The organism is Mycobacterium sp. NGS15 (genome assembly GCF_059813245.1).
Window position 1 is genome coordinate 55,510 of record NZ_JCALEF010000009.1, and the last position, 111,828, is coordinate 167,337.

The window sequence follows — 111,828 nt, forward strand, 5'->3', positions numbered from 1 at the left end:
GAAGTTCGCGATGGTGGTCACCAGCTCGGCACCGGTGCCGGCGGCGCGGGCCTGCCGCATGCAGTCCAGATAGTTCGGTGGGATCTCGTGCGATGGCGGCAGCATGCGCAGTCTGCCGCAGTTGTGCAGTGGTGCCCGCTGTTCGAAGGCGATGTCGGCGGGGAGCGGTTCCGGCTCGGCCTGCGCCAGCGGCGGACATCCTGCCGCGAGGGCGGCCAGGATTACCGGCGCCGTGCAGAGTCTTTTGAGCATCGCTCCAGCCTTGTCGTCTTCGGGTCGGCCGCGGAAGATTTCGGTGAAATCTCGTCGAAACGCACGGCAAAGCGCTTATTTCTCTGGGGTCTGACCCCAGGGGCGTTACCGGTCGGGCTGCAGTTTGGGGTCGGGGCAGCTCGGGTCGGGTGGGTAGTTGAGCGGAACGGCCCAGCAGAAGAAGTGACTCTAGCCAGTGTGGCCAAAGCGGTCCGTACTGGAGTCCACGAAGACTTCAACCCGCTGATCCGGGGAGAACACCCGGTAATACGTGGTGATCGGATCACCCTCGATGGTGGGCTGGACGACCGTCAGTTCGCCGCCGAGGCCCGAGGCCCTGCCGTTGTTCATGCAATCGCGCTGGGCGGCGGGCAGCTCCTCGTGGAAATGCTTATGCGTCCCGCAGTTCGGGAGAGCGGCCCGCTGTGTGAATGAGGTGGGTGGGGGCGCCGGCCTGCGGTGGCCCGGACCGTCGGTGGTCCAGTTCCACGCCCACCACACGGCGAATATCGTCAGCACCGCAATAGTCCCGATGAGCACGCGTCTTATTGACAACGACCGGGTCCGCAGCACACGGCGAGACTACCGGCACCATATTCCCAACCAACGGGTTGGGAGGGCTGCTTACCATGGGGACGCCAGCCTGGTCTAACGTAGGGCTGTCTCGGCGAAACTGACCCGGAGTCAACCCGGATTCACAGGCCGGGGCGCTTGCACCACATGCCCCATACGCACCTCCCTATAAGGACGTATACCCATGACTGAAGCATTCATCTACGAGGCCATCCGCACGCCTCGCGGTAAGCAGCGCGGCGGCGCCCTCAACGAGGTCAAGCCGCTGAACCTGGTGGTCGGCCTGATCGACGAGATCCGCCGCCGCTTCCCCGACCTGGACGAGAACCTGATCAGCGATGTCGTGCTCGGCGTCGTGGCACCCGTTGGCGACCAGGGCGGCGACATCGCCCGCACCGCCGTGTTGGCTGCCGGCCTGCCCGACACCGTGGGTGGCGTGCAGCTCAACCGTTTCTGTGCCTCCGGTCTGGAGGCCGTCAACATCGCCGCGCAGAAGGTCCGTTCCGGTTGGGACGACCTGGTGCTCGCCGGTGGCGTGGAGTCCATGTCGCGTATCCCGATGGGCAGCGATGGCGGAGCCTGGGCCTCTGACCCGGCCACCAACTACGACGTGTCCTTCGTGCCGCAGGGCATCGGTGCCGACCTGATCGCCACCATCGAGGGCTTTACCCGTGACGACGTCGACGCCTACGCCGCGCGCTCGCAGGACCGTGCCGCGGCCGCGTGGTCCGGCGGTTACTTCGCCAAGTCCGTTGTGCCGGTGAAGGATCAGAACGGTCTGCTCATCCTGGACCACGACGAGCACATGCGTCCCGGCACCACTGCCGCGGACCTGGGCAAGCTGAAGCCGGCGTTCGAAGGCCTGGCTGCTCTCGGTGGTTTCGACGATGTGGCACGCATCAAGTACCACTACGTCGAGAAGATCAACCACGTGCACACCGGTGGCAACAGCTCGGGCATCGTCGACGGCGCCGCGTTGGTTCTGGTCGGTAGCGAAGAGGCCGGTAAGTCTCAGGGTCTGACCCCGCGCGCCCGCGTCGTGGCGACCGCCACCACCGGTAGCGAGCCGCTCATCATGCTCACCGGCCCCACCCCGGCCACCCAGAAGGTGCTCGATCGAGCCGGCCTCACCGTGGATGACATCGACCTGTTCGAGCTCAACGAGGCCTTCGCCTCCGTGGTCCTGAAGTTCCAGAAGGACCTGAACATCCCGGACGAGAAGCTCAACGTCAACGGCGGCGCCATCGCCATGGGCCACCCGCTGGGCGCCACCGGCGCCATGATCACCGGAACCATGGTCGACGAGCTGGAGCGCCGCGGCCTCCGTCGCGCCCTCATCACCCTGTGCGTCGGCGGCGGCATGGGTGTGGCCACCATCATCGAGCGAGTATAGGGAGAACCAGAACTAATGAGCGCAAACACAATTCAGTGGGAAAAGGATGCCGACGGCATCGTTACCCTCACCCTGGACGACCCCAACGGCTCGGCCAACGTGATGAACGACGACTACAAGCAGTCGATGGCCGCGGCCGTCAAGCGCCTTGTGGAAGAAAAGGATTCGATCACCGGCGTGGTGATCACCAGTGCGAAGAAGACCTTCTTCGCCGGTGGTGACCTCACCAAGATCATCCAGATCCAGCCCGAGAACGCCCAGGAGGCCTTCAACGAGGTCGAGGAGATCAAGAAGGACCTGCGCACGCTGGAGACCTTTGGCCGCCCGGTCGTGGCGGCCATCAATGGCGCAGCCCTCGGCGGTGGCCTGGAGATCGCGCTGGCCACCCATTACCGGATTGCCGCCGACGTCAAGGGATCTCAGATCGGTCTGCCCGAGGTATCGCTGGGTCTGCTGCCCGGCGGCGGTGGCGTCACCCGTGTCACCCGCATGCTCGGTATTCAGAACGGCTTCGTGACCGTGCTGGCGCAGGGCACCCGCTTCAACCCGACCAAGGCCAAGGAAGTCGGCCTGATCGACGAGCTCGTCGGCTCGGTGGATGAGCTGATCCCCGCCGCCAAGGCGTGGGTCAAGGCCAACCCGGAAGCCGTGCAGCGGTGGGATGTCAAGGGCTACAAGATCCCCGGCGGCACCCCGGCCACCCCGGCGTTGGCGGCCATCCTGCCGTCGTTCCCGTCGAACCTGAAGAAGCAGCTCAAGGGCGCGCCGATGCCCGCTCCGCGGGCCATCCTGGCCGCCGCGGTGGAGGGCGCTCAGGTGGACTTCGATACGGCCAGCCGTATCGAGAGCCGCTACTTCACCAGCCTGACCACCGGTCAGGTCGCCAAGAACATGACGCAGGCCTTCTTCTTCGACCTGCAGACGATCAACGGCGGCGGTTCACGTCCGGACGGTATCGCCAAGAAGGACATCAAGAAGATCGGTGTGCTGGGCGCGGGCATGATGGGCGCCGGTATCGCGTACGTCTCGGCCAAGGCCGGTTATGACGTTGTCCTGAAGGACGTCTCGCTGGAGGCGGCCCAGAAGGGTAAGGGCTACTCCGAAAAGATTGAGGAGAAGGCGCTTTCGCGTGGTAAGACCACGGCCGAAAAGTCCGCCGCGCTGCTGGCCAAGATCACCCCCACGGCCGACCCCGCCGATCTGGCAGGCGTCGACTTCGTGGTCGAGGCGGTCTTCGAGAACACCGAGCTCAAGCACAAGGTGTTCCAGGAGATCGAGGACATCGTCGAGCCCAACGCGCTGCTTGGCTCCAACACCTCCACCCTGCCCATCACGGGTTTGGCGGCGGGTGTGAAGCGTCAGGAAGACTTCATCGGTATCCACTTCTTCTCACCGGTCGACAAGATGCCGCTGGTGGAAATCATCCGCGGTGAAAAGACCTCCGACGAGGCGCTGGCCCGGGTATTCGACTACGTGTTGGCCATCAAGAAGACTCCGATCGTCGTCAACGACAGCCGTGGCTTCTTCACCTCACGGGTCATCGGCACCTTCGTCAACGAGGCCGTCGCGATGCTGGCCGAGGGCATCGAGCCCTCGACCATCGAGCAGGCCGGCAGCCAGGCCGGATACCCGGCTCCGCCGCTGCAGCTGTCGGATGAGCTGAACCTGACGCTGATGCAGAAGATCCGTAAGGAGACCGTCGAGGCCGCCAAGGCCGAGGGCAAGGAATTGCCGGATGATCCGGCGGGCCGTGTCATCGACACGCTGGTCGAGGCGGGCCGTCCGGGCCGTCTGGGTGGTGCTGGTTTCTACGACTACGTGGACGGCAAGCGCACCGAGCTGTGGCCCGGCCTGCGCACGACGTTCAATACCCGTCCCGGGGCCGACGCGGCCAACCCGCCGCTGCAGGACCTCATCGAGCGCATGCTGTTCGCGGAGGCCATCGAAACGCAGAAGTGCTTCGACGAGGGCGTGTTGACCTCGACCGCTGACGCCAACATCGGCTCGATCTTCGGCATCGGCTTCCCGCCCTGGACCGGCGGTGTGCACCAGTACATCGTCGGGTACGAGAGCCAGGACGGTAAGGGCCTCAAGGGCACAGCCGGGTTCGTGGCTCGCGCAAAGGAATTGGCCGCCAAGTACGGTGACCGCTTCAACCCGCCCGCGTCGCTCCTGGACGCGTAGGCAGGACTCGACACCCCTCAGCCGCTCACCCTTCGGGGTGGGCGGCTGAGGTGCGTTTGGGGCTCTATTCGACGGGCGGGCGCGGCCGCGCCCGAAGGCAGCCCTTGCATCTTCGACAAATTTAGAGTCGGATATCAGAAGTGGCCGCTCAGACAGAGTGGGCTGCGCCACAGCGGGGGTAACCCAGGGGGTAGCCCACAAAAAATCGCGCAGACCTCGTAGGTTCTCTGGTGGTACTACAAACATAGTTGTTGGTTCTTCGCGCAACCAGATGTGAATCGCCTGGTCATAGGGTATTTCCATACGGTAGTTATATTTGCTGGGATTGGTTTACCGTAAGTCTTTCGGGAAGTTGCTGCGATGGGGCGTAACGCGGCGTTACCCACAGTTCACTAGCTATTTCTTTGATGGAACGTACCTTTGCGAGATATTTATTCGCTACGCTGCCCGCAATGAATAATGTATTTGCCGTCCGCACTGTCGCAGGCAAATCGAGCGTGGTTCGGCTCGTATTGAAGATCGCTGAGCAGGGATAGGGACGATGGTTGCACTCGGAACGATCCACGATTGGCGTCCCAAGCCGGGAACCGTCGTCTCCTGGAGTGCTTCGCCACGCGCTCGCCAGGCCGCGGCGCAGGCGCCCGCCAGCGCGGTACCGCCGAGCTATCAGCAGGCCCAGCATGTGCGCTCATACCGGAATCTGGCCCGCCAGGACCGCGAGATGGCACGGTTGGGCATCGGATCCTGGGACGTTCCCGGTGTCTGCGATATCGATGCGATGACTGCGGCGATCAACGCGCACCTGCGGCGACACGACACCTACCACTCCTGGTTCGAGTTCAACACGGCCGACGACATCGTCCGGCATGCGATCGAGGATCCGGAGACCGTCGACTTCGTGCCGCAGGATCATGGGCTGCAGGGGCCCGAGGAGATCCGCGCACACCTGCTGCGCACGTCGGGCACTCCGCTCTCGTGGGACTGCTTCACCTTTGGGGTGATTCAGCGCGCGGACCACTTCACGGTGTACATCAGCGTCGATCACCTGCATACCGACGGCATGTCGACGGGGATCATCTACGTCGAGATCCAGTTGATGTACGCCAGCCTGGTGCACGGGTCGGCGCTGCAGCTTCCACCGCCCGCGGGCTATCTGGATTTCTCCGCGCGCGAACGTGCGCACAACCAGGCCATGACCCTGGACTCCTTCGAGGTGCGGACATGGCTCCGGTACGCACGGGACAACGGTGGCACCCTGCCGGACTTCGTTCTGCCGCTCGGTGACCGATCCGTGCCGAACGTCGGTGGCATGATCGCCACGTCACTGCTGGATGCCGAGGAGACGGTGGCGTTCGAAAAGGCCTGTGAGCAGGCGGGTGTGCGATTCAGCGGGGGTGTGTTTGCGTGTACCGCACTGATCGACCGCGAGCTCACCGGCGCTGATGCCTTCTACGGCATCACCCCGTACGACACTCGCGACACTGCTGAGGAGCAGATGTCGGTGGGTTGGTACGCGAGCTTCATACCCTTCGTGGTTGATATGTCGGAGGACTCCTTCGCGCGGGTCGCACGCTCCGCGCAGAAGTCGTTCGATGAATGCCAGCCACTGGCCAAGGTTCCTTTTGAACGTGCGTTGGAGCTCGCGGGCCCGGAGTCGGGGCTGGCGGCCCCCGACTATGTGGTGCCGATGGTGTCGTTCCTGGACGCGCGCAAGATCCCGGTCAGTGCCGAATGGGATCGCATCAATGGCGGAATCTACGGAGACAGCCGTTCTTCCGATCAGGTGTGCATGTGGGTCAACAGGTTTGAGAACGAAACCAACCTGACGATCTCTTTCCCCGACAATGCCGTCGCCCGTGAATCTGTGTCGCGCTATCTCGAAGTGGCACGCATGGTTTACCAGCGTGTCGCGCAGTCACAGTTCGTTTCCTGAAACCGCGGCATCGCGGCCGCACCCCGCAGCATTGGGCAGTACTTGAAAGGAAGGCATTGTCATGAGCACAAGCCTTGACGTCGCGGTGAACGGAACCAGCTCACCGGATTTCGACAACGTCCGGCGCGCATTCGCACTCAATTTCCTGGAGAACGACGAGCTGGGAGCCGCGGTCGCGATCTGGGTCGACGGTGAGCTCGTGGTCAATCTGTGGGCCGGTTGGGCCGACGAGGCGCGCACTCGCCCCTGGACCGAGGACACCTTGGCGCCGGTGTATTCCGGAACGAAGGGATTGATGAGCACGTGCGTCCACATGCTCGTGGAGCGCGGTGTGCTCGATCTGCACGCGCCGGTGGCGCGGTACTGGCCCGAATTTGGCCAGGCCGGTAAGGAATCCATCACGCTGGCCATGGTGCTCGGGCATCGCTCGGGCGTCATTGGACCACGTACCCGGTTGACGCCGGAGCAGGCCGCCAACTGGGACGAGGTGTGCGAGCACATCGCGAGGGCGACGCCGTGGTGGGAGCCTGGAACCGCGCAGGGCTACCACATGGCGACGTTCGGATTCATCCTCGGCGAGGTTGTTCGCCGGACCACGGGTAAGACGCTCGGGCAGTTCCTGCGTACCGAGATTGCCGAGCCGTACGGACTCGACGTACATGTCGGGCTGCCGCATAGCGAGCACCAACGGTGCGCGGAGTTGGTCAACAAGCCGTTCCTGCGCGATGTGTTCCGCGGTGCTCCTGGGGAGTTCGACTGCATGAGTGATCACCCGCTGGCGGGCCCGCTCATCTCGGGGGACTTCATACCCGATGACGAGATTGCCCGTAAGGACATTGCGTTGTGGCGGGCGTTGGAGTTTCCCGGTACCAACGCGCACGTTTCGGCGCTGGGTATGGCCACCTTCTACAACGCGATGGCGCTCGGCAAGCTGCTCAGCCACGACCACATGGATGTGGTGCGGGTGTCCCAGGGCGGGTTCGATCCCGATGTCGTGCTGGGCCCCCGGGTGGCCAACCACGGTTGGGGATTGGGCTACATGCTCAACCAGCGCTGCTATGCCGGGCCCAACCAGAAGACTTTCGGGCACGGCGGATCTGGTGGTTCGTACGCTTTCGTCGACCTGGAGCACCGCATCGGCTACTCGTACGTGATGAACCAGTTCGATGTGACCAAGGCGGATGCCGATCCTCGTAGCGTGCGGCTGATCAACGAGCTCTACAGCACGTTGGGGGTGTCGCCGGCGGGAGAGTCACTGTGACGGCGACGATCCCGGAGGTTCACACTCCGCCGCGCATCACCACCCTGCCGATCTCTCATTTGGACTTCGTCGATCAGGCGTCTTTCCTGGGGCTGCGAGCCACCGAGCTGTCCACGCTGGGGCAGATGGTCTGGGTCTACGAACGCGATATCGACACCGACCGGTTGCGCAGATTCCATGCCAACCTCGGCCAGGGATTGTTCGGACGCCGAATCGAACGTTCTCGCTTGCCTTTTGGTCGTCACCGCTGGGTGCTCGATCCGGCGTGTCATCCCATCGATGTCGAGCTCGCCCCCTTGCCGCGCGCGGAACTGCAGGATTGGGTGCACCGGCATGCCCAGCTACCGATCGATCCCGAGCACGGTCCGTCCTGGCGGCTGGGTGTCACCCGATTTACCGATGGTGCAGCCGCGGTGAGCTTGGTGGTCTCGCACAGTATCGCCGACGGTGTGGGTATGTGCCGAGCCATCGCCGATGCGGTCAATGACGCGGTAGTCCCGCTGGGCTACGAGACGCCGCAGGCGCGCAAACGCTTGCGTAGCGTGCGGGAAGACTTGTGGCGCACCAGACGTGACCTGCCTGACACGGCGCGGGCCTTCCGCAAGGCCACCAAGATGTTGAGCTCGCGGCGCCAGGACATCAAACATGCGGGCCTGCCCGCGACCGAGGCGCACATCGAACAGATCCCGGCGGTGACCGTGTATCTGGACGAAACCCATTGGGACACACACGCGCGTGGACGTGGCGGCACCAGTAACTCGCTGGTCGGTGCGTTTGCCGCTCAGCTCGCCACCAAGGTGGGCAGGCTCGGCCCGGACGGTCGGGTGACTCTCTCCATGCCCGTCAATGAGCGCACCGATGGCGATCATCGTGCCAACGCCATGACCTCGGTGATGTTCGCGGTCGATCCGGCGGACCTGACCACCGACCTACGCGGAATCCGCAGAGTGACCAAGGAGGTGCTCTCCGGACTGCAGGATGCACCCGACGAGAAATGGGCACTGCTACCGCTCACTCCGTTCATCCCCAAGGCTGCCGCGCGCCGGTTGGCCGACGTGGCCCTGGAATACGGTGACTATCCAGTGGGATGCTCGAACGTCGGGCCTCTGGACCCCGATGTGAATCGCCCGGATGGGACCCACGCCGATTACGTCTACTGCAGGTTGGCCGAGCAGCGGGTGCGGCCGGACAAGGTGCTGAGCACCTACGGGCAGCTGTTCGTCGCATCCGGGAGGGTCAACGGAAGGATTTTCCTGGCCGTTGTCGCGTACCAACCTGGCGTGATCGAGTCGCGCGCTGACCTGATGAGCCTGCTGACCGAGACGCTCGACGACTTCGGCATGCACGGGCTGATCGAGTAGTCGTGGCGGACAACACAGGTGGTATCTACGGACTGATCGCTCGCATCGTCCGGAAGGCCCCTGTCGCCGTCATCGGGGTGTGGATCGGTCTGGCAGCCGTCTTGGCGCTGACCGCGCCCTCGCTGCAGAAGGCCATCGAGGATCACCCGGTCGATCTGCTGCCCAAAGATGCCCCCGTCATGGAGACCACGCGGCAGATGGTTGAGTCGTTCCAGGAGTCGGGTGCGCAGAACATCCTGCTGATCGTCCTCACCAATGAGAACGGGCTGACGCCGGCCGACGAGCAGACCTACCGAGTTCTGGCGGCGCGCATGCGTGAAGACACCCGCGATGTCAGCATGGTGCAGGACTTCATCACCAAACCGATGCTGCGCGAGATGATGTCGAGCACCGATGGTAAGGCGTGGTATCTGCCGGTGGGGTTGCAGGGTGAGCTCGCCACCCCCGAATCCGGTAAGGCATACGTCGGGGCGCTAAAGATCATCAAGGACGCGACCGCGGGCACCACCCTGAATGCCTTTACGACGGGTCCGACCGCCACCGTCGGGGATTTGACGGTGGTGGGCGAGCGCGACCTGCACAAGGTCGAAATCACGACGGCTGCTTTGGTTCTGCTCATCTTGCTGATCGTCTACCGCAACCCGGTGACGATGATGCTGCCGCTCATCGTGGTGGGTGTCTCGCTGGGCATCGCCCAGGCGGCCGTCGGGGGACTGGCGCAGATGGGTCTGAGCATCTCGAATCAGACGCTGACATTCATGACCGCGATGATGATGGGTGCCGGTGTCGACTACGCGGTCTTCCTCATCAGCCGATATCACGAATATGTCAAACAGGGCATGGATTCCGACAGTGCAGTGACCGCCGCGCTGGAATCCATAGGCAAGGTGGTGGCGGCGTCCGCGGCGACGGTGGCGGTGACCTTCCTGGGCATGGGCTTTACCAAGCTGGGGATCCTGTCCACCATCGGTCCGGCGCTGAGTGTGTCCATCCTGATCGCATTCGTGGCATCGGTGACCTTCCTACCGGCGGTGTTGGTGCTGGTGGGACGCCGAGGCTGGGTGAAGCCGAGAAAGGCTTACGCCAACAAGATTTGGCACCGCTCGGGAATCAACATCGTGAAACGTCCGGGTGCGCACCTGGCGGCCAGCCTGGTCATCCTGATCATCCTCGCCACCTGTGGTGCGATGGTGAAGTTCGGATACGACGATCGCAAGAACCTGCCGTCCTGGGCTGACAGCAATCAGGGTTACGCAGCAATCGAGAAGCACTTCCCGGTGAATTCGACGCTGCCACAATACCTGTACATCAAATCGCCTCATGATCTGCGCACCCCGCGCGGGCTGGCCGACCTGGAGCAGATGGCCGCGCGGGTGAGCCAGGTACCCGGTGTCGACAAGGTGCGCGGTATCACCCGGCCCACGGGCGAACCGCTGGAGGAGGCCAAGCTGTCCTTCCAGGCCGGTGAGGTCGGCGGGAAGCTCGGCGATGCATCGAACCTGATCGATGCCCGCGCCAGGGACTTGGACAAGCTCGCCGCGGGTGGACACACCTTGGCGGACAAGCTCGGTGAGGTCCGCGACTCGGTGAAGAATTCGTTGGGCACCGCGCGCGCACTGGTCGAGGTGCTGGCCCAGCTGCGCGGCAGCGGCAGGACGGGCACCCTCGCCGATCTGGACTCGGTGGACAAGCTGGTCACCAGCATGCATTCCCTCGGCGACGCCATCGAGGCCAACGCCCAGAGTGCCAGTGAGGTGTATGGCTGGATCGAACCCGTCGCACGCGTGTTGGTGGGCAACCCGGCCTGCGAGATGGACCCCGGGTGCCGCTCTTCGCGAGAGGAGATGAACAAGTTCCTGGAGACCAAACAGGATGGCACCAGGGACAGGATCGTCGAACTCGGTCGTGAGTTGAAATCCGTCGACAATGACAAACAGATCAGCTCGACCATTGCCCGACTGCGCACCGCGCTGAACTCCATCGACACTAACCTGCGCAGGCTGGGCCTGTCCGACTCCTACGGCATCCAGCAGAAGTTCGCCGAAGTTCTGACCGGAGTCAACTCGCTGGCCGATGGCAGCGCACAGCTGGCCGAGGGTGTGCAGATGCTGGTGGACCAGACCAAGCAGATGGGTGGCCAGTTGGGCGACGCCTCAACGCTCCTGGTCGCCGCCAAGCGTGACGCGGCACCCGGATCGATGTCCGGTTTCTACATACCGCAGCAGGTGCTCACCCAAGACTCGTTTAAGACCGCTGCGGCAGCGTTCGTTTCGGCCGATGGACATGCGGTGCGCTACCTGGTGCAAAGCAATCTGAATCCGTTCAGTCCCGAGGCGATGGATCAGGTCCGCGCTATCCAGGATGCGGCCCACAGCGCACAACCCAACACCACGCTTTCCGATGCGTCGATCTCGATGGCCGGGTTGTCGGCGATGTACAACGACATCCGCAACTACTACAACCACGACTTGCGGTTCATCATCGTGCTGACGGTGATCGTGGTGCTGCTCATCCTCGTCGCACTGCTGCGGGCCATCGTCGCGCCGCTGTATCTCATTGGTTCGGTGATTATTTCGTATGCCTCGGCGGTGGGGATCGGGGTGATCGCGTTCCAATTCATCGGTGGGCAGCCGTTGAGTTGGAGTGTGCCGGGCATGGCGTTCATCGTGCTGGTCGCGGTGGGCGCGGACTACAACCTGCTGTTCATCTCGCGCATCCGCGATGAGTCGCCCGACGGTATCCGGTCCGGGGTCATCAAGACGGTCAAGTCGACCGGGGGTGTGATCACCTCTGCCGGCGTCATTTTCGCAGCCTCGATGTTCGGCTTGCTGATCGGCAACCTGCAGTCGATGGTCGAAGCGGGCTTCATCATCGGGATGGGCCTGCTCCTGGATACCTTCTTGGTGCGCACCATCACCATTCCCGCTCTGGTGGTGCTGTGTGGGCAAGCCAACTGGTGGCCCTCTGCGATCGTGGAACCCTGGTTCCAGAAACATTTTTCACGGTCGAGGGCCGATGTTCGGGATGCGGATTCTCCGGAATCGGACGAGCCCGATTGTGCTAACGACGATTCGTTACGCGAGGAGCCACTGATGATTTCCGTTTCCCGCGAAGCCGAGCTCGCAGGCCGTCGATGATAATCGCGAGCCCGTCCTCGAAGTCGGCGTCGAAGTCGGGCTCGTAGAGCTCCGAGAACGCCTGTGCGACCGTCGGATGCGCGATCAGGTCGACATGCTCTCGCATGTTCTCCTCGCTGTAGGGATTCGATTCCGGATACTCGAAACCGTCGCGAGTCTGCTGTTCGATAGTGAATCCGATGGTGTAGTGAAAGATCGTGGGTGTCAGCCTTGCGGCGTCACGCAGGGCGAACCCGGCCTGCATCATCACGTTGAGCATGGGTTCGGTGATGTCGGCCGCGCGCGCGGTGGCCGTGCCGGCGAGGATCCGGGCCCCTTGGTGATACCGCAGCATTTCGCGACGTAACACCCGAGCGGCCCCGGCGAGGAATTGATCCCACTCGGGCGTCGATAGGTCGAAGTTCTTCACGGCATCGCCGAACATCTCGTCGGCCATCGCGTCGACAAGGTCACGCCGGTTCTTCACATGCCAATAAAGCGCAGGTGCCTGAACGCCGAGGGCAGCCGCGACGGACCGCATGGTCAAGTTCTCGGCGCCATGGCGGTCCAGTAGAACGAGGCCGGCACGGGCGATGGTCTCACGATTGAGGGACACATTGACACCTTAACATCGTTAAAGTAATTATGGAGTTAATACCAATAACGACGTTAAGGAGCGCTATGACCGAGCACGCGGTGGTTGTCGCGGGCGGAGGCCCGACCGGGCTGATGTTGGCAGGCGAGCTGGCCCTCGCTGGTGTCGACGTTGCGGTGTTGGAACGCCGGGGCAGTCACGAAGAGGTGGGATCGCGTGCGGCAGGTCTGCATTCACGCACCATTGAGGTGTTCGATCAGCGTGGGATCGCCGAGAGGTTCCTCTCCCAGGGGATGACCGGCCAGCTGACCCATTTTTCGGGCATTTTCATGAGCATCGAGGATTTCCCCACTCGTCATCCGTACGCGTTGGTCCTGCTTCAGCATTACATCGAGAAGACGCTGGCGGCCTGGATCACCGAGCTCGGCGTGCCGATCTATTACAACGCAGAGGTGGTCGGATTTACCCAGGATGACTCCGGTGTGGACGTGGAGCTGGCCGACGGGCGTGCGATGCGCGGGCTGTATCTCATCGGATGCGATGGCGGACGCAGCCGCATTCGTAAGGGTGCGGGGATCGGGTTTCCGGGCCATGACCCGTCCTGCTCGGCGATGCTGGTGGATGCCGAGATCACCGAGCAGCCCCTTGAGTTCGGGCTGCTGCGCAAGCCCGGTCAGTCCTTCCTGGCCATTCTGCCGTTTGAGGAGGGATGGTGCCGGCTGGTCTTCAGTACCGACCTCTCCCGGCTCGGTACCGAACCGACCCTGGAGGAAGCGAAGGAAGCGCTTATCGCCATAGCGGGAACGGATTTCGGGTTACACAGCCCGCGCTGGATGTCCCGATTCTCCGATATGACCCGCCAGGCCGACCGGTACCGCGACCGGCGCCTGTTTCTCGCGGGCGATTCCGCGCATATCCACTTCCCGTTCGGCGGCCAAGGACTCAATACCGGTGTCCAGGACGCGGTGAACTTGGGCTGGAAGCTTGCCGCGGTGATCAAGGGAGAAGCCCCGGACTCGCTGCTGGACACCTATCACTCCGAGCGCCACCCGGTGGCGGAACGGGTGCTGCACAACACCATGGCCCAGACGCCGTTGTCCGAGGCCGGTCCGCGAATGGATGCGCTACGTGACATCCTGGCCGACCTGCTAGCCATGGACGAACCACGCAAGCGCATCGCCGCCATGATGAGCGGCCTGGACATCCACTATGAGGTGGGTGGGCATCAGGGCACAGCGCATCCACTGCTGGGCCGGCGTATGCCCGACCTCGACGTGGTGGCTGCGGATGGGCCGACACGCGTCTACCCCTACCTGCACACCACCCGTCCCGTGCTGTTCAACTTCGGCGAGCCGCGGAGCCTGCGCGTCGACGGATGGACCGACCGAGTTCAGCTGGTGGACGCGAAATGCTCAGGCGCATGGGATCTTCCGGTGCTGGGTGAGGTGAAGGCGCCCGATGCGGTGCTGGTGCGCCCTGACGGGTATGTCGCCTGGGTGGGCGAGGGTTCCGATGCCGGCCTCACCGAGGCACTCACCCAATGGATGGGATCGCCGGTCCCGGCGTAATGTGGCGCGGGTGGCCGAGACACTGGAGTTCGGAGTCTTCATCCCGCAGGGCTGGCGCCTGGATCTGGTAGGCATCGCGCCCGAGAATCAATGGAACGCCATGCGCGATCTGGTCCGGTACGCAGAGGACGGCCCGTGGGACTCCGTGTGGGTCTATGACCACTTCCATACCGTCCCGGTGCCCACCGACGAGGCGACCCATGAGGCGTGGACACTGATGTCCGCTTTCGCGGCCGTGACCTCGCGGATCAAGCTGGGACAGATGTGCACGGCCATGGGATACCGAAATCCCGTGTATCTGGCCAAGATCGCCGCGACGGTGGACATCATCTCGGGTGGGCGCACCCAAATGGGCATCGGCGGCGGCTGGTATGAGCACGAGTGGCGTGCCTACGGATACGGCTTCCCCGGTGCCGCCGAGCGCCTCGGCAGGCTGCGCGAAGGGGTGCGCATCATGCGTGACGCCTGGCGCGACGGACGCGTTTCCATGGACGGCACCTATTACCAGGTCGACGACGCCATCGTTGCTCCCAAGCCCTTGCAAGCCAAGGGAATTCCGCTGTGGATCGCCGGTGGCGGCGAGAAGGTGACATTGCGGATCGCGGCGCGCTATGCGCAGTACACCAACTTTGGACAGACCCCTGAAGAATTCGAGCACAAGTCGAAAGTGCTTGCGGCACATTGCAAGGACATGGGCACCGATTTCGGCGCGATTATCCGGAGCGTCAACATGAACATCGTCATCGGGGCCGATGACGCCGAGGTTGCCGACCGACTAGCGGCCATCAAGGCGCGGCTCATCCCGGTCGTCGGTGAGGACGTCGCAGACGTCATGGTCGGAAACCTTGCCGAGACTGCGGGCACCGCGGAGCAGATCGCCGACCGGCTGGCCGCGTTCCACCGGCGGGGCTTGGGCTATGCGATATGCAATTTCCCGGAGGCCGCCTATGACCGTTCTGGAATCGACTTGTTTGTCCGCGAAATAGTCGCCGGCGGTGTGTAGACCGACCAGATACGAGCGCAGCAGCAGGGCCGATTGTTTACGACCCAACTGATACCGTAAGTTACGGGAATGCCTTCGCTTGACGCAGTCGATGAAGCCTTTCTGTCCAGCGCTCCGGTGAGAGCGAGTCACACCATCTCCGTGCCGGTGTCCGCCGACACTGTGTGGCGTGAGCTGACCAACGACACCACGCTGCGGTGGTTGGCGCCGGGAATCAGGGTCGTGTGGGGTAACCCGCGCGCCGGGGTTGGTGCTGTCCGCAAGATCGGGCCCGCGGTGGGGCCCAAGGTGAATGAGCACTACTTCCTGTGGGAGGAAGGACGCCGGAAGGCGTTCTACGTGACGAGCTTGCCGGTGCGGGTGCCTGGCTTGCGTGCCTTCGCCGAGGACTACGTGGTGACGCCGACGGATCGCGGCGCCGACTTCACCTGGGCGTGGGCGATCGACGGCACCGGACCGATTCGCAATGCCACACCGGCGGTGAGCGCGATCGTCGGTTTCTCGATGAAGCGCACCCAGAAATACTTCGACAAGATTGCCGCCGCCGGAAGGTAAGCGTTCGCCCGTACAGTGAATCCGTGCGTACGATCGTCCTGCTTACGGTGATCCTGCTGCTGGCCGCCTGTGCGCCTGCCCGCCACGAGATGGACGCGGCGGCCCAGAACCCTTGCGATGTAGGTCAATACTGGACGCGCTACTACAACAACACCGATCATTCCGGGACCGCGGTGCTGGCCCGATGCGAGTACTCGGTCGGTGGGAACTTCACGGGATCTCCTGCGCCGGGTGTGCGGGCCGACGAATTTTCGGTCGATGCCGGCGGCTCGCTGCGGTTCCCCGTGACGGGCGAGTACCGGATTGCCTCGATGAGCGGCGGTGTCGTGGGGCGCGTCTGGCTCGATGACGAGCAGATCTTCGATCACGCCAATACCCGTGATTGGGGAACCGATCTGGCCACGCGCACGGTACAGGCCGGTGTGCACACGGTCCGGGTCAGCTATTCCAGTACGAGCGGCCCTGCGGTACAAGAGTTCTCGGTGTCCCAAGTCGCGGTGGGCAGGGAGTCCGCGAACGGCAACTTCTTCGCGGCGAACTCATTCTTTAATCAGCCGCTCCCGCCGAATCCGGCGATCGACCCTCGGTCGCCGCGTTGGGTTGCCGCGCTGATGCATCATCCCGACGTCAAAGCCATCGACGTCAACGAGGACATCTGGACTACCGCCGTATATCACGCGCCGGCGGGCACTCCTACCCGGACCGTGAGCGTCCGCAACAGCGGGAAGTCGATCGACGTCCCGTATCTGCCGCATTATCTGCCGACGCAGGATGCCGACGCTCATCTGGCCATCATCGACGACACCAACGGGTGTGAGTACGAGTTCCAGTCCTTCACGCCGGATTCGATGTCGGCGATTGCGCAGGCCACCTATCGGGTAAACAGCGGATCGGGCGGGCATGTCAGTGGGCCCGCGCATTCGGGCGGCGAGCTGTCCTACCTCGCGGGGCTGATCACACCGGAAGATGTACAGGCGGGAGTGATCGATCATGCGCTGCGGTTCGCGATCCCGATCAATGCGCCCACCTACGTGTACCCGGGTACGCGATCGGACGGCACGATTCCGGATGGAGTGCCCGAGGGGATCAGAATTCAGCTCGATCCGTCCCTGGATTTGCGAACGTTGAACCTGACACCCTTCCAGCGGATGGTTGCGATGGCGCTGCAAAAGTATGGGGCCTTTGACGCCGACGTCGCGAAGACCTTCTCGCTGACCGCCCGCAGCGTGATCGACGGGACCCGGTACCCGACCCGGATCGACGATCTGCCGAGGGAGCTGATCGGGCATCTTCGGTTCCTGACGCCGTCGATCAGCTCCACGGATATCCAGCTCGACACCGCCGCCAACAACGGATGCCGGCAACAGCACTAATCTGGTAACGCTGCTACCCTTCTTTCGGTGTCGCGACAGGCTGTGGCTGCTTACGAGTCGTTTCTTGCCACGAAGAAATTCGGGGCGCTGGACGGCTTGCGGGCGCTGAGCGTGCTGGCGGTGATCTGGCACCACACGTCCGGGACTCCCGGTCCAAGGATCTCGCACAGCGGATTCATGGGCGTCGACTTCTTCTTCGCGATCAGTGGCTTTCTCATCACCACCTTGCTGATCCGTGAGCGTGATCGCACAGCGGGCATATCGCTGCGAAACTTCTACGCGCGCAGGGCATTGCGTATATTCCCGTTGTACTATGCGGTACTGGCCGTGTATGTCCTGCTGGTATTCGCCACCGAACGCGGCACGCCGAAGGGCGAGCGATTCTTCGGGGACTTGCCGGCATTCCTGACCTATACCGTCAACTGGTTCGTGGATCTGTCCAGCGGCACGTCGGTGCCATTCTATTTTTCATGGTCGCTGTCCACGGAGGAACAGTTCTACCTGCTGTGGCCACCGCTGTTGGCCGGGGCCCTGCTGCTGAGCAAGGGAAGGGTCTGGACGCCGTTCATCGTGCTTTGCGGGCTGGTAGCGGTATCGGCCGGAACCGGCGTGTTCTTCGATGCCCGGGTGCTGCCCTGGCGCATCCTGGCCAGTTTGTCGCTGCCCATCTTGCTCGGTGCGGCTTTCGCGATCGTCGTCAACACCCGCCGTGGCTACGCGGGGGTCGCCGCGGTGTTGGGCTGGTGGTGGTCGGCCCCGGCGGTGTTCACCGTGATGACTGTCGCGCTGTGGTTCGGTGCGCCGCCCTGGACGGTCCAGATCCTCATGGTCGGCGCCGTCGTCGCCGTCTCCATCCGCGAGGACACCCTCATGCATCCGCTACTGGCCTGCAGGCCCCTCGCGTTCGTCGGAGTGATCAGCTATGGCATCTACTTGATGCACATGTTGTGCGCCAACGTCGTACGCCGAATTGTCCATGAGGAACAGGGGCTGACACTCTGCGCTGGAACGACGGTCCTCGTCATCGCCGTTGCCTATCTGAGCTTTCGATACTTCGAGACGCCCCTGCTGCGCATCAAGCGCCGCTTCGAATCATCCGCGGAGCGGGCCGGAGACCAACTCTCCAGGGCCTCGAACGGCTAACCGATCGCGGGTCCGAGAAGGTCGTCCGCGTCGGTGATCCGATAGCCATAGCCCTGCTCGGCCAGGAACCGTTGCCGGTGTGCCGCGTACTCGGCATCGAGGGTGTCGCGGGATACCACCGAGTAGAAGTAGGCCTGCCCGCCGTCGGCCTTCGGTCGCAGTAGCCGCCCAAGGCGCTGCGCCTCTTCTTGGCGCGAGCCGAACGTACCCGAAACCTGAACCGCAACAGCTGCTTCCGGCAAATCGATGGAGAAGTTGGCCACCTTGGAGACCACCAGCGTGGCGATCTCGCCGCGCCGAAAAGCGTCGAAGAGTGCTTCGCGTTCGGCGTTCTTGGTGGAGCCCTGGATCACCGGGGCGTCCAGCTGGGTTCCCAATTCGTCGAGCTGATCCAGATAGGCGCCGATCACCAGCGTCGGCACTCCCGGATGGCGCGCCAGGATCGACTTCACCACGTTGATCTTCGAGTGGGCCGTCGAGCACAGTTTGTACCGCTCGTCGGCCTCGGCGGTGGCGTAGATCATCCGCTCGTTGTCGGTGAGGGTGACCCGCACCTCTATGCACTCGGCGGGGGCAATCCAGCCCTGTGCCTCAATGTCTTTCCAGGGCGCGTCATAGCGCTTGGGGCCGATGAGGCTGAAGACATCGCCCTCGCGGCCGTCCTCCCGGATCAGGGTGGCGGTGAGCCCGAGGCGGCGCCGTGACTGCAGGTCTGCCGTCATCCGGAACACCGGAGCCGGCAGCAGATGCACCTCGTCGTACACGATCAGACCCCAGTCCCGGCTATCGAACAGCTCCAGGTGGCGGTACTCGCCCTTGGTGCGCCGGGTGATCACCTGATAGGTGGCGATGGTGACCGGCCGAATCTCCTTGCGCTCACCCGAGTATTCGCCGATCTCCTCTTCGGTCAAGGAGGTTCGTGCGATGAGCTCCCGTTTCCACTGCCGTCCGGCGACGGTGTTGGTGACCAGGATCAGGGTGGTCGCCTGCGCCTTGGCCATCGCGGCGGCACCCACCAGCGTCTTACCGGCCCCGCAGGGCAGCACCACCACACCGGAACCGCCCGCCCAGAACGAGTCGGCTGCCATCTGTTGATAGTCCCGAAGCTCCCAACCATCCTCGGCCAGGCTGATCGGGTGTGCCTCGCCATCCACGTATCCGGCGAGATCCTCTGCAGGCCAACCGATCTTGAGCAGCATCTGCTTGATGCGGCCGCGCTCGCTGGGGTGCACCTGCACGGTGTCGTCATCGAGGCGGGTACCGAACATGGGAGCAATCTTTTTGTGTCGCAACACCTCTTCGAGGACTGCGCGATCCAGGCTCACCAGCGTCAGACCGTGCGCAGGATGCTTGATGAGCTGGAGGCGGCCGTAGCGGGCCATGGTGTCGACGATGTCCACCAGCAGCGGCTGCGGTACCGCGTAGCGGGAGAAGGTGACGAGGGCGTCGACCACCTGCTCGGCATCGTGCCCGGCGGCGCGGGCGTTCCACAGCGCCAGCGGGGTGATGCGATACGTGTGCACATGCTCGGGTGCGCGTTCGAGCTCGGCGAAGGGGGCGATCGCCTGGCGCGCCGCGTCTGCCTGGTCGTGATCGACCTCCAGCAGCACGGTTTTATCGGACTGGACGATCAGCGGTCCATCGGTCATTCGGTCCAGGATAGTGACCCCTGGGGACATTAGAGGGTGCCGTGTGCCCTGCTAGATTGCTGGAGTGACGACACCACAAGATCGCAGCACCCTGGCCGAGATTTGGCAGCGCCGGTTCGCGTTCTACGACCAGTACGCCGCGGCCCCGACGAAAGAAGAGGCGAATGCCTTCTTCCGGGCGGGGCCGTTTTGGACACGCGCGCGGTTAACCAGCAATTTCCTGGCCTTTTTCTTCGGCCCGATCTACTTCTTCGTCAAGGGAATGTGGCGCAAGGGGTTGGTGCTGTTGGGTATCAGCCTCGGTATCGGTGTCGTGCTGGGGGTGGTGGGCGCATCCGATAGCGTGACGCGAGCGGTCTCTATCGGCTTTGCTGCGCTGTTCATGGGCATCGCCAACCAGGCCTACTACTTGCACTGGGTGCGCAAGAGCGAGTCATGGAACCCCTTCGAGGGGGTCCGCTGACGCGGAGCTCATCGTCGGTCAGGACGGCGGCGAGACGGCGGTGATGCGGTGAATCGCGAAGTCGCGGATCCGCCCGGCGGCGGTGTCGAATGCCGACAGCTGCCCACCGCGCACGCTGATCGGATTGACCACTCTCGAGGATGCCACCCCGGCCGGATCCACGTATCCGATGAGCACGCTGGTCTGGGCCTTGGCGGACTGCTGTAACAACGCCACCGCATGCGACGGCTCGATGCGGACGCCGTCGTGATCGCCCGCCGCGCGCAAGGCTCTGACCACTGCGGCGGCTGCAGGCTCACTGAGTACCGTTGGCGTCCAACCCATCCGGTGCGGCTGTGGAGTCACCCGGGCGCGGTGCGCCCGGAGCTCCACGATGGTTCCGGTGGCATCCTCGGCGGCGGGAGCGAAGCCCGCCGCGCGCAGGCCGGCCACCAAATCGGCCAACGGGGCCAGCGACACCGCGACGGTCGGGGCCAGCAGCCGCAGCCCCACGTCCTCCGCCAGCGCGGACCCCATCACCTGTGTCAGCAGGGCCACGTCGTCGCAGCGCAGGAACGAGCTGGCCACGCCGGCCCGAAGCTGCCCATGTCGACGCCCGACATCGTCGATGAGGTATGTCAGCGATTGGGGGACAGGGGTTTTGGATCGCGAACCGAAGAAAGTGTGCAGTGATGTCGCGGTCCGCCCCGAATCCAGTGCACGTCGGATGCTCGCGTCGCTGACCCGAAAAACACTGGCCGCCCCCGCTGATTCGAGGTCTGCCACCGCCGCCAGCTCAAGCTCCACCTCGCGCGTCAGTGGACCGGGTGCGACGACCGTGAGATCGGCCTGCACGAGGAAATGATCGATGGGAGCGGGCAGTGCCTTGTCCATGGCGGCCAATGTCGCCGCCTCATCGCCGCTGCTGTCCAGGAAGGTACGGACATGCGTCGTCAACGCACCGCGCCCGATCACGCCCAGCGTCGTCGCCTCGAATAACAGGGCCGCCACTGGTTCCGTGCCCAGCCGTGTGCCCCAGCGCGGACGACGCCATCGCATCACCCGGGAGGTCTCCTGGGCCCGCAACCCCTGCCCGGGCTCCAGCTCGCCCAGTATCTCCAACAGCAGCTTGCGGTCATGCGGCGCCGCCGTCGAGCGCAGCGAATCGGAAAGGGCTGCAATCGGTTTGTCATCGCTGGTGCGCTTGCCGATCAGGTCGGGGCGGGCCGCCAGCATCAACCACGCCGACATAAGCCGAAACCAGCGGGTCGCGGTCGGCAGCTCGGCGAAGCGGTCGGCCTGCGTGGTCGGCGCCCAATGCCAGCCCTCGGCATCGGTCTGAACATCGGGGTCACCCACGGCGATCAGCTGCGCGGCCGCCAGCACTTCCAGCAGCAACCCGATTCGGGTGTCATCGATCCCCGTCGCCTTCGCCAGCCGTTTGACCTCGCGTACCCCCAGGCCGCCGCTGCGCAGCTGAGGAGCGGGGTTGACGCCGAGCTCATCGAGCAGCAGCCCCACCTCACGCAGCAGATCAAGTGCCGCCCCGGCGGCCGCGGCGTCGGCTTCGGCCTGGGTCGCCGTTGTCGTCTCGACGATCGGTGGCTGCAGCCGGTCGGGCTCCTCACCGCGCAGCAGCTGTGCCACGAACCGGGGCAACAGCACCGTCTCGTCATCGATCCGCTGCAGCAGGCCGGCCGTAAGCAGTCGTTGTACCGGACGATCCGGCGGGGCATCGGGTGCGGCGTCCCGGGTACGGCCGATGGGCGATCCCGCGATGAGTGCCTGCAACAGCTCCATTCCCCGCTCGTCGGTCGCCTCCAAGGCGGCGCGGGCCGGGTCGTACGAACCGGGGGTCTGCTCGCTGATCACCTGCCCGACCACCCACGGCAGCCCCAACCGCGTCTCTGCCGCCAGATGCAGGTCGCGATCCCCCCACACCAGCGCCAGCTCGCGCAGCCGGTCCAGGGTGGCCCGCACCTGCAGTTCGGTGGCACGACCATCGACCTGAGCTAGCACATCCGAGACCGGGATGCCCGTGACGTCCGCGCGGGCCACCAGCAGCGCATCCAGGATCGCCAGAGTCAAAAAGTCCAGGTTGTCGGTGGCCGCGCGTACCGATTGGCGCGATAGCGCCCGGCCCGCCAGGGCGGCCAGCGAACCCGGAGGTGGCGACGCCAAATCGGGTCGCAGCCGCACCAGCCGCACCAACTGTTCATCGGGCAGCTGGCGCAGCCAGGTAGCCAACGCCGTATCGTCACTCATCGGTCACCAGCGTAGAGGCGGGTTGGGTTCGCCGTCGTGCTCCCGGCCTGCCACAATGGCTTCGTGGCTGACAAGAAGCAATACGTCGACAACGGCTGGCCCGCACATGTGGACGGTGAGCACGCGGTCTCCGAGCTCGCGGCCGACCGCACCGGAGCCCTGTCACCCTTCGGCGACATCGAGTTCCCGGTGGAGTCCGTGCCCTACGTGCACCCCGTCACCGTCATCAACAAGTAACGGTGTCCGACGGTCCTCGCGATAGCGGCTCATTATCCCAGCCTGACCGTCTCTCCCATACTGACGAGCACGGGTCCGCACGCATGGTCGACGTGTCGGCCAAACAGGCCACCGCACGTGAGGCGGTCGCGGCCGGACGCTTCGTCACCACCCCGGAAGTCCTGAAGCTATTGGCAGACGGCACGCTGCCCAAGGGCGACGCCATCGCCACGGCCCGGCTCGCCGCCGTCATGGCCGCCAAACGCACCAGCGAGCTCATTCCGCTGTGTCACCAGATACCGCTCACCGGCCTCGACGTGGACTTCGAGATTGACGACACAACGGGATCCATTCAGATCACCGCCACCGCGCGCACCAACGACCGCACCGGGGTCGAGATGGAAGCGCTGACCGCGGTGGCGGTCGCCGGATTGACACTGCATGACATGGTCAAAGCGGTTGATCCCGCATCGCGCGTCGACGACGTCCGAGTGCTGCGTAAAGAGGGCGGCAAGACCGGAACATGGACCCGATCCTGAGATCTGCGCGGGTGATCGTGGCCTCCACTCGGGCGGCGACCGGTCAGTACCCCGATAAGACCGGACCCGTCATCGTCGAATGGCTTGGCGCCCAAGGTTTTCATGTTGAGAAACCGATCGTCGTGCCCGATGGCGACGCGGTGGGAGCGGCGATCCGCGCCGCGGTTTCCGACGGAGTTTCGTTCGTCATCACCACCGGCGGCACCGGGCTCTCACCCACCGATGTCACACCCGAACAGACCGCCCCCGTGCTGGACTACCAGATCCCCGGCCTGGCCGATGCCATCAGACGCTCGGGGCTGCCGACCGTACCCACCAGCATCCTGTCCCGCGGCGTGTGCGGAGTTGCCGGCCGGACTCTGGTGGTCAACCTGCCCGGCTCCACCGGTGGTGTGCGCGACGGACTCGAGGTACTCAACAGCGTGCTGGGCCACGCACTGGATCAGATAGCCGGGGGTGATCATGTATGAGCGCTAACGTCTCGCGTGCGCTGTTGACTGCGGAACATATCTCGCTGATTGAGCACGAGCAACTCGTCGACCACGAATCAGCAGGCGCCACAGTCGGATTCGTGGGCAATGTACGTGACCACGACGGCGGCAAGACGGTGCTGCGGCTCGAGTACTCGGCGCATCCGTCGGCCCAGCAGGTGCTGACCGATGTGGTGGAGCGCATCGCCGCAGAGGCAGCGGGCGTGCGCGCAGTGGCGGTGAGTCACCGCATCGGTGCGCTGCTGGTCGGCGAGGCGGCCTTCGTGGTGGCAGTGAGCGCCGATCATCGTCGCCAGGCATTCACCACCTGCCAGCGCCTTGTCGACGAGGTGAAGGCGGCGCTGCCGGTGTGGAAGCACCAGTTCTTCGCCGACGGCAGCAACGAATGGGTGGGGTCGGCCTGAAAAATCCGGGTCCCGATTGGGGTCTGGTACCTAAAAACCCAGATCAGGGCGCTGTGGGTCCCGTGGGTGCATTAGCTTCCTTAGTTCATGAGCACTTCCGTGCACCCGAAATACCGCGCCGCGGCGCCAGCACCTCAGATCTTCCCGCACCCCGGTAAGCGTCCGGCGCATCCCGTCGATGATCCGTTCCATGTCCCGCCCGACGGCTTCGGGGACGCGACACCGGGAACCGTTCTGCATGCCCGCCCCGTGGACATCGGATTCCTGGGGCTGCTGCGTCAACGGGTGACCGCCTGGCAGCTGCTGTACCGAACCTCAGATCCGCATGGCGCGCCTGAGGTGTCGGTCACCACCGTGCTGGTGCCCGCCGGCCATGATCCGCGCTCACCACGTCTGCTGGCGTACCAATGCGCGATCAACTCGAGCGAGCGATCCTGCTTTCCTTCCCACTGTCTGTTGCAGGGTGCGCGGGGGCCGTTCGCCAACCCGCATATCGAATTGCTGCTGATGGCTGCCGCGTTGCGTCAGGGCTGGATCCTGAGCGTCGCCGACCATGGCGGCCAGCCCGGGCGTTATGTCGTCGCGCGCCAACCTGGTTACCACGTACTCGACGGTCTGCGGGCCACCCTGCGTTTCGCCGAACTGCGTCTCCCGGCGGATACGGCGATCGGGTTGTGGGGATACTCCGGTGGCGGGCTTGCCAGTTCGTGGACGGCGGAGATGGCACCGGACTATGCCCCCGAGCTCAATATCGTCGCCGCCGCGTTGGGATCGCCGGCTTCGGACCCCAGCAAGATTCTGGAGAGGGCCGACGGAGGGTTGTTCGCGGGGCTGGGTATCGCTGCGATCTCTGCCCTGCGCGGGAGCTATCCCGCATTGGATTCAGTGCTGACGGAACACCTTACGTGTCGGGGTGAGGAGATCATGACGACCGTGCGTGGGCTGTCGACGGGCCAGGCCATTGGGCGCTACGCGATGCACAACTTCGATCGCTATGTGGACCTGCCGATCGCCGAACTGATGGCGCTGCCCGACGTCGCGGCGATGAGTGAGGACCTCCGCGTGGGCAAGGCCGCGCCAACATGCCCGGTATACATCTACACCGCGGTGCACGACCAACTCGTCGGCATCGGCGAAGTGGATCGCCAGGCCGACTTCTACGCCACGCACGGCACCGACGTTACCTACCGGCGAGACCTGCTCAGCGAGCATTTGTCACTGGTGGTGCTGGGTGCACCGGCGGCGCTGCGGTGGCTGGCGCAACGCCTGGAGGGTATGACACCCGAATCCGATACCCGCACTGTGAGATCCATGCTTGCCTCAAGGCCCGCGCTATGGACCATCGCGGTGATGTCGGCGGCGGCGGCCCGCGTGCTCGTGGGCCGCCAGCTGTAGCCTTACGACCGTTCGGCGATGACCGTGTACACGGGGATGTAGAGCAGTGGATCCTCGAGATCCTGTTCCAGCCGCTCTAGCCGCTCGGGGTCTCCGCGGTAGGTGCCGCGAATCGCGTTGAGGAACTCGGCCTTTGGTGCCGCCATTGTCGTCGGATTCAGCTGCAGCACGTTCCATCCGTTGGCGGGCAGCACCTCCTCGATCTCCTCCGACGGTTGTGCATTCTGGAATGGGGTCGGAATGCCGTGCACGCTGCCCTGAGCGAAACACCATATGTACCAACGTGCTCCGGGGCGTGTGGCGCGATGCAGCGCGCTCGCGTATTTCGTATGCCCCGCGTCGTCGAAGCAGTGGTACACGCCGCTGTCGATCACGGTGTCGAACCTTGCGTCCCAGCCGTCGAGCACGGTCGCATCGGCGACCTGGAAGTCGACGGTGACGCCGCCGGCGGCGGCCCGATCTTTCGCCTGCTCGATCGCCGAGGGGGCGAAATCCAGCCCGGTGACGTTAAAGCCTTGCTGGGCAAGGTAAATGGCGTTATCGCCGAGACCGCAGCCGATGTCCAGGACATCTCCGCGGACCGCGCCGAGCAGGGTCAGCTCCTTGATGCGGGGTTTGGCGTCCCTGGAATCCCAGGGGATGATGGGCCCGCCGTCCTTGACGCTCTCTCGGTACAGATCCTCGAACGTGTTCTGAGTGGGTGCGGTCATGGGTGTTCAGCCCCTTTCTGCGACGATGTTGAAGAAAGGCATGTGGATCATGTCGTCGTCCAGCTGCTGGAGACGCTCAAAAGTCTTCTGTGCTCGCTCGGCCACGCCCGGCTGCTGATAACGCTGACGCATGTCGGCGGGCATCTGTTCAGGATCGGCACCGGCCAGTGCGGCGCCGACGAATGCCGTCCGGGAACCGAGATATGTTGTCTTGCCCAAGTATTGGATGTTCCAGTTGGCCTCGGACAGCACACTCTTGATTTCCTCGGGATCTTGTACGCCGAACGGCATCGCGATGCCGTTCACGGTGCCATCACCAAAGCAGGCGATGAACCAGCGTGCCCCCGGCCGCGTGGCCCGGTGCAGTGCTTTCGCGTACTGCTGATGGCCGTCGTGGTCGAAACAGTGATACACGGCGCTGTCGATCACGGTGTCGAATTTTCCGTCCCAGCCGTCGAGCACGGTCGCATCGGCCACCTGGAGATCGACGGTCACGCCCGCGGCCGCGGCGCGGCGCTTCGCTTGTTCAATGGCCGAAGGGGAAAAGTCCAGGCCAGTGACCGACAGGCCGTGTTGGGCCAGATAGATGGAGTTTTCACCGAGACCGCAGCCGATATCCAAGATGTCTCCGCGCAACGCGCCATACGCCGCGAGCTCCTTGATCCGCGGCTGCGCGTCCTTGATGTCCCAGGGCACGCCCGCCGCGGGGGCGCCTTCGAACATGGGTTTGCCGTTGTAGACCGCTTCGAATGTTTCTTGGCTTGGAACGTCCGGGGGAGTGGTCGCTTCCGTCATGACCACCAACGTACGCTTCGACGCTGGCACGTCAACCCTCTTGACAAGGGGCCTACACTTCCGTCGAATGGGTTACCCCGCAACGACAATCGCCCCGGCCGTGAGGTCCGGGGCGATTGTCTGATGTACGAGTTAGCGCTGCGCCAAGGCGAGGATTGCGTCGCTGGCCTTGACATCCTGCGTCTGCATGGCGAAGACGATGTCCTTCAGGTACGACACTCCGCGACTGTCTTGAGGAGTTACATCGGTCGTGCCGGGAGGCAGGTTGTTCGGGTCGGGCAGATGCCGGACCACACCCGAGACGGCCTCGGGGTTGAGTGTCCCGTTGGAGGCGACCGGACCGGCGTCGAACGCGGCCTTGCCGGCGGCGAATCCGATATCCGCAGCATCCGGGACGCCCGCGGGAAGCGGGATCTCGGGAGCCGTCGCGGCAGGTGCCGGGGCAGGCTCGGGTGCGGGATCGGCGGGCACCGGGCCGGACTGGAACTCGTAGGGCAAAACCTGGTTCTCGGCGGCGGGGGCTTCGGGAGCCGGGGCTTCCTCGGGTGCGGGTGCCTCGTCGACGACGGGCGCCTCGGGAGCGGGGGCCGCGATGACCTCGGGTGCCGGGGCTTCCGCGGCGGGGGGCGCGGGCTCGGGAGCTGGTTCGGGCTCGGCCGGTGCGGGACCGGACTGGAAGTCGACGTCTTGGGCCTCAGGCGCCTCGGGAGCGGGGGCTTCCTCGGGTGCGGGTGCCTCGTCGACGACGGGCGCCTCGGGAGCCTCGGCGACGACGGGCGCCTCGGGAGCCTCGGCGACGAACTGCTCGTCAGCCTCGGGAGCCGGGGCGGGCTCAGGGGCCGGGGCGGGCTCGGCGGCGGCCTGCTGCTCGTGGTGCGCGGCAGGTGTGATGTTCGCGGCAGGGGCGGTCCGCGGGGTGGAACCGGACAGGCCACGGCCACAGACCGGCCAGGCGCCACGGCCTTGGCCCGCGAGCACCTTCTCGGCGATCGCGATCTGCTGTTCCTTGGTGGCCAGGTGAGCGGACGGCGCGTACTGGCCACCACCGCTGTTGATCCAGGTGCTGGGCGAGAACTGCAGCCCGCCCTGGTACCCGTTACCGGTGTTGATAGCCCAGTTGTTGCCCGATTCGCAGCGCGCGACCTGGTCCCACTCGCCATCGGTGGCTGCATTGGCCGTCGCGGCCATCAACAGGCCTCCACCGACGAGGCCCGCGCCTGCTACCGCGACCTTGGCCGCCTTGGCGCCAGCCTTGCTGGGCTTACTGTGCCGTCCACTCATATGTCCGTCGTATTCCTCTCTATGACGCACCTGCGAAGTCAGCTGTCGGGTTCGAACGAGAGGTCGCTCGGCCCGGTTGCCCGGGCTTCACCCCAAGAACCATGGAGGTTCGTGCTGGAGATCGAGATCTCCGGCGGTTGGGTTCCCCGCCTCCGTCCCTTGGTTTACCGACGAGGTGCCAGACCCGAGGGACGGAGCTCGGTGCGCGGGTATGGACTTCGGATGACGGTACGTGCCCGCGCGCGTCTCGTCATGTTGGACATTCCACGGTGTTTCGTCCACGGCGGGGTGGGTTTATTCCCGGCGGTGGCGAGGTCTGTGCAGGTTATTGCGTAGCTCCATCACCCCGTGTCCACGCCGTGACCCCACTGTGACCTTCCGATGTGTGTCGGAGATCACGAAATTGGCTGGACATCTCTATGGACAACTCTCAGAGCTGCCTTAGAGCTTCCTTAGGAAAAGGATGGGCCAGCGCACTTCTACCCCCCAGCGAATGGAGGCAGAACATCCACGACAGACCCTGATTCCGGCCGGTGGGAGCGGTCGCGGACCGCCACACCGTCGTAGAGGAAGGAACAACGCGCCAATACGCGTTCCAGTTCCGCTCCTTTTGTGGCCAGCTGACGGGTCAGATCGTCGAAAGAGGCTCCTGCGGGGAGCTGGACGGTCTCTTCCTGGACGCCTGCCGCGGTCGCGGCAGCGGCGAAGTACCGGACTCGGATGCTCACTTAACCGCCGATCGCGCTCATGGGACGGTCTGGCTGTAGGAACGATGGATCGTTGATCCCGTGTCCGGGCTTCTTCCCCCACATCGCGGCCTTCCACGCCGATGCCACCGCCGCATCGGCGGCACCCGAGCGGAGCAGCCCGCGCAGATCTGTCTCGGTGGTGGCGAACAGGCAATTGCGCACCTGTCCGTCAGCCGTCAGCCGAGTGCGGTCGCACTCCCCGCAGAACGGCCGCGATACCGACGCGATAATCCCGACCGTGGCAGGCCCGCCGTTGACCAGCCAGCGTTGTGCTGGTGCGCTGCCGCGGGGTGCCGGGTCGGTGCTCAGTGTGAATTCCCGGCTCAGGGCGGCGTGGACTTCGTCGGCCGTGACCATCCGGTCGCGGCTCCAGTTGTGCTCGGCGTCCAACGGCATCTGCTCGATGATCCGCAGCTCATACTCGTGTTCCAGGCTGAACCGCAGCAGTGCGACGGCGTCCTCTTTGTACTGCTCGGGTGTCAGAACTGCGTTGATCTTTATCGGTCCCAGTCCGGCAGCACCGGCGGCTTCGAGTCCCTTGAGGACATCGGACAGCCGGTCGCGGCGGGTGATGGCGGCGAAACGATCGGCTTCCAAGGTATCCAGCGACACATTGATGCGGTCCAGCCCGGCGTCTCGTAGCCCGGCGGCCTTGCGCTCCAGGCCGATGCCGTTGGTGGTCAGTGCGATGTTGGGCCGCGGTGAGAGGGCGGCCACCGCGGCGACGATTCTCTCCAAGTCCTTGTATATCAACGGTTCCCCACCGGTGAACCGGACGCTGCGGATCCCCAGCTCGGCTACCGCGATGCCGATCAGCCGAATGTATTCGTCGGCGGTCAGTAGTGCGTCGCTGCGTAACCAGTCCAGTCCCTCCGCGGGCATGCAGTACGTGCAGCGCAGATTGCACCGGTCGGTCAAGGACACCCGTAAGTCGGTCGCGATGCGGCCGAACGAATCAATTAACGGGGTCATAAGTCCAGCGTAGCGACCACTTGCGCGAGCCGAGTAGGATGACCAGTCACCGCGCCCTATTTGGGGCGCGTTAATCATGTGAGGTGAGTGCAGTGCCAACCGGCAAGGTCAAGTGGTACGACGCCGAGAAGGGCTTCGGCTTCCTGTCGCAGGAGGACGGCGAGGACGTGTACGTCCGGTCCTCGGCGCTGCCTGCTGGCGTTGAGGGACTCAAGGCCGGACAGAAGGTCGAGTTCGGCATGGCCGCGGGCCGTCGCGGTCCGCAGGCACTGAGCCTCAAGTTGATCGACGCCCCACCTTCGGTGCAGAAGACGCGCCGCGAGAGCAGTGGGCCGGTGAGTCATAAGCACACCACCGACGAGCTGCACGGAATGATCGAGGACATGATCACCCTGCTGGAGGGCACGGTGCAGAGCGAGCTGCGCAAGGGGCGTTACCCGGACCGCAAGATCGCCCGCAAGGTATCCGAGGTTGTGCGCGCTGTCGCTAGCGAGCTGGACGCCTGATCTGACCTCCATCCGCGCCGAAGATGTGATCGCGGCGCTCGATGCCGCCGGCGATTCCGGCCGGTCCAAGAATTCGGCACGGTTCTTCAAGACTGGGCCTGGCGAATACGGCGAGGGCGATGTCTTCGTGGGCGTATCCGTACCAGATCAGCGCAAGCTCGCGCGGCAATTCCGTGGCATCGGACGCGACGCTGTGGTGCGGCTGCTGGCCAGTAAGGTGCACGAGCATCGATTGACCGGGCTGATCCTGGCGGGCTGGGAGTTCGCACACGCCGAGGGCGCCGAACGCGAGGCCTGGGTGCAGATGTACGTGCAGCAGGTCCGCGAGGGGCGGGTGAACAACTGGGATCTGGTCGATTCTTCGGCCTGGCAGATCCTGGGGGAATGGCTTGTCGGCCAGGATTATTCGTTGCTGTTAGAGCTGGCGGCAGAAGATGGCCTCTGGCGTCGGCGGGTGGGCATCATCGGGACCTTCGCCTTCACCAAACGCGGTGATGCGCTAGCCCTTCTCGCGGTGGCGCCGCTGGTCATCGAGGACCGCCGCGACCTCATTCAGAAGGCCTACGGCTGGATGCTGCGTGAGGCCGGGAAGCGTTGTGGCGCAGAGTTGCTCATTGATTACCTGGATGCGCATGCCACTGCGATGGGGCGCACGGCGCTCAGTTACGCCACGGAGCATCTGGACGTCGATGCGCGCGCAGAGTATCGCGCGCGGCGCTAGTTCTGCCAGACGGTGGCGACGGACCAGGTTGCCCGTGCTTTGAAGATCTGCTCACCCAATTCGTTGACACCGACCGTGGGCACTGCCACCTCGATACCCACCAGCTTCCTCCCCGCCTTGTCGACGGTCGGAACGGTGACTGCCGAGCGGTGATCCCAATAGATCACTTGGTCGCCGTACTTTGTCGACGGCGCCGCCAGATCCGCGTACGCCGGTGTGATCGCCCAGGGACCTTTGGAGATTTGTGAGTCGACCGAAAGCTGAACGAGTTCAGTATCATTCACGAAAAGTTCAGCGATACGACCCGGCGGGTCGCATTTGGCGAGCGTTCTATCGCAGTAGAGCAGCGGGCCTGTCCGCACCAGGGTGCCATGGGTGAAAGCGCTGATCTCGGGCCGCTCTGCCGGGCCTTCCCTGTACTCGCGTAGCTGCCAGGCGACGAACCCCACCATTGCGGCAGCGGTCAACACCAAGACGACGGCAAGTGCCGCCAGTTTTGCCTTCACGCGACTACCTTGCCACCCTCTTGTTCGGCCATCACCGGGCGGTTGCCGCCCAGGCCTGGGATCAGGGAGACACCACGGAAGCTGGCCAGCGTCTGCGCCAGGCCGAGGATGAGGACCGCCGATATCACCGTGAAACCCACCCATAAATCGGTATAGATCATCACGCCGATCGCGCCGCCGAGCACCCAGGACAGCTGCAACAGTGCCTCGGAACGGCCGAATGCCGATGCGCGGGATTCCTCGGGCAGGTCATCCTGCAGCGAGGCGTCCAAGGATGCCTTCGCGATGGCGCTGACCCCGGATGTCACCAGCGTCGCGAACACCACGACCGCCAGGACCCCCGCGAAGGCCGCCGCGAGCGCCACCACCGTGACCGCGCCGGCGCACCGCACCACGAGCAGGGCGGGGCGGCCGAGCTTGAGCCGGGCGCTGGTGGCATTGCCGGCGAAGTTCCCGATACCGGCCGCGGCGCCGATCATGCCCAGCATTGCGAGCTGCTGGAAGCCATGCGCATCATGGGATTTGGCGACAAAGGCCGGGTAGAGCGTGAGGAAGCCCACCATCACCTTGATGGTGCTGTTGCCCCACAGCGCGGTGATGATGTTGCGGCCCAGCGGCTGGCGGACCTTGTCCTGCTGCTTGTGGGAGCGCCGAAGCAATATCGTCGGGTGTTCGCCGTCGTCGCCGTGATAGCCGAAAGTCGTGGGCACCTCACCGGCGGTCACCTCGACCCACTTGGGGATGCGCATGGACGCCCAGGCGCCCACCGCCGCGGCCGCCATGACGGCGAAAAGTGCTCCGGGCAGTTGAAACAGCCGGGTGAACGAGAGCTCGAAGGCTCCAGCGATCGCGCCGCCCACAATGGTCCCGCCGACCAGGCCGAAGGTGGTGAGCCGGGAATTGACCCGAACGAGGTCGATTGTCGGAGGCAGCACACGCGGCGTGACGGCGCTCCGCAACACGCCAAAGGACTTGGACAGCACCAGCATTGACAGCGCGCACGGATACAGCACCCAGGGCGGGAAGCTACCGCTGGCACCGTCGTAGTTGGCGGTCATGATGACGGCGAGCGCAATGCGCAGCCCGAACGAGGCCGCCAAGGCGACCCGGCGCCCGTGTTGCAGACGATCCAGTGCGGGACCGATCAGCGGGGCGATGACGGCGAACGGTGCGATGGTGATGAGCAGATACAGCGCCACCTTGCTCTTGGACTCGGCGGTGGCGGCGGCGAAGAAGAGTGTGTTGGCCAGGGCCACGGCCATCGCGGCATCCACCGCGAAATTGGCCATGACCGGATAGGTGAGCGCGGTCAGGCCCGATTTGTCGGCACCGTCGGCCGTCGCGGCCTTGTGGAACAGCCCGTACATCCGGGAGCCCATTTCACGGCTGCGCATCGCGGCGACCCGGGTGACCGTCAGCTTCGGCGGGATCTCCTGGTTGGGCGGGGGCTGCCGCCGCACCCGCTCGCGGCGTTCCTCGCCGAGCGGCGGCAGGTACCGGTTCGATGAGCTGCTCGCCCGGCGAGGATCACGCTTCGATGAGCCGCTCGCGCGAAGAGGATCACGCTTCGATGAGCCGCTCGCGCGAAGAGGATCACGCTGCGAGCTGCCCGTCGGATAGTTGGCCATGCCGGGGTGGGAGTTGGCGTCGCGTGGATCCTGATTACGGCGGCGAGATGGGGGCTCACTACTGGATTGGCGGTTTTCGAACCGCGCGTAGTCGTCCCGCACGCATCGATTGTCCCCCACGGTGAGAAGATGGTCAGCGATGGACATCACTATCTCCGGCCGCGACGCCCTCTACACCTGTATCGACCAGGCTCGTACAGCCATCGTCGAGTTCAGCGGGGAGACCGTGGGCAAGTACCTCGGGGCCTCCTCGGAGAGCACCGATCTGCACGCGTTGACCCACCGTTTCGAAGCTGAGCTGCCGGGTTACCGCGGATGGCACTGGGAGGTGGTGATGGCCGCCCCCCCGGGTGCGACCGCTGCCACCGTGAGTGAAGTGGTGCTTGTTCCCGGCGCCGAGGCGCTGCGCGCACCGAGCTGGGTGCCCTGGGATCAGCGTATTCGCCCGGGCGACTTGGGCCCCGGCGATCTGCTCGCGCCGCCGCCCAATGACCCCCGGTTGGTGCCCGGCTACACCGACAACGGCGATGCGCAGGTCACCGAGACCGCCGGTGAGATCGGGTTGGGGCGCAGACAGGTACTGAGTCTGGCCGGGCGCGTCGATGCCGCACAGCGGTGGTTCGACGGCGATTGGGGTCCGAATACCGAGATGGCACGTGCCACGCGCCGGGTGTGCCGGTCCTGCGGTTTCTATCTGCCACTTGCTGGATCACTGGGTGTCGCTTTTGGCGTGTGCGCCAACTCCATGGCGGCCGACGGCCACGTCGTGCACATCGAGTACGGCTGCGGCGCTCATTCCGATACGCCGCAGCCGGTCAACGCCGCGATGCCGTTGTACGAACCCTTTGACGACGGCGTCCTCGATCTCGCGGACTAGGCGCCTTCCGCCGCGTCTTTGATCTTCGACAGCGAGGTTCGCATGCCGTCGAGGAGCACCTCGTCGAACACCTCGGTGCCGCCGAACATCAGGTTCTGCAGATTCGTGGAGATGGCCGACCGCTTGTCGCCCAGCACGCGGCGTTCGGTCACCCTGGTGCCACCGGCTGCGGTGGGCTCGAGGTCATAGCTCCACTCGCTCAGGTTGTCCTTGATGTGCCAAGCCAGGCGCCTATTGGGTTCTACGGCGGTCAGCACGGCCCGCGTCGGCCACACCTTCCAACCCTTGCGGTTGTAGTTGATGACGTTGGTTCCGGCCTGTACGGGTCCGCGCACGAACATCTTGCGGGTCTGCGGGCTCCATCGGGGCATGTTTTCGAGGTCGGCGATCAAACCCCATACCTTTTCCACAGGCGCATTGATCTCGACGGCGGTTTCCAGCAGTGATGCGTTGGGCATGAGATTGCTCCTCTTTCCGGGGGTTACGGGTTGGTTTCGAGCTACAGGCCGGTTTGTGCACCGCGCGAGCCGCGCCGCGCCGCACGCACTTGGAGCAGAACGATGGTCGTGCCCAGCGCGCCGGTACCGAGTCCGGCAAGTGTTATGGGACGCCAGCTTTCGAACGCGGGAACGGTGAAGGCAAGGATGTTGGCAATTAGCCACAGCAGGGTGCCTGCAACGACAACCGGCCAAGGATTGAGCAGAGCGGCCGGAAGCGGGGGCGGTTGGGGCGCGGGGGTGTCCACTAGATGCGCAGCATACGTGGGAAGAACTACACCGGGCTAGGTCCCTGTGAAAGCCCTGGACGTGCCGTAAGGTTTGGGCCGTGAGCGACCCCGATGCCCGGCTGGCCAGCGATCTGTCGCTCGTTGTCATCCGCTTGGCACGGCATCTGCGCTTTCGTCGTGCGGATTCCCCGGTCTCGTTGACGCAGTTGTCGGCATTGGCGACATTGCTCAACGAGGGTGCGATGACGCCGGGCGCGCTGGCCGCCCGCGAGCGCGTGCAGCCGCCGTCGATGACACGGGTGATCGCCTCGTTGGCCGAGCTCGGATTGGTGGAGCGCTCGGCGCATCCGACCGACGGGCGCCAGGTGGTTGTCTCGCTGTCGGAGGCAGGTGCCGACATCGTGCTGGCAGATCGAAGCGCCCGCGAGGAATGGCTGCGCGAGCACCTGGACGATTTCACCCCGGAGCAACGAACGGTGCTGCGGCAGGCGACTGACCTGCTGTCCGCGCTTGTCAATGAAAACGGTTAGCTGACAATCTCGGTGCCTTTCGAAAAGCCACTACCATAATCTCCCGTGGCTGACCGCGGCGGGATATTCGTATCGCTGCGTACACGTAACTACCGGCTGTGGATCAGCGGCCAGATGGTGTCGCTCATCGGAACGTGGATGCAGCGCGTGGCGCAGGACTGGTTGGTCCTGGACCTCTCGCACGGTAACGCCCTCCTGCTCGGCGTGGTGATGGCGCTGCAGTTCGGGCCGACGCTGCTGCTGTCGGTGTGGGGCGGGATGCTGGCCGATCGCTACGACAAGCGACGGATGCTCATGCTTACCCAGGCACTGATGGCGCTGTTCGCGTTGACCGTCGGTCTTCTGCAAGTCACCGGACTGGTCCGGATCTGGCATGTGATGGCGGTGGCCTTCGTGATGGGATGCGCGGCGGCCATCGAGGCCCCCACCCGGCAGTCCTTTACGATCGAGATGGTGGGACCGGAGCACCTGCCCAACGCGGTCGGGCTCAATTCGATGGTGTTCAACCTCGCGGGCATCATCGGGCCGGCGATCTCCGGTGTGCTGATCGGGCTGGTCGGTACCGGCTGGGTCTTCCTGCTGAACTTTGTCAGTTTCATCGGTGTGGGAATCGCGCTGTGGCGCATGCAACCAGATGAGCTCCATCAGAGTGAGCCGGTTCCTCCTGCCAAGGGCCAACTGCGCCAGGGATTTTCGTATGTATGGCACCGGCGCGACTTGTTCATGATCATGCTCACGGTATTCCTGGTCTCGACGTTCGGGCTGAACTTCTCGCTGACGCTCGCAGTGCTGGCGCGAGAGACGTTCGGTCGTGGAGCGGCGTCGTACGGGCTGCTGTCGACGGCCCTGGCAATCGGCACGTTATTGGGTGCCACTCTGGCTGCCCGGCGCACCAAGAGGGTGCGTATGAATTTATTCTACAGTGCAGCAATGGCTTTCGGGATTTCCGAGGCTGTCGTCAGTATGATGCCCTCCTATTTGTCGGTGGCTGTCGCGCTCATCCCGACGGGTTTGCTTGCGCTGACGTTCACCACGTCGGCGATGAACATCGTCCAGCTGTCCGTGGATTCGCAGCTGCGAGGAAGGGTGATGGGCATCTACATGGTGGCTTTCCTCGGAGGTACCCCACTGGGCAGCCCGTTGGTGGGCTGGCTGGCCGACCTACATGGCGGGCGAATGCCGCTGCTGATCGGTGGGGTGGTATCGGTGGCCGCCGGACTGGTGTGCGCGACGTATCTGCGCCGTCATCCGTGTCCGGTTGTCGCCGAGGTGGTTTCGGATGCCGATCAGATAAGTCATGGAGTTGTTCCGCCTGCTCCTATCGCAACGCCGGTGTGTGAACCGACGCCGTTGGCGAGGCGGCCCTAGATGTTGGTCATTGACGTCGACAACGCTGCCGATCCCCGTTTGGACAGCTTCCGCGATCTCAACAGCGTCGACCGCAGGCCAGACCTGCCCAGCGGCAAGGGGCTGGTGATCGCCGAGGGTGTTTTGGTGGTGCAGCGCATGGTGGCCTCACGCTTCGCTCCCTTCGCCCTTTTGGGCACCGACCGTCGATTGACAGAGCTCGCAGGTGATCTCGAACCTGTCGATGTTCCGTACTACCGGGCGAGCGCCGAGGTGATGGCGGAGGTCGTCGGCTTTCATCTCAACCGTGGAGTTCTCGCAGCGGCGAGGCGCCCCATGGAACTCTCGGCGACCGAACTGATGCAGAGCGCACGCACGGTTGCGGTGCTGGAGGGCGTCAACGACCACGAGAATCTGGGCTCGATATTCCGCAATGCCGCGGGAATGGGAGTGGACGCGGTCTTCTTCGGTAGCGGCTGCGCCGATCCGCTGTACCGAAGGGCGGTGCGGGTGTCGATGGGGCACGCGCTGCTGGTGCCGTTCGCGCGCCTTCCGGAATGGCCGAAGTCGCTGTATAGGCTGCGGGACAATGGATTCCGACTGCTAGCGATGACGCCCGCCGGGAACTCGCAGGCATTGGCCGATGCGATACCGCCGTTGCGGAGCGAAAAGGTGGCGCTGATGGTCGGTGCAGAGGGCCCGGGGCTGACCGATGTCGCACTGCGTGCCAGCGATTTTCGCGTGCGCATCCCGATGGCCAACGGCACTGACTCGCTGAACGTAGCCACCGCCGCGGCGTTGGCGTTCTACGAACGCGCTAGGCTCGCGCCATGACCGGCGATGAACAGCCCGCGCGAAGGGTGACAAGTTCGGCGGACTCCGATACCCCGTGGGCCGAGGGCATCATCTCGGCGATGTGTGTGGCCGTGGTGGTCGCGGTGGGAGTGGTGGTACTGAGTCTGGGTCTGGCCCGTGTGCATCCGTTATGGGCAGTTGTGCTCAATGTTGTTGCCGTGGGTGGTCTTTCGCCAACGTTATGGGGTTGGCGGGAGCGCCCGGTATTGCGATGGTTCGTGCTGGGCATCGCGATCGGGATCGCTGGCGGCTGGGTGGCGGCGGTAGTGACCGCCCTGATCACCTAGGGCGCACCTTCACTAATTCTGGCCGCCAGACCGAACACCGAGCAGCACGTCTTCCCATGTGGGCACCGCCGGCTTGTTCCGGCGTGAGCGCCGCGGTGCGGGAGTTGGCTGGACGTCGGTGTCTTCCTGGACCGTCACGGGTTCGGGTTCACGGACTGGTTCGGGCTGCGGCGCGGAGCGCTCGTTGAACAACTCCGGTTCGGTATCGGGGAGTAGGGGAGCCACCGGTGCGACGGGGCGCAGGCTGCGGCTGAACGTCGGGTCGATGAGCTCGCGTGCGGAATCGTCGAGGGCGGTCACCGTGCCGCCGTGTGCCCCGGGAGTGAACCGGAAGTGTGCCTTGTTATCAGACCGGCCGGCACGCCACAGCAGCTGCACGGTCCACCGGCCGTCCTCGACCTTCCAGGCATCCCATTCAATGCCATCGGGGTCGAGTCCGCGCGCGAACATCGCGCCGGCGACGGTGTCGGCGAGTGTGTTGACCGTGGGGCCGTCATTGCGAACCGGGTGGGCCGCGGTGGCCATCTCGGCGGCGCGCTGTCGTTCCAGCAGCACGGGATGGGCGAACCGTTCGATCCGCGAGACATCGACTCCGGCGGAGGTGGCCACTTGCTGGACGGTGGCGCCGGCCCGGATGCGGGCCTGAATTTCCCGAGGTCGCAACGAGCTCTCCATCTCGATCTGAATCTGCCCCAGACGGGACAGATCTCCCCGGGCGGCCGCACGGAGTCTGTCGTCGGCGTCGACTACGAACTTGTCGGTGCCATTGGCGTCTTGGCAGACCACTCGCTTGCCGTCGGCTGACAGGCCGATGACTTTCAGTTCGCGCATGATGTCCTCCTCGCCCTGGACTGGATGCCCCAGTTCTCCGGACCTTAGTGCAGGTAGAGGGCCGTTCCGCGGTGACACGCGGGGGTGGTGGCTACTTGCTTTTATGGACAGTTCGCGCTATGTGACGCATGTGGCGGATGTTGTTTGCGGCTGGGCGCGCGGCATGGTGCTGATAACGCGAATCGAGTGCGAGCCTGGCGCGGGTTCTTGGCGTGATTTCCGCGGGAGGCTCGCACTCGATAGCGCGCTAGATCGGAATTGCGTGCCTTAGGGGCAGGTGACCTCGATTTCGAATGGCTTGTTGGTGGGCTGCATGGGGTTTGCCATGTCCACCGCGATGGCGGTGCCCTCGATGTGGTACTTCTTTCCGTCCTTGGTGGCCTTTGCGCTCGCTCCCGGGGTGCCCTCGGAGAATGCCAGCGACTGCCCGCTCAGGCTTCCCAGGCCGGCGGACTTCACTGTCGGCGAATCGCCTTCCGTCACCACAGCGCCGAAGCCCTGAGCGCCGCTGCCGATGACGATGTTGATGTTGCCGTTGGAGGCTTGGCACACGACAGCGCCTTCGATCTTCTGCTCATTACCGTCGATGACGACCTTGGCGTTGCTGTTGGTTGCTACCGCGCCGCCGTTGTTACTGACGGTGGTGCCCTTGGTTTCAGATTTGTCCTTATCGCTCGAACAACCGACCAGACCTGCGGCGATAATCGCCGCGCCGCCAATGGCGACCGCAAGCCCACGCTTCATAGCGTTCTCCTTAAATGTGATGGGGGGTGGAGCCGAACAGGACAAAGTATGGGTCGGTAACGGGGTGCGGGACACGGAACGCGGGTATACCTACGTACCCAGATTTGAGATATCGATACCGGCCGACAGCAGGACCACCACAACCACGGTCACAGTGGTGAGCGCGATGGGCTTGCCGCCGTGGTGCCAGTGCCCACGGGCCAGCGCATGGTGGCGCACCGTGCTGATCGCGACGACCCCCAGGACGACCGCGGTTGCGATCAATGACGCCCCAGCGGTCTGTTTGTGGATGAGTGCGTGGGTCACGAACACCGCAGCGGTTCCCGCGGCCGCCAACCCGGTGCGAAGCCAGGCCAGTGCCGTGCGTTCGGCGGCACGGGCTTCGGGTGCCGGCTTCATCGGTAGAAGACCGCGATCGAGGCCAGGACCGCGACCAGTCCGATGCTGACCGCCAGGAGGGGCACCAGCAGGGTGCCTTTGAGTGGTTGGTCCCGGTCCATCCGGTCTTTCACATCGCGCCAGTGCACGTATGCGCCAATGGACACCACCACGGCGAGGGCCAGGCAGGACGCTGCCAGTACATGCCGGACTCCGGCATGGTGAAACGGTTGCACGAGGGTCTGGACCGCGACGCCGCCAGCGAGCAACCCGAGAGCGGTGCGGATCCACGAGAGGAACGTGCGTTCATTGGCCAGGGTGAAGCGGTAGTCGATCTCGTGATCTTCGGGCGGTTCCGTCACCCCGCCCAACTTACCGAGCGCCGTATCGGCGCCGGAGTGGGTTTCCGTGAGCTATGCCCGGAAGGCGCGCGGTGGTAACCCCTCACAGGTAACTCGCAGCTGTAACCCAGTGACACCGGAGCAGTGGCAACCATTGTCACTGTTGTGACCAGTGTGATGCAGCCGTTCGACACCGTGACGGCACCGACCGCAGTCCTCGCGACGACCCTCGACATCGTGATCCCCGTGTATAACGAGGAAAACGACCTGGAACCGTGCGTGCGTCGTCTGCACGCGTTCCTGGCCAACGAGGTGCCGTACACGGCGCGCATCACCATTGCCGACAATGCCAGTACCGATCGCACCTTGCAGATCGCCCGCCGGCTTGCCGATGAGCTTGACGGTGTCGACGTGCTGCACCTGGAGGAGAAGGGCCGGGGCCGCGCGCTGGCCGCGGCGTGGTTGTCCTCGGACGCCGAGGTTGTCGCCTACTGCGATGTCGACCTGTCCACCGACCTCAACGCGCTGATGCCGCTTGTCGCACCACTGATCTCGGGCCACTCGGATGTCGCCTACGGCTCGCGGCTCAACCGCAACTCACGTGTGGTCCGTGGCCGCAAGCGTGAGTTCATCTCACGTACCTACAACCTGATTCTGCATGCCTCGCTGCAGGTGAGGTTCTCCGATGCCCAGTGCGGATTCAAGGCAATCCGCACTGAGGTTGCGCGCCAACTGCTTCCGCTTGTCGAGGACAAAGAATGGTTCTTCGACACCGAGCTGCTGGTGCTGGCCGAGCGGGTCGGCCTGCGCATTCACGAGGTACCGGTCGACTGGGTGGATGACCCGGACAGCCGGGTCGACATCGTCGATACCGTGCGCAAGGACCTGCTCGGAATCTGGCGGTTGGGCCGGGCATTGATGCTCGGCACCCTGCCGCTGGACGAGCTTCGCCACAGCCTCGGCCGTGAACCGCTCGTGGAGGGAGTGCCTCCCGGCATGGTCGGTCAGCTGGTTCGGTTCGGAATCATCGGTGTGGCGAGCACATTGGCCTATGCGCTGCTGTTTTTGGTCCTACACGGGGCGGTGGGGGATCAGGCAGCCAACTTTCTGGCGCTGCTTATTACCGCGGTGCTCAACACCTCGGCCAACAGGTTCTTCACCTTCGGGGTACGGGGACGGCGCAACGTCGCCAAGCATCAGTTCCAGGGGCTTGTCATCTTCGGTATTGGGCTGGCCTTGACCAGTGGCTCGCTTGTCGCGATGCACCACCTGGTTCCGGACGCCTCCAAGCATCTGCTGCTGATCGTGCTGACCGTGGCCAACCTGGTCGCGACCCTGGTCCGGTTCGTCGGATTGCGCTGGGTGTTCCGAAGCGCGAGCATCCGCTAGTGCGGGAATGGTCCCGCAAGCGGATCAGCGTTGGTCTTCTGCTGATCGGCACCGCGGCGGCATACCTGGTCAACCTCGGCTCCAACGGCTGGGCCAACTCCTTCTATTCGGCGGCCGTGCAAGCGGGTTCGGTGTCGTGGAAGGCCGCGTTCTTCGGATCCTCGGACGCCGCCAACTCGATCACCGTCGATAAGCCTCCCGCCTCGCTATGGCTCATGGAGCTCTCGGTGCGGATCTTCGGGCTCAGCACTTGGAGCATTCTGGTGCCCCAGGTGCTTCTGGGGGTGGCGTCGGTCGGCCTGCTATATCTGACCGTCGGCCGGTACTTCGGCCACCGCGCCGGTCTGCTGGCGGGTCTGGTACTCGCGGTCACGCCGGTGGCGGTGCTGATGTTCCGGTTCAACAATCCGGACGCGCTGTTGGTCCTCCTGATGATCGCCGCGGTGTGGGCGCTGTTGCGCGCCGTCGAGGATGGCCGTACCCGCTGGCTGCTTCTGGTGGGGGCGCTGGCCGGATTCGGTTTCCTGACCAAGCAGCTGCAGGTCCTGCTCGTCATCCCGCCCATCGCACTGACCTATCTGGTCGCCGGACCCGTGGGCGCCGGGAAGCGGCTGGCACAGCTCACCGGATCGGCTGCCGCGGCGGTGGTTTCGGCGGGATGGTGGATCGTCGCCGTCGAGCTGTGGCCACCGGGCTCGCGTCCGTGGATCGGCGGATCGCCCGATAACTCGATCCTCGAGCTCACCCTCGGTTACAACGGACTGGGCCGCATCAACGGTAATGAGAAGGGCAGCGCCTCGGGCCCGCGCGATGAGATATATGGCTTCGGGGGCCATTTCGGGAGCGAACCCGGGGTCGGCAGGTTGTTCCAACCGGCCCTGGGCGGGCAGATTGCCTGGTTGCTCCCGACCGCACTGGTCCTGGCCGTATTGGGATTGGTCCTGCTACGCAAGGAACCTCGGACGGACACGCGCCGGGCGGTGCTGCTTGTCTTCGGATTGTGGGTGCTCACCACGGGCACTGTGTTCAGTTATATGCAGGGCATATTCCACCCCTACTACTCGGTGGCGCTGGCACCCGCCGTCGCCGCACTCGTGGGAGCGGGCGCGTCACTGGCCTGGCAGGAGCGCGAAAGGGCCTGGGTAAGAGTGTCTCTGGCGGCAACTCTGGCCCTTACCGCAGTGCTGGCCTGGATTCTGCTGGGCCGATCACCGGAGTTTCAGCCATGGCTGCGTTGGGCGATTCTGGCCCTGGGAGCGGTCGCACTCCCCGGCATTGCCCTGAACAGATATCCCAGGGCGGCCGTGGCCATCGCGCTCATGGTGGCGCTCTCCGGTCCGATCGCGTACTCGATCCAGACCGTCGCGACACCGCACAGCGGCGCACTCCCGTCAGCCGGGCCCGAGGTCAAGGGCGGCGGTTTCCCGGACTTCCCGGATATGCCGGAACGGGAGCATCGTCCCGAATTTGAGCGCGGTTCCCCACGCGGTGGTGGTCTGCTGGACGGAAGCGATCCGGGCCCCAACATTGTTGCCGCGCTGGAGGGGAACGCCGACCGCTATACCTGGGTGGCCGCGGCGGTGGGCTCCAACCAGGCCTCGGGATACCAGCTGTCCACCGGTCGGCCCGTCATGCCCATCGGTGGATTCAACGGGACCGACCCGTCACCCACGCTGGCGCAGTTCCAGCAGTACGTGGCCGACGGGCAGATCCATTACTTCGTAGATGGGGAGCGCACCAACCGTGGCGGCGAGGGGTTCGGCGCTCCCGGCAGCGAGACCTCGAAGTCCATCCAGGAGTGGGTGCAGAAGACCTTCGCCAGACAGACCATCGACGACGTCGATGTCTACGACCTCACGGCGGCAACGCGGTAGCTGTCCGCCGAGCGGGAACCTGGCGAGGTTCTTGCGGTGCTTTTCCTCGCCAGGTTCCCGCTCGAGGCCAGAAGCTCTGAGTCAGAGGCGCTCGACGACCCAGTCGACGCACTGTGTCAGCTTCGAGATGTCCTCGGGATCGATGGCCGCGAACATCGCCACCCGCAGCTGGTTGCGGCCCAGCTTGCGGTACGGCTCGGTGTCCACAACGCCGTTGGCGCGCAACACCTTTGCAACGGCCGCCGCGTCCACGTCGTCGTTGAAGTCGATGGTGCCCACGACCTGTGAACGCTGCGCCGGGTCTGCCACGAAAGGGGTGGTGTACGACGTCGCTTCGGCCCAGGAGTACAGCCGCGACGCCGAATCGGCGGTCCGCTTGGTGGCCCAGTCCAGACCGCCGTTGCTCAGCAGCCAATCGATCTGATCGGCCAGCAGCAGCAGCGTCCCGATGGCGGGAGTGTTGTAGGTCTGGTTCTTGAGGCTGTTCTCCACCGCGATGGGCAGGGACAGGATGTCCGGCACCCAACGTCCGCTGCCACCGATCTCCTCCACCCGCTCCAGCGCTGCCGGGCTCATCACCGCCAGCCACAGGCCGCCGTCACCGGCGAAATTCTTCTGCGGCGCGAAGTAATAGGCATCCGCCTCGGTGACATCCACCGGTAGCCCTCCGGCACCGGAGGTGGCGTCGATGAGGACCAGTGCGTTCTCGGAGGCGGCCGGACGCTGCACCGGAACCATGACACCCGTCGACGTCTCGTTGTGGGCCCAGGCGATCACATCGACGGACGGGTCCGAGACGGGCGCCGGCGCGCCACCCGGATCGGCGGTCACCTTGATGGGATCGCCGACGAACGGGTTCTTGGCCACGCAGGAGGCGAACTTGGCGCTGAACTCGCCGAAGGTCAAGTGCAGCGACTTTTCACGGATCAGGCCGAAGGCGGCCGCATCCCAGAACAGTGTTGAGCCGCCGTTGCCGAGAATGACCTCGTAACCGTCGGGCGCGGAGAACAGCTCCTTGAGCCCCTCGCGGACGCGGCCCACCAGGTTCTTGACCGGCGCTTGCCGATGCGAGGTACCGAAGAGGGAGGCTCCGGCGGTGACGAGCGATTGCAGCTGCTCGGGCCGCACTTTGGAGGGGCCACAGCCGAAACGTCCGTCGGCGGGAAGCAGGTCAGCGGGGATGGTCAATTCAGCCACGGCTACCAGCCTAAACGGTGGCCCATTGAGACCTGCCTCACATAAAACATAGGCTGCAGAGAACGTCACATGGGACGTTTCGTCCCAAACCTAGATAGGGCCTCTTCGCCCTGTTTACACTCGCCCAGAGCTTGTAGACTTTCAACTAGCCCCAGAACGTAAAAGTTTGCAGGTCCGTTACCGCGTCTTTGGACGAATCAAAGGAGATAAAGCCATGTCGCTCCGCGAGAAGCTCCGTGCGAAGAAGGAAGTACGCGCCGACGCGAGCTACGTCCAGGTGCTCGAAACCCTGTCGCACGGCTCCACGAACCGGAACTTCGATCCCTTCATCGATATCGACTGGGATAACCCGGAGTATGCCGTCGTCCCCAATGATCCGCGCTGGGTGCTCCCGCACCGGACCGATCCGTTCGGCCGGCACCCCTGGTACCAGGCGCAGCCGCTGGAGAAGCAGATCGAGATCGGCATGTGGCGTCAGGCCAACGTCGCCAAGGTGGGTCTGCATTTCGAGAGCATCCTGATCCGCGGTCTCATCCAGTACGCGTTCAGCGTGCCCAACGGCTCGCCGGAGTTCCGTTACCTCAACCACGAGTCCATCGAAGAGTGCAACCACACCCTGATGTTCCAGGAGATGGTGAACCGCCTCGGCGTCGACGTGCCCGGTATGCCGCGCCTGCTGCGCTGGGTATCCCCGTTCATTCCGCTGGCCTCCACGCCGTTCCCCGAGATGTTCTTCGTGGGTGTGCTCGCCGGTGAGGAGCCCATCGACCACACGCAGAAGAACGTGCTGCGCGAGGGTGACAACCTGCACCCGATCATGAAGCGCGTCATGGAGATCCACGTGGCCGAGGAGGCACGGCACATCTCCTTCGCGCATGAATACCTGCGCAAGCGCGTTCCGGCCATGCACTGGTTCAACCGGTTTGTGCTGTCGATTGCCACCCCCATCACCATGCGGGTGCTGATGGGCGCCATCATGACGCCGCCGCGCAGCTTCGCCAAGAGATTCGACATCCCGCAAGAGGTGATGAAGGAGATCTTCTGGAAGAGCCCGGCCTCGCGGCAGACGATGAGTGAGGTCTTCTCCGATGTCCGGATGCTGGTCAGGGAGACCGGGATGATGAACCCGGTGGCCAAGCTGGTGTGGCGCGTGCTGCACATCGATGGCCGCGCTGCCCGTTACCGCAGCGAGCCGCAGCGCGGCCCGTTGGTGAACTACTCGGCTCCCGGAGCCGCAGTGGCTGATTCACACAGCGCTGTTCCCGCCTGATGCCGCACGTCGTTACCCAGGCGTGCTGTAACGAGGGCTCCTGCGTTTACGCATGCCCGGTGAACTGCATCCACCCCACGCCTGACGAACCCGATTTCCTCAAGGCGGAGATGTTGCACATCGACGCCTCCGCATGCGTCGACTGTGGTGCTTGTGTTGCCGCCTGCCCGGTGGATGCCATCAAGCCGGATTCGGTTCTCAAGGAAGAGCAACTGCCCTTCTTGCGGATCAACTCCGAGTTCTATCCGCGCGAAATTCCTCGTGCCAGCTTGGCTCCGGTCATTCAGGCGCCGCCGGTCCGCGCGTCCGGACGTTCACTGAAGGTGGCCATCGTCGGCTCCGGTCCGGCGGCCATGTACGCCGCCGACGAGCTGCTGACCCAGCCGCACGTGAAGGTCAACATGTTCGAAAGATTGCCCGCCCCATACGGTTTGGTGCGTGCCGGGGTGGCCCCCGACCACCAGCAGACCAAGCGGGTCACGAAGCTTTTCGACACGATGGCCGCACAACCCAACTTCGAGTTCTTCCTGAATGTCGAGGTGGGTAAGGACATCACCCATGAGGAACTGCTGGCACATCACCATGCGGTGATCTACTCCGTCGGTGCGTCCTCGGATCGCCGCCTGAACATCCCCGGCATTGAGCTACCGGGCAACGCCACCGCCACCCAGGTCGTCGCGTGGATCAACGCGCACCCCGACTACACAGATTTCCGGGTGAACCTCGATCATCAGCGCGCTGTTGTTATCGGTAACGGAAACGTGGCCTTGGACGTCGCCCGGGTGCTCACCGGAGACACCGATCGCCTTGCGCGCACGGATATTTCGGATACCGCCTTGACCGCATTGCGCAGCAGCAAGCTGCGTGAGGTCGTCATCGTCGGGCGCCGCGGTCCCGAGCATTCGGCGTTTACCCTGCCCGAGCTGCTCGGTCTTGTGGGTCTCCCGGATATGACGGTGGTGTTGGATGAGGAAGCGCAAAACAGCGTCCAACTTGCGCTGCAAACACACCTGGAGCCGTTGACCCGGCAGAAGCTGGAAGTGCTCAGCACCTGCCCCCGCGAGGCGCGGGAGCCGGGCGGTAAGACCATCCGCTTCGCCTACAACCGCACCCCGATCAAGGTGCTCGGGGACGGGCGCGTCGAAGGCATCGAGTTCCACACGAATACAGAACCGACCGGTGTTGATCAGCTCGAAGCGGGCCTGGTGCTCACCTCGATCGGCTATCGCGGTGTCCCCATGCCCGATGTGCCGTTCGATGACGAGCGTGCGGTCATCCCGAATGAACAAGGGCGCGTGACGGATCTGGACACCGGCAAGCCCCATCCCGGCACCTATGTGGCGGGATGGATCAAGCGCGGCCCGACCGGTTTCATCGGGACCAACAAGTCGTGCTCGCAGCAGACCATCACGTCGCTGGTCGAGGATTACAACCGCGGACTGCTGGCCGATCCCGCGCAGCGGCTCTCGGGGCTGTCGAAACTGATCCAGCGGCGTCAGCCGACGATCGTCGGGCACGAGGGCTGGCTGGCGATCGACCGTGCGGAAATTGCGCGCGGTAAGGGTGAAGGCCGTCCGCGTGACAAGTTTGTCTCGGTGTCCGAGATGCTCCGCGTTGCCGCGAATGCCCCGCAACCACCGTTGTGGCGCAAGGCAATTCGCGGATCGGCGTTGGAAGACCTACTGCGGTAGCGGGTATTCCCCCTTAGTCGCCGCTACCCGCGGCGTACTTCTTGAGGTCTTCGGGGTTGACGATCTTGACCGGTTGACCCAATGACCACAGGTGTCCGAACGGATCCTTGATGACGCCGAAGCGGTCACCCCAGAACTGGTCTTCGAGCGGCATCTCGATGCTGGCCCCGGCGTCGACGGCGCGACCGAACCAGTCGTCGACATTGGGCACCGTGAGGTGAATGGTGACCGGGGTGCCGCCGAGCGCGGTCGGGGTGCTGGACTTGCCGTCGTTGTACTCGGGGAAGTCGTCGTTCATCATGATCGTCGTGCCGTTGATCTTGACGGCGGCGTGCATCACTTTGCCGTCGGGAGTCTCCAGCAGGCCAAGCTCTTCGGCGCCAAAGGCTTTCTTATAGAACTCGATCGCTGCGCGTGAGTCCTCGACGATGATGTAGGGGGAAACAGAGGGCACTACGGGAGGTACTTCGGAGGTCATGTGACCCACCCAACCACCTCACGCGTAGTGACGCCAGGACTTCGGGTTAAGCGCCCACTCGAGAGCGCAGAAGCCCGAATCCTTCCACCGATTCGATGGGGCGCGGCCCGGGCCCGACATAGAGCGCGGCCGGACGTACCAGCTTGTCGAGGCGCTTCTGCTCCATGATGTGCGCGCTCCAGCCCGCGGTGCGGGCGCAGGTGAACATCGCCGGCATCATGCGGGTAGGTACCTGCGCGAAGTCGAGAATGACAGCTGCCCAGAACTCGACATTGGTCTCGATGACGCGATCGGGACGACGTTCCCGCAGCTCGGTGAGGGCGGCCTGCTCGAGGGCGGCCGCCACCTCGTAGCGCGCGGCGCCGAGACGCTTGGCCGTGGCGCGCAGTACGCGCGCACGTGGATCCTCGGCGCGGTACACCCGGTGGCCGAAGCCCATGAGCTTTTCGCGGCGGTCCAGAATGCCCTTGATGACGCCGCGGGCGTCACCGGTCTTTTCGGCCTGCTCGATCATCGGCAGCACGCGGGCAGGCGCGCCACCGTGCAGCGGACCACTCATCGCGCCCACCGCACCCGAGAGGGCGGCAGCCACATCGGCACCGGTGGAGGCGATGACCCGGGCGGTGAACGTCGAGGCGTTCATGCCGTGTTCGGCGGCCGACACCCAGTAGGCGTCGATGGCCTCGACGTGCTTGGGGTCCGGCTCACCCTGCCAGCGAGTCATGAAACGCGAGGTGACGGTGGAACATTCGTCGATGATTTTTTGCGGTACGGCGGGCACGGAGCTGCCCCGCGCGGACTGGGCGACGTACGAGAGCGCCATCACCGAGGCCCGGGCCAGCTGGTGGCGGGCGATGGAGTCTTCGGTGTCCAAGAGCGGTTCGAAGCCCCAGATGGGTGCGAGCATGGCGAGTCCGGCCTGCACGTCGACGCGGACGTCTCCGGTGTGTACCGGGATAGGGAAGGGTTCGGCGGGCGGGAGTCCTTGGCCGAACTTGCCGTCGACCAACAGTGCCCACACATCACCGAAAGTCACCCGCTGGGCGACCAGATCGTCGATGTCGACACCGCGGTAGCGCAGCGCCCCGCCGTCCTTGTCGGGCTCGGCGATCTCGGTGGCGAAGGCGGTCACGCCCTCCAGTCCAGGTGCGAAATCCGCTGGTAGCGGCGCTGCAACCGTCATGATTCTCGACTCCCTACCTGTGGGTAACAACTCGGTAAAGGCGATTCTTGCACCCGCAATTAAGGGTGATTCTTAGTCGCCTCCCCCTCTCTTAAGCGCCCGCCTGTAGCGTGATTTTCGTGACCGAATGGCTGCGCTCGGACTACCGTCCCGGAGAGAAAGACGGTAGTGGCGATCTGGATGTTGACTGGCTCGCCGATGGCTGGCTTCCCTTGCTACACAAGTGGTTCGACCTCGCGGTGTCCTCGGGCATCCCCGAGCCGAACGCGATGGTGCTCGCCACCGTCGACGACGGACGGCCGGTGACGCGCACGGTGCTGTGCAAGGGGTTCGACTCCGCGGGTGTGACGTTCTTCTCAAACTACGACTCCGCCAAGGGGCGCCAGCTCGATCACACGCCGTATGCGAGTGTCACCTTTCCCTGGTATGCGCTGGGGCGACAGGTGCATGTGCGCGGTCGGGTAGCCAAGGTCGATCCTGCACAGACCGCCGACTATTGGACCAATCGGCCGCGTGGCTCGCAGCTGGGGGCGTGGGCGTCTCGGCAGTCTGCGCCGATCGAGTCGCGAGAGGCGCTGTTGGCCCAGCTCGATGACGTCACTGCACGGTTCGCCGATGTGGACGTGGTGCCGGTACCCCCGCAGTGGGGCGGCTACGTGATCGCTCCCGAGACCGTTGAATTCTGGCAGGGGCGGGAGAACCGCGTGCACAACCGGATCGTCGTCACCGATGGTCGGGTGCAGCGCCTGCAGCCGTGATGGATGAGCCGCTTGCGCGAAGACCGGTGTCAGGATGAGCCGCTTGCGCGAAGACCGGCGGCCAGATCGAGTGCGGCCAGATAGCCGAACACGAGGGCGGGTCCGATGGTGGCGCCCGGCCCCGCATAGGTGTGCCCCATCAGCGCGGAGCTCGCGTTTCCGGTGGCGTACAGCCCGGGTATGACGGAGCCGTCGGGACGCAGTGCACGCGCGCTGGCGTCGGTGTCGATACCACCCTTGGTGCCCAGATCGCCCGGCACCATGCGGGCCGCGTAGAACGGGGCCTGGTTCAGTTCTCCCAGGCTCGGATTGGGTTTGTTGGTGATATCGCCGTAGTAGTGGTCGTACGCGGACTCGCCGCGATGGAAGTCCTCGTCACGTCCGCTGCGCGCGAATTCGTTGAACCGGCCGATGGTGGATTCGAGTGCATGCGCGGCTATGCCGATCATCTGTGCGAGCTCGGTGATGCTGTTCGCCTTGATGATTGCGCCGCTGTTCAGCCAGGATTTGGGGAGCGGGGCACGCCCGGTGACGCCCGCGAAGGTGTAGCGGTTCCGATACGTCTGGTCAAAGATCAGCCATGCGGGCAGGTTCTCTGCGGGGCCCTTCCCGGCGCCGAACTGGCCGCCGAACATCTGGTGGGTGGCTTCGACATAGGGCAGTGATTCATTCATGAATCGCTGCCCGCGAGAGTTGACCAGAATGCTGCGGGGCAGCGATCGCTCGGCGAGCGCGAACCATGGCCCCTTGGGCAGCGGAATCGATGGCGCCCACCATGCGTCATCCATGAGAGATAGCGCGGCACCGGCTGTTTCGGCGGCAAGGATGCCATCGCCGGTGTTGGAGGCGGCGCCGATCGACCATTGCGCGCCCGCGGGTTCACGGTGGTGTTTCGCGCGCATCTGCGCGTTGTGGTCAAAGCCCCCGCACGCGATCATGACGCCGCGCCGCGCGGTGATGATGCCCTCATCGGTGACGATGCCGGTGACGCGACCGCCGGTCACAACGAGCTCGCGTAGCGGCGTGCTCAGCCGCACCGGGATGCCCGCATCCTTGATGCCGATGAAAAGCGATGCGACAAGGGCGCTTCCGACGCCGATGAGGTGCTGACGCCGAAGCTTGGCGATCGCGGAGCGGGCCCCGACTCGGAATATGTGCCAGGGGCCGCGCCAGTGCCGTAGCCCGGTGCTGAGCCACCGGTAGTCGGACTGTTTGACGACAACGTTCATCGGGACCTTCGTGTAGAAAGGCGCCATGGTGCCGACGTCAGGTCCAAGCCGCCGCGCATCGAACGGCTTTGGTTCGCAAGATCTTCCGCCCGGGCGCCCGCCCGGGACTTCCGGAAAGTAGTCGGAGTAGCCGCGCACCCATTCCAGATTGAGTGCGGAGTTGTCGGCGAGGAACTTCAGTGCCTCGGGGCCTCGGTCGATGTAGGCGTTGATGCGGTCTGTGGCGGCGTACGGGCCAATGATGTGGTGCAGATAGGTCCGCGCGTCATCGAGCTCTTCGGTGGATGACTTTCCGGACGATTTCGCGAGGAAGTGGTTTCCGGGGATCCAGACGCCGCCTCCCGATCGCGCGGTGGAGCCGCCCCATTGGGCGGCCTTCTCCACGATGACGACCGATAGGCCATGCAGCTTGGCGGTGATCGCCGTGGACATGCCTGCGGCGCCCGAGCCCACCACGACGACATCGAAGATCTCGCTCACCGCGACCATCCTTCTTGCGAGTTAGCATCTACATGACAGTAACTGTCAAATTGCCATGACGTGGACTGTGTGTCAAGGTCAGACATATGACTGGCTCGCTGCGATCACGTCAGCGGATGAGGGTGCGCAGCGACATCTACAACGCAGCCATCACTCTTTTCGCCGAGCGCGGGTTCCACACGGTGACTACCGAGGAGATCGCGGCCGGGGCGGGGGTTTCGGCGAGCACCTACTTCCGGCATGTGAATGCCAAGGAAGATCTGCTACTCGCCCCCTTGCTCATCAGCGGTGACGCGATCACCACCAGATTTTCCCAGAGACCCAGGGGCGAAGCGGTTCCGGTCGCATTGGCGGCGGCCATTTCCGAGCGCAGCGCTGAGGTCGACGACGACGAGCTACATCGTTGGCGCACGGCGATACTGACGGCCCCGGAATTGATGGCCCGGGTATCCCTTATCTCGGCGCAGGACCGCGAGCAATTGACCGCGATCGCGGCCGGCCGGATGGGGCTCGACGCCGTGGCCGATCAGCGCCCCGGGCTGATTGTGCACATGCTGCTCGCCGCCGCGGAATTCGGTTTCCAACGGTGGTTGGGGCCGGATGCCAACCGGCCGCTGGGCGCCTGTGTCGAGTCGGCGCTCATGGCGGTTCTCGATCTGCGCACGGAATGGTCGCGGCCCTGACACCCATGTGGATCACCCTGCTGGTGATGGCCATCGCCGTCAGCTTCGAACCCTTCCGTCTGGGTATGACGGTGCTGATGCTGAATCGGCCACGCCCGCAGCTGCAGTTGCTCGCGTTCCTGAGTGGTGGGTTCGCGATGGGGACGGCGGTAGGGCTGGCGGTGCTGTTCGCCTTTCGGCATGTGTCAACGGGATCGGCGCAGTTCACGTTGCCGCGGGTGCAGGTCGGCATCGGGGTGGCGGCACTGCTGGTCGCCGCGTTGGTGGCCTCGCGTGTGCGGGGTCCTGCCTCCAACGCGCAGTTGGACAAGGTCTCCGGGCGTATTCAGTCCATAGCGACCGGCGGATCGCTATGGGTGGCCGCGGTCGCGGGGCTGGGGATCGCGCTGCCCTCGGTCGACTTCCTGGCCGCACTTGCCGTGATCGTGGCCTCGGGCACAGCACCGGCCACGCAGGTCACCGCGCTGCTGATGTTCAATGTCATCGCCTTCGCGCTGATCGAAGTTCCGTTATTGGCTCATGTCGTCGCGCCGGAGCGAACCGCCGAGGCGATGGCACGGCTGAACAGCTGGATACAGTCCAACCGCCGCCGCAATATCGCGCTGGTGTTGGGCCTGGTCGGATGCGTATTGCTCGTGGTCGGGCTTGCCGGCATCTGACAGCCCCTTCGATGCCGGATGGGCTCAGGCGACTCCGACGCGAGTGTCCGCGTCCAATCGGGTGAATTGGTCTTGGAGATACTGCTCGACACAGGCTGCGCGCCGGATCTTGCCGCTCGTCGTGGTGGGAAGCGACCCGGCGGGCACGAGAACGAGATCTCCGGCATTTACGCCGTGCTCATTGGATATCGCCGAGGTGACCTCGTTCTTGATCTCCTTGAGCCAGCGCGCCGCCTCGGCGGAATCGTCGCGCTTCTTGAGCTCGATGACGGTGACCAGCTTCTCGGTGCTGTCGAACGGGACCGATATCGCCGCGACTCGGCCACGCGTGATCTCTTGAACCGTCGCCTCGATGTCCTCGGGGTAGTAGTTACGTCCGCGGATGATCAGCAGGTCTTTGATACGGCCGACAATGAAGAGCTCACCCTCGGAGATGAAACCGAGGTCACCGGTTCTCAGCCAGGGCCCATCCGGGGTGCCCGGTGACGGGTCGAGCACCTTTGCCCCGAAGCACCGCTGCTCGTCCGGCGGCTTACGCCAGTAGCCGGAGGCGACATTTTCACCGTGCACCCAGATCTCGCCGACTGTGTCCGGTGCGCACTCCCGGTGTGTGTCGCTGTCGATGATCCGCACGGCGGGGGATTGCGGCACATGGTATTTGACCAGTGCTGTGCCCTTCCCGGCCGGGCAACGCTGCACGCGGCCCGCAGACAGCTCTTCGACATCGAAATGGGTCGCGGGCGCTGCCTCGCTCCATGTCCCCGAGGCCACGAAAACCGTTGCCTCCGCCAGCCCATAGGAGGGCCGCATCATGCTGTCCTGGAAATTGAAGTGCGCAAACCGGTCCACGAAGCGTCGTAAGGTGGCTTGCTCGACGCGCTCGGCGCCGCTGATGATGCCGAGCACCCCACCGAGGTCGAGTCCGGCCAGGTCGCTGTCGGAGGTCTTGCGCGCCGCCAGATCAAAGGCGAAGTTGGGCGCCGAGGAAAACGGATGAGGATTTTCGGCGAGCGCCCGCATCCACCGGGCAGGCTTTTCCAAGAAGGCCATGGGACTGGTCAACTGGGCGCGAAAGCCGCCCAGGATGGGCGCGCAGACGCCCAACACCAAACCCATGTCGTGGTAGAAGGGCAGCCACGACACGATCGTGACATCAGACGGGATTTTGACCCCGGCGTCCGCAAAGAGGCAGCGCATCAATTGCTCGAAGTTCACCTGGAGATTGCGATGCGAAAGCTCGACCCCGGTCGGCGTTCGGGTTGAGCCCGAGCTGTACTGCAAGTACGCGATGTCGGGCATGACGGCCGGCGCGATGCTCGGTCCGCTGTCGATATCGAGCCGCAACGTATCGATTTCGATGATCTTGGGGGCAATCTCGAGGCGCGACTGATCGACGTAATCGCCGACGTCCCCGGCGACCGCCGACGTCGTGAGTACCACTGAGGGCGACGTGTCGTCGAAGACTGCACTCACTCGATCGAGGCTCGAGCCGCGGTGCGGCAGCGGGAGCGGCACCGCGATCAGCCCGGCCTGCATAGACCCGAGGAAGGCCAGGATGTACTCGAGGCTCTGCGGAGCCAGGATCAGCGCCCGGTCTCCGACCGATGCGTGCTGGCTCAGTTCGCGGGCCACATTGAACGTGCGGCGCGACAACTGCGACCACGTGAGGCTCTGGGCAACACCAGCCGGATTGTGGGCGTAATCGGTGAAGGTGAATGCGATGTCATCGGGGCGCAGACTGGCCCGTCCGTGAAGCATCGAGAGGATGGATGACTGGGTTGAAGGTGTCATAGTGTTTTGTCCGTACTAATTGGGAGGGGTCGAGCGGGTGCCGTTGCCCAGCACGGCCAGGGCGCCGCTGGTGATCTGTGAAATCGGATCGGAGCCGCCACCGAATGTCGCTTGCGAGGCCGGCGCCGTGACTTGCGCGGGGTCGAAGCCGCGCGTCGGGTCCACAGTGATCGGTGCTGTCGCGGGATCATCGTTACGCGAGTAGCCGGCATCGACTCGGGGCTGCAGGATTGCGTCGAGTCTGTTCAGCGTTTCCTCGGGTACCCCGAGATACTTGAAGCCCAGCACCAGCGGAAGATGTTGCTCAGGGATGAAGTAGGTCGTTGTCGACCCTCCCCGGGAGTTGAACTCCGTCCGGATGTTCTGCGCCGGAACCATTTTCGGGTTAGTGAACGCAATCGCGGTGTGACCGGTGGCCAGGCCCGCGATGGCGTTGGCAACCGCAAACAGGTTGTCCGGCCGGTCCGGCCAGTCCGCGATGCTGTCATAGGCGGAGATGAACTGATCGGTGTGGTACTGACTCTCCACCGGGGCCGGCACCGGGTAGTCCATGAACGGCACGACGGAACCGACGGGGAAGTTCTGCGTCAGGAAGCTCTCGCTGAAGGGGCTTTTCGCGATCGGATCGCCGAACGTCGCGAAGGTCAATGAATCCGGCGCCGGCGCGGTCGGATCGGTTGCCAACGCCGATTTGACGGCGTTCAGCACGAGCGCTCCCTCGGACAACCCCATCGCGGTGCCGGGACCGCCGGTGCGGACGGCATTTTCGAGATTCGGTTCTCCGATGTCGATCGACTCACCGATGCTGGGGCCGTCCAGACCCAGGCCGGGCAGGATCTTCTCTCCTACCGGACCGATGCCGGGGAAAAGACGTTCCAGGGTGTGGCCCTGCACCTGCCCCGCGGGGTACCAGATGTTTGCCCGCTTCATGCCCGGGAACCAGTCCTTGCCGGTCATCCGGATGTACTCGTCATAGGGGATACCGAGCACGTGCGCGCCGCCCAGGGCGTATGCGGTCCGGTCCGGCGATACCGGTGCGGCCATCGGTACCCCGTTGGCCGAGATTCCGGGGATCGGCGGACCGGGAACCTGCTGGTCGTCGGCGACCGCGGACGGGATGCCGAAACAGCCTGCCATGCTGGCGACTACCAGCAGGGCCGCTCCTGCGAGGAAGTCTTTCATCCGTGCTCCTGACCGCTCGGCTTCATTTCAGTCTCACATACATTTCGCGTGCTAGCCCGCCTGCGTTGCCGGTTCAGCGGGTGGCGGGGACGTCACCGATGGTTTCCGGGCGCTGACCTGCGAGGGCCACCAGTTGGCCCGGCCCACCAATGCCGCGATGGCCGGCACCGTGATGGTCCGAACGACGAAGGTGTCCAGCAGGATTCCCACACCGATCACGAAGCCGCCTTGGACCACGATTCCAATGCTAGAGAAGAGCAGGCCGCCCACCGATGCAGCGAAGATCAGCCCGGCCGCCGTGATGACGCCACCTGTGGAGTTCAGCGCACGGATAATGCCGTAGCGCACGCTATTCATCGACTCGTCCCGCATTCGAGATACGAAGAGCATGTTGTAGTCCGCACCCACCGCGACCAGCACCACGAACGCCAAGGGCGGCACGGTCCAATGCAGCTGCTGGCCGAGTAGGAACTGGAATGTCAGTACCCCGATGCCGATGGCCGCGAAGTAGGAAAGCACCACCGAACCGACGAGATACAGGGGTGCGACGATCGCCCGTAGCAACACCATCAATGTCAGCAGTACGACGATGAGCGTCGCCGCGATGATGAACTGAATGTCGTGCTGGTAGTAATCGCGCGTGTCTCTCAGCGCGGTCGGGAACCCGCCCATCGATATCGTGGCGTCGGCCAGCGTGGTGTTGGGCTGGGCGCCCTTGGCGACGTCACTGATCTGGTTGACCTGGTCCATCGCCTCGGGGCTGAACGGGTTGAGTTTCGTCTGAACCAAGTACCGCACCGAGTGGCCGTCCGGTGAGATGAATGCCTTGGCGGCCCTTTGGAAGTCCGGATTGCTCAGCACTTCGGCGGGAATGTTGAAGCCCGCCTGTGACGGATCCGCGGCATTGTTCTTCATCGTCAGAAGGAAGTTCGATGCCTGGTTGAGGCCGTTGACGATCACCTTGATCTGTCCGACGAGTTGATCCACACCGCCTGCCACCTGCTTGCTGCCGCCGGCCAGGCGGTCGGCGCCCTGCCGCAGCTGGTTGAGTCCGGCCTGCGGGCCGCCGGCCTTGTCCAGGCCCATGGCCTGCAGACCGTTGACGACGCCCAGGAGCGAGGCGTTCAGCTTGGTCACCGTCGCGGAGAGGGTGGCCTTATTGCCCTGGGAATTCCCGAGCTGATGAGCGAGCTGATTGATTTCGTCGAGGCGGCCGCTATTGCGCTCGCCGACGAGCCGCTCGAACTGACCGCGGGTGGTGCTGCAAGAGGCATCGGCATCGCAGACCGGGTTGGCCTGTAGCGCGTTCAAGACCGGGTTGATCCAGGCGAACATGTCCTTGGCGGTGGAGAAGTTCCACCCCATGTCGTTGGCGAGCGCGTTGATGGCATCGACGAGCTTGGCGGCGTTGTCCACGTTCTGCACCAGCTCGTCGCCGCCGGATTTGGTCTTGAGGGAGGCCGATGCGTCGAGCAGACTCTGCAGACCCGGGACGATCTTGTTGAGCTGGGTGCGTAGGTCACTCAGGCTGCCGGCCAGGGTGTTGGCCCCGGATGTAAGTCGATTGAGGTCGCTGCTGCGCTGACTGATCTGGTTGGAGCCGTCAGCCAGCCGGGTGCCGACGAGCCCCGCCTGATAGGTGGCCCTGAATTCCGGGGGCACTTCGCCGAGCGGGCGGGTGACGCCGCTGACCAGGCCCACCTCCGGGAGCTGGGCAATACGAGACGCCATCTGTTCCAGGTCGGCGAGGGCCTGCGGGGTGCGCAGGTCACGCGGTGACTGGATCAGGATGTACTCGGGAATCGACTGGCTGAGGGGGAAGTGGCGTTCCAGTGCGGCGTACCCGACAGAACTCGGTGCCGACGGCGACACCGCCTTGCGGTCGTCATAGTTGTAGCGCGCGAGGAGCGCGCAGCTTCCGAGCAGGGCCAACACCAGCACACTGGCAACCAGGTGGGGAATCGGCCGGCGCACGATGCGGATGCCGGAGCGCCGCCAGAACTGGGCAGTCAGCTCGCGCCGTGGTCGGACCCAGCCGCGAGGCCCGGCGAGCACCAGGATCGCGGGCAGCAGGGTCATGCCGGACAGGTATGCGACGCCGATCCCGATCGCGGACGACACGCCGACCGTTTGGAAGACGCCCATCTTGGCGAAGCTCAAGAGCAGGAAGGTGATACCCACGGTCGTGGCCGATGCGGTAATCACCTTTCCTATCGACATCATCGCGGCCCGGACCGCCTGGTCGTAGGTCTTACCCGACCGCAGATAGTCGTGATAGCGACTGATGAGGAAGACCGCGTAGTCGGTACCGGCGCCGGCCAGGATCGCGCTCAGGAACACGATGGATTGGTTCGAGACGCCCGCACCGGTCAGGTGCGAGTAGGCCGCCACCACGGCCTGTGCGATCACCAGTGACGAACCGATCGTCACCAACGGAAGCATCATGGTCAGTGCGCTGCGATAGACCAGTAACAGCACCGCGAGCACCAGGATGCCGATCGCGAGTTCGATCGGCAGACGATCCTGCTCGCCTGCGACGGTGAGGTCGGCAACGGTAGCCGCGGGACCGGTGATGTGCACGGTTGTCGGACTGCCGTCGATGCTGTGCTGGATAAGGCCGGTCACCCGGTTGTAGGAGTCGAAGGCTCGAGGCGTACCCAACTCGCCCGCGAGACCGATCGGCAGAACCCAGGTCTTGTTGTCCTGACTCGTCAGGAACTTTCGCAATTCGGGCGTACCGATGAAGTCCTGCACCGACACGACGTTCGTGAGGTCGTGCCGGACCGCGTCCACAACTTTGCGGTAGGTCGCCGCGTCGTCCGGCCCCAGGCCGTTCTCGTTGATGAACACGACGAGCAGGAGATCGTCGTTACTCGATTCGTGGAACGCCTCGGTCATCTTCTTGGCGGCAACACTCGACGGCGCGTCGGCGGGCAGGATCGCGAGCGGATGCTTCTGTGCCATCTCGGTGAGTGAGGGGAAGGTCAATGGCAGCGCGATGGCCAGCGCGACCCAGGCGCCGATCACCGCCCATGGCCACCGCACCACGAAATCGGCTAGCCGCCGCATATCTTCCTCACCCTCACTTTGATGTTGCTCAAGCTACGCGACGCGTCCCCAGTGCCCGCTGTCAGCGACCCGCACGCACACCGACTTCATCGCCTCCATGTAGCGCAGAGACGACTTCTCGGCGATGGGGTTGTCGGGGTGCATGATTGCCATCGCCGTGCCCTCCCCGTAGCGGAATATGTAAATCGTCAGCTGATAGGAGAAGCGGCCGTCCGGATAGATTCCGATGTTGTCGGCAAGGCCCAGCTCGCCCGCCGCGAGAATGGCGTTGAGCGGAGCCGCGCCCCCGTGGAAGAAGTTCGACACCGGAAAGTTCGGTTGCGGCCATTTCAGCCACGGTGCTAATTCCAGTACCCGGTAATACGGCACCCGGGACATGTCCAGACTGGAATCGAAGGCGGTCTGTGCGGCGTACGCGGCATCGTTGAAGGAGGTTGCCGCGATCGGAACGGTGATCGGGATCAGGCCGGTGAACCAGCCTTGCGTCATGAAGTTGTCGCTAGCTGTGCGGGAATCCCTCGGCGTCAGACCGTAATACGTGAGCGCCCCGGTGAATTCGTGCTCAACCAGACCGAGGCAGGCGAACAAGCCACCGACAAACCGCGAGCCGGCCGTCGAGCACGCGGACTCGAATCGCTCCGTCTGCTCCGGGTTCATCAGAGACAGCGACGTCATGGTGCTGTTGGTCGCTTCCGACGGGTTGCCCAGCGGAAGCGGGAACTCGGGGAAGGTTCCATTGTTGTTCTCGGCAAAGTCAATCCACGCGCGCACCCCGGGTGAGTCCAGGGTCAACGCCGATGTGTACTCGCGCTCGCGAGTGCAGAAGTCGTCAAAGCTGCCGGGATCGGGAAGTGCGAGAGGCTGGCCGCCTCCGCTCAGCGCCGAGTACATTCCGTTGGCTTCCATCATCGTGGTGCCGATCAACGTCGCGTCGCCATGCACGTGGTCCATGGCAGCGAAAAACGTAAAGTGGTTCTCGCTCTGGATGATTCCAAAGGTGAAACATCCCCATTCCAGTGGACTCGGTATGTCGATGACGTGACTGCGTATTTCATCGACAGTCATGTGCCCTTGCGTTACAGGCGCGAACTCGATATCGCCCGGATCGCTGATGGTGCGTCTTACAAACGTCTCGTCGTCGGTGCGCTCGAACCAGCTGCGGAAGGTGTCGTGCCTACGCAGATATGTGTTGAGGGCATGGTCCATCGCGGCGATGTCGCATTGGCCGGCGACATCGCAGCTGGCGATGATTTGGCGAGAGAAGTTTAGGCCAGCTGCGTTCCGTTCGTAGTAATTTCGCAGATGTTGACTCTGCATGTAGCTGACTGGCACCAAACTCACAGGTGCTTTCAGGGCTTTCTCTGCCGCGGCTGCGGTGGGGTGCCACGAGGTGACGGAGCCGGGGCTCAACGTCCATTCATCAAGTGCGCCAACTGTTATCGTGCCTATGCGCAAAGCGCCGTCCTCTCGTTCGGCCGGCCCCGCTCCGGCATCTCTCATCGCTGGCCCAACATACCCTCGGTTTGACCGCATAGCCGCCGGTCGACCAAGGCCTGGAAACCCCATGCGCCACATGGCATACCGAGAATAACTAGAACTCACTGTCTCGGTAACCGTGAAGTTTGGGAACACCAGTGCGCACGATACTTGTTCGGCTAGAGTCGCGTTCGCACCCGCCGATGTCCCGAGTCACATTCTCGCCCGACGACGTCGAGGGCCACTCTCCCCACCCGCCGACGCAAGGAGGCCACAGCATGGAATCCGCTGACCATCCGATCAAGCCAGCCCCACGTTTTGCAATCATCGGATATGCAGCGCGTTTTCCCGGTGCCGCTAACGCGGACGAGTTCTGGGACGTGCTGCGCGATGGCCGTGACGCGATATCGGAGGTACCCGCCGACCGGTGGGATGCCGACGAATTCTTTGACCCCGAACCCGGAGCTCCAGGCAAGGTGGTGACCCGTCGTGCGGGCTTCGTCGATGACGTGACGGGGTTTGACGCACCATTCTTCGGCATGTCGACGCGCGAGGTCAGGCTGATGGACCCGCAGCATCGACTGTTGCTGGAGATGGCCTGGCGGGCGGTGGAGCATTCCGGAATTGCCCCAACGGATTTGGCGGAGACCAATGCCGGCGTGTTCGTCGGTTTGGCCACCCACGACTACCTGGGAATGGCATCCGATGAGCTAACCTTCCCCGAGATCGAGGCCTACATGGCCATCGGTACCTCGAACGCCGCGGCAGCGGGGCGGATCAGCTACCGGCTGGGACTGCAGGGCCCCTCGGTTGCCGTCGATACAGCGTGCAGTTCGTCATTGGTAGCAATTCATCAAGCGTGCCAAGCGCTTCAACTCGGAGAGTGCGATCTCGCACTGGCGGGCGGCGCGAACGTCCTGCTGACCCCCGCGACGATGATCACGTTCTCTCACGCGCACATGCTCGCGCCCGACGGTAAGTGCAAGACCTTCGACGCGGCCGCGGACGGCTATGTGCGTGGCGAGGGATCCGGTGTCATTGTCATCAAGCGCCTTGAGGACGCGATCCGCGATGGAGACCGGATCCGGGCTGTGATCCGGGGCAGTGCGATTAACCAGGATGGCGCATCGGGCGGGTTGACGGTGCCCAATGGCGTTGCTCAGCAGCGGGTTATCGCCGATGCGCTCAAGCGTGCAGGCGTCGCACCCAGTGATGTCGGGTACCTTGAGGCGCACGGCACCGGGACATCGCTGGGCGATCCGATCGAGGCTCAGGCGGCCGGCGCGGCCTATGGCATTGGCCGTGAAGCGAACGACCCGTTGTTAATCGGCTCGGCGAAGACGAACATCGGACATCTGGAGGCGGCCGCGGGCATCGCGGGTGTCATCAAGGTCGTCTTGTCGCTCGAGAACGAGTTGTTGCCACAGCACCGCAACTTTCAGAATCCGTCCCCGCACATTCCCTGGGACCGGCTTCCGGTGGAGATCGTCAAGGAGGCGACTGCCTGGGAGCGCAGCGGCCGGCCGCGTATTGCGGGTGTCAGCTCGTTCGGATTCGCCGGGACCAACGCTCACGTCATCCTCGAAGAGGCCCCCGAGCAAGCAGCCGCACCGATCGAAGCCGAAACGGCCGGAGAGCCCCCGTCGGATGTCGCCGGCGCTGCGGCTCCGAGATTCAGCATTCTGCCGCTCTCGGCACGCACCCCCGCCGCGTTAGTGCAGATCGCCGACCAGTACCGCAGCTGGTTGAACGCACACCCGGAAGCGACGTTGGCGGATGTGTGCTTCACCGCCGGAGTGGCGCGAGCGCACTTGGAGCACCGGGCCGCGTTGGTGGTCAATTCGCGAGAAGCCGCGGTGGAGCTGCTCGGCGCTGTCGCCGACGACCGCCCGGCCACGGGTCTTGGCCGTGGCGAATCCCATGACACGCCGAAGACCGCGTGGCTGTTCACCGGTCAGGGCAGCCAGTACCCGGGTATGGCCCGAGAGCTGTTCGACACCGAGCCGGTGTTCGCTGAGACACTGAAGCAGTGCGCGGCAGTGGTCGCCGACGTTCTCGAAAAGCCTTTGCTGGATGTCATTTTCGACGTGGACGGGCCGGAGGCCGGGGAGGCGCTGCGGCAGACCTCCTACGCGCAACCCGCCTTGTTCGCGGTGGAGATGGGCCTGGCCCGACTCTGGCAGTCGTGGGGCTTCGAGCCGGACGTGGTGTTGGGTCACAGCGTCGGCCAGTACTCAGCGGCCTGTGTCGCGGGTGTGTTCAGTCTGGAGGACGGCGCACGGCTGATGGCCGAGCGCGGCCGGCTGTTCGGCAGCCTGCCGGCGGGTGGACGAATGGCGGCGGTGTTTGCCGCTGCCGAGCGGGTGGAGAGCTTGACCGACGACTTCCCCAGCCTGTCGGTTGCTGCCTACAACGGTGCTAACACCGTATTGTCAGGTCCCGCACAGGATCTGGAAAAGGCGGTGGCGGGGCTGGTTGCCGAGGGAGTGCGTTGCGACTTCCTGGAGACCAGTCACGCGTTCCATTCGGCTCTGCTGGACCCGATTCTGGACGAATTCGAATCATATGCGGGTCAGTTCAATTACAAGACCCCACAACGGATTCTGATCGACAATAGGACCGGCGCCGCGCTTGGCAGGAGTACGAAAATTGATGGCGCCTACTGGCGTCGCCACGCGCGCCAACCGGTGGAGTTCGCCAAGAGCGTGCGCACCCTCGCCGATCTGAACTGCAAGGTGTTGCTCGAGATCGGTCCACAACCGGTGCTTACCGCAGCGGCCCTGCGGGCGTGGCCCGACCCGGCCACCGCACCGCGGGCGATTGCGTCGCTGCGTCGAAACACCGCAGACCACCGACAAATCACTGAAGCCGCTGCCGACGCGTACGTCCTGGGTCACGTGCCCAACTTCGGGGCGCTCCGGCACGGGCTCGCGCGAAAGCTCGACCTACCCACGTATCCGTTCGAGCATCGCCAGTACTGGTTCAGCGATAAGCGTGACGCTGACGGACGGGACACCACGAATCGGCAACGAAGTGCTGGCGGCCCGCGCACCGAGGCCTTTCGGCTGCTCGAGGATGGAAAGATCGAGGAACTCGCGAATCTCCTCGGTGGTGCCGGTGGTGATCAGCAGACCCTGGCTGTGCTGACTAAGCTTGCGGCACAACACAACCAGCAGCGCAGCACCCAAACCATCGCGGCCGACCGTTACCAGTTCCGCTGGGAGAAGTCGCCGACGCCACTGTCCGGTACGGATAACGGTGCGGGCATCACCTGGATTCTCGTAGGCGAGGTATCTGATGCGGCAGCACCGCTGGTCGACGCGCTGACCGCGCGTGGGCACCAGCATTTGGTCCTCGGGCTGCCGGCGTCCGATGCCGACGAGCAACAGCTCGCAGCTGCGTTGCGCGCTGCGGCAGCAGACGCCTCGGCGCAGGAACAAGGACTCCGCATCGTGCACGTCGCCGCCCTCGACGCGGGTGCACCCTCGGCGCGGTCTCTGCTGCGCATGCAGCATCAGGTGCTGGCCGGTACGCGGCGCCTTTTCCGCGCGGCGGCCGCTGCTGAGTTGCGAGCTCCCATCTGGGTGCTCACCCAGGGCGCGCAGCGCATCACCGACGCCGACACCGTGGCGCCGGAACAGAGTGCCTTGTGGGGATTCGGCCGTGCGGCAGCGCTGGAGCTGCCGCAGGTGTGGGGCGGACTTGCCGATCTAGCTGATGCCAGTGCTCAGGAATGGTCACAGTTCATCGCGCGGGCCTCCGCATCGACTGAGGCGGCCGTCAGAGAAGACCAGATCGCGCTGCGCGATCATGCCGTCTACGTTCCCCGGCTGGTTCGGCGTGAGGAACTGCCGAGCGGCAAACCGCTGGAAGTGCGTGATAACGCAACGTATTTGGTGACCGGTGGACTGGGCTCGATCGGGCTGGAGATTGCCGGATATTTGGCCGAACGTGGTGCCAAGAATCTGGTGCTGACGAGTCGGCGCGAACCCAGCGAGGGTGCGCGTCAGCGCATCGACGCACTGGGTGCACAGCACGGCTGCGAAGTCCGGGTCGTCACCGCCGACGTCGCGGATGCGCACGACGTTGCACGCCTACTGGCGGGTGTGCAGGCGGAGCTGCCGCCGTTGGCGGGCATTGTCCACGCTGCAGGAGAGATCGGTACCACCCCGCTCAGCGACCTCGACGGTCCATCTCAGCAAGCCGAGACGGATCGCGTCTTCGCTGGCAAGGTTTGGGGTGCTTGGCATTTGAGCGAAGCCGCAGCTGACCTGAAGCTCGACTTCTTCATCAGCACCTCTTCCATCGCCTCGGTATGGGGTGGCTTCGGTCAGACCGCATACAGTGCGGCCAATGCCTTCCTCGACGGGCTCGCCTGGCGTCTCCGCGAGCAAGGCGTTGCCGGAACCAGCGTCAATTTCGGTCCGTGGACGGCTGGCATGGCGGACGCCGAATCCCGTGCGCGGCTGGAGCAACGTGGGATCAAGACGTTGTCGCCGGCCGATGCACTGGCCGGCCTGGCCGATGTGGTGGCGGCCTCCCCGTCGAACGGCGGGGTGCAGGGCGTCATCGCCCGCATCGACTGGGCCCGTTTTCTGCCGCTCTACCAACAGGCAGGAAGGCGAGCATTCCTGGCGGAGCTGGAGCACGAGGTGCCCTCGCACCTGGCCGCATCGCCGGCGGTCACGCAGTCGGGCAACACGCAGTTGGTCGAGCGGCTCGCGAGCGCTCCCATCCAGCAGCGCAAGAAGCTGCTGACCGACTACCTGCGCGACGCGGTGGCAGAGGTGACACGCGTGGACGTATCGGAGATCCGTGAGGATGCGGGGTTCTTCGACCTCGGCATGGATTCGCTGATGGCCGTCGAATTGCGGCGTCGCATGGAGCAAGGTGTCGGCAAGGAGATACCTGTCACCCTGGTGATGGATCATCCCCGCATTTCCGATGTTGCCGACTACCTCCTGGGCGAGGTACTCGGGCTCAACGAGCAGGTCAAGGCCGCGCCTCGACAGGCGGCGGCGACACGCACGGACGAACCGATCGCGATCGTCTCGGTATCGTGCCGATTCCCGGGCGCGCCCGATCCGGAAGCCTTCTGGGACTTGCTATCCGGCGGTGTCGATGCGATCCGGGAGGTCCCGGAGGACCGTTATGACATCGACGAGTTCTACGATCCGGATCCGGAGACTGCGGGCAAGACCTACACACGCTTTGGTGGATTCCTCGACGGCATCGATGGGTTCGATCCCGAATTCTTCGGCATCTCCCCGCGCGAGGCCGTCTGGATCGAGCCACAGCAACGGTTGATGCTCGAAACGGTGTGGGAGGGCCTGGAGCGGGCCGGTTACTCGCCGGCCGCATTGCGCGGCAGCCGAACCGGCATCTTCACGGGAGTGGGCGCCAATGAGTATGCGCATCTGTTGTCGTCGGAGTCGCTCGACAAGATCGAGCCGTACTTCATCACCGGCAACGCGCTCAACGCCATCTCGGGCCGTGTTGCTTTCGCACTGGGATTTGAAGGGCCCGCGGTGGCCGTCGATACCGCGTGCAGCTCGGCACTGGTGGCCGTTCATCAGGCTGTCCAGGCCTTGCACTCCGGCGACTGCGATTTGGCAGTGGCCGGCGGCGTGAACGTTCTGCTGAGCCCCGTGACGGTGATCGCCGCCTCACGCGCCAGAATGCTGTCACCGGTCGGTCGATGCAAGACGTTCGACGCGTCCGCCGACGGCTACGTGCGCAGCGAAGGCTGCGGAATCCTGGTGCTCAAGAGACTCAGCGACGCCCAGCGCGACGAGGACCGGATCCTTGCCGTGATTCCTGGCAGCGCGGTGAACCAGGACGGGGCCTCCAGTGGCCTGACTGTGCCCAATGGTGGTGCACAGCAACGTCTTATCGGTACGGTGCTGGACCGGGCCGGCCTGGCAGGCGGGGACGTCGACTACCTCGAGGCGCATGGCACGGGCACTCCGTTGGGTGATCCGATCGAGGTACAGGCGGCCGCGGCGGCCTACGGCGGCTCGCGTGACGCGGACCGGCCGCTGCTGATGGGATCGGTGAAATCCAATATCGGTCACACCGAATCGGCTTCCGGCGCGGCAGGTCTCATCAAGGTGGTGCTGTCACTTCAAAACCGGGTGCTGCCACAGAGCCTGCACTTCGAGAAGCCCTCTCCGCATATCCCATGGGACTCGTTGTCGGTGCGTGTGGTGGACAAGGCCATCCCGTGGGAGGCCAATGGCCGGCCCCGCCGCGCCGGTGTGAGTTCTTTCGGATTCACCGGAACCAACGCGCACGTGTTGATCGAGGAAGCGCCGCAACGACCGACGGACATAGCTGAGGGTGTTACCGAGGTACCGGACTCCGCGCCGGAACTGCAGGGCGACCAGGTGAGCGTGCTCCCGCTGTCGGCGAGGTCACCGGAGGCATTGGTCGCGATGGCCCAGCGCTATGAATCGTGGTTGACCGCCCATCCCGGTGTCGACATCGAAGATGTGTGCCTCACTGCCGGTAGAGGCCGGTCGCACTTCGAGCATCGTGCCGCGCTAGTCGTGGATTCGGTAAAGGCCGCGCGTGAGGGGCTGGCCGAGCTGGTCCAGAACCGTCTGCGCCCCGGTGTGGTCCGTGGCGAGCACACGAATCATCCGACGACGGCATGGCTGTTCACCGGGCAGGGTAGCCAGTACCCCGGTATGGCGCGCGAGCTGTTTGACGCCGAGCCGGTTTTCGCCGAGACCGTGACGCGTTGCGCGGAAGCGGTCAAGGACATCGTGACGAGTCCATTGCTCGACGTGATGTTCGCTACCGATCGCGAAACGGGTGGAGAAGCTGGGAAAGTCCTGCGGCACACTTCCTTCGCCCAGCCGGCAATCTTCGCCGTCGAGATGGGCCTGGCCCGACTCTGGCAGTCATGGGGCATCGAGCCGGATGTGGTGCTGGGGCATAGCGTCGGCCAGTACGCCGCCGCATGCGTGGCGGGGGTGTTCAGCCTCGAGGACGGTGCGCGACTGATCGCCGAGCGGGGCCGACTGTTCGGCAGCCTTCCCGAGGGTGGACGCATGGTGGCCGTGTTCAGCGACGCCAAGCATGTCGAGCGGATCGGGGGCGATTTCCCGCGGGTATCGATGGGTGCCTACAACGGACCGAACACCGTGCTCTCGGGCCCGGGCGAGGATGTGCAACAGGCGGTCGCGCGGTTCGAGGAAGAGGGCATCCGCTGCACCTGGCTGGAGACCAGCCACGCCTTCCATTCGGAGTTGTTGGACCCGGTTCTCGACGAGTTCGAGTCGTACGCAGCGCAAGTGCAGTTCGCCACCCCGACGTTGCCGTTGGTGTGCAACCGCACGGGTGCCGTGCTGACGGCGCAGACTCCGATCGATGCTCAGTACTGGCGTCGGCATTCGCGCCAGCCGGTGCAGTTCGCCGAAAGCGTGCGCACCGTCGCCGCGCTGGGGTGCTCGGTGCTGATGGAGATCGGCCCGCAGCCGGTACTGACCGGCGCCGCGGTGCAGGTGTGGCCGGAGCACTTGGCCGCGCCCCGGGCGATTGTCTCGCTGCGCAAGGGTGTTGGCGACCGGCGCCAGATCGCCGAGGCGCTTGCCGCCGCGTACGTCGGCGGACATCGGCCCAATTTCGCTGCACTGCAACGTCACCCCCGTAACACGCTGGAGTTGCCGACCTATCCCTTCCAGCGCCGCCGCTTCTGGCCGAAGTCGTCCGGTGCCGCCATGGACGGCGGCGTGGGCGGGGCAACCTCCGGCATCTTGGGTAGAGGCGAGGATCTGGCCTCCGGAGATTCCGTGTACATCAGCCGGTTGTCGGTCAGGTCGCAGCCATGGCTGTCCGACCACGTCATCTACGGCACCGTCGTCGTCCCCGGCGCGACGTATGCCGCGATGGCGCTGGCCGCCGTCGGCACTCCGGCACGGGCCAAGGATGTGTTCTTCTACGAGCCGATCATCTTGCCGGAGAAGAGCTCTCGTGAAGTGCAGCTGACTTTGCATCCGTTGGAGGATGGCAGTGGGTCGAAATTCCAGGTGCACAGCCGTCCCTACGGTGAACGCGACGTTGATTGGTCGTTGAACGCCGAAGGCACCGTCGTCACCGGTATCGGCGAAGATGCTGACGAGTCGACACCGGGGACCGAAGAGGCGACGGAGCCCATTGATGCGGCCATCGAGCGGATGGAACGCATGCGCCCGATGGAGCTCTTCGAGATCTTTGCCGACCTGGAATTGTCCTGGGGCCCAACCTGGTCTGGTTCCCTGAAGTCCCTCTGGCTCGGCCAGGGTGAGGCCATTGGCGATGTTCTCGTCGGCGAGGAACTTGCCGAACAGCTCGGCACCGAGCCGATGCATCCGGTGCTGATGGACCTGTGCACCGGTGTCGCGTTCCCGGCGTTCCCGGCGCTGCTCGCGGCAGAGCAGGGTATCAACGACCTGTTCCTGCCCTTGCGGTATGGACAGGTGACGTTGAAGGAGAAGATGCCCAGGCGTTTCTACTGCCGTGCACGCTGGCACGAGAGCCCACTGGACAGTGAGACGCAGGTCTTCGATCTGGATTACCTCGATCGGGATGGTCGTCATCTGGGTGGGATTCGCGAGTTCACGGTGAAGCGTGCGCCGCGCGAGGCGCTGCTGCGCGGCCTCGGCGGCGATGCCACCCGGCTGCTGTACACCCTCGGCTGGCATGAGGTTCCGGTCCCACCTGTGGAGGACGCAGTCGGAGAGGCAAGCGGTACATGGCTGGTCGCGGGATTCGACGAGCTCGCCGCGAAGGTGCCGGGCTGCATCCCGATCGACCGCACGACCGATCCGGAACTGCTCGGGCAGGTGCTGGAGCATGCCAAGGAGCGCGGCGTGCCGTTCTCCGGTGTTATCTGGCGTGCCATCGGTCCGAGCGCGGAGGAAGGTGCCGGTTTCTCGGACACTGAGATCGCGCGCCTCGAAACGGAGATCGCCAACCTGCTCAGTGCCGTGCACACGGTGCAGAACGGCTCCCAAAATGGCGTCAAACTGCCCGGTGGACTGTGGATTGTCACCGAGCGGGCGGTGGCCACCGAGTCCGGCGAGCCGGTCGACCCGGTGCAGGCGGCGCTGTGGGGATTCGGGCGCACCACCATCAACGAGGAACCGGCGCTGCGTGCCAGGCTCGTCGATTGCGACGGTTCGCCGGAGGCCGTGCAGGCGCTGGCGAACCTGTTGGTCGCTCCCGGACACGAGCCGGCGGAGCCGGAAATCGCTGTGCGGCAGGGCAAATTGCTGGCCTCCCGGCTGCTGCCGTGGTCACGCAGTGGCAATCTCACGGTGCCGCGCGGAAGTGATTACGCCCTGTTGCCCACCGAACGGGGGGCTATCGACAACCTCCGTATCACCGAAAAGGAAGTACCGGCACCGGACGAGGGCTACGTGCAGGTGCGGGTGGAGGCCGCTGGTCTCAACTTCCGCGACGTGCTCAACGTGCTGGGCCTGTACCCGGGCGACCCCGGCCCTATCGGCGGTGACTTCGCCGGTGTTGTCACGCAATTGGGTGAGGGCGTTACCGAAGTCGAGGTGGGTCAGCGGGTCTATGGCTCCATGCAGGGTGCCTTCGCCAGCCGGTTCAACGTGCCGGCGCAGTTCCTGGCGCCGATTCCCGACGGGGTCAGCGCGGTCGAGGCCGCCACGATTCCCGCTGCGGCGCTGACGGTCCGGTTAGCATTCGATTGGGCGCAGCTCAGGCCCGGTGATCGGGTGCTCATCCACGCCGCTAGTGGTGGCGTGGGATTGGCCGCCATCCAGATGGCGCAACAGTGCGGTGCGGAGGTCTATGCGACGGCGAGCACCTTCAAACGGGCAACGGTGCGCAAGCTCGGTGTCAAGCATGTCTACGATTCGCGCACAACGGATTTCGCTGATCAGATCCTGGCGGACACCGACGGCGCCGGTGTCGACGTGGTGCTCAACAGCCTGACCAGTGAAGGTTTCGTTGAGGCGACCGTGCGGGCCACCGCCAAGAACGGCCGTTTCGCCGAGATCGCCAAGCGCGATATCTGGACTCCGGAGCAGATGGCCGAGGCCCGACCCGATATCGCCTACGAGATCGTCGCGTTGGACACGGTGATGTTCCAAGAGCCCGAGCGAATTCGCGCCTTGCTGACTGAGGTGTCGGACGGGCTGGCCAAGGGGGAGTGGACGCCGCTGCCCGCGGAGATCTACCCGCTGACGGAGGCCAGGACGGCGTTCCGCCGCATGCAGCAGGCCCGGCATATCGGCAAGATCGTGTGCCAGATGCCGAATCCGCTGGCACCGCGGCCGGATCGGACCTACCTGATCACGGGTGGTCTCGGTGCGATCGGTCTGCACACCGCGGCGTATCTGGCCCAGCTCGGTGCCGGTGACATCGTATTGACCAGCCGCCGTGCGCCCGACACCGACGCGCAGCGGTCGATCGAGGAGATCACCGAGCGCTCCAAGACCCGCATCCACGTCTTCACTGCTGATGTCGGTGAAGAGTCCGAGGTTGCGGAGCTCCTGGAGCGGATCCGTGCGGAGCTGCCGCCACTCGCGGGCGTCGCGCATCTGGCGGGCGTGCTCGATGATGCGCTGCTCGGTCAGCAGAGTGTGGAGCGGTTCCGGACGACGTTGGCGCCCAAGGCGTTCGGCGCCGGATACCTGGATAAGTTGACGCAGGACGACGAGCTGGACTTCTTCATCGTGTCCTCCTCGGTGTCCAGCCTGTTCGGTTCACCCGGTCAGTCCAACTACGCAACGGCTAACGCGTTGCTTGACGGCCTGATCGCGCAGCGCAGGGCACAGGGCCTGCCGGCCACCGGTGTCAACTTCGGCCCGTGGGGGCAGGGAGGCATGGCCTCCTCGGAGGCGGCGACCGCGAACATCAGTGCGCAGGGTCTGATTCCGTTGGATCCTTCGGCGGCGCTCGCGGCTCTCGCCGAGGTCATCGCCAACGGCACCGGCCAAGCCACCGTCATCAAGGCCAACTGGCAGCGCGCCGCGAAGGTGCTGGGCAGTTCGCGTCCGCCGATCCTGGACCTCGTCTTGCCCAGTGCCATCGGAGAGGTGACCGGTGACAGCGAGTTGCTCAAGCAGCTGATGGAGATCCCGGTGCCGCAGCGGGCCGGATTCGTGACCGAATTCCTTCAGCGCGAGGTACAGAACTTCCTGCGACTGGCCCAACCGCCGGCCGCAACGAGCCGGTTCCTTGACCTCGGCACGGATTCGCTGATGGCGATCGAACTCCGCAACCGGCTGCACAGCCAGTTCGGCGGCAAGTTCACCATCAACGCGACCGCGGTGTTCGACTACCCGACCATCGGTGGTCTCGCCGAGTATCTCGTGGCTCAGCTGCCGGACGCGGAATCCGAATCGGAGGAGGCGCAGCCCGCTGCCGACTCGGCGGCGGCAGCCACGCCATCTGACGCAGTATCCGAGCCGAAGGAGTGATTCGGCGGTCTCCCGGGTAAGTTAGCCAGCCTGGACACGCGGTGTCAGTGAGCCGATAGCGAGTGGAGTGGGTGCGGTCTGAGACGATTGTTTGCGGACGTCACTCCTCTTCGGAATGCTGATTTCCGGCGCCTGTGGCTGGCCGGAGTGGTCACCGTCATCGGTGCGGGACTGACGCTGTTCGCAGTCCCGGTACAGATCTATGCGCTCACGCACAGCTCGGCGTACGTCGGACTGACGGGCGTCTTCGGTCTGGTGCCGCTGGTGGTGTTCGGTCTGTGGGGCGGTGCACTGGCCGACCGAATGGACCGACGGACCCTGCTGATCGTCACCGCGACCGGGTTGGGCGTCTCCTCGGTGCTGCTGTGGCTGCAGGCCGCGTTGTCGGTCAACAACGTGTGGGTGGTGCTGTGCCTGCTCTCGGTGCAGCAGGCCTTCTTCGCCGTCAATTCACCGACGCGCGCCGCGGCGATTCCACGGATGCTTCCGCTTGATCAGCTGCCTGCCGCCAACGCGCTGAACATGACCGTCCAACAGTTCGGGTTTATCGCCGGCCCGCTGCTGGCCGGGGTGCTGCTGAAGTGGGTGGATCTATCCACGTTGTATCTGATTGACGCGATCGCGTGCGTGGCGCCCATTTGGGCGACGATCCGACTGCACAAGATGCCGCCAAGTGGCGTGTCAAAAGATCTGCGAGCCAATACTTCTGGTCTTCGTGACGTACTTGAGGGTTTCCGCTACCTGGCGGGGCACAAGATCGTGCTGATGTCCTTCGTGGTGGACCTCATCGCGATGATCTTCGGGATGCCCCGGATCCTCTTCCCGCAGATTGCCCACGAGGGATTCGGTGATCCCGCCGACGGCGGCACCGTGATCGCGTTGCTCTCTGCGGCGATATCGGTGGGCGCGGTGATCGGCGGGGTGTTCTCCGGCTGGTTCCAACGGATTGATCGTCAGGGTTTCGCGGTGGTGGTGAGCATCGTGGTGTGGGGTCTGGCGATGGTGGGCTTTGGGCTCACCGCGCATGCTCCGCTGCTCTGGTTGACCCTGCCGTTCCTGGTGATCGGTGGCATCGCGGACATGGTGTCGGCGGCCTTCCGGACGACGATTTTGCAATCGGTGGCTACCGACGATGTGCGGGGCCGGTTGCAAGGCGTGTTCACGGTGGTGGTCGCCGGGGGACCGCGAGTCGCCGACGCTACCCACGGTGCGGCCGCTGCCGTCGTGGGTACGACGGCAGCGGCCGCCGGTGGTGGCGCCCTCGTGGTGATCGGGGTGATCATTGCCGCGCTACTCGTTCCGATGTTCGTACGGTTCCGGACATCGGATGAGATCGCCGAGGACGATGCGAGCCAGGCTAACCCGGACCAGATACAGCCCCAGTAGATTTCACGTCATGGATGCGCGGACGGCCGAGGAATTTCGGCGGCTTCCGCGGGACAAGCAGCTCGCTCTCGGTCGCGGGCTGCGCGATGGCATGCCGCGGCGACGGCTCGGGGAACTCACCACCCGGTCGGAGCGAGATCCGATAGCGGTACTCGCCGCGCAGAACAAGGTCAGGATTCCGTCCTTGGTTCCGGTGCGCAGGGAGCGAATGTCGGAGTCGCCGTTCGCGTTCTACCGCGGCGCGGCCGCGGTGATGGCGTCTGATCTTGCCGGCACGGCGGCGACCGGGGTCCTGATTCAGACCTGCGGTGATGCGCACCTGTCCAATTTCGGGCTGTTCGCATCGCGCGATCGGGCACTGTTGTTCGACGTCAACGACTTCGACGAAACCGCGGTCGGTCCCTGGGAGTGGGATGTCAAGCGCCTGGCCACGAGCGTGGCGATTCTCGGCGACGAATTCGGGATGTCCGGCGATGCCGTGCGCCAGACGGTCATCAAGACCGTCGCCGCGTACCGCACCCGGATGAACGAATTGGCGCAGATGTCCGCCCTGGATCGGTTCTATCTCAAGACGACCGCGCTGGAGGTGCTGGAGCTGGTCTCCCGTCTGTCCAAGAGCGCGTCCAAGTTGGCGACCGAGACGCTCTCGAAGGCGTCCCGCAACACCTCGCACCGTGCCCTGAGGAAGCTGACCGCGACCACTGTCGATGGTCACTACCGGATCGTCGAGCAGCAGGACATCGCGGTCCGGGTCCCGGAGGTGGGGTTGTCCGAGGCGGCGGTCATGGTCGGCGAGTACTTCGGTTCGGTGCCCGAGGACGTCGTGGCGCTGTTGGCATGTCATCAGTTCGAGGACGCCGTCGTGCGGGTGGTCGGTGTGGGCAGCGTGGGTACTCGCTGCTACCTCGCGCTGCTCACCGATGCGGATGGGTCGCCGTTGTTCCTGCAGATGAAGGAGGCCTCGGCCTCGGTGATTGAGGCGTACTTCCCACAGGAGCTGCGGCTGGATCACGGGCGCCGGGTGGTGGCCGGGCAGCGCATCATGCAGGCCAGTGGCGATCCCTTCCTCGGTTACGTGTCCTCGGCGCGGCGTGGCAGCTTCTACGTCCGGCAGTTCCGCGACATGAAGGGCTCTGTCGAGATCGCGAGCCTCACCGATCCCGATGATCTGGCGTTGTACGGCTCGCTGTGCGCGATGACGCTCGCGCGTTCGCACGCCCAATCGGGGGTGCCGGGAGTGATCGCGGGCTATCTCGGCACGGGAAGTGATCCGAACGCCGCGGATGCCGCGTTCGCGGATTTCGCGGAGGCCTACACGCAGCTCAACCGTGCGGACCACCAGCGGCTGCTCGCTGCTTCGGAAGAACAGTGGCTGCCAAACTCCTAATGTCCTAATTTGTGGGATGCCCGACCTGGACGCCATTGCCCAGGCGGCGAAGACTGAGAAGCGTGACGCGTTCGGTGGTGATCCTGGGGTTCCCGGGGGTTCAGGCCCTCGATCTGGTGGGGCCCTACGAGGTGTTCGCGACCGCGTCGCAGTACTTGACCGGTACACCCGGCTACGACGTGTCGCTGGTGTCGAGCGGTGGTACCCCGGTGTCCACGGGTTCGGGTATCGAGTTGGTGACCCGTCCGCTGCCGAATCCCGGCGAGGGATGCGACACGTTGGTCCTGCCTGGCGGCGTCGGTGTGCCCACGGTCCAGCGGGACGCCGCCCTCATGGAATGGATCCGTGACTCGGCACGCTCTGCCCGACGCGTGGTGAGCGTCTGTAACGGTGCATTCCTGGCCGCGTCGGCCGGGCTGCTCGACGGCTGCCGTGCGACCACGCACTGGGCGATTGCGGAAACGCTTGCAGCTGAATTCCCCAGCATCACAGTGGATCCTGATCCGATATTCATACGCAGTTCGGACAAGACGTGGACGGCGGCCGGCGTGACCGCGGGTATAGATCTGGCGCTGGCCCTCGTCGAGGACGACCACGGTGCAGAAGTGGCGCAGACGGTCGCGCGCTGGCTCGTTCTTTACCTGCGCCGCCCGGGCGGGCAGTCCCAATTCGCGGCGCCGGTGTGGATGCCGCGGGCCAAGCGGATGCCGATCCGCGACGTGCAGGAGGCCATCGAGGCGCAGCCCGGTGGATCGCACCGGGTGCCCGAGCTGGCCCGCCTGGCGGCGATGAGCCCGCGGCATTTCACGCGTGTGTTCACCGCGGAGGTTGGCGAGGCACCGTCGGCCTATGTGGAGCGCATCCGCTCCGAGGCGGCTCGCCGCCAGCTCGAAGAGACCGACGACACCATGGCGGTGATCGCGGACCGCTGCGGGTTCGGCTCCGCGGAATCCTTGCGCCGCAACTTCGTTCGCCGCATGGGTGTATCGCCCGATCAGTACCGCAAGACCTTCCACCGCACCGAAAGGATTTCGCTATGACTTCCCCCTCGACGCAGATCGCGATCGTGCTGTATCCGGATTTCACGGCTCTGGATTTCATTGGTCCGTACGAGGTCTTGCGCTTTATGCCCGACACCGAGGTCCGGTTTGTGTGGCATCAGCCCGGACCGGTCACCGCTGATTCCGGCGTGCTGGTCATCGGCGCCACGCACTCGTTCGACGAGACCCCCGCGCCGGACGTCGTGCTGGTGCCCGGAGGGCCGGGAACGACCATGGCGGCGCGCGATGAACAGCTCCTGGAGTGGTTGCGCCGGGTGCACCCGACAGCCACCTGGACCACCTCGGTGTGCAGTGGTTCGGTGGTGTTGGCCGCGGCTGGTCTGCTCGAGGGTCAGCGGGCCACCTCACATTGGTCGACCCTGCCGCTGCTCAAACCGTTCGGGGCGACCCCGGTCGGCGACGAGCGCATCGTGCGCACCGGTCACGAGGGTGTGGTGACCGCGGCGGGGGTATCGGCGGGTATCGATCTGGGGCTGTGGCTGGCGGGACAGATCGCTGGGGAGGAACGGGCCAAGGCGATCCAGCTGAGCATCGAGTACGACCCGCAGCCGCCCTTCGACTCCGGGCACATGTCCAAGGCCAGCGCCGCCACCAAGGCCACCGCGACCGCAGGGCTGGCCAGAGACACGTTCCGGCCGGCGATCATCGCCGCGGGCGCGATGTTGTTGTGGGATGGTGCGCTCGCGGCAGTGCGCAGGAGAGGGGGCAGGAGAGGGGACCGACGGGGGGCGCTCCGTGGCCGTGTGGATGCCCGACCCCGACCCTGACCAGGCGCCCTGAAGGCGGAGCGACTACCTTCTCTATGAACGTTCTCACGGAGCCGCTCAACCTCAGAAGGGATGCCTGTGGCCGACAACAATGATTTCGCTACTCTCCAGTACCCCGGAGGCGAAACCAAGCTGGATATCGTCCGCGCGACCGAAGGCTCTGATGGCTTCGCGCTGGGCAAATTGCTGGCTGATACCGGCTACACGACCTTCGATGCGGGGTTCGTCAACACCGCATCGACGAAGAGCGCCATCACCTACATCGACGGCGATGCGGGCATCTTGCGCTACCGGGGTTACCCGATTGAGCAGCTGGCCGACAAGTCCACCTTCATCGAGGTGAGCTACCTGCTCATCTACGGTGAGCTGCCCACCCCGCAGCAGTTGGAGGACTTCACCACCAAGATCCAGCGCCATACCCTGCTGCATGAGGACCTCAAGCGGTTCTTCGACGGCTTCCCGCGTAACGCGCACCCGATGCCGGTGCTTTCCAGCGCCGCGAACGCGCTCAGTGCCTACTACCAGGACTCGCTGGACCCGCATGACGACGCACAGGTCGAGCTGTCCACGATTCGCTTGCTGGCGAAGCTGCCGACGATCGCGGCCTACGCCTACAAGAAGTCGGTCGGGCAGCCGTTCCTGTACCCGGATAACACGCTCACCCTCGTCGAGAACTTCCTGCGGATGACCTTCGGTCTTCCCGCCGAACCGTACGAGGTGGACCCGGAGATTGTGCGGGCGCTCGACATGCTGCTGATCCTGCATGCCGATCATGAGCAGAACTGCTCGACCTCCACGGTGCGGTTGGTCGGCTCCTCGGATGCCAACCTGTTCACCTCCGTCTCCGGTGGCATCAACGCGTTGTGGGGCCCACTGCACGGCGGCGCCAACCAGGCGGTGCTGGAGATGCTGGAGCGTATCCGCTCCGAGGGGGGCGACACTCACGACTTCGTTCGGCGGGTCAAGAACCGCGAAGACGGCGTCAAGCTCATGGGCTTCGGGCACCGCGTCTACAAGAACTACGACCCGCGTGCACGTATCTGCAAGGAGCAGGCCGACAAGATCCTCGGCAAGCTCGGCGGCGACGACCAGCTCCTCGAGATCGCCAAGGCCCTTGAGGAAGCCGCGCTCACCGACGACTACTTCATCGAGCGGAAGCTGTACCCGAACGTCGATTTCTACACGGGTTTGATCTACCGGGCGATCGGGTTCCCGACCCGCATGTTCACCGTGCTGTTTGCGCTGGGACGTCTACCGGGCTGGATCGCGCACTGGCGTGAGATGCATTCGGAACCGGGCAAGATCGGCCGTCCGCGCCAGATTTACACCGGCTACGGAGAGCGTCACTACCCGTAGCGATCGCTCGTGAGATGACAAAGCTCACATCAATCTGTTTGCATCGCTAACAGTTGTAGTTTCACAATAGTCATGTGGAACCTGCCGCCGAGGCGTTGAGCGAACGCCGCAAGATCGTCATCTTGGGATCTTGCTGCCTGAGTCTGCTCATCGTCTCGATGGACTCCACCATCGTGAACGTCGCGCTGCCGACCATCCGGGCGGATTTTGGTGCCAGCACCTCGCAGCTGCAATGGGTCATCGACATCTACACCCTGGGGCTGGCCTCGCTGCTCATGCTCTCCGGAGCCGCAGGGGACCGGTTGGGGCGCCGGAAGGTTTTCCACATCGGGCTTTCGATCTTCGCGGTGGGCTCGGTGCTGTGCAGCGTGGCACCGACCGTCGGATTGCTTATCGCCGCGCGCCTGCTGCAGGCGGTGGGCGGCTCGATGCTCAATCCGGTTGCGCTGTCCATCATTTCGCAGGTGTTTACCGGGCGCGTGGAACGCGCGAGGGCGCTGGGATTCTGGGGCGCGGTGGTGGGGATATCGATGGCACTGGGCCCGATAGTCGGCGGACTGCTGATCGAATGGGTGGGCTGGCGGGCCGTCTTCTGGATCAACCTGCCCGTGTGTGCGCTGGCGTTCGTGCTGACGGCGGTCTTTGTGCCGGAGAGCAAGTCGGCAACCATGCGCGATATCGACCCGGTGGGGCAGGTACTCGCGGTGTTCTTCCTGTTCGGCATCGTGTTCACCCTTATTGAAGGGCCGTCGCTGGGGTGGGCCACACCCCAGCTCGTCGCGGTCCTGATCACCGCGCTGGTGGCGTTCGCGGTATTCCTCAGGTACGAATCCCGGCGGCGCCACCCCTTCATCGATCTGCGCTTCTTCCGTAGCATCCCGTTCGCGTCAGCCACCCTCACCGCGGTATGTGCGTGCGTGGCCTGGAGTGCGTTCCTGTTCACGATGTCGCTGTACCTGCAGGGCGAACGTCACTTCTCCGCGATGCACACCGGGCTGGTTTACCTCCCGATCGCCATTGGGGCACTGGTGTTCTCGCCGATCTCGGGACGCATGGTGGGCCGGTTCGGCGCGCGGCCGTCACTGCTCGCGGCGGGTGCCCTGTTCTTTACGGCCTCGCTGCTGCTTACCCGGGTTTCGACGGGGACACCGATGTGGGAGCTTCTGGTGGTTTTCGCGATCTTCGGCGCGGGCTTTTCCATGGTGAACGCACCGATCACGAATGCCGCGGTCAGTGGCATGCCACTGGACCGCGCCGGCGCAGCCTCGGCGGTTACCTCCACGAGCCGTCAGGTGGGCGTGAGTATCGGTGTGGCAGTGTGCGGTTCGGTCGGCGCGCCCGCGCTGTGGTTCATGTGTGCGGGCCTGGGGCTGGCCATCGCTACCCTCGGTGTCGTGTCCACTTCGCCATTCGCGCTGCGCTCGGCGCAGCGACTCGCGCCGCTCATCCAGAGCACTGCGGCACGGGAGGTTTCTCGTGTCGGGTAGGCCGCTCGCCGACGAGGTGTGGCGCACCATGGCGAGTCTGGTGCTGGACAACCGTGACGGCTGGCGACGGATGGTTGTCGAGAAGACCGGCCTGCCATTCAGTCGTGTGCGCATCCTGCGAAGGCTTGCGCGACAGTCCATGACGGTGAAAGGGATTGCGGAGGCCACGGCTCTGGATGCTCCGGCCGCCACCGTTGCGGTCAGCGATCTGGAGAAGCGCGGGTTGGTGGTGCGCCGCATCGACCCGGACAACCGGCGATGCAAACAGGTGTCACTGACGGACGAGGGCCGGCGCTTGGTGGCGGTCATCGCCGACCTGGACGATCCGGCACCGGTTGGCTTGTCGACTCTGAACGAAGCCGACCTGATCTCGCTGCGCGCGATTCTGGAGAAGGCGACCGCCCCGCGGCAGTGAGCGCCTGCTAGATAGAGGTACGCAGTTCTGCGAGCAGAGGTTCGGCTGCCTCGGCCAGGAAGCGGTCCTGGCTTTCTCCACCGACCTGCACCAGGGCGATATCGGTAAACCCGGCGCTCGCATACGCGCGGGCGTTTTCGATGATGGTGCCGAAATCTGAACCGCAAGGGATGTTTCCGGAGACGTCTTCCGGGCGGACGTACTGTGTTGCGGCGGCGAACCCTGCGGGAGTCGGCAGTTCGGCGTTGACCGGCCAGCCTCCGGCGAACCAGCGGAACTGATCGTGTGCGCGCTTTACCGCAGCCTCGTGGTCCGTATCCCAGCAGATAGGCAGCTGACCGATGACTCGGCTTTCCTCTGGTGCTGCAGCCGAACGGCGGGCCTGCCGCCACGCGTCGACGATGTCGGATTCCGGTGCGACCGCGATCAGATGGTCTGCCACCGGAGCAAAGCTTGCCGCGGTCTCACCACTGGACACCGCGACACCGACCGGAACCGGTATGTCGGGTAGGTCCCACAGCCGGGCCGAGTCAACCTCGAAGTACTCACCCTTCCAGTTCACGTGCTCGCCGCAGAGCAAGTCACGAATGATGTGGATCGCTTCCCGGAGCATCGCCTGGCGCCGCCGCACCGTCGGCCAGCCCTGGCCGACGACATGCTCATTGAGATTCTCGCCGCTGCCAAGGCCCAAGGTGAACCGGCCATCGGAGAGGATCTGCAGTGTGGCTGCCTTCTGCGCGACGACCGCGGGGTGATAACGCATCGTAGGGCAGGTCACGTAGGTGGCCAGGTCCACTCGCTCGGTGGCCTGGGCCACCGCCCCCAGGACTGTCCAGGCATAGGGAGCATGCCCTTGCGAACTGAGCCACGGAGAGTAGTGGTCACTCGACACTTCGAAGTCGAATCCGGCCTTCTCAGCAGCGACGGCGTAGCGGACAAGATCTTTGGGCCCGCTCTGTTCGGTCATCAAGGTGTAGCCAAAACGCGTCATGTCGGGGTGCGTACCCGTGGCCGGCCGACATGAAACCTCTGCGTCGGTTCGGGCTAATCCGCCTCCAACACCGCCATCGCGGCATGGTATCCACCGAGCCCCGATACCCCGCCCCCGCGGCGGGAACCCGATCCACAGAGAAGAATCCGATCGTGGTCCGTGGACACGCCCCACCGGCGTGCGGGTGTATTCAGCGGCTCGTCGTCCTCTGCGAATGGCCAGTGTAATCCGCCGTGGAAGATATTGCCTGCCGTCATGCCAAGGGCACGCTCCAAATCGTCGGTGGTCTTGGTCTCGATACACGGGTCACCGTCGAAATCGGTGGCCACGACATCGGTGATCGGCTCGGCCAGTATCGAATTCAACGATGCGAGCACCGCGGCCTGCAGTTCCTCACGGGTCGCCTTCAGCCCATGCGGAGTGTGCAATCCGAACACTGTCAACGTCTGCGCCCCGGACGCGCGCAGCTCCGGCGAAAGGATGCTGGGATCGGCGAGCGAATGACAGTAAATCTCACACGGCAACGGGTCTGGGATGCTGCCTGCCAGCGCCTGCCGGTATGCATTGTCCAGCTGCGTGTAGGTCTCGTTGATGTGAAAAGTTCCACCGAAAGCCTGTTCCGGCGTGATCTTTTCGTCTCGGAGCCGCGGTAGACGCTGCAGCAGAAGGTTGACCTTGACCTGTGCACCCGGCTGACCCTCCGGTGGATCTTCTCCGAGTAGACGGGCCAGTACCGCGGGCGTGACACCGCTGAGAACATGGTTGCCGATGGCGACGCGCTCATCGTCACCGATCCGGTAGCGCACCTCGCCGTCGATAGTGACGGTCAAAACCTCTGCTCCGGTGCGCAATTCGGCACCGTGACGGCGTGCTGCGGATTCCAGCGAGCCGGTAACGGCGCCCATGCCGCCGATCGGAACATCCCAGGGATTCATCTGGTGATAGAGGAAGCAGATATTCTGTTGCAGTGACGGGTCATCGGCGCCGGTGAATGTTCCGATGAGCGCATCCGTCAGGAGAACCCCGCGCTGGAGGTCATCGGGCGTCGCCGCGCGGATCACCTCGCCGATAGGCGTCTCGATCAGCTCGGACCATGCGCCGGTGCGTAACTGACTGCGTGTGGGTAGCGGGCCGAGCATCGAACCCCACACCGGCTCGGTCACCGAGGCGCACAGCGCCCCGAACTCGGCGAAATCGTCGGGACTGGCTAGGAATCCGCTGCGGCCGCCGGTCGATGGGTCCGGTGTGTACGACGCATACTTGCGGCGCGCCAGCTGCACTGAAAGGCCCAGATCATCGATGATCTGCTGCGGAAGCAGGCTCACCAAATACGAGTACCGCGACAGTCGAGCGTCAACGCCATTGAATGCCGGTGCCGAGATCGCCGCACCGCCGAGCGCGTCGAGCCGTTCGAGGAGCAGCACCCGTTTGCCTGCGCGCGCCAGATACGCGGCGGCGGTCAAGGCATTGTGCCCGCCGCCGACGATCACTGTGTCAAATCGGTCGGATCCCGTGATCGCCATGGGAGGACTGTACGACGTTCCGGTGATCAGACGGCGCTTTTCAGCGCGTCCTCGAACTCGGTGCAGAACCAGTCCACGTCTGACCGCGAGAACACCAGTGGCGGCCTGACTTTCAGTACGTTGCCCTCCCGGCCGCAGACCGAGACCAACACCCGCCGATTTCGTAGCGCGTTCACGATGCTTAGTGCACCGGCACGGTCAGGGGCGCGCGAACCGGGCTCGGCGACGACCTCGATTCCGGTGTACAGGCCGATACCCCGAATGTCGCCCAGCTCGGCGTGACGCGAGGCTATGGACCGCAACTCAGTCCGCAGCATCGCGCCCACCTCTGCGGCATGGAGCTGCAGTTTCTCGTCCTCGATGACATCCAGCACGGCGGAGGCCGCAGCCATAGAGACCGGGTTTCCTCCGAAGGTGTTGAAATAGGGTACTTCCCGAGAAAACGGAGCGAGAATCTCGGAGGTCGCCGCCATCGCCGAAACCGGAATGCCGTTGGCCATCGGTTTACCCATGGTGACCAGGTCGGGTGCCACACCGTGACGAATGAACCCCCACATGGCCTCCCCGGTGCGGGCGAATCCTGGCTGCACCTCGTCGGCGATGAGTACACCGCCTGCCCTGCGCACAGTCTCCGCTGCTGGCGCCAGTACCGAGGCATCGGGGTAAATTCCATCCGAGGAGAAGATGGTGTCCACCACCAAACAGCTGAAACCGTAATCCGTGGAGCGTAATTCATCGATGGCACCCGATACGGCGGCGGCGAAGTCGGCGGCCAGGTCGGTCGGCGATGTCCGATAGCTGTCGGGTGCCGGCACCGTCCGCACATGTGGTCCGAGAGAGTTCCCACCGAGTGATGGAGAGATGGCGGTGACTGCTGCGGTGTTTCCGTGGTAGGCATCGCTGGTCACAATGACTCCCCTTGCCCCGGTGTACATCTCGGCCACACGCAGCGCAAGATCGTTGGCCTCCGACCCGGTGCATGCGTACATCACCTGATCGATGGCGCTGGGCATGGTGGCGAGTAGACGTTCCGAGTATTCGACAATGCCTTCATGGAGATACCGGGTGTGAGTATTGAGCGTGGACAGCTGGCGGGTGACCGCGTCGACGACATGAGGATGACAGTGGCCGACGCTCGCCACGTTGTTATAGGCGTCCAGATACCGGTTGCCGTCGGCATCGAACACATGGCTGCCCCGCCCCCGCACCAGGTGCACCGGCCGCTCGTAGAACAGCCGGTATGACGGCCCGAGCATCCGTTCCCTCGCCGCGATCAGCGTTTCGGTGGCCGGATCGTCGTGCTCTCCGGCGTAGCTGTTCGAGTCCATGATGTTGGAAAAGCTCATCGTTCGGGTGCCTCCTCCAGGACAGTTCTGCCGAGATCCTCGTAGCGGTCGGGTGCGGTGTACTTGAGGACGAGAGCCAATGCGATACCGCCGATTCCGGTAGCCGCGACCAGCCAGGGGATCGACGCAAAGATCCAGTCACTGGCCGCGGTGCCGGCCGCAAACGAGGCGTGTTTGGCTAGTAAGTAGACGACGTACAGCATGCCCAGCCCGCCCAGTAGCGGCGCCACCAGCGTTCGGAACCAGTGTGCTGTTTCTGGGTGATTGCGCAGCACATGAAAGTACGAGATCACCGCGAAAGCTGTGAGTGACTGGACGATCAGGATCGCGGTCGTACCCAGCAGAGCCATCAGCCCGTAGAGCCCGGTGTAGGGATCGCGATGGGTCAGGGCGAAGAAGAGCACCACCACCGTGGCGAACGCGGTTTGCACGAACCCCGCTACGTGTGGTGAGCCGTGTGCCGAATGGGTGGCTCCGATGGTCCGGCGCATCCCGGGTATGACGTTCTCGCGGCCGATGGCATACAGATAGCGAGCGGCACAGTTGTGAAAGGCCATGCCGCAGGCGAACGAACCCGTCATCAGCAGCACCTTGAACAGGTCGACTGCCCATACCCCGAGGTGGCTCTGAACCGGGCCGAAGAAGATGTCACCCGCCGTCGACGAATCCTGGGCCAGTGCAACGGCATTATCGGAGCCGGTGCCCACGATGGCGAGCCAAGAAACCAGGACGTAGAAGATGCCCACGCCGACTACTGAGGTCACTATCGCAATGGGGATGATCTTCTTGGGATTCTTCGACTCCTCGGCATACATCGCGCTGGACTCGAACCCGACCCAGGACCAGAACGCGAAGAACAGGCCGACGCCGGCAGAACCCGCGACCGCGAGGGGGCCGGCCGGGCCGTGGACCACTCCGCCGAGATCGTGAAAGCCGTTGAGGGGATTGAGTGATCCCCAGGACCAGCCCTGCGGCCCGCCCCCGGTGAACAGCACCGACAGCGCCAGCAGCGAGAGCATCAAGATCTCGGTCACCAGGAAGACACCCAGTACCCGAGCCGCGAGATTGAGATCGAAATAGGTGAGCACCGCGTTGGTGGCCAGCATGATCAGTGCGAAGACGATCCAGGGAACGTCGGCGTGGAAAAACGTATGGAAGAGGTCGTTCGCGAAGAACGAGAAGATTCCGACCAGGGAGGCCTCGAAGACCATATAGGCCAATGTGATCAGGAATCCCGAGCCCAGTCCGACGATGCGGCCGAGGCCGTGCGAGATGTATCCGTAGAACGCCCCCGTCGCGACGATGTGTCTGGACATGGCCGCATAACCGACCGCGAAGAGGGTGAGCACGATGGTGGCCACCAGGTACCCGGCGGGTGCGTACGCCCCATTGCCAAATCCCACCGCCATGGGCACATTGCCGACCATTGCGGTGATCGGTGCGGCGGTGGCTACCGCCATGAACAGCACGCCCATCAGGCCGACGGCATTGGGCTTCAAGCGCTGCATGCTGCCGGTTTCAGTGGTGGTTTCGATGGCAGTTTCAGCGGGAGTGGTGGTGGGGTCGATAGTGTCGCTCACGGAAGGTCCCTTCTCCGTATTTGGTCTGTTTTGGGCTGGTTCTCCGCGATCGGCGAAGCCTGGCAGTCGGAGCAATGGTGCTGTTTTGGGCGCGACGCGGTTATTTATACCTGGCTTAGTGCCCAGGTTAAAAGGAAATCAGGGAAATCGTCCGGATTGGTTTCCGTGATGTTTCGATCTGAGTCCATCGCGCTGCGTTGGAGTTAATTGGTCCTATTTGGTCCGCTTGAGGGCTGTCTATGGTGCACACTCGACCCATGCCGGGATTACCGTCGAATCACAGTGCGTTCGCGCGAGCCGCCCTTCCCGGGTATGGGCGCGATCCGGACACCCCATTGCGGCTACTGAGCCTTTCCGAGAACGCCACGTACCTGGTGGATGATCAGCGACCGATCGTGCTGCGGGTGCACCGTCCCGGGTACCACTGTCTGCCCGCCATCCGTTCGGAGCTGGCCTGGATGCGGGCGCTGCGCGCCGAGACTCCTGTCGTCACACCACAATTTGTGGAAGCGCTGGATGGGTCGGACGTGATCGCCGTCGGCATCGACGACGCCACGTTATATGTCGATGCCATGGGCTTCGTCCCGGGCTGTACCGCGGAGGAGGCGCCCGGCGTAGTCGGGTACACGAAGCTCGGCCAGCTGACCGCGCACATGCACGACCATGCCGAGCGCTGGCAGGTGCCGCAGGAATTCACGCGGTTCCGTTGGGATCTGGACTCGATGTTCGGTCCGCAGGCGCGCTGGGGTGACTGGCGACAGGCCCCCGGCATGACGGACCGCGACCGTACAGCCGTCGCCGCCGCCGTGCAGGAAATCATCCGAAGGCTTACCGAATACGGTTACACCCCAGACCGGTTCGGCCTGATACACGCGGACATGAGGCTGTCCAACCTCATGGTCGATCCGGGACGGACGGGATCTGACATCACAGTCATCGACTTCGACGACTGCGGGTGGTCCTGGTTCATCGCCGACCTCGGCGCCGTGGTCTCGTGGGTCGAAGACACTCCGGAGGCCGAGGCAGCGGTTGCGGAGTGGCTCGATGGGTACCAGCGAGTGCGCCGGCTTTCCGACGAACATCTCGCCATGATCCCGGTTTTCGTGATGCTGCGGCGAATCATGCTTACCGCCTGGATCGCGTCGCATGCCGATGCCGATGCCGCGATCAGGGTCGGTGACGGATTCGGAACGCGTACTGCCCGCCTCGCAGAGCGATACCTCGGTGACCGAACATGGTTGCGGGAGGCGGTTTTCGGTTTTCGAGCGACCAGAGAGGAAGTGTGATGTTCGATCTGTCGACCAAGTCGGTGTTGGTGACCGGTGCTAGTAAGGGCATTGGCCGCGGTATTGCCACGGTATTCGCGCGTGCCGGCGCCAACGTTGCGGTCGCCGCTCGATCGTTGGATGAGACCACAGCGGTTGCAGCGGAATTGGACGAACTCGGTGTTGGCAATGTCGTCGGTGTCCGGCTGGATGTGTCCGCCCCGAAGTCGTGTGCGGATGCCGTGCGGACGGTCATCGACACGTTCGGCGGGCTGGATGTGTTGTGTGCCAATGCGGGGATCTTCCCGGAGGCGACACTGGCCACCATGACGCCCGAGCAACTCTCCGAGGTGCTTGATGTCAATGTGAAGGGCACTTTCTACTCAGTGCAGGCCTGTCTGGAGGCATTGACCGCGTCGGGTCACGGTCGGGTCATCCTCACCTCGTCCATCACCGGGCCGGTCACCGGCTATCCGGGCTGGTCGCACTATGGCGCGTCGAAGGCCGCGCAGCTGGGTTTCATGCGCACCGCCGCGATAGAACTGGCGCCACGCCGGGTGACGGTCAATGCGATCCTGCCCGGCAACATCCTCACCGAGGGCTTGGCGGATATGGGCGAGGAATACATCGCCGGGATGACGCGCTCGATTCCCCTGGGAACGCTGGGCAGCCCTGCCGATATCGGGCATCTGGCGGCCTTCCTGGCCAGCGATGAGGCGGCATACATCACCGGCCAGGCCGTCGTGGTCGACGGCGGACAGGTGCTGCCCGAATCGCCGGAGGCGGTTAACCCGTAGGCGCGCTTGCGGCGATACTGAGCAGATGGAGGAGTCGGAGGGCGGCCCGGTAGCCGAAGACGTGCGGCGTCGAATCCTGTCGATGCTCGCGCAGGGCACGCTGCACCCGGGCTCGCGGTTGGGCTCCGAGCGCGAGATGGCCGAGCGATTCGCGGTGTCGCGTGCGACCGTGCGCAGTGCTTTGGTGCCGTTGAGTCGTGCGGGCATCCTGGAGCGTCACACCGGCCGCGGCGGCGGCACCTTCGTGCGGGCCGATGTGGTGCAGCGCAATGTCGCCGAACTTGTGGGCCTGCCCACCAGGCTGCACATCGGTGGCCACACCAGTGATACCCGGGTACTTGGTACGTCCCGGCGGGCGGCTACCCCGGTTGAGCGATCTGCTCTTGAAATCGAGGACGGTGCAGAGGTTTTCGATGTACGTCGGCTTCGCTACGCCGACGGGGTGCCGCTCTCTGTCGACAGTGCATGCTTTGCCGCCGAGCTGGTGCCGGACCTGCTGGAACAACCGCTCGGCGGATCCCTGTACGAGCTGTGCCGGCTGCGCTATGCATTGGTCGCGGACTCGTCGACCGAGACGATCGAAGTGGTGAGTGCAAATCCACGTGAGGCCGAATGGCTTGACGTGCCGCATCGCAGGCCCCTGTTGGCCATCACGCGGGTAACCCGTCATACGGACGGCAAGCCGTTCGAATACAGCTATGACCTGTTCCGCGCTGATCGGGTACGACTGACCGCCACCATGACATCGGCCGTGGCGCAAGAGAGTCGCGGTATGGATGGCAAGGTGGAACGTGCGGTGAGCAGCCTGGCAGCCCATCGGCGGCGGGACGATACGCTGCTGGCATGACGAAACCCGAGATTGATTTTCAGCCAGGTCCAGCACCCACCGAACTGGTCATCAAGGACATCACCGTCGGTGACGGCGCCGAGGCCGCGCCCGGATCTGTCGTCAACGTTCATTACGTCGGAGTCGAATTCGAGAGCGGTGAGGAATTCGACAGCTCGTGGAACCGGGGCGAGTCCATCGAGTTCCCGCTCGGCGCACTCATCCAGGGATGGCAGGACGGCATTCCCGGCATGAAGGTCGGCGGACGTCGTCAGCTCACGGTGCCGCCGGCGCAGGCCTACGGCGAGGCGGGCGCGGGGCACCAGCTGTCGGGCAAGACGCTGGTGTTCGTGATCGACCTGCTCGGCGCCCGCTAGAACAAGCGCCGCTAATGCCCAGGGAGGCGCAGCACCAGCCTTGCGCCTCCCAACGGGCTGGACTCTAAAGCAGCTGTGCCGCCGTGGAGTTCGGCCTGCTGAGCGACCAGCGCGAGGCCGAGGCCGGAGCCGGTGTGCGATGCGGTGGAGCCGCGTGAGAACCGTTCGAAGACGACCTCGCGCTCGGCTTCGGGGATGCCGGTGCCGTTGTCGTCAATCGCGATCTCCACACCGTGCACCGTGCTGATGGCAGAGAGCCGAACCTCTGACGCGCCGCCGTGGCGGACCGCGTTCTTGATCGCATTGTCGATCACCAGTCGCAGCCCCGCGGGCAGCCCCAACATCAAGATGGTCGACGAGGGCACCAGGGACACTTCGACATTCGGATAAGTGCGGTCGGCATCGTGCGCGGCGCGGTCCAGCAGCTCGGTGATATCGACCGGTACGTGGTCGTCCTCGGTGGTCAGGTCGCCCTGGGCGAGTCTCTCCAGCGCGGAAAGTGTTGCCTCGATCCGGGTTTGGGTGCGGACGGTTTCCTCGAGAATCTCGGCACGCTGGTCCTCGCTGAGGTTGAGCGTGGAGAGCACCTCGAGGTTGGTCCGCATCGCGGTGAGCGGGGTGCGGAGTTCATGGGAGGCGACCGCGGAGAAATCACGTGCGGTTTCGAGGGCTGCCTTGGTCTTTTCCTGCTCGTTGTTGATGCGTTCGAGCATTCCTTCGACCGCCTCCGAGATCTCGACGGCCTCGCGCACACCGCGCACATTCACGTCATCGGGGTTGGATTGCGCGTTGATCAGACGGGCCTGCTGCGCCAGCAGCCGGAAGGGGCTCACCACGATGAGGGATATCACCCAGCCCACGATCACGGTCCCGATCAGCACGCCGCCACAGATCGCGAGGATGCGCATGTGGTACCGGTCGATCTGCCGCTGTGTCTCGGCGATCGGGGCGCCGACCGCGACGGGAATGTTGCCTGGGGCGATGAACGACCGCACCCGGTATTCGACGCCGTTGATGGTGGTATTGGCATAGCCGGGGTCCAGTAGCGGTAGTTCCACTTCGCTGGGGATGGACTTGGTAATCCCGGCCACGCGGGCAGTGAGCACCAGGCCGTCCGGGGTGTCGATCTTCCCCTCCGAACTGATCACCGAATTCAGCAGGCTTGAGACGGCACCGAGGCTGGACACCGAGTCCAGCCGGCGATCCAGCTGGCTGTTCTGGTCATCTTCGACACCCAGCCACACCCAGGTGCCGAGGGTGACGACGAGCACCATCACACCCAGCGCGGCGATAGCGACCAGGGTGCGCAGCGAGAAGACCCGCATGGGCCTTTCCAGCAGTCGGTACGCCAGGTCGGTGATCCGCTGGCTGCGGTGCTTGCTGGGGCTGGTCATGCTGGTTTGTGGGTCTTCGCGCGAGCGGCTCATCCTGGCTACTGCGAACGCAGCACAAAGCCGACACCGCGCACGGTGTGCAGCAGGCGCGGCGCGCCGCTGGTCTCCAACTTGCGGCGCAGGTAGCCGATGAATACGTCGACGACATTGGTATCGGCGGCGAAGTCGTATCCCCACACCAGCTCCAGTAGCTGGGCCCGGGATAGCACCGCGGTCTTGTGTTCGGCCAGCACGGCCAGCAGATCGAACTCGCGCTTGGTGAGGTCGACCTCGACACCGTTGATGCGGGCACGCCGTCCCGGGATCTCGACCTCAAGAGGGCCGACGGTGATGGTCTCGGTGGACGAGGTGGCCACTGCGCCACGCCGCCGTAGTAGTGCTTTCACCCGGGCCACCAGCTCGGCGAGCACGAACGGTTTGGTCAGGTAGTCGTCGGCACCGGCCTCAAGGCCCGCAACCCGATCGTCCACCGAGGTGCGCGCGGACAGCACGCACACCGGCACGTCGTTGTCCATGGCACGCAGCGCCGTCACCACGCTGACACCGTCGAGTACGGGCATGTTGATATCGAGGACGATCGCGTCCGGGCGGTGTTCGGTGGCGCAGCGCAGCGCCTCGGCGCCGTCGCTGGCGGTGTTCACTTCGAAACCGGAGAGACGCAGGCCGCGCTCCAGCGAGGCGAGCACGTCGGCGTCGTCATCGACTACCAATACGCGCGGGGAGGCGTGCCCGGCATCTTGTGATGAGCTGCTTGCGCGAAGTCCATCAGGCATATCTGCCATCTTGCCCGATGCAGCGCTCAAAACCCTCCATCTGCCGACACCGGTGCTGTCCCGTGAGTCGCCAGTATCATGAAGGCTGATAATCCGGCGTCCCATACCGAAAGCTTGCGCATGTCAAAAACAGTACCTGTAAAGCTAGTTTCCTATGTTGCTGGCGTTTGCGCCGTGCTTGGTCTGGGGCTGCTTTCCGGGGGTGCGGCTGTCGCTCACGCCGATCCCGCCTTTCCCGATCTGAACGGGTTCGCGGCGGTGGCTCCCGACGGATTCTTTGTGACCAACGAGAACTCCTCGGTGCGGTCGATCCACTTCTCGACCCCCGACGGAATCGGCTGTATGTTCCGCGCCTCGGCCAACATCACACCCACCTCACGGCAACGCCTGAGCTGTGACGGTGCCGTCCCCGGGATTCCCGGGGACGCACAGAGCGCGCCGAACGTGCCGGGTGTCGGCGGTGCGAGCGCGAATGTACCGGGGCTGGGCGGCGTGAACATCCCGGGTGTGGGGACCTGCCCGATGGGTACCGTCGCGCAGAAGGGCGACGGCGCGTTCGAGATCAGCAAGGGTGCCTGGTCCTGCGGCACCAAACCCGAGGCACCCGTACTCAATGTCGGGCAGAAGCTCACCTACGGCAACGTGACATGTGCCGTCGGCGCGGGCAGCCTGACCGCCTGCCAGGTGACCATGGGTGATCAGAAGCACGGCTTCGTATTGCAGCCCTCAGGCAGCACATCCTTCTAAGCGCCCACGAGGGCCCATGGGGGACGTACCGAGGAACCTACTGACCTAGGTGGTCCATCAGCTCGACGACGGCCGCACGCGCAGCCCGGTTGGCGCCGATGGTGCTCGCTGAGGACCCGTATCCCAGCAGATGGATGGCGGGTTGTCCTGCGACTTGAGTGAGCAGCCGGCCGGTCATCGTGATGCCGCCGCGGCCGTTGCGCAGGTGCAGCGGTGCCAGGTGGTCCAGCGCGTGCCGGAATCCGGTGCACCACAGAATCACGTCGACATCCAGTGAGCCGCCGTCGGGCCAGGCGACCCCGGTCGAGGTGATACGGCGGAACATGGGCCGCCGAGCGAGCACCCCGCGTTGTGAGGCGTCGGCGATCTCCGGCGTCCACGGCAGCCCGGTCGCGGACACCACCGAGCGTTGTGGTTCCCCGCGGCGCGACCGTTCGTCCACACCGGCGACCGCGGCACGCAGACGATCGACGGTGAAATCCGTGACGAACACCGGCTCGCGCCGGGTCACCCACGACGTGCGTGTGACCGTCGAAATCTCGGCCAGCAACTGCACCGCGGACACTCCGCCGCCGACCACCAGCACATGCTGGCCCGTGAACTCCTCCGGTGTGCGGTAGTCGTGAGTGTGCAGTTGACGCCCCTTGAAGGCGGACGAACCCGGAACGAATGGGATAAACGGCTTGTCCCAGGTCCCTGTCGCATTGATCAACCCGCGAGCGGTGAGCTCGCCCGCGGATGTGCTGAGTGAGAACCCGCCCGGAGCCGCCCGCGCCTGGCGCACGTGCACGGGCCGGTGGACGTCGAGGGCGTACCGATGTTCGTACTCGTCGAAGTACCGGGGCATGGCGGTTGACGCCTTGATGGTGCCCGTTTCATCGAACGGCAGTCCGGGGAGTTGATAGATGCGGTTGGTGTTGTCGAGCGTCAACGTGGGCCAGCGGAACTGCCAGGCCCCGCCCGGACTGGGGGAGTGATCGAGGATGACGAACCCCCCAGGTTTCACGCCGGGCTCGAGGCCGCGCCGCCGCAGGAAGTATCCCGCCGCGATTCCGGCCTGCCCGCCACCTATCACGGCGACGGTAGTCATGGGCGCCATATTAGGGTGGTCGCCATGATCGGTGTAACTAGCGACGGCCCCGTCACCACCATTGAGCTGCAGCGCCCAGAACGGCGCAATGCCGTGACCTACGAGCTTGCACTCGCCTTCGCCGAGGAGGTCCGCAAGGCTGCCGAAACCGCACGCGTCATCGTCGTCACGGGGCAGGGCACGTCGTTCTGCGCGGGTGCCGACCTGTCCAGCGGTGCCCCTGATCCCGACAAGTTCGCCGATGCCTGGCAGCACTCGATCAAGAGCATCGATGCCGCGGATATCCCGGTCATCGCTGCCGTCAACGGCCCCGCCATCGGTGCCGGCGTGATGCTGGCGATGGTGGCTGATCTGCGGGTCGTCTCCGAGACCGCGCGTTTCCAGTTCCCCGTCGCCAAATACGGTATTGCCCTGGACAACTGGAGCATCCGTCGACTGTCTTCGCTGGTCGGATACGGGCGCGCACGGGGCATGCTGCTGGCCGCCGAGCCGCTCGACGCACAGGCCGCCTTCCAAACCGGACTGGCCAATCGCATCGGAGAGCTTGCCGATGCCCAGGCCTGGGCGGCCGAGCTGGCCGGCTTCGCGCCGTTGGCCCTCAAGCACGCCAAACGCGTGCTCAACGACGACGGCGCGTTCGAGGATCAGCTGCCCGAGCACAAGGTGCTGTTCGACCAGGCCTGGAGCAGCCAAGACATCATCGAAGCTCAGGTCGCGCGAATCCAGAAGCGCCCACCCAACTTTCAGGGAGCCTGAGCGTGCGGGCGCTCTGGGTTGGCGCCGGCGCAGCTCTTGCGTCGACGTGGATCGGTCGCGCCCTGCGTGACGTCCCGCGGACGCTGGGCGCCAGCAAGGAACGCATCGCCGAGGTCGCGGAGGGATCGTCGCAGTACCGGAACGGTACCTTCCATAACGCCGAGCCGGCACGGCAATTTTCGCCGGATGCAGAGGCCACGACCGTGGTGTGGGACGTGATCACCCGGCGCGGTGCGGGAACGCCGAAGGGCGAAGTACCGCTGGTGATCCCGGAATTTCCCGGCTCGCCCGCGGAGCTGGCTGCGACCTGGTTTGGGCATTCGAGCATGCTCGTCGAGATCGACGGGTACCGCGTGCTCACCGACCCGGTGTGGAGTGACCGCTGCTCGCCCTCGCGTGCCGTGGGCCCGCACCGGCAGCACCCGGTGCCCTTGGAGCTATCGGCGCTACCTGCCCTGGACGCCGTGGTGATCAGTCATGATCACTACGACCATCTGGATATGGATACCATCATCGCGCTGACGCGCAGTCAGAACGCGGTGTTCGTGGTGCCGCTCGGTGTCGGCGCGCATCTGCGCGGCTGGGGTGTCTCTCCTGCCCGGGTTGTCGAGCTCGACTGGGACCAGAGTCATCAGCTCGGAAAGCTGACACTCACCTGTACCCAGGCGCGGCATTTCTCGGGCAGATCGCTCGCCCGGAACACCACGTTATGGGCCTCCTGGGCCATCGCCGGACCCAGGCACAAGGTTTTCTTCGGGGGCGATACCGGATACACCAAGGCGTTCAAGGTCATTGGCGATACTTACGGGCCCTTCGATCTCACCCTGTTGCCGGTCGGCGCCTACAACACATCGTGGGCCGACATTCACATGAATCCCGAAGAGGCCGTGCAAACTCATATGGATCTCGCGACCCCGCAGGCCCCACTGCTGCCCATCCACTGGGCGACGTTCAACCTGGCCCTGCATCCGTGGGCCGAGCCGATCGAGCGGCTGCTCACCGCGGCCGACGAGCAGGGGGTCACCGTCGTGGTGCCCAAGCCCGGGCAGCGGGCCGAGGCGCAGCGGCCCACCGCCCCCGACGGCTGGTGGCGTCTTTCCTAACGCTTGTGCGCCTGCAGCAGGAATGCGGGCTGCTTGTTGCGCCCCTTCTCGTCCTTGTGGAACGCCGGTATCTCGAAGTCGGCGCCGGGCAGGATTTCCGGGATGTTCGAGTGGATGAATGCGGGTCGCAGCTCGTCGATCACCCAGTAGGGCTCGACCGCCGCACGCAGCTCGTCCTCGGTGACCGCGTTGGGGCCGATCCCGGGCGGGAAGGCGCCTACCGCGAAGACCAGCACGTAGTACGACGCGTCCGGCGCTGCCGCACGAGAGATCGACTGCTGGTAGGCCTCGCGGGCCTCGACGGGAATCGAGTGGAACAGTGTGCTGTCGACGATGGTGTTGAAGCGCCCGTCGTAACCGGAGAAGTCGGTGATGTCGGCGACCTCGAAGCTGGCGTTGGTCAGTCCGCGCTCGGCAGCGGCGGCCCGTGCCGCCTCGATGGCGGTGGGGGACAGGTCGAATCCCACGGTGATGTGCCCCAGTGCCGCCAGACGCAGCGAGGTTTCGGCGTGCCCGCATCCAACGTCGAGAACGGAGCCATGGAACTTGCCGGCCTCGATCAACGCGGCCAGTTCGGGTTGCGGCTCGCCGATGTTCCATGGCGGCTCGCCCTGGAAGATCTCGCTCTTGCCTTGGTATGTGGCATCCCAGTCCGGCAGCTCATTCGATGTCATACCAACTGACATTACCCGCGTTGCGTGGGAACGTGGCGTGACAACCGGGCCAAATAATCGCGCGGTGTTCCCACTCGGCGGCCGTGCTCGGTGGTCGCCGGTCGCTACTGTGCAGGGGTGGCAACAATCGAGGAATTGGCCGATGAGCCGCGTGCGCGAAGAGGGACGGACATCAACGGCCTGACCGCTGCCGAGGTCGCCGAGCGCATCGCGCAGGGGAAGACCAATGACGTCCCGGCCCGTGCGGCGCGCAGCGTATCGGACATCGTGCGAGCCAATGTCTTCACCCGGATCAACGCGATCCTCGGCGTGCTGCTGGTCATCGTGCTGTCCACCGGTTCGGTCATCAACGGTGCCTTCGGTCTGCTGATCATCGCCAACAGCGCCGTCGGCATCATTCAGGAACTGCGTGCCAAGCAGACGCTCGACAAGCTTGCGATTGTCGGCCAGACCCGGCCGGTGGTGCGGCGTGACGGTGCGGCCACGGCGCTCGCGCCCAACGACGTGGTCCTCGACGACATCATCGAGCTGGGGCCCGGCGATCAGATCGTGGTGGACGGCGAGGTCATCGAGGAGGCTGCCCTTGAGGTTGACGAGTCGCTGCTGACTGGTGAGGCCGATCCCATCGACAAGACCGTTGGCTCCCCGGTGCTTTCGGGGAGTTTCGTGGTTGCGGGCAGTGGCGCATACCGGGCGACCAAGGTGGGGCGCGAAGCGTACGCGGCCAAGCTGGCCGAGGAGGCCTCCAAGTTCACCCTGGTGCATTCCGAACTGCGAAATGGCATCAACAGGATCCTGCAGTTCATCACATACCTGCTGCTGCCCGCGGGCGCGCTGATCATCTACACGCAGCTGTTCACCACCGATGACAGTTGGCAGGAATCGGTGCTTCGCATGGTGGGCGCCCTGGTCCCCATGGTGCCCGAGGGCCTGGTGTTGATGACGTCAATTGCCTTCGCCGTCGGCGTGGTTCGACTGGGACGGCGCCAATGCCTGGTGCAGGAGCTGCCCGCTATCGAGGGGCTGGCTCGAGTAGACACGGTATGCGCGGACAAGACCGGCACCCTCACCGAGAACGGCATGCGCCTCTCGGACGTGAAGAAACTGGACGGCGACGATGATCACGCGGCCGCACTGGCGGCGCTGTCTCAACTCGCGGCCGATGACCCGCGGCCCAACGCGAGCATCGCCGCCATCGCCGAGGCGTACGACGCCCCGCCGGGCTGGAAGTCGACTGCGATCGCGCCCTTCTCGTCGGCCAAGAAGTGGAGCGGTGCGTCCTACGGCGAGTATGGCAACTGGGTGATCGGCGCGCCCGATGTGCTTCTCGACCCGGCCGACCCCATCGCCACCGCCGCCGAAGAGATCGGTTCCCGGGGCCTGCGGGTATTACTGCTCGCCTCGGCGGAACTGTCCGTCGACGACGCCCAGGCGCCCGGTGCCATCACCTCGCGTGCGCTGGTGGTGTTGGAACAGAAGATCCGCCCTGATGCCCGCGAGACTCTTGATTACTTTGCTTCCCAGCATGTCTCGATCAAGGTGATCTCCGGCGACAATGCGGTGTCGGTGAGCGCGGTGGCCCAGACGCTGGGGCTTTCCGGCACCGCCGTGGATGCGCGCACCCTGCCCACCGATACCGGCCAGCTGGCCGACACCCTCGCCGATGCGACCACTTTCGGACGGGTGCGGCCCGACCAGAAGCGGGCGATGGTCAAGGCTCTGCAGTCGCATGGCCATACGGTCGCGATGACCGGCGACGGCGTCAACGACGTGCTCGCGCTCAAGGACGCCGATATCGGTGTCGCGATGGGTGCCGGTAGCTCAGCCTCACGTGCGGTGGCTCAGATCGTCTTGTTGGACAACAAGTTCGCCACCCTGCCCTATGTAGTTGCCGAGGGACGGCGCGTCATCGGCAACATCGAACGGGTTTCCAACCTGTTCCTCACCAAGACGGTCTACTCAGTGCTGCTGGCGCTGACGGTGGGGCTGGCGGGGCTGGGCTCGAAGATCTTCCACTACGGTGCGGTGCCGTTCCCGTTCCAGCCGATCCACGTCACGATTGCAGCCTGGTTCACCATCGGTATCCCGGCGTTCATCCTGTCGCTGGCACCGAATAACGAACGCGCGCAGACAGGATTCGTGCGCCGGGTGATGATGTCGGCAATTCCGTCTGGTCTTACGGTGGGAATCGCGACGTTCCTGTCCTACCTGTTGGCTCGTCAGATTCTGCACGTCACGGGGAACAGCACCCAGGCGTCGACGGCCGCACTGATCACCGAGCTCGTGGCGGCGGTATGGGTGCTCGCGGTGGTGGCTCGCCCTTATCGGTGGTGGCGGGTGGCATTGGTGACGTGCTCCGGCCTCGGCTATGCGGTGATCTTTGCGATTCCCTTGGCGCGAGAGACATTCATGCTCGACCCGGGCAATCTGGCGGTCACCGGGCCCGCGCTGGGCATCGGTATCGCGGCCGCCGCCATGATCGAGGTGTTGTGGTGGCTGCAGGGCAAGTGGTCCGGCCAGCCACGCCATTTCTGGGCCACCGACGACGATTAGGCACGCCGTGCGAAGGCGACTGAGCGCCCGCGCCTAAAAACTGAACCGCATGCGCACCGTGTCGGCCGGATTGACCCGGAAGACGCGGGTATCCAGCCCGCAGGCCAGATGCAGCACCGTAGCCTCCCGGTGCACGGTCAGAAACTCCGAGGTCCAGACATCGAGCTGCTGGGCGCGCAGCGCCACGCCGATCGCCTGGGTGCCTTTGATCTTGGTTTTGGAGAAGTCGTAGTCGATGCGCGCGACGGCATCCGCGGCGTAGTGGTCATGAAGAACCGAATTGGGGGAGGTGGCATCCTGTGCGCGGCCGTACAAGGTGGCCAGCATCGTCTCGGGAGCGCCGGTCAACGTGATTTTCACAAGGTCCGTCACTCGAGCCGACATACGCCGCGATCTCGTACTACAGTTGCGCCGTCCCAGACGAAGGAGAACACGCTCATGGCTGATTTCAAGGGTCTCATCGACAAGCTCAAGAGCCTGTTGGCGGGCAACAAGGACAAGGTGAACCAGGCCGTCGACAAGGTCGGCGACGCGATCGATTCCAAGACCGGTGGCAAGTACAGCTCGGTGGTGGACAAGGTGCAGGATGCCGCCAAGGGCGCGGTGGAGAAGGTGGAAGGTACCGAGTCCCCGAAGGCCGGCGACGCTCAGTAACCGACTGGCGCCGTTGCTTGCGGTGCTGGTGCTGTTCACGGCGGCCTGCGCGCGGGTGGAGGCGGAAGGTGTCGCACCTCTGCCTCCCTCGCCGCCGCCGGGTGAGGTGCTGTGGGATGCGCCGTTGTCGCTGGCCCCGGACCTTGATGCCCTCGCTGACGGCCATCTGATCCGGTACATGTCGACCTCGGGCACCACCGGCACGCCCACCGAGGTCTCCGGAGTCGTATTCTCTCCCAAAGGTCAACCGCCACAACATGGTTGGCCCATTGTCTCGGTAGGGCATGGCACCACCGGACTGGACGACGAATGCGCGGTTTCTCGAGCTCCCGATCTGCGGGGCTACATCTGGCTGGTGCGCACCCTCACCAGGCGCGGCTGGGCGGTGGCCATCACGGATTACGAAGGATTGGGCGTTCCGGGGCCGCATCCGTATCTGGAACCGCGGTCCGAGGGCTTCAACGTGATCGATGCGGCGCGCGCCGCGGTATCGCTGATCCCCGGGGCTTCGACGTCATGGGCGGCCATCGGTGCTTCCCAGGGCGGCCAGGCAACGTGGGCGGCTGCCGAGCTTGCCGGCGATTATGCCCCTGAACTGGAGTTCGTGGGTGCGGCCAATCTGTCTCCGGCTGCCGATCTCACCGATATGGCGACCCATATCGGCGATGGCCGATACGACTGGAGCCAGCTCTCGATGATGCCCACCCTGCTCACGGGGTTGTCGGTCACCGTTCCGGAGCTGCGGCCCGAGAACTTTCTGCACGGGTCCTTCCAGGACAATCCACACGACAAGGCGCTGCTACTGGGGTGTCATAACGGACTGGATCTCGCGCGGGCTGCAGCCATAGGTAGGTTGCGTGCCAATGATTTTCACGGCACTACCGCATTGGACACGGCGATTTTCGCGGCTGCGCTGAAGCGGATCGCGCTACCGCTCGGCCCGGCGTCCGGGCCGATGCTCGTGTACGCCGGTGGGGCCGATCGGCTCATCGATGCACGCTGGATCCATGCGGCGGTGCGGCGGGCCTGCACGCTGGGCGACACGGTCCAGGAGATTGTCGCGCCGGGTAAGGGGCATGTGGACCCAGAAGGGGAACGGCTGGGGGTGCAGTGGATTGCGGATCGGTTTGCCGGGATCCCGGCCCCCAGTAACTGCTAGCCGCCTGTTGGTATCGCTCCGGTATCGTTTGCCGACGTGGCAGCCAAACTGAATTCCTCCATCGATGTGCCCCTCCCTCCTCAGGAGGCCTGGGAGCACGCCTCGGATCTGCGGCGTTTCGATGAGTGGCTGAGCGTTCACACCGCATGGCGCAGCCCGTTGCCCGAGATCTTGGAAAAGGGCACGGTGATCGACTCGATCGTGTGTGTGAAGGGCATGTATAACCGCGTCAAATGGACCCTTCAGAAGTACGATCCGCCGACGGCTCTGTTCCTGGAAGGACAGGGTAGGGGCGGCGTGAAGGTCAAGCTCCGGGTGACGATCACCCCGAAGGGCCCGGGTTCGGTCGTGGACTTCACCCTGCACTTGGGTGGGCCTGCGATGTTCGGCCCGATCGGCGCGGTGGTCGCTGCCGCGCTGCGCAGTGACATCGACGCCTCGCTGTCGAAATTCGTTCAAGTTTTTGCATCCGCGTCGTAAGCACTTTTTTACGTTCTACCTGCGAAAACACAAGTGACCGTTTGTGATTGGATGAGTATCGAGCTCGTGTCGGTGGTTGGCAGGCTCCGGAATATGGAGCAATATGGATATATGTCAATCACACGGAAGTTCATCGGAACGGTGTTCGCTGCAGGTGCCGGCGCGGCGCTTATCGCTGCTGCACCCGCCGCCGTGATGACCACCGGGGTGCCGACAACCACGTCCAACCAGGTCGTTCTTGCCGATCCCGACGGTTCGGGCAGCGGTGACGCGGGTGGTGGCGGTGGCTGCTACAACGGCGTGTGCGGCGGATGGAATCCCGGGCAAGGTGGCTGGGGCCACGGTTGCTACAACGGCGTTTGTGGTGGCTGGGACGGCCAGCGCGGCTGGGGTAACTGAGCCGCGTAGCCGTACGAACTAGTCCGCCAGCGGTCGAAGAGCTTGCGCCAGGGCGTCATAGGCGTCTCGGCGAGCTGATCCTGTACCTAGCAGGTGGTCCGGCAGGATGACTTCGTCAACACCCTCCTCGGCCCACGCCGCCATCTGCTCCGCGATGCGTTCCGCGGTACCGTACAACACCGGAATCGGTGATGCCACAGCGGTTTCTGCGGCGCGCGCTTCGGATTGCGGGTCGCCTGTGACGATGATGCGCGCCTGAGTGGAGCGCCAAATCGTCGCCGGATCGCGGCCAATTTTCTCGGCCGCGGCGTCCAGTCGGCCCGAGGTCTCATGGAAGGTGCCGGGCGAGGACCACTGGTTCCATTCCTGGGCATACCGCGCGGTCAGACCAAGCATGCGCGGCTGTGTGGCGCCGATCAGGATAGGCAAGGGAACCTGTAGCGGTTTGGGTTCGCAGATGCCGTCCGCCAGCTGGTAGTACTCGCCGGCCACGGTGGTGACTTGTTCGTTGAGCAAGCCGGTAATGACTTGCAGCCCTTCGGAAAACCGGTCGACACGGGGTCCGGGACTGCCGAGTGCGAGCCCATAGCGCTGGTGTTCATTTTCCTGCCAGCCCGCGCCCAGCCCCAGCGTGAAGCGTCCCTGGCTTACGTGGTCGACGGTGGCTGCCCAGTTGGCAAGCACCGCCGGATGCCGGAAAGTCATCGACAGCACCAGGGGTGCGAGCCGGATTCTCGAGGTGGCTGCGGCGAGCGCCGCAAAGATTGCGGTGGCCTCGTGGAAGTCGGTGCGCTGCTCGGGGGTGTCGGCATGTGACATGAAGTGGTCGGCCGCATAGAAGGCGCGCCAGGATCCGTTGTCGGCGTACTGGGCGATATCCAGCAGATCTGCCCAGGATTGATTGGTTTGTCCCCATATCGAAAAGCGCATGTCTTCCAGCCTAGAGAAAAACCAGAGGAAGGCTATGGGAGGAATGCGCGTGCCCAGAAGTTGACCGTAATACGCTTGTAGTGATGAACGAGCAACCACGGGGTCGGCGGGCAGAGGTGCTGGAAGCTGCTATTCAGGTGGCGGGCACTATGGGTGTTGGTGGCCTCACCTATCGATCGGTCGATGCGGCGGCGAATGTTCCCAGCGGAACCACGTCGAATCACTTCCGTACTCGCGATGCCCTGCTCCTCGGTGTCATCATCGAGATCGAGAAGCTCCGTCGGGCCTTCTGGCGGGCGCTTGTCACAGAGATCAACCCGACCACGGTGCCCGACCTGGTGGGTATCGGTACCGCGTACGCCAACGGTGCCGTCGGGGTGATGAGCACCCGGGTGCGGGCGTACATGGCACTGCTCATGGAGGGTTGGAGTCATCCCGAGCTGAGGGAGCCGCTGCAGCAAGGCCGGGATGCGCAGATTCCCCGCACACTGCAGCTCATGCGCAAAGTGAACCCGACAACCCCCGAATTGCATGCGGAAGTCTTTCAGGACTATCTCACCGGCATCATCTACCAGCAGCTTGCCAACCCGGCGCCGGACTTCAATCCGCGCCCGGCAATCGAGGCGCTACTCACCGTGCTGGTGACGCCCCAGGTGCCGCGGGTAGCGCAGAGATAGGGTTCTCACGCCAGTCGGTATCGGTAACGATTCGCCGTGAAATGCGTTCGAGCGCTGCCTGAATCTGCTCCCGGTCCGCGCGATCTTCGAAATCGGGTGTGCGGGAAAGTCGTTCGACCAAGTACTGGTTGATCGCCTCGCTGATTTTGTCGACTTCCTGTCGCCCGGGGTCGGTGAGCCAGACATGGTCATTGGTGCGCAGCGCGTAACCATTCTCGACGAGTTCGTTGAAGGCGGGGTCGATGACCTCTGGAGGTATCCGGTACCACTGCGCGATGCGGGACACCTCCGCAGATCCGGTGGCACGCAAAAATCGGTTGGCCTGCACCAGGGCCCACAGCGGAGCGATGGGCATCGATACACCCGCGTGTTCGCGTAGCTTGTGCAGACCGATGTGTGGGAATCCGCGCATTGCGTTGCTGATCGCGATCTCCAGCAATTTGTCCGGCGAGACCGAATTGGGCATGCCGAAGCCCTCGCCCATATCCGCGGCAAGGGCCGAGTCGGTGCCGCGCAGCGGGACCTCCTTGAGGAACAGCGCGACGACGAACCCGATGACGGCAACCGGTGCGGCGCAAAGGAACACAAGGTCCAACGAGTCGGCGTAGGCATTGATGACGGGTATCGCGGCGTCATGCGGCAGTGCGTGCAGCGCCTGTGGTGACCGGGCAGCCTCGGATGGCACCGTCGCCGAGCTAATTTCGCGTGCAAGGAAATTGGAGAACAGCGACCCGAATATCGCGGCGCCGAAGGAGCTGCCGATGGTGCGGAAGAACGTCACGCCGGATGTCGCGACGCCTAGATCGTCGAATCGGGCCGTGTTCTGCACGATGAGTGTGAGTACTTGCATCGAGGCGCCGATACCTACGCCCAGGATGAGCAGGTACAGCGACTGCAGGAGGAACGGTGTCGAGTTGTCCATGCTAGACAGCAGCACCAGCGCGATGGCCATGGTGGCAGTGCCGGCGACGGGATAGCGCTTGTACTTGCCGGTGCGTCCTACCAGGATGCCGGTTCCGGTGGAGGTGATCAGCATGCCCGCCACCATGGGCAGTGTGCGCATACCCGAGACGGTGGCCGAGACACCGTTGACGAACTGCATGAACGTCGGTAGGTAGGTCATCACCCCGAGCATGGCGAAGCCGACGACGAAGCTCAGCACGCAGCAGATCGTGAAGACCGGGTCGCGGAACAGTCGTGGCGGCAGAATCGGTTCGGATACTCGGGATTCCACCCAGACGAACAGGACGATGGCTGCGACCGAACCGACGAACAACCCGATAATCATCGGTGAGGACCAGGGATAGGTGGTGCCGCCCCAACTGGTCGCCAGCGTCAGTGCCGAGGCGCCCAGCCCAATGAGCACAATGCCCCAGTAGTCGATGACGGGGCGTGTCGCCTTGGCCAGCGCCGGGATGGCTCCGGCCGCAACCAGGATCACCACGACAGAGATGGGCAGATTGATGTAGAAGGCCCAGCGCCAGCCCAGATGATCGGTGAACAGACCGCCCAACAGCGGGCCGATCACGGTCGTCACCCCGAAGACCGCACCCAGCATGCCCTGATACCGGCCGCGCTCGCGCATCGGGATGATCTCGCCGATGAGGGCAGTCGCCGTCACCATGAGGCCGCCGGATCCGAGTCCCTGAATGGCGCGAGCGCCCACGAGCATCGCCATGGAACCGGCCACGCCGCAGAGCAGCGATCCGGCCGCGAAGATGACGATGCAGGCCATGAAGACTGTTCGCCGTCCGAAGAGGTCACCGAACTTGCCCATCACCGCGGTAGCCACCGTGGAGGCCAGTAGATAGCTGGTGACCACCCACGATTGGTGCCCGGCATCTCCGAGATCGGCGACGACGGTGGGCAGGGCGGTGGCGACAATGGTGCCGTCCAGCGCGGCGAGCAGCATCCCGAGCAGGACCGCGACGAAGATGAGATTGCGGCGCTGCACGCTGATCATGGAGCTCGCGGCTTCCTGATCGACTGTTTCGGATTCAGGGGCCTGCTGCGGGGATTCGGCTGACATAACTTACCCATGCTAAAGGTATGTGGGCCCGGGCATCATGAACTTACGTGGCCCGCACGCACGTGGACAGGAAGCCAGTTGGTGCCGTGACCGCGAGCCTGACAACCCGAGGCCCGCCGCTGACCTGGGTGTAACGTACGTCACAGGGCTCGCACGGATGACGGATAGGAGCAGGCAATGAAGCACGCAGCGCCCGGAACCGAGGGCAGCGCAGTCACTTTCGCGCCCCGGTATGACAACTTCATCGGTGGGGAGTGGGTGGCTCCATCCGATGGGCGGTACTTCGATGACTCCTCGCCGATCGACGGCAAGGTATTCACTCAGGTTGCCCGCAGCACCGCGCCCGACATCGAGAAGGCGCTGGACGCCGCCCACGCCGCGGCCGAAGCCTGGGGCAACACCTCACCGGCCGAACGGTCGAATACTCTGCTCCGGGTTGCCGACCGGATGGAACAGAACATCGAGAGGCTGGCGGTCGCGGAAACCTGGGACAACGGCAAGCCGATTCGCGAAAGCCTCAACGCCGATATCCCGCTGGCCATCGATCACTTTCGCTACTTCGCCGGGGTGCTGCGCGCCCAGGAGGGATCGATCTCGGAGATCGATCACGACACCGTCGCCTATCACTTCCATGAGCCACTGGGGGTTGTTGGCCAGATCATTCCCTGGAATTTCCCGCTGCTGATGGCGGTCTGGAAGCTAGCGCCGGCGCTAGCGGCGGGCAACTGTGTGGTCCTCAAGCCCGCCGAGCAGACGCCCGTCTCGATCCTGGTGCTGATGGAGTTGATTGCCGATCTACTCCCGCCGGGGATCATCAATGTGGTCAATGGATTTGGTGTCGAGGCGGGTAAGCCGCTGGCTTCAAGCCCACGCATCGCCAAGATCGCCTTCACCGGCGAGACCACCACCGGGCGCCTCATCATGCAGTACGCGACGGAGAACATCATCCCCGTCACCTTGGAGCTTGGCGGCAAGAGCCCCAACATCTTCATGCCCGACGTGATGGCTGCCGATGACGCCTTCCTGGACAAGGCGCTCGAGGGCTTCACCATGTTCGCGCTCAACCAGGGTGAGGTGTGCACGTGTCCCTCGCGGGCGCTAGTGCATTCCTCCATCTACGACGAATTCATCGCACGTGCGATCACCCGCGTGGAGGCCATCGTGGGCGGCGATCCGCTCGACGAAGACACCATGATCGGTGCCCAAGCCAGTAATGATCAGTACGAAAAGATCTTGTCCTACATTGACATTGGGCGACAAGAGGGAGCTCAGGTGCTCACCGGTGGTGACGCCCGTAAGGTTGCCGATTACCCGGACGGCGCCTACATTCAGCCGACCGTGTTCGCCGGCACCAACAACATGCGCATCTTCCAGGAAGAAATCTTCGGCCCGGTGCTGTCCGTGGCGAAGTTCGACTCGCTGGACGAGGCGCTCAAGATTGCCAATGACACGCTGTACGGCCTGGGCGCGGGGGTGTGGTCGCGGGATATGACCAACGCCTACCGGTTGGGTCGCGGTATCAAGGCGGGCCGGGTGTGGACCAACTGCTACCACCAGTATCCCGCGCACGCCGCGTTCGGCGGCTACAAGAAGTCCGGTATCGGGCGTGAGAACCACAAGATGATGCTCGATCACTACCAGCAGACCAAGAATCTGTTGGTGAGCTACTCGCCCGACGCTGCGGGGTTCTTCTGATGAGAGCTTGCGCGAAGGAAGTCAGGCCCTGATCAATCGCGTCGAGCTCACTCCGGCGGCGGCCGAGCTGTTGGCTTCGCTGGTGGCCACACACGGACCTGTGATGTTCCACCAGTCCGGCGGCTGCTGTGACGGGAGTGCGCCGATGTGTTACCTGCGCGGGGAATTTCGTGTGGGTGCGTCGGATGTGTTGCTCGGTGAGGTTAGCGGGGGAACGCCGTTCTGGATGAGTGCCGACCAGTTCGAGTACTGGTCACATACACATTTGACGGTGGACGTGGTGCCTGGGCGAGGGTCGGGATTTTCGCTGGAGGCACCGGAGGGGGTGCGTTTCCTCATCCGGTCAAGGCTGTTCACCGATGACGAGGTGTTCGCGTTGGCGAATCAGCCGGTCAGGACCGGCGCCGACGGTTGAGGCGCTGCCGATTCCTTCGTGTTGTCGGCTGTGCGCAGAGGTAGTAGTTTGCCCTTGTCGGAGACAGTCTGGTCGGGTCGGTCGTAGGGGAGTGTCATCCAGTGTATGTGGCTATTCGAACTGCTGCGGTTGCTGCGGTGTGCAGTCTGTGTGTCGGGACAGGTGTGGACGCGCGCACTGTGCGGCCGGTTCCTTCCCTAACGGCTACGGCCACAACACGTTCCGCGACGAATCGGGCAGTCTCTCTCACGTCGTTCTCTGACCTGCTGGCGGTGGCTGCTCCGCAGACTGATGCTGGGGCGCAATCGAATCCGGTGGCTACCGGGGTACCGAGTAGCAGCGATCTCATCGGGACAGTCGCCAAACTCCTCACGGCATCACAAGCCGCGTCGACCGGTTCGACTCCGGGGATCACCGCGGCCGCCCTCGATCCCGTCGATCCGCCGGTAGAGCAGCCGGTTGATCCGCCCGTCGAGCAGCCCACAGATCCGCCCGCGGCCGACGAGCCGGCGCCGCCCACCAACTTCCCGGGGACGCATTGGCCTGCGTTTGGCACCCCGTCCTACTTTGCGCAGCTGGCTTTTGCGGTGTTCCACGTTGTGGCCTTGCCGATCACGGTGCCTGTGCAGTTCTTCCTGGGCAGCGCCGAGGGTGTGCCGACGGTGATAGCTGCGGCGCTCAATGACTTGTCGGGCCTGCTGGGCCAGATACCAGGGTTCTCACCGCAGCAACCGGCGGCGGCGCAGGCACAGCAGAAGGTCGCGGAGGCCTCCTCTCCGTTGCCGAAGACGGCGGCAGCGGAGGCCGAAGCGCCCGCCGCTGAGGAGCCGGCTCCGGAACCAGAGCCCTTGCCGACTAACTTCCCGGGCCCGCGCCCGGCGTTCGGCACGCCGTCCTACTTTGCGCAGTTGGCGTTCGCGGTACTGCATGTGCTGGCGCTGCCGATTACGGTGCCGGTACAGGCGATCATCGGTAGGACCGAGGGTGTGCCGACGGTGATTGTCGCCGCACTCAATGACTTGTCGAGCCTGCTGGGACAGGTGCCGAAGATATCGCTACCTGGGACCGACCCCGGGACCACACCGGAGGCATCCTCGAAGCAGGTCGATCAGGCTGTCACCAAGCCGGAAACCGCGTCCGAGAAGTCGGAGACCGCCAAGCGCGACGTCGATGCGAAGACTCCCAATACCGAGCACACGGAGCATGGAGCCAAGCCTGCGGAGACGCCTGCAGAGGCGCCCAAGAACGAGCATGAGGCCAAGCCCGTCGATACACCCGCGGATGCGACGAAGGCAGATCCGGCTAAGGCTGTTGACCCCACTAAGGCTGTTGAGCCCAAGGTCGACCCGACGAAGGCCGTTGACCCCACTAAGGTCGTTGAGCCCACGAAGGCTGTCGAGCCTACGAAGGTCGTTGAGCCCAAGGTTGACCCGACGAAGGCTGTTGAGCCCAAGGTTGATCCAGCGGCGGCAGCATCAACGAAGCCCGAGCCTGCCAAGCCCGAACCGGTCAAGGCGGAGACCAAGCCGGAACCGGCGAAGCCGGATGCCACACGTCCAGTCAAGGTCATCCGTGACAGCCTGAAGTCGACGCCTGGTGAAACCGGCACAACTGGCGGCACCAAGACGGCCGAGGGGTCCAAGGGCGCCGAGGCGGACAGCAAGGCGCCCGCTGCGTCTACGGCGACCAAGGTTGGCGAAGGACCGGCATCCTCTGTGGGCGGTACGACTGATAAGCCCGCCCAGAAGCCATCGCCGGAAAAGTCGTCGCCGGAGAAGTCGTCGACTGGCAAGAGTGCATCGTCATCGGAAGGGAATTCACATTCCTCCGAAGGAAAGACGCACACCTCCGAGGGAAAGTCACACTCCGGGTCTACTGACTGACGATGATCGTCAGCGCGTCGCCGTCGCGTTCGATATGAAGTCCGCCGCGACGGGCGACGGTGGCCACCCCGGCGGCATCGTTGGGTTCTGCTCGGCTTCCGGCCAGGATGCGCGCCAGCTTTCCCTTGTGCGCCTTGTTGAAATGGGTGATCACCGTGCGCCGCCCATCGGGATGCTCGGTGAGGCAATCGACGGTCACCGCGCGCGGTAGCCGTCCCAAACCCGCATAGGAGCCCGAGCGCAGGTCGACGATGAGTTCACGGGCGGCCAGTTCGGCCAAGGCAGGCTCCAGAACTGGCTTCCAGCGCGCGGACAACGACGGCTTTCCGGGCAGTTTGGATGAGGCAGACAGCCGATAGGCAGGAACCGGATCATCGGCCCGCAGCAGTCCGAACAGTGCCGAGCCGACAGCGAGTCGTTCACGTGCGCGAGTTGCGGAGGCACCACGCAGCGATGTCACGTCCAAGGCGTCGTACAGCACGCCGGTGTACCGGTGCAGCGCAGGCATGGTGGGAGAAACGCGCAGCTCGGCGTTGCGTTGAATCTCGGGGTCCTGGGATGCGGAGATGCCCAGCGCTTTCCGGCAGTCCTGCGGGTTGGCGGCGAGAGCGACGAGCTCGTCGATGAGTACCGTGCGTAGTGGATTCAGCGACGGTGTCGCCAGTTCATCCAGGCACAGAGGAGTGTGATCTCCGCCTTCACGTTTGGTTTCCGAGGGCGGCAGCAGCACGATCACCCCACAGACCGTAGCGAACTGTTCCCCGTCCGCGGCAGAGAGGGTCAGCGCCTGCGATGAGTTTTTGTGGCGCCGGTGGTCGATACCTATGAATGCCCCATCCAGTTCAAGGAGACCCCATGCCTACTCGTGAAGAAACTCCACTCGGCGCCCCGGCGTGGATCGACCTTGCCTCGTCGGACGTTGAGAAGTCGAAGGCGTTCTATAGCGCGTTGTTCGGTTGGACCTTGCAGGAGGCCGGCCCTGAGTACGGCGGCTACGTGAATGCGCATAAGGACGGCAAGGCTGTCGCCGGAATGATCGCCAACAACCCGGAGTGGAATGCTCCCGACGGGTGGACCACCTACTTCGCCACCGATGACATCAACGCCACACTGCAGAAGGCGGCCGACAACGGCGGCGGAAATTGCATGCAGGCCATGGAAGTTCCGCAGCTCGGCTACATGGGGCTCTTCGGCGATCCCTCCGGTGCCGTGGCGGGGTTGTGGCAGCCGTTGGCCCACAAGGGGTTCCAGCTGGTCGCCGAGGCGGGCGCGCCGGTGTGGCATGAACTGAACACCCGTGAATACGACAAGGCGGTCGACTTTTACACCAAGGTACTCGGGTGGAAAACCAAGGTAGAGGGCGATTCCGATGAGTTCCGGTATGCGTGTGCTCAGCATGACGGGGAGCCGATCGCCGGAGTCAACGACGCAACGGTCGGCCAGTGGACGCTGCCGGAGGGTGTACCGGCGCATTGGGCCGTGTATTTCGGCACCGAGGACACTGACGCCAGTGCCGCCAAGGTCACCGAGCTCGGTGGTGTGGTACTCACACCCGCGCAGGACACCCCATACGGCCGGATGGCCCTGGTCCGTGACACCACCGGTGCCACCTTCTGGTTGTGCTCCGTCGATTCCTGATCGTGACTGCGGTAGGCCTCGTCATTGTCCGTGCGGCGATGACGAGGCCCGCTTCTTGCTGAAGGGTGCACGTTTCAGATGTCCTCGAAGGTTGGGATGCCCCATTCTTCGTGTCCGCCCCCGTGCAGCAGGGTGGCGCGGGTGACCGACCGAGTGCCGAACTTGTCGCGCAGTTCGTCGAGGATGTTGTCGAGCGCCAGCGCGTTCTCCGTCAAGTCCGTGAACGGGAGCTCCAATTGCGCTGCCCCGCAAGGATCCAAGTTGGAAACGGAGAATCCGATCAGGGTGATACCCCGTTCCGCGACGAGGGGAGCTGCCTGCGTGACAAGCTGGCGTGCCACCGCCAGTAGGTGCTCGGTAGAGGTGGTGGGCCGCAACACGGTGTGTGAGCGTGTCGCGCGTGTGTAATCGTCGAACCGCAGCCGGAGTATGACGGTTCGGCAGCTTCGTCCGGCGCCACGCATCCGGCGGGCGATCCGTTCGATGAGTTGCGTCGTGATGGCGTCGATCTCGTCGGTCCTGCGGCGCTGTCTTCCGAGTGCGCACTGCGCGCCGATCGAACGTCGCCGCCGTCCGCCCTGCACCCGCCGCGGGTCGACATTATTTGCGAGGCAATGTAATTGGCGGCCCATGGCCCGACCAACCATGGACGCCAGCGTGGACTCACCGAGATCGGCGATATCCGCGACCGTATGGATGCCGTACACACGCAGCTTCTCGGCGGTGATCGCGCCGACGCCCCACAGCGCCTGCACCGGCAAGGGGCGCAGGAATGACAACTCCTCGTGGGGTTCTACCGCCAACAGCCCGTCGGGTTTGCCCTGGCGGCTGGCGACCTTGGCCAGGAACTTGGTGCGAGCAATCCCGACGGTGATCGGCAGACCAGCCCGCCGGCGTACCTCCGCGCGTAGTGTCGCCGCGATATCGCGTGGCGTGCCCGAAATGCGCAGTAGGCCAGAGACATCCAGAAATGCCTCGTCGATGGACAACGGCTCGACCAGGGGAGTGGTGTCGCGGAAGACCTCGAAGACCTTCTTGCTTGCCGCGCTATACGCGTCGAAACGGGGTGGAACCACCACGGCCCTGGGGCATAGTTGCCGCGCTTGTCGGCCTCCCATCGCGGTGCGCACCCCGCACCGCTTCGCTTCGTAGCTGGCGGCCAGCACGACACCGCCTCCAACGATTACCGGGCGGTCGCGTAGCGCTGGATCATCACGTTGCTCGACGGAGGCGTAGAACGAGTCCAGATCCGCGTGCAGGATGCTGGCTGTTCCGGTCATGAACAGATGCTCGCACCGGGGTCCGACAGCCATGCTGAGGTGATTTGCCCAACCGCTGGTTGATTCGGAGAATCCCTGGGCAATCCTCGATGGCGGCTGGGAGATATTTGACTTACGGCTAGGAAAACTATCGAGTTCGTGGTCGGCGGCATGGTGCAGTGTGCCCTACGTTTATGGCGAGTTCTCCAGGTTACTTCCAGCCTATTCACAAACTTTGCCCAGAAGGGGTGGTTTACGTGCGTATACGACTTCGTGCGACGGCGGCCGCGACGGTTTGCAGTATTTGCATCGCCGCGTCGGCTTCCGCGCTCACGATCCAAACTCCTAGCGCCAGTCCGGAACAGCATCGGACCGTGTCAACGCAGGCTTACGTCCTGACGTCGAACGACGGCACGCTCTCGCCCGCCAGCATCGGATCGTTGGCTACCTTGCCGGGTGTCCAAGGTTCGGCCGCGACGCCGCTGGCTGCGGCTGCTGCGCCGGCGCCGAGTTTGTTTACGGCGATTCAGCCGGTGTTCACGGTGTTGGGTGGGGCGTTGACGCTGCCGTTCAATATTCCGTTTTGGTTTGTGACCGGGCAGTTGAATGCGGC

At 64.5% G+C, this 111,828-nt stretch carries 93 protein-coding genes, 3 pseudogenes and 1 riboswitch (1 of these 97 only partly in view); of the genes and pseudogenes, 57 read left to right on the forward strand and 39 right to left on the reverse strand.

What is annotated here, in order from left to right; translation table 11 throughout:
* Both AC5Y5C_RS24110 and AC5Y5C_RS24115 read right to left on the reverse strand, forming a co-directional pair.
* Positions 1-252 carry the 5' portion of a hypothetical protein gene (locus tag AC5Y5C_RS24110; RefSeq protein WP_499977138.1) on the reverse strand. 156 nt of this gene lie to the left of the window's left edge, so the window shows 252 of its 408 coding nt (coding positions 1-252); the start codon lies at positions 250-252; the stop codon falls past the left edge of the window.
* 105 nt (positions 253-357) lie between these two features.
* Positions 358-792 (reverse strand): annotated as a pseudogene (locus tag AC5Y5C_RS24115) (hypothetical protein).
* Between the two features lie 217 nt (positions 793-1,009).
* On the opposite strand from AC5Y5C_RS24115, the gene AC5Y5C_RS24120 reads away from it, so the two are divergent.
* The 6 genes from AC5Y5C_RS24120 (at position 1,010) to AC5Y5C_RS24145 (ending at position 12,094) form a co-directional block, all read left to right on the forward strand.
* On the forward strand, positions 1,010-2,218 hold the full coding sequence (locus AC5Y5C_RS24120) for an acetyl-CoA C-acetyltransferase (protein ID WP_499977140.1): 1,209 nt from the start codon (positions 1,010-1,012) through the stop codon (positions 2,216-2,218).
* Positions 2,219-2,233: 15 nt separating this feature from the next.
* Positions 2,234-4,402, forward strand: a complete 2,169-nt coding sequence (locus AC5Y5C_RS24125; RefSeq protein WP_499977141.1) for a 3-hydroxyacyl-CoA dehydrogenase NAD-binding domain-containing protein — start codon at positions 2,234-2,236, stop codon at positions 4,400-4,402.
* A 541-nt stretch (positions 4,403-4,943) separates the two neighbouring features.
* Positions 4,944-6,335 carry a condensation domain-containing protein gene (locus AC5Y5C_RS24130; protein WP_499977142.1) on the forward strand — a complete coding sequence of 464 codons (1,392 nt, stop codon included), beginning with the start codon at positions 4,944-4,946 and terminating at the stop codon, positions 6,333-6,335.
* A gap of 61 nt (positions 6,336-6,396) precedes the next feature.
* Positions 6,397-7,596: a serine hydrolase domain-containing protein gene (locus AC5Y5C_RS24135; RefSeq protein WP_499977144.1), complete on the forward strand. Its 1,200-nt coding sequence runs from the start codon at positions 6,397-6,399 to the stop codon at positions 7,594-7,596.
* A complete protein-coding gene (locus AC5Y5C_RS24140) occupies positions 7,593-8,957 on the forward strand; it encodes a hypothetical protein (protein WP_499977145.1) in 1,365 nt (454 codons plus the stop codon). Before AC5Y5C_RS24135 ends, AC5Y5C_RS24140 begins: the two co-directional genes overlap by 4 nt.
* Before the next feature lie 2 nt (positions 8,958-8,959).
* Positions 8,960-12,094, forward strand: coding sequence for an MMPL/RND family transporter (locus AC5Y5C_RS24145; RefSeq protein WP_499977147.1), 3,135 nt, complete (start codon positions 8,960-8,962; stop codon positions 12,092-12,094).
* On the opposite strand, the gene AC5Y5C_RS24150 is transcribed toward AC5Y5C_RS24145, so the two are convergent.
* Positions 12,018-12,689, reverse strand: coding sequence for a TetR/AcrR family transcriptional regulator C-terminal domain-containing protein (locus tag AC5Y5C_RS24150; protein WP_499977149.1), 672 nt, complete (start codon positions 12,687-12,689; stop codon positions 12,018-12,020). The two genes, AC5Y5C_RS24145 and AC5Y5C_RS24150, sit on opposite strands and share 77 nt — an antisense overlap.
* Before the next feature lie 65 nt (positions 12,690-12,754).
* Here AC5Y5C_RS24150 and AC5Y5C_RS24155 point away from each other — a divergent pair, with 65 nt between their 5' ends.
* From AC5Y5C_RS24155 to AC5Y5C_RS24175, 5 genes are all read left to right on the forward strand, one after another.
* Positions 12,755-14,236, forward strand: coding sequence for an FAD-dependent monooxygenase (locus tag AC5Y5C_RS24155; RefSeq protein ID WP_499977151.1), 1,482 nt, complete (start codon positions 12,755-12,757; stop codon positions 14,234-14,236).
* 1 nt (position 14,237) lies between these two features.
* The gene (locus AC5Y5C_RS24160) at positions 14,238-15,239 is read left to right on the forward strand and encodes an LLM class F420-dependent oxidoreductase (RefSeq protein ID WP_499977152.1); all 1,002 of its coding nucleotides are present in this window, start codon (positions 14,238-14,240) and stop codon (positions 15,237-15,239) included.
* Positions 15,240-15,308: 69 nt separating this feature from the next.
* Positions 15,309-15,794 (forward strand): SRPBCC family protein, encoded by a 486-nt coding sequence (locus AC5Y5C_RS24165; RefSeq protein WP_499977153.1) that lies wholly within the window; start codon positions 15,309-15,311, stop codon positions 15,792-15,794.
* Positions 15,795-15,817: 23 nt separating this feature from the next.
* Positions 15,818-17,167, forward strand: coding sequence for a PA14 domain-containing protein (locus tag AC5Y5C_RS24170; protein ID WP_499977154.1), 1,350 nt, complete (start codon positions 15,818-15,820; stop codon positions 17,165-17,167).
* A 27-nt stretch (positions 17,168-17,194) separates the two neighbouring features.
* Positions 17,195-18,310, forward strand: coding sequence for an acyltransferase family protein (locus AC5Y5C_RS24175; protein ID WP_499977156.1), 1,116 nt, complete (start codon positions 17,195-17,197; stop codon positions 18,308-18,310).
* Here the strand turns inward: AC5Y5C_RS24175 and AC5Y5C_RS24180 are convergent.
* Positions 18,307-19,959 (reverse strand): DNA repair helicase XPB, encoded by a 1,653-nt coding sequence (locus AC5Y5C_RS24180; RefSeq protein WP_499977157.1) that lies wholly within the window; start codon positions 19,957-19,959, stop codon positions 18,307-18,309. The genes AC5Y5C_RS24175 and AC5Y5C_RS24180 overlap by 4 nt on opposite strands.
* A 64-nt stretch (positions 19,960-20,023) precedes the next feature.
* Here AC5Y5C_RS24180 and AC5Y5C_RS24185 point away from each other — a divergent pair, with 64 nt between their 5' ends.
* Entirely contained in the window at positions 20,024-20,422 is a 399-nt protein-coding gene (locus AC5Y5C_RS24185) for a DUF2628 domain-containing protein (protein ID WP_499977158.1), read from the forward strand.
* 18 nt (positions 20,423-20,440) lie between these two features.
* On the opposite strand, the gene AC5Y5C_RS24190 is transcribed toward AC5Y5C_RS24185, so the two are convergent.
* Entirely contained in the window at positions 20,441-22,666 is a 2,226-nt protein-coding gene (locus tag AC5Y5C_RS24190; RefSeq protein WP_499977160.1) for a helicase-associated domain-containing protein, read from the reverse strand.
* Between the two features lie 63 nt (positions 22,667-22,729).
* On the opposite strand from AC5Y5C_RS24190, the gene AC5Y5C_RS24195 reads away from it, so the two are divergent.
* The 5 genes from AC5Y5C_RS24195 to AC5Y5C_RS24215 all read left to right on the forward strand — a co-directional run bounded on the left by AC5Y5C_RS24195 (position 22,730) and on the right by AC5Y5C_RS24215 (position 25,711).
* On the forward strand, positions 22,730-22,903 hold the full coding sequence (locus tag AC5Y5C_RS24195; protein WP_139359301.1) for a hypothetical protein: 174 nt from the start codon (positions 22,730-22,732) through the stop codon (positions 22,901-22,903).
* A gap of 2 nt (positions 22,904-22,905) precedes the next feature.
* A complete protein-coding gene (gene moaC, locus AC5Y5C_RS24200) occupies positions 22,906-23,421 on the forward strand; it encodes a cyclic pyranopterin monophosphate synthase MoaC (RefSeq protein ID WP_499977161.1) in 516 nt (171 codons plus the stop codon).
* Positions 23,406-23,891 (forward strand): MogA/MoaB family molybdenum cofactor biosynthesis protein, encoded by a 486-nt coding sequence (locus AC5Y5C_RS24205; protein WP_499977162.1) that lies wholly within the window; start codon positions 23,406-23,408, stop codon positions 23,889-23,891. The genes moaC and AC5Y5C_RS24205 overlap by 16 nt, the downstream gene beginning before the upstream one ends.
* On the forward strand, positions 23,888-24,316 hold the full coding sequence (locus AC5Y5C_RS24210) for a molybdenum cofactor biosynthesis protein MoaE (RefSeq protein ID WP_499977163.1): 429 nt from the start codon (positions 23,888-23,890) through the stop codon (positions 24,314-24,316). The genes AC5Y5C_RS24205 and AC5Y5C_RS24210 overlap by 4 nt, the downstream gene beginning before the upstream one ends.
* An 87-nt stretch (positions 24,317-24,403) precedes the next feature.
* Positions 24,404-25,711, forward strand: a complete 1,308-nt coding sequence (locus AC5Y5C_RS24215) for a lipase family protein (RefSeq protein WP_499977165.1) — start codon at positions 24,404-24,406, stop codon at positions 25,709-25,711.
* Positions 25,712-25,713: 2 nt separating this feature from the next.
* Here the strand turns inward: AC5Y5C_RS24215 and AC5Y5C_RS24220 are convergent, their stop codons facing one another.
* The 5 genes from AC5Y5C_RS24220 to moaA form a co-directional block, all read right to left on the reverse strand.
* Entirely contained in the window at positions 25,714-26,421 is a 708-nt protein-coding gene (locus AC5Y5C_RS24220; RefSeq protein WP_499977167.1) for a class I SAM-dependent methyltransferase, read from the reverse strand.
* Between the two features lie 6 nt (positions 26,422-26,427).
* Entirely contained in the window at positions 26,428-27,222 is a 795-nt protein-coding gene (locus AC5Y5C_RS24225; protein WP_499977266.1) for a class I SAM-dependent methyltransferase, read from the reverse strand.
* A 126-nt stretch (positions 27,223-27,348) separates the two neighbouring features.
* Complete coding sequence (locus tag AC5Y5C_RS24230) at positions 27,349-28,497, reverse strand: transglycosylase family protein (protein ID WP_499977169.1); 1,149 nt, start codon at positions 28,495-28,497, stop codon at positions 27,349-27,351.
* A gap of 10 nt (positions 28,498-28,507) precedes the next feature.
* A riboswitch (cyclic di-AMP (ydaO/yuaA leader) is annotated at positions 28,508-28,685 on the reverse strand.
* A gap of 291 nt (positions 28,686-28,976) precedes the next feature.
* On the reverse strand, positions 28,977-29,225 hold the full coding sequence (locus AC5Y5C_RS24235; RefSeq protein WP_499977171.1) for a MoaD/ThiS family protein: 249 nt from the start codon (positions 29,223-29,225) through the stop codon (positions 28,977-28,979).
* Complete coding sequence (gene moaA / locus AC5Y5C_RS24240) at positions 29,226-30,218, reverse strand: GTP 3',8-cyclase MoaA (protein WP_499977172.1); 993 nt, start codon at positions 30,216-30,218, stop codon at positions 29,226-29,228.
* Between the two features lie 92 nt (positions 30,219-30,310).
* Here moaA and AC5Y5C_RS24245 point away from each other — a divergent pair, with 92 nt between their 5' ends.
* Positions 30,311-30,724 (forward strand): cold-shock protein, encoded by a 414-nt coding sequence (locus AC5Y5C_RS24245; RefSeq protein ID WP_499977267.1) that lies wholly within the window; start codon positions 30,311-30,313, stop codon positions 30,722-30,724.
* A 28-nt stretch (positions 30,725-30,752) separates the two neighbouring features.
* Positions 30,753-31,445: a DNA alkylation repair protein gene (locus AC5Y5C_RS24250; RefSeq protein WP_499977268.1), complete on the forward strand. Its 693-nt coding sequence runs from the start codon at positions 30,753-30,755 to the stop codon at positions 31,443-31,445.
* Here AC5Y5C_RS24250 and AC5Y5C_RS24255 read toward each other — a convergent pair.
* Entirely contained in the window at positions 31,442-31,951 is a 510-nt protein-coding gene (locus AC5Y5C_RS24255; protein ID WP_499977174.1) for a DUF2771 family protein, read from the reverse strand. The genes AC5Y5C_RS24250 and AC5Y5C_RS24255 overlap by 4 nt on opposite strands.
* Entirely contained in the window at positions 31,948-33,579 is a 1,632-nt protein-coding gene (locus AC5Y5C_RS24260; protein WP_499977269.1) for an MFS transporter, read from the reverse strand. The genes AC5Y5C_RS24255 and AC5Y5C_RS24260 overlap by 4 nt, the downstream gene beginning before the upstream one ends.
* A 139-nt stretch (positions 33,580-33,718) precedes the next feature.
* Between AC5Y5C_RS24260 and AC5Y5C_RS24265 the strand changes: the two genes are divergently transcribed.
* Positions 33,719-34,456 (forward strand): DUF3027 domain-containing protein, encoded by a 738-nt coding sequence (locus AC5Y5C_RS24265; protein WP_499977175.1) that lies wholly within the window; start codon positions 33,719-33,721, stop codon positions 34,454-34,456.
* Here the strand turns inward: AC5Y5C_RS24265 and AC5Y5C_RS24270 are convergent.
* Both AC5Y5C_RS24270 and AC5Y5C_RS24275 read right to left on the reverse strand, forming a co-directional pair.
* Positions 34,453-34,914, reverse strand: coding sequence for an SRPBCC family protein (locus tag AC5Y5C_RS24270; RefSeq protein WP_499977176.1), 462 nt, complete (start codon positions 34,912-34,914; stop codon positions 34,453-34,455). The genes AC5Y5C_RS24265 and AC5Y5C_RS24270 overlap by 4 nt on opposite strands.
* Before the next feature lie 41 nt (positions 34,915-34,955).
* A complete protein-coding gene (locus tag AC5Y5C_RS24275) occupies positions 34,956-35,201 on the reverse strand; it encodes a DUF2530 domain-containing protein (protein ID WP_499977178.1) in 246 nt (81 codons plus the stop codon).
* An 80-nt stretch (positions 35,202-35,281) separates the two neighbouring features.
* Between AC5Y5C_RS24275 and AC5Y5C_RS24280 the strand changes: the two genes are divergently transcribed.
* Genes AC5Y5C_RS24280 through AC5Y5C_RS24295 form a run of 4 tightly spaced genes read left to right on the forward strand, consistent with a single transcriptional unit; the run spans position 35,282 to position 38,202 of the window.
* On the forward strand, positions 35,282-35,713 hold the full coding sequence (locus tag AC5Y5C_RS24280) for an Rv0880 family HTH-type transcriptional regulator (RefSeq protein ID WP_499977179.1): 432 nt from the start codon (positions 35,282-35,284) through the stop codon (positions 35,711-35,713).
* A gap of 45 nt (positions 35,714-35,758) precedes the next feature.
* Positions 35,759-37,081: an MFS transporter gene (locus AC5Y5C_RS24285; RefSeq protein WP_499977180.1), complete on the forward strand. Its 1,323-nt coding sequence runs from the start codon at positions 35,759-35,761 to the stop codon at positions 37,079-37,081.
* On the forward strand, positions 37,082-37,894 hold the full coding sequence (locus tag AC5Y5C_RS24290) for a TrmH family RNA methyltransferase (protein ID WP_499977182.1): 813 nt from the start codon (positions 37,082-37,084) through the stop codon (positions 37,892-37,894).
* Positions 37,891-38,202, forward strand: a complete 312-nt coding sequence (locus AC5Y5C_RS24295) for a DUF2537 domain-containing protein (RefSeq protein WP_499977184.1) — start codon at positions 37,891-37,893, stop codon at positions 38,200-38,202. Before AC5Y5C_RS24290 ends, AC5Y5C_RS24295 begins: the two co-directional genes overlap by 4 nt.
* A 12-nt stretch (positions 38,203-38,214) precedes the next feature.
* Here the strand turns inward: AC5Y5C_RS24295 and sepH are convergent, their stop codons facing one another.
* From sepH to AC5Y5C_RS24315, 4 genes are all read right to left on the reverse strand, one after another.
* Entirely contained in the window at positions 38,215-39,033 is an 819-nt protein-coding gene (gene sepH, locus AC5Y5C_RS24300; protein WP_499977186.1) for a septation protein SepH, read from the reverse strand.
* Between the two features lie 267 nt (positions 39,034-39,300).
* Complete coding sequence (locus AC5Y5C_RS24305) at positions 39,301-39,777, reverse strand: lipoprotein LpqH (protein ID WP_499977187.1); 477 nt, start codon at positions 39,775-39,777, stop codon at positions 39,301-39,303.
* Positions 39,778-39,867: 90 nt separating this feature from the next.
* A complete protein-coding gene (locus AC5Y5C_RS24310; protein ID WP_499977189.1) occupies positions 39,868-40,176 on the reverse strand; it encodes a DUF202 domain-containing protein in 309 nt (102 codons plus the stop codon).
* Complete coding sequence (locus AC5Y5C_RS24315; RefSeq protein WP_499977190.1) at positions 40,173-40,517, reverse strand: YidH family protein; 345 nt, start codon at positions 40,515-40,517, stop codon at positions 40,173-40,175. The genes AC5Y5C_RS24310 and AC5Y5C_RS24315 overlap by 4 nt, the downstream gene beginning before the upstream one ends.
* Positions 40,518-40,661: 144 nt before the next feature.
* On the opposite strand from AC5Y5C_RS24315, the gene AC5Y5C_RS24320 reads away from it, so the two are divergent.
* Entirely contained in the window at positions 40,662-41,885 is a 1,224-nt protein-coding gene (locus tag AC5Y5C_RS24320) for a bifunctional glycosyltransferase family 2/GtrA family protein (protein WP_499977191.1), read from the forward strand.
* Complete coding sequence (locus AC5Y5C_RS24325) at positions 41,885-43,759, forward strand: glycosyltransferase family 39 protein (protein WP_499977192.1); 1,875 nt, start codon at positions 41,885-41,887, stop codon at positions 43,757-43,759. The genes AC5Y5C_RS24320 and AC5Y5C_RS24325 overlap by 1 nt, the downstream gene beginning before the upstream one ends.
* 81 nt (positions 43,760-43,840) lie before the next feature.
* On the opposite strand, the gene serC is transcribed toward AC5Y5C_RS24325, so the two are convergent.
* Positions 43,841-44,956 (reverse strand): phosphoserine transaminase, encoded by a 1,116-nt coding sequence (gene serC / locus AC5Y5C_RS24330; protein WP_499977194.1) that lies wholly within the window; start codon positions 44,954-44,956, stop codon positions 43,841-43,843.
* Between the two features lie 214 nt (positions 44,957-45,170).
* Between serC and AC5Y5C_RS24335 the strand changes: the two genes are divergently transcribed.
* Positions 45,171-46,226 (forward strand): AurF N-oxygenase family protein, encoded by a 1,056-nt coding sequence (locus AC5Y5C_RS24335; RefSeq protein WP_499977196.1) that lies wholly within the window; start codon positions 45,171-45,173, stop codon positions 46,224-46,226.
* Complete coding sequence (locus AC5Y5C_RS24340; protein ID WP_499977198.1) at positions 46,226-47,917, forward strand: FAD-dependent oxidoreductase; 1,692 nt, start codon at positions 46,226-46,228, stop codon at positions 47,915-47,917. The genes AC5Y5C_RS24335 and AC5Y5C_RS24340 overlap by 1 nt, the downstream gene beginning before the upstream one ends.
* Positions 47,918-47,930: 13 nt before the next feature.
* Here AC5Y5C_RS24340 and AC5Y5C_RS24345 read toward each other — a convergent pair whose 3' ends face one another.
* On the reverse strand, positions 47,931-48,395 hold the full coding sequence (locus AC5Y5C_RS24345; RefSeq protein ID WP_499977200.1) for a VOC family protein: 465 nt from the start codon (positions 48,393-48,395) through the stop codon (positions 47,931-47,933).
* 46 nt (positions 48,396-48,441) lie between these two features.
* A complete protein-coding gene (locus AC5Y5C_RS24350; RefSeq protein WP_499977202.1) occupies positions 48,442-49,578 on the reverse strand; it encodes a citrate synthase 2 in 1,137 nt (378 codons plus the stop codon).
* 110 nt (positions 49,579-49,688) lie between these two features.
* On the opposite strand from AC5Y5C_RS24350, the gene pdxH reads away from it, so the two are divergent.
* Positions 49,689-50,336 carry a pyridoxamine 5'-phosphate oxidase gene (gene pdxH / locus AC5Y5C_RS24355; protein ID WP_499977203.1) on the forward strand — a complete coding sequence of 216 codons (648 nt, stop codon included), beginning with the start codon at positions 49,689-49,691 and terminating at the stop codon, positions 50,334-50,336.
* A gap of 29 nt (positions 50,337-50,365) precedes the next feature.
* On the opposite strand, the gene kstD is transcribed toward pdxH, so the two are convergent.
* Positions 50,366-52,054 carry a 3-oxosteroid 1-dehydrogenase gene (gene kstD, locus AC5Y5C_RS24360; RefSeq protein ID WP_499977204.1) on the reverse strand — a complete coding sequence of 563 codons (1,689 nt, stop codon included), beginning with the start codon at positions 52,052-52,054 and terminating at the stop codon, positions 50,366-50,368.
* Positions 52,055-52,131: 77 nt separating this feature from the next.
* Here kstD and AC5Y5C_RS24365 point away from each other — a divergent pair, with 77 nt between their 5' ends.
* A complete protein-coding gene (locus AC5Y5C_RS24365) occupies positions 52,132-52,728 on the forward strand; it encodes a TetR/AcrR family transcriptional regulator (protein ID WP_499977206.1) in 597 nt (198 codons plus the stop codon).
* A gap of 5 nt (positions 52,729-52,733) precedes the next feature.
* Positions 52,734-53,387: a GAP family protein gene (locus AC5Y5C_RS24370; protein WP_499977207.1), complete on the forward strand. Its 654-nt coding sequence runs from the start codon at positions 52,734-52,736 to the stop codon at positions 53,385-53,387.
* 24 nt (positions 53,388-53,411) lie between these two features.
* Here AC5Y5C_RS24370 and AC5Y5C_RS24375 read toward each other — a convergent pair whose 3' ends face one another.
* Genes AC5Y5C_RS24375 through AC5Y5C_RS24390 form a run of 4 tightly spaced genes read right to left on the reverse strand, consistent with a single transcriptional unit; the run spans position 53,412 to position 60,884 of the window.
* Complete coding sequence (locus tag AC5Y5C_RS24375; protein ID WP_499977209.1) at positions 53,412-55,178, reverse strand: AMP-binding protein; 1,767 nt, start codon at positions 55,176-55,178, stop codon at positions 53,412-53,414.
* Between the two features lie 15 nt (positions 55,179-55,193).
* Positions 55,194-56,360 (reverse strand): acyltransferase PE, encoded by a 1,167-nt coding sequence (gene pe / locus AC5Y5C_RS24380; protein WP_499977210.1) that lies wholly within the window; start codon positions 56,358-56,360, stop codon positions 55,194-55,196.
* 51 nt (positions 56,361-56,411) lie between these two features.
* Positions 56,412-59,429, reverse strand: a complete 3,018-nt coding sequence (locus tag AC5Y5C_RS24385) for an MMPL/RND family transporter (protein WP_499977212.1) — start codon at positions 59,427-59,429, stop codon at positions 56,412-56,414.
* Positions 59,430-59,462: 33 nt separating this feature from the next.
* Positions 59,463-60,884: a condensation domain-containing protein gene (locus AC5Y5C_RS24390; RefSeq protein ID WP_499977271.1), complete on the reverse strand. Its 1,422-nt coding sequence runs from the start codon at positions 60,882-60,884 to the stop codon at positions 59,463-59,465.
* A gap of 299 nt (positions 60,885-61,183) precedes the next feature.
* Between AC5Y5C_RS24390 and AC5Y5C_RS24395 the strand changes: the two genes are divergently transcribed.
* From AC5Y5C_RS24395 to AC5Y5C_RS24430, 8 genes are all read left to right on the forward strand, one after another.
* Positions 61,184-72,343, forward strand: coding sequence for an SDR family NAD(P)-dependent oxidoreductase (locus AC5Y5C_RS24395; RefSeq protein ID WP_499977213.1), 11,160 nt, complete (start codon positions 61,184-61,186; stop codon positions 72,341-72,343).
* Positions 72,344-72,430: 87 nt separating this feature from the next.
* A complete protein-coding gene (locus tag AC5Y5C_RS24400; protein ID WP_499977215.1) occupies positions 72,431-73,729 on the forward strand; it encodes an MFS transporter in 1,299 nt (432 codons plus the stop codon).
* A 10-nt stretch (positions 73,730-73,739) separates the two neighbouring features.
* Positions 73,740-75,116 (forward strand): DUF2252 domain-containing protein, encoded by a 1,377-nt coding sequence (locus AC5Y5C_RS24405; RefSeq protein ID WP_499977217.1) that lies wholly within the window; start codon positions 73,740-73,742, stop codon positions 75,114-75,116.
* Between the two features lie 62 nt (positions 75,117-75,178).
* Positions 75,179-76,156, forward strand: coding sequence for a GlxA family transcriptional regulator (locus AC5Y5C_RS24410; protein ID WP_499977218.1), 978 nt, complete (start codon positions 75,179-75,181; stop codon positions 76,154-76,156).
* Positions 76,153-76,944, forward strand: a complete 792-nt coding sequence (locus AC5Y5C_RS24415; RefSeq protein ID WP_499977219.1) for a DJ-1/PfpI family protein — start codon at positions 76,153-76,155, stop codon at positions 76,942-76,944. The genes AC5Y5C_RS24410 and AC5Y5C_RS24415 overlap by 4 nt, the downstream gene beginning before the upstream one ends.
* Positions 76,945-77,022: 78 nt before the next feature.
* On the forward strand, positions 77,023-78,300 hold the full coding sequence (locus AC5Y5C_RS24420) for a citrate synthase (protein ID WP_499977221.1): 1,278 nt from the start codon (positions 77,023-77,025) through the stop codon (positions 78,298-78,300).
* Positions 78,301-78,374: 74 nt separating this feature from the next.
* Complete coding sequence (locus tag AC5Y5C_RS24425; RefSeq protein WP_499977223.1) at positions 78,375-79,787, forward strand: DHA2 family efflux MFS transporter permease subunit; 1,413 nt, start codon at positions 78,375-78,377, stop codon at positions 79,785-79,787.
* Positions 79,788-79,815: 28 nt separating this feature from the next.
* Positions 79,816-80,202 (forward strand): MarR family winged helix-turn-helix transcriptional regulator, encoded by a 387-nt coding sequence (locus AC5Y5C_RS24430; protein WP_499977272.1) that lies wholly within the window; start codon positions 79,816-79,818, stop codon positions 80,200-80,202.
* Positions 80,203-80,209: 7 nt separating this feature from the next.
* On the opposite strand, the gene AC5Y5C_RS24435 is transcribed toward AC5Y5C_RS24430, so the two are convergent.
* The 4 genes from AC5Y5C_RS24435 to AC5Y5C_RS24450 are packed head-to-tail and all read right to left on the reverse strand — an operon-like array spanning position 80,210 to position 85,642.
* Positions 80,210-81,193, reverse strand: coding sequence for a TIGR03557 family F420-dependent LLM class oxidoreductase (locus AC5Y5C_RS24435; protein WP_499977225.1), 984 nt, complete (start codon positions 81,191-81,193; stop codon positions 80,210-80,212).
* Between the two features lie 53 nt (positions 81,194-81,246).
* Positions 81,247-82,716: a phytoene desaturase family protein gene (locus AC5Y5C_RS24440; RefSeq protein WP_499977227.1), complete on the reverse strand. Its 1,470-nt coding sequence runs from the start codon at positions 82,714-82,716 to the stop codon at positions 81,247-81,249.
* A gap of 26 nt (positions 82,717-82,742) precedes the next feature.
* Positions 82,743-84,062 (reverse strand): aspartate aminotransferase family protein, encoded by a 1,320-nt coding sequence (locus AC5Y5C_RS24445; protein ID WP_499977228.1) that lies wholly within the window; start codon positions 84,060-84,062, stop codon positions 82,743-82,745.
* A complete protein-coding gene (locus AC5Y5C_RS24450; protein WP_499977230.1) occupies positions 84,059-85,642 on the reverse strand; it encodes an APC family permease in 1,584 nt (527 codons plus the stop codon). Before AC5Y5C_RS24450 ends, AC5Y5C_RS24445 begins: the two co-directional genes overlap by 4 nt.
* Positions 85,643-85,899: 257 nt before the next feature.
* On the opposite strand from AC5Y5C_RS24450, the gene AC5Y5C_RS24455 reads away from it, so the two are divergent.
* From AC5Y5C_RS24455 to AC5Y5C_RS24470, 4 genes are read left to right on the forward strand one after another with little or no spacing between them, the layout of a single operon-like run.
* Positions 85,900-86,928 (forward strand): phosphotransferase enzyme family protein, encoded by a 1,029-nt coding sequence (locus AC5Y5C_RS24455; RefSeq protein ID WP_499977232.1) that lies wholly within the window; start codon positions 85,900-85,902, stop codon positions 86,926-86,928.
* Complete coding sequence (gene fabG / locus AC5Y5C_RS24460) at positions 86,928-87,704, forward strand: 3-oxoacyl-ACP reductase FabG (RefSeq protein WP_499977234.1); 777 nt, start codon at positions 86,928-86,930, stop codon at positions 87,702-87,704. The genes AC5Y5C_RS24455 and fabG overlap by 1 nt, the downstream gene beginning before the upstream one ends.
* A 25-nt stretch (positions 87,705-87,729) precedes the next feature.
* A complete protein-coding gene (locus AC5Y5C_RS24465) occupies positions 87,730-88,551 on the forward strand; it encodes a GntR family transcriptional regulator (protein ID WP_499977236.1) in 822 nt (273 codons plus the stop codon).
* Positions 88,548-88,907, forward strand: coding sequence for an FKBP-type peptidyl-prolyl cis-trans isomerase (locus AC5Y5C_RS24470; RefSeq protein ID WP_078292753.1), 360 nt, complete (start codon positions 88,548-88,550; stop codon positions 88,905-88,907). Before AC5Y5C_RS24465 ends, AC5Y5C_RS24470 begins: the two co-directional genes overlap by 4 nt.
* An 11-nt stretch (positions 88,908-88,918) precedes the next feature.
* Here AC5Y5C_RS24470 and AC5Y5C_RS24475 read toward each other — a convergent pair whose 3' ends face one another.
* Together AC5Y5C_RS24475 and AC5Y5C_RS24480 are read right to left on the reverse strand one after the other, a co-directional pair.
* Positions 88,919-90,232, reverse strand: coding sequence for a sensor histidine kinase (locus AC5Y5C_RS24475; RefSeq protein ID WP_499977274.1), 1,314 nt, complete (start codon positions 90,230-90,232; stop codon positions 88,919-88,921).
* 107 nt (positions 90,233-90,339) lie between these two features.
* Complete coding sequence (locus tag AC5Y5C_RS24480) at positions 90,340-91,074, reverse strand: response regulator transcription factor (protein WP_499977238.1); 735 nt, start codon at positions 91,072-91,074, stop codon at positions 90,340-90,342.
* A 120-nt stretch (positions 91,075-91,194) separates the two neighbouring features.
* Here AC5Y5C_RS24480 and AC5Y5C_RS24485 point away from each other — a divergent pair, with 120 nt between their 5' ends.
* Positions 91,195-91,821, forward strand: a complete 627-nt coding sequence (locus AC5Y5C_RS24485; RefSeq protein ID WP_499977239.1) for a hypothetical protein — start codon at positions 91,195-91,197, stop codon at positions 91,819-91,821.
* A gap of 37 nt (positions 91,822-91,858) precedes the next feature.
* Here AC5Y5C_RS24485 and AC5Y5C_RS24490 read toward each other — a convergent pair whose 3' ends face one another.
* The gene (locus AC5Y5C_RS24490) at positions 91,859-92,920 is read right to left on the reverse strand and encodes an NAD(P)-binding domain-containing protein (protein ID WP_499977240.1); all 1,062 of its coding nucleotides are present in this window, start codon (positions 92,918-92,920) and stop codon (positions 91,859-91,861) included.
* Between the two features lie 15 nt (positions 92,921-92,935).
* Between AC5Y5C_RS24490 and AC5Y5C_RS24495 the strand changes: the two genes are divergently transcribed.
* Positions 92,936-93,667, forward strand: coding sequence for an enoyl-CoA hydratase (locus tag AC5Y5C_RS24495; RefSeq protein WP_499977242.1), 732 nt, complete (start codon positions 92,936-92,938; stop codon positions 93,665-93,667).
* Between the two features lie 2 nt (positions 93,668-93,669).
* Positions 93,670-94,770, forward strand: coding sequence for an MBL fold metallo-hydrolase (locus tag AC5Y5C_RS24500; protein WP_499977243.1), 1,101 nt, complete (start codon positions 93,670-93,672; stop codon positions 94,768-94,770).
* On the opposite strand, the gene AC5Y5C_RS24505 is transcribed toward AC5Y5C_RS24500, so the two are convergent.
* Positions 94,767-95,444, reverse strand: a complete 678-nt coding sequence (locus AC5Y5C_RS24505) for a class I SAM-dependent methyltransferase (RefSeq protein ID WP_499977245.1) — start codon at positions 95,442-95,444, stop codon at positions 94,767-94,769. The two genes, AC5Y5C_RS24500 and AC5Y5C_RS24505, sit on opposite strands and share 4 nt — an antisense overlap.
* 135 nt (positions 95,445-95,579) lie before the next feature.
* On the opposite strand from AC5Y5C_RS24505, the gene AC5Y5C_RS24510 reads away from it, so the two are divergent.
* A complete protein-coding gene (locus tag AC5Y5C_RS24510) occupies positions 95,580-97,997 on the forward strand; it encodes a cation-translocating P-type ATPase (RefSeq protein WP_499977276.1) in 2,418 nt (805 codons plus the stop codon).
* Between the two features lie 51 nt (positions 97,998-98,048).
* Here AC5Y5C_RS24510 and AC5Y5C_RS24515 read toward each other — a convergent pair.
* Positions 98,049-98,381, reverse strand: a pseudogene (locus tag AC5Y5C_RS24515) (class I SAM-dependent methyltransferase); the annotation flags it as partial.
* Between the two features lie 54 nt (positions 98,382-98,435).
* On the opposite strand from AC5Y5C_RS24515, the gene AC5Y5C_RS24520 reads away from it, so the two are divergent.
* From AC5Y5C_RS24520 to AC5Y5C_RS24535, 4 genes are all read left to right on the forward strand, one after another.
* Positions 98,436-98,651 carry an antitoxin gene (locus tag AC5Y5C_RS24520; RefSeq protein WP_134062685.1) on the forward strand — a complete coding sequence of 72 codons (216 nt, stop codon included), beginning with the start codon at positions 98,436-98,438 and terminating at the stop codon, positions 98,649-98,651.
* Between the two features lie 22 nt (positions 98,652-98,673).
* Positions 98,674-99,810, forward strand: a complete 1,137-nt coding sequence (locus AC5Y5C_RS24525) for a lipase family protein (RefSeq protein ID WP_499977246.1) — start codon at positions 98,674-98,676, stop codon at positions 99,808-99,810.
* Between the two features lie 36 nt (positions 99,811-99,846).
* Positions 99,847-100,290: a type II toxin-antitoxin system Rv0910 family toxin gene (locus AC5Y5C_RS24530; protein ID WP_499977248.1), complete on the forward strand. Its 444-nt coding sequence runs from the start codon at positions 99,847-99,849 to the stop codon at positions 100,288-100,290.
* Between the two features lie 111 nt (positions 100,291-100,401).
* Positions 100,402-100,689 (forward strand): hypothetical protein, encoded by a 288-nt coding sequence (locus tag AC5Y5C_RS24535; RefSeq protein ID WP_499977250.1) that lies wholly within the window; start codon positions 100,402-100,404, stop codon positions 100,687-100,689.
* Between the two features lie 18 nt (positions 100,690-100,707).
* Here the strand turns inward: AC5Y5C_RS24535 and AC5Y5C_RS24540 are convergent, their stop codons facing one another.
* Complete coding sequence (locus AC5Y5C_RS24540) at positions 100,708-101,619, reverse strand: LLM class flavin-dependent oxidoreductase (protein ID WP_499977252.1); 912 nt, start codon at positions 101,617-101,619, stop codon at positions 100,708-100,710.
* A 116-nt stretch (positions 101,620-101,735) separates the two neighbouring features.
* Here AC5Y5C_RS24540 and AC5Y5C_RS24545 point away from each other — a divergent pair, with 116 nt between their 5' ends.
* The gene (locus tag AC5Y5C_RS24545) at positions 101,736-102,296 is read left to right on the forward strand and encodes a TetR/AcrR family transcriptional regulator (protein WP_499977278.1); all 561 of its coding nucleotides are present in this window, start codon (positions 101,736-101,738) and stop codon (positions 102,294-102,296) included.
* Here the strand turns inward: AC5Y5C_RS24545 and AC5Y5C_RS24550 are convergent.
* Complete coding sequence (locus tag AC5Y5C_RS24550; RefSeq protein ID WP_499977279.1) at positions 102,250-104,259, reverse strand: MDR family MFS transporter; 2,010 nt, start codon at positions 104,257-104,259, stop codon at positions 102,250-102,252. The two genes, AC5Y5C_RS24545 and AC5Y5C_RS24550, sit on opposite strands and share 47 nt — an antisense overlap.
* A gap of 243 nt (positions 104,260-104,502) precedes the next feature.
* On the opposite strand from AC5Y5C_RS24550, the gene adh reads away from it, so the two are divergent.
* The 3 genes from adh to AC5Y5C_RS24565 all read left to right on the forward strand — a co-directional run bounded on the left by adh (position 104,503) and on the right by AC5Y5C_RS24565 (position 108,318).
* A complete protein-coding gene (gene adh, locus AC5Y5C_RS24555) occupies positions 104,503-106,020 on the forward strand; it encodes an aldehyde dehydrogenase (protein ID WP_499977254.1) in 1,518 nt (505 codons plus the stop codon).
* The gene (locus AC5Y5C_RS24560; protein ID WP_499977280.1) at positions 106,004-106,435 is read left to right on the forward strand and encodes a DUF779 domain-containing protein; all 432 of its coding nucleotides are present in this window, start codon (positions 106,004-106,006) and stop codon (positions 106,433-106,435) included. The genes adh and AC5Y5C_RS24560 overlap by 17 nt, the downstream gene beginning before the upstream one ends.
* A gap of 101 nt (positions 106,436-106,536) precedes the next feature.
* Positions 106,537-108,318 (forward strand): hypothetical protein, encoded by a 1,782-nt coding sequence (locus AC5Y5C_RS24565; RefSeq protein ID WP_499977256.1) that lies wholly within the window; start codon positions 106,537-106,539, stop codon positions 108,316-108,318.
* Here AC5Y5C_RS24565 and yaaA read toward each other — a convergent pair.
* The gene (gene yaaA / locus AC5Y5C_RS24570; RefSeq protein WP_499977257.1) at positions 108,308-109,054 is read right to left on the reverse strand and encodes a peroxide stress protein YaaA; all 747 of its coding nucleotides are present in this window, start codon (positions 109,052-109,054) and stop codon (positions 108,308-108,310) included. The two genes, AC5Y5C_RS24565 and yaaA, sit on opposite strands and share 11 nt — an antisense overlap.
* Before the next feature lie 119 nt (positions 109,055-109,173).
* On the opposite strand from yaaA, the gene AC5Y5C_RS24575 reads away from it, so the two are divergent.
* Positions 109,174-109,956, forward strand: coding sequence for a VOC family protein (locus tag AC5Y5C_RS24575; protein WP_499977259.1), 783 nt, complete (start codon positions 109,174-109,176; stop codon positions 109,954-109,956).
* Between the two features lie 74 nt (positions 109,957-110,030).
* On the opposite strand, the gene dinB is transcribed toward AC5Y5C_RS24575, so the two are convergent.
* A complete protein-coding gene (dinB, locus tag AC5Y5C_RS24580) occupies positions 110,031-111,236 on the reverse strand; it encodes a DNA polymerase IV (protein ID WP_499977260.1) in 1,206 nt (401 codons plus the stop codon).
* A gap of 227 nt (positions 111,237-111,463) precedes the next feature.
* On the opposite strand from dinB, the pseudogene AC5Y5C_RS24585 reads away from it, so the two are divergent.
* Positions 111,464-111,828 (forward strand): annotated as a pseudogene (locus AC5Y5C_RS24585) (hypothetical protein); the annotation flags it as partial.

Bases quoted from the DNA above. Each gene is read 5' to 3' on its own strand.
- AC5Y5C_RS24120 (WP_499977140.1), top strand. From the start codon at position 1,010: ATGACTGAAGCATTCATCTACGAGGCCATCCGCACGCCTCGCGGTAAG.
- AC5Y5C_RS24125 (WP_499977141.1), top strand. From the start codon at position 2,234: ATGAGCGCAAACACAATTCAGTGGGAAAAGGATGCCGACGGCATCGTT.
- AC5Y5C_RS24130 (WP_499977142.1), top strand. From the start codon at position 4,944: ATGGTTGCACTCGGAACGATCCACGATTGGCGTCCCAAGCCGGGAACC.
- AC5Y5C_RS24135 (WP_499977144.1), top strand. From the start codon at position 6,397: ATGAGCACAAGCCTTGACGTCGCGGTGAACGGAACCAGCTCACCGGAT.
- AC5Y5C_RS24155 (WP_499977151.1), top strand. From the start codon at position 12,755: ATGACCGAGCACGCGGTGGTTGTCGCGGGCGGAGGCCCGACCGGGCTG.
- AC5Y5C_RS24165 (WP_499977153.1), top strand. From the start codon at position 15,309: ATGCCTTCGCTTGACGCAGTCGATGAAGCCTTTCTGTCCAGCGCTCCG.
- AC5Y5C_RS24180 (WP_499977157.1), bottom strand. From the start codon at position 19,959: ATGACCGATGGACCGCTGATCGTCCAGTCCGATAAAACCGTGCTGCTG.
- AC5Y5C_RS24190 (WP_499977160.1), bottom strand. From the start codon at position 22,666: ATGAGTGACGATACGGCGTTGGCTACCTGGCTGCGCCAGCTGCCCGAT.
- AC5Y5C_RS24205 (WP_499977162.1), top strand. From the start codon at position 23,406: ATGGACCCGATCCTGAGATCTGCGCGGGTGATCGTGGCCTCCACTCGG.
- AC5Y5C_RS24210 (WP_499977163.1), top strand. From the start codon at position 23,888: ATGAGCGCTAACGTCTCGCGTGCGCTGTTGACTGCGGAACATATCTCG.
- AC5Y5C_RS24215 (WP_499977165.1), top strand. From the start codon at position 24,404: ATGAGCACTTCCGTGCACCCGAAATACCGCGCCGCGGCGCCAGCACCT.
- AC5Y5C_RS24220 (WP_499977167.1), bottom strand. From the start codon at position 26,421: ATGACCGCACCCACTCAGAACACGTTCGAGGATCTGTACCGAGAGAGC.
- AC5Y5C_RS24230 (WP_499977169.1), bottom strand. From the start codon at position 28,497: ATGAGTGGACGGCACAGTAAGCCCAGCAAGGCTGGCGCCAAGGCGGCC.
- moaA (WP_499977172.1), bottom strand. From the start codon at position 30,218: ATGACCCCGTTAATTGATTCGTTCGGCCGCATCGCGACCGACTTACGG.
- AC5Y5C_RS24260 (WP_499977269.1), bottom strand. From the start codon at position 33,579: ATGGCCAACTATCCGACGGGCAGCTCGCAGCGTGATCCTCTTCGCGCG.
- AC5Y5C_RS24265 (WP_499977175.1), top strand. From the start codon at position 33,719: ATGGACATCACTATCTCCGGCCGCGACGCCCTCTACACCTGTATCGAC.
- AC5Y5C_RS24270 (WP_499977176.1), bottom strand. From the start codon at position 34,914: ATGCCCAACGCATCACTGCTGGAAACCGCCGTCGAGATCAATGCGCCT.
- AC5Y5C_RS24290 (WP_499977182.1), top strand. From the start codon at position 37,082: ATGTTGGTCATTGACGTCGACAACGCTGCCGATCCCCGTTTGGACAGC.
- AC5Y5C_RS24295 (WP_499977184.1), top strand. From the start codon at position 37,891: ATGACCGGCGATGAACAGCCCGCGCGAAGGGTGACAAGTTCGGCGGAC.
- sepH (WP_499977186.1), bottom strand. From the start codon at position 39,033: ATGCGCGAACTGAAAGTCATCGGCCTGTCAGCCGACGGCAAGCGAGTG.
- AC5Y5C_RS24305 (WP_499977187.1), bottom strand. From the start codon at position 39,777: ATGAAGCGTGGGCTTGCGGTCGCCATTGGCGGCGCGGCGATTATCGCC.
- AC5Y5C_RS24310 (WP_499977189.1), bottom strand. From the start codon at position 40,176: ATGAAGCCGGCACCCGAAGCCCGTGCCGCCGAACGCACGGCACTGGCC.
- AC5Y5C_RS24335 (WP_499977196.1), top strand. From the start codon at position 45,171: ATGTCGCTCCGCGAGAAGCTCCGTGCGAAGAAGGAAGTACGCGCCGAC.
- AC5Y5C_RS24340 (WP_499977198.1), top strand. From the start codon at position 46,226: ATGCCGCACGTCGTTACCCAGGCGTGCTGTAACGAGGGCTCCTGCGTT.
- AC5Y5C_RS24345 (WP_499977200.1), bottom strand. From the start codon at position 48,395: ATGACCTCCGAAGTACCTCCCGTAGTGCCCTCTGTTTCCCCCTACATC.
- AC5Y5C_RS24350 (WP_499977202.1), bottom strand. From the start codon at position 49,578: ATGACGGTTGCAGCGCCGCTACCAGCGGATTTCGCACCTGGACTGGAG.
- kstD (WP_499977204.1), bottom strand. From the start codon at position 52,054: ATGGTCGCGGTGAGCGAGATCTTCGATGTCGTCGTGGTGGGCTCGGGC.
- AC5Y5C_RS24365 (WP_499977206.1), top strand. From the start codon at position 52,132: ATGACTGGCTCGCTGCGATCACGTCAGCGGATGAGGGTGCGCAGCGAC.
- AC5Y5C_RS24370 (WP_499977207.1), top strand. From the start codon at position 52,734: ATGTGGATCACCCTGCTGGTGATGGCCATCGCCGTCAGCTTCGAACCC.
- AC5Y5C_RS24375 (WP_499977209.1), bottom strand. From the start codon at position 55,178: ATGACACCTTCAACCCAGTCATCCATCCTCTCGATGCTTCACGGACGG.
- pe (WP_499977210.1), bottom strand. From the start codon at position 56,360: ATGAAAGACTTCCTCGCAGGAGCGGCCCTGCTGGTAGTCGCCAGCATG.
- AC5Y5C_RS24385 (WP_499977212.1), bottom strand. From the start codon at position 59,429: ATGCGGCGGCTAGCCGATTTCGTGGTGCGGTGGCCATGGGCGGTGATC.
- AC5Y5C_RS24395 (WP_499977213.1), top strand. From the start codon at position 61,184: ATGGAATCCGCTGACCATCCGATCAAGCCAGCCCCACGTTTTGCAATC.
- AC5Y5C_RS24405 (WP_499977217.1), top strand. From the start codon at position 73,740: ATGGATGCGCGGACGGCCGAGGAATTTCGGCGGCTTCCGCGGGACAAG.
- AC5Y5C_RS24415 (WP_499977219.1), top strand. From the start codon at position 76,153: ATGACTTCCCCCTCGACGCAGATCGCGATCGTGCTGTATCCGGATTTC.
- AC5Y5C_RS24430 (WP_499977272.1), top strand. From the start codon at position 79,816: ATGGCGAGTCTGGTGCTGGACAACCGTGACGGCTGGCGACGGATGGTT.
- AC5Y5C_RS24435 (WP_499977225.1), bottom strand. From the start codon at position 81,193: ATGACGCGTTTTGGCTACACCTTGATGACCGAACAGAGCGGGCCCAAA.
- AC5Y5C_RS24440 (WP_499977227.1), bottom strand. From the start codon at position 82,716: ATGGCGATCACGGGATCCGACCGATTTGACACAGTGATCGTCGGCGGC.
- AC5Y5C_RS24445 (WP_499977228.1), bottom strand. From the start codon at position 84,062: ATGAGCTTTTCCAACATCATGGACTCGAACAGCTACGCCGGAGAGCAC.
- AC5Y5C_RS24455 (WP_499977232.1), top strand. From the start codon at position 85,900: ATGCCGGGATTACCGTCGAATCACAGTGCGTTCGCGCGAGCCGCCCTT.
- fabG (WP_499977234.1), top strand. From the start codon at position 86,928: ATGTTCGATCTGTCGACCAAGTCGGTGTTGGTGACCGGTGCTAGTAAG.
- AC5Y5C_RS24465 (WP_499977236.1), top strand. From the start codon at position 87,730: ATGGAGGAGTCGGAGGGCGGCCCGGTAGCCGAAGACGTGCGGCGTCGA.
- AC5Y5C_RS24470 (WP_078292753.1), top strand. From the start codon at position 88,548: ATGACGAAACCCGAGATTGATTTTCAGCCAGGTCCAGCACCCACCGAA.
- AC5Y5C_RS24475 (WP_499977274.1), bottom strand. From the start codon at position 90,232: ATGCGGGTCTTCTCGCTGCGCACCCTGGTCGCTATCGCCGCGCTGGGT.
- AC5Y5C_RS24480 (WP_499977238.1), bottom strand. From the start codon at position 91,074: ATGCCTGATGGACTTCGCGCAAGCAGCTCATCACAAGATGCCGGGCAC.
- AC5Y5C_RS24485 (WP_499977239.1), top strand. From the start codon at position 91,195: ATGTCAAAAACAGTACCTGTAAAGCTAGTTTCCTATGTTGCTGGCGTT.
- AC5Y5C_RS24490 (WP_499977240.1), bottom strand. From the start codon at position 92,920: ATGGCGCCCATGACTACCGTCGCCGTGATAGGTGGCGGGCAGGCCGGA.
- AC5Y5C_RS24495 (WP_499977242.1), top strand. From the start codon at position 92,936: ATGATCGGTGTAACTAGCGACGGCCCCGTCACCACCATTGAGCTGCAG.
- AC5Y5C_RS24505 (WP_499977245.1), bottom strand. From the start codon at position 95,444: ATGACATCGAATGAGCTGCCGGACTGGGATGCCACATACCAAGGCAAG.
- AC5Y5C_RS24520 (WP_134062685.1), top strand. From the start codon at position 98,436: ATGGCTGATTTCAAGGGTCTCATCGACAAGCTCAAGAGCCTGTTGGCG.
- AC5Y5C_RS24535 (WP_499977250.1), top strand. From the start codon at position 100,402: ATGTCAATCACACGGAAGTTCATCGGAACGGTGTTCGCTGCAGGTGCC.
- AC5Y5C_RS24540 (WP_499977252.1), bottom strand. From the start codon at position 101,619: ATGCGCTTTTCGATATGGGGACAAACCAATCAATCCTGGGCAGATCTG.
- AC5Y5C_RS24550 (WP_499977279.1), bottom strand. From the start codon at position 104,259: ATGATCAGCGTGCAGCGCCGCAATCTCATCTTCGTCGCGGTCCTGCTC.
- adh (WP_499977254.1), top strand. From the start codon at position 104,503: ATGAAGCACGCAGCGCCCGGAACCGAGGGCAGCGCAGTCACTTTCGCG.
- AC5Y5C_RS24575 (WP_499977259.1), top strand. From the start codon at position 109,174: ATGCCTACTCGTGAAGAAACTCCACTCGGCGCCCCGGCGTGGATCGAC.
- dinB (WP_499977260.1), bottom strand. From the start codon at position 111,236: ATGACCGGAACAGCCAGCATCCTGCACGCGGATCTGGACTCGTTCTAC.